Origin of the sequence: Bacillus sp. TH13 (assembly GCF_016651175.1) — a bacterium.
Taxonomy (GTDB): Bacteria; Bacillota; Bacilli; order Bacillales; family Bacillaceae_G; genus Bacillus_A; species Bacillus_A thuringiensis_S.
In genome coordinates this window covers 1-115,343 of the sequence record NZ_JAEKEJ010000020.1, presented here as the reverse complement: position 1 = coordinate 115,343, position 115,343 = coordinate 1, and the positions used below count along the sequence as shown (strand labels likewise).

The window sequence follows — 115,343 nt, the reverse complement described above, 5'->3', positions numbered from 1 at the left end:
CGAGCAATTGTGTTGTATGGCAAAAAAATTTCTATTATAAAAGTAGGAATTTTAGAAATTGCTAATTCTGTATATTTTTTAATCATAACGGCAATAATTATGAAGTATGCCATTTGAAAAAACTTCCCATCAATTGATGGGAAGTTTTTAATCTTTTTCTAAAATGTGAACGGTGTACTCGCAACGTTGAATAGCTTGTTCAACAGCATAAAGTGATTGTTCAATACGAGCACGATTAAAATCTTTTTCAACTGTTTCGAGCGCTTCTTCTAAACAATTTTTAGCTTCTTGTAATGATTGAAAAGAATCTTGTACATATCCGCGAGCATTTTGATGCATTTCATAATCCTCCTTGCATGTTCGTATATGGGTAGTATGAACAGTAAGGAAGAAAATATAATTTGTTATATTTATTATATTTGTTTGACAATTAAAGTGGAATTACGTATAGTAAGAATTAAGTGAATATTTTCTTATCCAGAGAGGTGGAGGGACTGGCCCGATGAAACCCAGCAACCGCGATGCAGGTGCTAATTCCAGCAGAACATATTTGTTCTGGGAGATAAGACGAAGATATATACGTAACTTCTTCTTATCGGAGAGGTTTTTTTATTGCAAAAAAACCGATTACGAAAATTTATATTAAGAAGAAAGGGGTTGCGCATTACTGTGACACTCGAAAAATACGTAAAACTGCGTAGTACAGTTTATGAATATATGATAGAGCAAGATAAGCCAATATCATTGTTAGATATTCAAGAACATATCGTTTCGCATCATGAAGGAAAATTCACGAAAAAGATGTTGCATCAATTTTATTTATCAAGATTATTAGACGAACTAAAACTGGATGGGAAAATTACATTAGCTGATGAATATCTCTATGCTGAAAAAGGGGTATTGTATAAGGCGAGAAAAGGGAGCTAAGCTCTCTTTTTTTCTTAAAATAACGGAGTATGTAGAGTAAAAGACTGCTAAAGCAGCCTGATACAGGGAATGGTGTTGAGTGTGTAGTGTCAAAAATTGAATGTGCCTGAAAGAGGCAATTCATATCGGCTGCAAATGAAAAGAGACACCTTCGCCGAATAGGTGTCAGTCGTTTTGTCATATAGACTTGCTATTTGACAGTTATTAGAATAACATGCAGGGGTTGTGGAAGTCAAAAGGGAATTAAAGGAAGAGGTGTTGTTATGTATGCTTATTTAATAAAAGAACTATATAAGCATATTCCGAAATATATTATTGATAGAGGATATGAATATTATGAAGATGGGCATGTAGAAGATGTTGAAGTACATGATAATAAAGTATTTGCTTTTGTGACGGGTAATGCAGGGAATTATGAAGTAGTTATCGATCTCGAAGATTTTTCAGAAAGTAACTGTGAGTGTCCCTATGAAAATTATTGTAAACATATGGCGGCAGTTGTTTATGATATTCAAGGTGCTGGTGAGAGTGCAGTTAAAGAGAAACTGAAAGATTTAGAAAAAGAAGAGTTACTTATATTATTGAATCGATTGTTGCAAAGTTCGAAAAACGTACAAATTGTAGAGAAATTGTTAAAGAAGGGGTAACTTTAACTTATAGAGGGAGTTGTTTTGTAGTGAACGTACTAATTGTATACGCTCATCCTAATCCTTCAAGTTTTAACGCGGCGATTTTAAATCATGTGCAAAAAGGACTACAGGAAACAAATCATTCAGTTACCGTACTTGATTTATACAAAGAACAATTTAATCCAGTCCTCGTATTTAATGAAGAGAAGAAAAGACGTGATTTAGTAAATGAAGAAGAAACAGCTCGGTACAGAACGTTAGTAGAAGAAGCAGATACACTTCTATTCATCTATCCAATATGGTGGTGGGGGATGCCAGCAATTTTAAAAGGATTTATCGATCGTATTTTCGTAGCTGGATTTGCTTATAAATATGAAGGGGCTCTGCCGAAAGGATTATTGCAAGGGAAAAAAGCGTGGGTTATTAATACGTTAGACTCGCCTCTATGGTACGTCGCATTGTTATATCGATCAGCAGATTGGATTATGATGAAGAGAGGTGTTTTACGTTTTTGTGGCATTCGCGATATAAAACGTTCAGTGTTTCAATCTGTGAAAACGAGTAAAGTATCAAAGCGTGAAAAATGGTTATTACAAATAGAAGAAAAGGCTCGTACATTATGAATGAAGTCGACCGTATTATAAACTGTATTCAGTATGACGGCGAACTTTTTCGGAAGTATGTTACGTGTTTACTTCAATTGAAAAAATGTAGTAAAACATTTCAGCAAATTCAAATAGAGTTAAGAAATGACTACTTGATAAGAGGAATTTGTGAAAGAGAAGTTGATGAGGTAGTACGGGGAAGTAAAGAATATGAAACATATTTTCTTCCTAAAGCGTTACAGTGGAATTTTTTGAGTGAACATCCACACTTGATCGGAAAAATTTGCGAAGATTTTTTTGCATTTGAGGCATTATATCTTAAGGACATAGAGTGGAATACAGTTATAAATTGCATGGGAAATAAATGATTTATTATGTAAAAAAGCTAGTATAAAACTAGCTTTTCGTTTAAATAAATAAGAAGCATAGACTAATGATAAAACCCGCATATAGTAAGTTCACAACACAAAATCCCATAATGTCACGAGCACCTAAACCAGCTATCGCTAATGCTGGTAATGCCCAGAAAGGTTGAATTAAATTCGTCCAAGCATCGCCCCATGCAATTGCCATTGCTGTTTTTGCAGCAGGTACACCAAGTTCAGCGCCAGCTGGAATCATAATTGGTGCTTGCACAGCCCATTGACCGCCGCCAGATGGAACGAAAATGTTAACAATGCCAGCACTTAAAAATGTAAAGAGCGGAAAAGTCGTTTCATTTGAAATGCTAATAAAGAAATTAGAAATAGCTCCTCCAAGTGAAAGTCCTTCACTATTTGCTCCAATCATCATGCCCATAATTCCTGCGTAAAACGGAAATTGAAGTAAAATGCCAGAAGCACTTTTCGTAGAGTCTGAAAAAGCGCGAATATACTGAATCGGAGTACTGTGGAAAATAAGACCTGCAATTAATAACATAAAAATCACGATATCGAGAGTAAGGTTAAAACCTTTCGTATAAAAGTAATTGAAAATATAAATGAGACCTAACAATCCAACGCAAAGTGTAATAATAATGCTATTTTCCATCTTTTCAGCGAATGTATTTTTTTCTACTTCTTGAGCAGCGGCTTCTTCATGGAACACGCTAGGGTCTACAGTGATCGTATGTTTTTCATCTGGATGCATCGCCTTATTAATGAGAGGCATCGTAATGAGAAAAATAATAACTGGAACGAGAGCGTATGGTGAGAATAACGTTTCTGTTATTGGAATCGCCTCTTTAATACTTCCAGCAGTCGTTTTAATTAACGTTTCACCGCCTGTTGCTAACGTAAGAGGGATAGAGGCAGAAAGACCCGCATGCCAAATGAGAAATCCAGAGTAAGAAGAGGCAATTGCTAGTCTATAATCTAATCCGTCCAGCTGCCTTGCCACTTCTTTTGCGTATAAAACAGATACAACAATTCCAAAGCCCCAGTTTATGTATGCACCAAGTAAACTTACAATTGAAATGGCAATAATGCCTTGTCCATTCGTTTTTGGTAGTCTGGCAGCTTTCGTTAATCCCTTTTTAATAAGAGGAGCATTTGCTAAAGCAGATCCAGTCACGAGTACAAGTGCCATTTGCATAGAAAAGGCGAGGAGTCCCCAAATTCCATTACCCCAGTGATTAATCATTTCTACAGGGGTTTGGTGAGTCGCAAACATACCAAAGAAGATAACGAAAACAGTTAGTAAACATGATAAAATAAACGGTTCTGGCAAGAAGCGTTGCACCAAGGCGACGCAACCATTTGTAAAGGAACGAAACAAAATAGATCACCCTCCTTATGTATATGTATTACAATTATTCGAGGTTGTTTAGGAGATAACCTCCAATATAAAGAAAATTCAGATATTTATAGGGTGGTAATTTATTGATAGGTTGATATAGAGCCTTGTATCAGATTCTGCTTTTAATATACTAGAAGAAAACGGTTGGAAATGGGGTAGCACTTATAGGGATAGTATAGAGAAAGGTTACTAGCTGGCTTTAAAGCAACTGTTGCAAAGGGAGAGGAGATTCAATACAATAGTGTTGCATTACATGAGAAATATGTTTTAGCACAAATCTAGCTAAAAATGTTTATACAAATACATTTAAAATTGATGGGGGAATTATGATCAAAAGTTTTTATCTTTTAAAGCCTAAAATGTTTACGGCAGATATGTATTATAAAGTTTTTATTACAGGTGACTGTATATATTTTATAAAGATTGGCGGACAGTTTCATAGTCGACATGCTTATAAAAAACAATTACCTGGTATTTCAGAGCTATTGTTTTTGCTCTGGTTCAAAAAAATTGAGAAAAAACAATTAAACTTAGAAACTGAAATAGATACAAAAATACATACTGGCGATGTACATGAACTCTTGCAATTAAAGAATAACTTTTCAATTGAAATAAATACAATTGAAGAGGTAGTATTAAATAAACGAGGAACGTTTCATACAGGTTTTAATGATAATGGAACAATTTCCTTTATGTTAAAAAATGGTCAAAAAATAAAGTTCATCATCCCGGAAGAAACTTTATTTTCATCTATAGAAGAAATTTTCGACCAATATGAACAGACAATCTTTGTAAGGGAAGTGTTTTAACGAATTCTCCAAAAGGTGTGGATGTATTAGTTAAACACTTAATTAAACATGTAAACTGCTTATATAAATTTTGATAGGCGTGTTTTAAGCAGTTATTCTTTCAGTATCTTCTAATATGTAGGAGTATAAATAAAATATCCCAACAAGAAAAAGCTTCCACTACTGTGGAAGCTTTTCTAAATAATGTGCAATATCAACATACATATTTGAGTAAACCGAATGTATTTCATTACTTGGCGTTGCGTTAGAAGAGAAGTGGGCGATTACCATATTTGCTTTCGGATCGATGTAAAGTGTTTGTCCGTAACTACCTAACACTTCACAAGCACCTTGTTCATTGTGCGGAATCCACCATTGATTATGATAAGAAATGGAAGCTCCAGGGCCAATTGCAAGTTCACCTTCTTGGACATTTTTTATATCTTCAGTAATAGAAGAAGGGAGAATTTGTTTTCCATTATATTCCCCGTTGTTTAATAGTAATTGCCCAAATCTCGCCATATCTCTAGCAGTTGCATTTAATCCAGCACTAGCTTGTTCTACTTTTGTTTCATCTGTAACGTAATACGCGTTTTCTTCCATACCAATTTGAGACCAAATTCGTTCACTTACATTTTCAGCTAGTGATTTACCAGTAATAGTTTTAATAATCCAAGCGAGCGTTTCTGTTGATCCGTTATTGTAAGAAAAGGAAGAACCAGGCGGTGCAGTTTCTTCGGCTTCTCGTAACATATCATAAATTTTCATCGGACCGTCGTAGTTTTTGCCGCGGGGTAAAATATTGCTAGCTAAATATAATTGTGCATCTTGATTTTCTAGCCCAGGCTGCTCATATCCGTGGGTCGGGTATTCTGCTGACACTTGCATGTCCATTAATTGCTGAAGTGTGGCATTACCGAACGGTGTGTTTTTTAATTCTTTTATGTAAGTGTCAGCTGTTTTTTCTAAGTCAATACGTTTTTCTTCAGCGAGAGATTGTATAATTGCCCCGGTAAAGACTTTTGCTAATGATGCCATACCATGAGGTTCATTCTGTTTATACCCATTGAAATATCGTTCGTAAACAAGTTGTCCATTATGTACAACGACAAAAGCATCTGTTTTGTTATCGTCTAAAAGTTTTTTTAGAGGAGTTGTATTTCCGAATCTACGCTCCACAGCAAAATCGTCTAAGTTTTGCAATGCGGAAGGGAAGTGAGCAATTTGGTCAGGATTGTTTTTTACGTTATTAACTAAAGTGAATTCTTTCATATGGGTATATGACCAACGTAAGTAAGGGTCATTTAACCAGTTTTCTTTTGTCACATTATGTTTTGATGGGGTCGTTTTATTTTGTTTGAAGTAAGTAAACCCAAGCCCTGTAATTACAAATATGAATGTTAGTATAAGTAAGAGTAGGGGAGATTTTTTTAGTTTCATATATGGCCCTCCTTTTTATTTCTACTATAAGTATACGCTCGTCTTGAAAGAAATACAAAATAAGGAAAGTAAACGGGGAAGTTTACTTTCCTTATTAACGTTAAGCGGAAATTTTTCCGTCTGTAGGTTGTTTCTTGAATTTTTGTTTTCGTCCGTGTAATCCATAATATAAAAGTAAAGTGAACGCAACGATAATAGCTGCGATAAAATACATATTATGATAACTGGATTTCGCTGCGACAATACCTAAAATGAAAGAACCAAAGCCAATACCACTATCAAAGAATGAGAAATACGTAGCTGTCGCAGAACCACGTCTATGGTTTGGAGCGGCAGAAATCGCAATCGTTTGGAAACTCGGAATTAATGTTCCGTAACCTAAACCGATTAGCATACCTGCGCCAAGGAACCAAAATGAAGTTTGTGCTTGGCTTAATATGAACATTCCGATTGTGAAAATAATGATAGCAGGGTAAACGAGTACATTTTCACCGAAGCGATCAAAAATCTTTCCTGTAAATGGACGAGAAATGACAACAACAAGTGCGTATAAAATAAAGAAGTAACTTGCAATTTCACTTAAACCGAGTTCTTTCGCATAAATAGGAATAAAGGATAAAATACCACTATAAGAAAAGGCTAAAACAAATCCTGTAAGTGCAATTGGAATAGAAGATGGTTCGATTAAGTCTTTCCATTTCATTTTTTCACGTTTTTGTTTGCTAACAGGTGCTTCGTGTGGAATATCTACAAGTAGTCCTAATAAAAATGCAAGTAATGAAAATACGGAACAAACGATAAATAACACAGTAAACGAAAAATGAGAAATAATTGTTAAACCTAAAAAAGGACCAATTACCATCGGCAGACTCATAAATACGCCGAAATATGCAAGTGCTTCGCCTCGTCGATGAGCTGGCGCAACATCAGTTACGATCGTACCAGTAGCTGTCGTTGCCATCCCGAACCCAATACCGTGTAAGAAGCGAAGGGCAAGTAATAAGAATAAACTTTGCGCACCGAAATACATAACAGTAGCGGCTAAAAATAATGAAAGTGAAATAAATAATATTTTCTTTCTTCCTAAATCATCGAGCCATTTTCCTGTGAATGGTCTACATAAAACAGAAGAAATAAGAAACACAGTTGCAACTAAACCAATTTCCTCAGGTTTTCCTTTTAGGCCGTCTATTACATAGACAGGTAGAGTAGTCATAAGCATGTAAAATGTTAAGAAGAGAAATAGACTACTAAAACAAGTTCCGAGGAAATCCTTCGTCCAAAGTTTCTCACTTTGCATCGTCATCCCTCCAATTTAATCTAAATTTTTAATAATTTGTTGTAACACTTGAAATGCTTGATGTAAATCATCTTCGTTAATACCTTCTAGCGTTTTTTCTTCGAAAGTATCAACTTCTTCTTGCCATATTGGAATCATCTTTATCGCTGTTTCGGATAAAGAAATGAGCTTCTCACGGCGATCTTTACCTTCTGTACGAATAATCCATCCCATCGTTTCCATACGTGTTAACGTACGAGTCATCGTTGGTGATTCAACATTTAAATACTGGCACAATTCTGTTTGCGTACAAGAACCAGTTTGATTAATGCGGAAAATAACAGCCCATTGCGCACTAAATAACCCTGTTGGAGATACACGTTCATTAAATTTCTTCGTAAACTTTCGAGAAGTCTGGCTGACGATGTGAAAAAAATGTTGTTTTTCGTCCATGTATTTTGATCCTTTCAAATTAGTTACCTAGCTAACTATATACTTTTTTATAATAATTGTCTAGTAATAGACATGTTGATTTATGTAAAAAATTCTTATAGGTTTTATGTTGCGAACGTACATTCTACGTGCTATTCTTTAATTAAGTAAAGAATTTTCTTTCTATTAAATAGAATGGGGGAACTTGTGATGATTAAGCCTGCAACAATGGAGTTTGTTTCACTATCGAACGGAGAAACGATTGCATATCAGGAAGTTGGAAGGCGAAATACAGATATTCTTGTACTCATTCACGGGAACATGACATCGTCACAACATTGGGATTTAGTTATTGAAAAGTTGCAAGATCAATACCATATTTACGCTCTTGATTTAAGAGGGTTTGGACAATCAACGTATAATCAATCGATAGATTCATTACAAGACTTTGCAGACGATGTAAAATTATTTATCGACGAGTTAAAACTAGAGAAATTCTCATTAATGGGCTGGTCAATGGGCGGTGGCGTTGCGATGCAATTTACAGCGAATCACCCAACTTTTGTAGAAAAGTTAATTTTAGTAGAATCAGTAGGAATGAAAGGTTACCCAATCTTTAAAAAAGATACGAATGGGCAGCCAATTGTATCAAGTTTAGTAAAGACGAAAGAAGAAATTGCGCAAGATCCAGTACAAATTGCTCCAGTATTAGACGCGATAAAAAATATGAACAAACTATATTACCGTACAGTATGGAATCTATTAATATATACACATAATCAACCTGAACCGGACCGTTATGAAAAGTATTTAGATGATATGTTAACGCAACGTAATTTCGTAGATGTGAATTATGCGCTCATTACATTTAATATTTCAGATGAACATAATGGGGTTGTAGAGGGAAGTAAACAAATTCATCGTATTAAAGCGCCAACACTCGTCATACAAGGCGATAGAGATTATGTCGTTCCGCAAGTAGTCGGTGAGGAATTAGCGAAACATTTGCCAAATGCAGAGTTGAAGGTATTAGAAGATTGCGGACACTCGCCGTTTATTGATTGTTTAGATGTATTTATAAAACATGTAGAGAATTGGTTAGAACAGAAATAATCCCCGAAATGAACAGTATTGCATATACTATAACATTTGTATGTTAAAGGGGAGATTATCAATGCATCAACCATTTTTCATCGCTTATTCGCCATATAATCATTACGCATATACAAAAATGATGATAAAACCGCTGTATATGCAAGTTTCGCCAGCTGTAGTTCCTTTACAAATGCAATATCCGCAGCCACCAATCGCTAACGCACAGCAATACTTATATGAAACTGCTTTTTATAAACATCCATACTTTAAGCAATTTCATAACAATGTGAAAGCACAAGTTTGGGAAGGATAAGGTAACAAGCTAAAAGATTCATTCTTTTAGCTTGTTTTTTATTGCGAATATTCGTACACGCATTTGCAGAAACAGTTTATAATGAAAAGTGGAAGCGTGAGAAGGAGAGGGAAAGGGATGTCAATGCGTTTTACTTTTTGGATTATGGTTGGGATTGTAGCAATCTCGGGTTTATCACAAGGAATGCTCTTACCTGCCATTGCAATGATTTTTGAACAAGAAGGGGTTAGTTCAAGTATTAATGGTATTCATGCGACGGCATTGTACATTGGGATATTAGTCATTTCGCCGTTTCTTGAAAAACCGATGCAAAGGTTTGGAATGAAGCCGATTATTGTTATAGGTGGGTTTCTCGTTATTATTTCATTATTCTTTTTTACACAAACATTTTCGTTTTGGGTATGGTTTATCCTTAGATTTCTAGTTGGAGTCGGAGATCATATGCTTCATGTCGGAACACAAACGTGGATCACGACAACATCAGACCCAAGTAAAATAGGGAGACAAGTATCGATATACGGTGTATTCTTCGGAATTGGTTTTGCCGTTGGCCCGTATTTAGCAAGCACTGTGCAGTACGGTCTTGCAACGCCATTTATTATATCTACTATACTTTGTTTAATAGGTTGGCTTTTACTACTTCCAACAAAAAATGCATTCCCAGCGCAAGATGAAAGAGAAGCGAAGAGTGAATCATCATTTTCTCGTTATAAACAAGTTGTTGGATTAGGATGGATTGCACTGCTAGGACCACTTGCATATGGCGTACTTGAAGCAATGCTAAACAGTAACTTACCAGTATACGCACTTCGTAAAGGGTGGTCTGTTTCAGATGTATCCTTCTTATTACCAGCATTTGCAGTTGGGGGTATTATTACACAAATTCCGCTCGGTATATTGAGTGATAAATACGGAAGGGACCGTATATTAACGTGGACGTTTAGCATAAGTACGGGCATTTTTCTACTTGCCGCCGTATTTGATCAATATTACTGGATCGTCTTTGCCTGCATGCTTTTAGCGGGTATGGTTATTGGATCGTGCTTCTCTTTAGGGCTTGGATTTATGACTGATTTATTACCGAGACATTTACTACCGGCAGGTAATATATTATCCGGAATCGCTTTTAGTTTAGGAAGTATTATGGGACCTGTATTAGGCGGCGTATTTATAGAAAAAATACAGTATACAAGCTTTTTTATTGCGGTTATGATTATAATGGGAATTCTCGCAATGTTATATATGGTCTACATGAAAAATCAATTTGCATCAAGAAAAATAGAAAGTAGGTTAGGGCATGACAAAACAACCTAATAAAAAGAAATTTGAAGTACTTGAAAATGAAACAATTACAGACTGCTTAGCACGTATGGAACAAGAAGGCTACGCTCCGTCTCGTCGTATGGAAGAGCCAATCTTTCATGAAGTAAAGAAAGACGGCAAAACAGTAGTTGAGCCGTGCGGTAGGAAGATTGTTTTTGAAGGGAAATTGAAGTAATCCAATAACAAATTCTCTTTATAGTATAGAGCCATCCAATAGTTGGGTGGCTTGTTTTTTTATTAATAAATGAAGGAATTGAATAGAATGAATCTCTCGTTCATTTGTCCTAATTGGCTTCTTTATATGGGACAAAAGATTGCTACTTTTTTCGTATATTGGTAAAATAAGTTCTTGGGTCTTACTTATTGTTATCGGTATAATGTTTGTCGCTTGAATGAAAGAAATTAGTTACAAAAATTTCGCACTATGTAAAGGGGTACAGCAACGATCCCTTTTTTGGAGGCACTTTAAACATAAAGCGAGAGAAGAGGCTATATGAACGATTCTCCTATCTTGTTTAAATATTAAACGAGTTACTGCAATTGGAATAGGTATATCAAACTAGTCGACATCCTGATGGATCATCTTTTTCTAGTAACCTATCATTTCTGATGGAATCGATAGATTGCTAGAAAGCGGAAAACAATTATTAGTATATTCCGAAGCAGGTGTAACAGAGTGTCCTTCCATAATGAAGGGTAAAACCAAAATACGTTGTTTTAAAGAATGATTTGTTAGAACTGGTTATAAGGAATAAAACAGAAAAGAGGATCACATGTTAGATACTTTACAGAGAAGTAAAAAGTTTTTTTTAGTATGTCTTATTTTTTTAGTGCTTTTAACCGCTTGTGGTAATACAGATGTTAAGACATCTAAAGCTTCATTACCACCGGCTGAATCCAATATAGATACATCATTAAAAGCACCAAATTGGGTAGAGAAAAGTCCTATCCAACAGTCTCCTAATTTTACGGAAGATAAAAAAGTACAATCGGTTGTGAATTTAATAGCAACGGGTGATAATTTATATCATGACGCAGTAATTAAAGATGGCAAACAAAAAGACGGTTTATATGAGTATAATTATATTTATGAAAATATCAAAAAAGCTGTTAAATCAAGTGATCTTGCTATAGTGAACCAGGAGACTCCGATTGCCGGAAATAATTTAAAAGTACAAGGATATCCGACTTTCAATACACCTGAAGAAGTAGGCCAATCTTTAGTGGACACTGGATTCAATATAGTGACTCAAGCGACAAATCACGCTATGGATATGGGTATTAAAGGTGTTGCGAATACAAGAGAATACTGGAAGAAATATCCGGATGTTATCCCGGTAGGTATTAATGAGAGTCAAAACGAGCGTAATGAAATAAAAACGATTACAAAAAATGGTATTCGTTTTGCATTACTAAATTATACATATGGTACGAATGGAATTAAAATTCCAGCTGATAAGTCTTGGGCTTTAAATTTAATTGATAAAAAAGCGATACAAAATGATGTGGAAAAGGCAAAGAGTAGCTCTGATATGGTGATTGTTATGGTGCATTGGGGAGTAGAATATACCTCAACACCTTCAAAGCAACAAAAAGAAGTTGCTCAATATTTAACAGATTTAGGTGTAGATGTAGTAATTGGAAATCATCCACATGTAATTCAACCAATTGAGTGGAAAAAAAATAAAGATGGACATGAAACGCTAATCTATTATTCTCTTGGAAATCTTATTTCTGCGCAAGAAAAATTAGAAACATTGGTTGGAGGATTATCTTATGTACAATTTGTTAAGTATGAAGATAAAACTTTTGGTATACGACAAGCGGCAATCGTACCGACAGTAACCGACTATGCTGATGGTAAGAAACAATTTAAAATTCAATTTTTAAAAGATTATTCGGATGAAAATTCTAAAAAACATGGAATTAAAAAATTTGTCGGCCCGGTTTCTTTGAAGGATTTCAAGGAGATTCCTAGAGACGTGTTGGGAAATTGGTATAAAGACTAATAAACAAAAAGGGAATGAGATACAATTAAAAAATTTATAATTTTAGCATTGGTATTAGCAATGGGATGGAGTCTTGCTGCTTGTAGTGGAAAGCAAACATCTCAGGCAACTACTAATAATAACGATAAAAATAAAAATGAAATACATGCGAAGAAAAAAGATGTTTTACCTATCTCTGATGTTAATGATTGGAGAATTATCCTTGTAAATAGAGAGCATATGTTATCAAAGGAACTAGGAATTGAATTAACAAGTATCACCCAAAATGCGAAGCCAAATATGAAAATAGATAGTAGAATTGCAACTTCCTATCAGGATATGGTAGCAGCTGCAAAAAAAGAGGGAATCAATCTTTATTTAAGATCAGGTTATCGAGCTATAAAATTACAACAAACTTATTATGATGCTTCAGTTAAAAGCTATAAATCTCAAGGTTTGTCGGATAAAGAGGCTAGTGCTAAGGCATTGGAATATCTTCAGTATCCTGGTGCAAGTGAACATCATACTGGATTAGCGTTAGACATTATTTCAGTTGAATGGCAGAATACTGTAGAAGATTTAAATGCAAAATTTGAAACTACCGATGCATTCAAATGGTTAGATAAGAATGCTGCAGAATATGGATTTATTCTCCGCTATCCAAAAGATAAAGAGAATATTACTGGCATTAAGTATGAGCCATGGCACTATCGTTATGTAGGAAAAGAAGTTGCCGTTTATCTAAAAGAAAAAGGGTTAACTTTAGAAGAATATAACGAAAAAATTAAGTCTGGTAAGTAAAAATATGCTTTAATTTTATTAAACATTATGCACTGCTACAAGAAAAGGTGAATCTGAGGATGTGTTAACCTTCCGCCTAGTATTGTAAAAACTGAGTATGATAATTTGAGCACGTATGAACCAGTTATCGTGTAAAAAGATGTATGTATTAAGAAATTAAAGTTAAGGATCTGATATTCATATCAGATCCTTTTTCTATCGTTCTTTTAAGAGCGACTGAGCCAAAATATTGGAATGAATATAGAAATAAAAAAGCCCAAGGAATAGTAAAACGAATCAGGGAGTATACTCGTACGCTTCATTGGGATTATCCAGAAATAGTTGTTGATGAAATAAGAAAGAATTGGTCTTACTCTCAAGCAAGGATTTAATATGAATGAATTGGATAAAAGGTAGTAATAAAAAACACTGCGCCTGGCAGTGTTTTTTATTATTTCTGCACATAAATACATAGTCATATTGATTAAAGTTTCACTTTATTGAAGAAAAATGCGAAAGCCATTCATAAAATATGGAAATGTTAAAATCCCTTTGATAAAATAGCAATATGTAAAAATAATTATTTGTTAATTCTTAATGTAATGAATATTCATGTTTAAATATACGAATTTAACTACATAGTTATTGTGCTAAAGGGGGAGAAAGATGTTAGATGAATTGTACAATGCTTTTTTAAATGCGTCTGGTTTTACAGAAAGTGCGAGGAAACGAGATCGGTATGATGATTTACATGATTATTTAAAAGATAAAGAAAGAGAGTTAAAGCAATTCATTCAAGAGGCTGAATCAGCAAAGAGAGAGTATGAGAGTAAAAGTAATGGTTTAGAAGCTAATAAAATTCCAGCAGTTGAATTTGAACAAAAACGTCATGAAAAGGATGAAGAATTACATACATTAGTATCCTATTTTAAAAGTGCATTAAGCGATATTGGATCTGCAAAAAGTACAGCTTATGCAAAGTATTTGGAATATAAAGCGAAAGCAGAATCGGAGAAAGCGTCAGCATACGCTGCAGCGACCAAGGCTTTTGAAGAAAAGAAAAAGGAAATTGAAAAACTTATCCATTAAGTATACAAAGAATGGAGGAAACGAACATGAGTGGTAAAGAGGTTGAAATTATAGGAAGTAACACTGCAAGTGCCATTTCTTACGCACAAAACATTGAAAATGGTATGAAGGATTCTTTAAACCAAGCGAAAGACTTAAAAGCATATGTCACAGGTGCGAAATGGAATGGAAAAACGAGAGATGCATTTTTAAGTTATCTTGATTTAATCATTCAATATAATTCAGAAATGGTAGAGGCATTTGAGGGGCATACGAAAGCTTTGAAAGAGTTAGATAAAAGCATTCAAACGTACGGAGATAGATCGGAAGTAAGAGCGATAAAACAACTGTGATGGAGAAACGAGGGATAAAAGAATGGGGAAAGAAATGAGTTTTGCACCTGCTGAATTATATGTTCTCGCAGGTGCAGCTGGGGTTACCGATATATTTGGATTGCCAAACCGTGACGCAATTATTTTACTTGATGCAGAATGTGTCACGAAAGCAACTACGAGTTTAAAAGAAAAAGGCCTACTTACAAGTGAAAATGGAATTACCCCTGCAGCTTTTCAAATAATTGAACTATTAAAGGAATATGAAAATTGTCATGAATACACGAGAATGAATAATGTATTAATTGGCTTTTTAAAAGAGGATAAAGACCGAGTGGCTGTATTAACAGAAATAGAACCAAATAAAAAATACGAGATCGACTACATATCAAAACCGGACGTATATTTTTCATTATTAACACGCATACCCTTCTTATTGAGAGAACCGAGAGAAATAGAAGATACATTTTTCTCAAAGAGAATGACAGAGGCAGAACAACAAACATTTGAGGAAAAAGATTTATCAAATAAAGACGTTATAGCGATAGAAACGTATACGAGGCCTCGAAGTAATAGAGGAGGAAAATGGGAATGTTTCTTATATTTCACTGAAGGAGAAGATTTCGTTCAAATAGATGTAGATCGTAATCGATATGACTGGGTGAGCCTCTATGCGGTTAATAAGAAATTGTATGACGTGTTAAAAATGCCATATAAAAAGTTAATTGACCCGAGACAATTCTCGTTAGGAGGTATTCAATAATGCAAGTATCAATGGGAGATAGTGGTTCTGGTGGTGGAGAAGAAGTATTAGTTAATTTTCAAGAACTACTTGATATAGTAATGAAGTTAGAAAATATATATAAAATCCATGTAGACGTCATTGGAACGAATATTGAGAGTTTATTAAGCTGTGATTTTTATCAAAAAGGTGAAGCGATGAGAGTAATTGAAAAATATCCTGATATATTACACAAAACACTAGAATTGGCTGAACACTATTCTAGGTCAGCGACAGTTGTAGGAAATGTATGTGTAGAAATGCTTGAAAAGGACGAACAATTACGTGAAATATTAAGTAAGTTGTAGAAATCACCATACGGCTGGGGGGATGAAAACGAGATGGATGTGAAATATAGACCTGAACCATGGCAAAACATGGGGGATGGTATGAATCGAATTACAAAAGATGCACTCATGAAATTACGGGAAGCAAATGAATCATTAAAAAGAATTGATGGAAGAATACGAGATTTAGACTCGGATGGTAGTATCCATTTTAATCCTAAAGATCAATCGCAAAAAATCGGGGAATTACTTGATAGCTATTCGACATTACAAAAATATTGCGGAGAAGCAGGGCGATTAGTCTCTGAACATATAGATAAACCTTTTTTAGTAGAAATGGATAAATTCGCTCAAAAAATGAGAGATACATCTATTCTCAGTTTTGAAACAAATAACCGAATTGGCTCTACAACAACGACAGTATTACCAGGTGCGCATGCAGGCTACGGAAGTGTACCACAAACAATACAGAAGAAGAAAGATAAAATAACAGTAGAAGATATTTTTAGAGATTCACCTGCATTTGATAACGTACTGAGAGGGGAATACAAAGAACTAAAAAAACAAAATCCAGATGCAAAACTAAATTATGAAGAATATAAGAAAGTAGTCCCATCCACACGAGGATTTGAATACAAATCGATAGAAGATGAACAGAAAAAACTAGAAATGGTGCGAGACATAGGAATAGGCGTAGGAATCATCATCACAACAATCCTTTGTCCACCACTCGGGGCCGCTGCCGCAGTAGTATACGGAGGTGTACAAATAAAAAGCGGTATCGACGGAGAAGACTGGGGAACACATAGGAAATTGAGCCAAGAAGAGCGGGTAGGAAACATCATTTTTGGCGGATTAGATGCAATCCCAGTTGTTGGAGCAGTAGGAAAAGGAGTAAAAGCATTCAAAGGCACGAGTGAATTAGCTGATTTAGCGAATTTATTAAAATTCAAAGAAGGAATGCCTGGTTTTAATCCAAATTTGGGTAAAAATGTGGTACAATCGCTTAAGGAAAATAAGACTTTAAAGAATGCACTAGATGCTGTGAAAAATACTCCTATTCCAGTAGCAGTTAGGATGGTGGATACTGGAATAGGAGTGAAGATTCCTTATGTAGAATCTTCAACTGTTGGAGAAGTAGCTGGAAAGTTTTCAAAGGCAAGTACGGCAGCTAAGGATGACGCTTATCAACTTGCTAAGGGTAGTGGTGGTTCAGGAGTTAGTAAGGAAGGTAGTGTGGCTAAGGGTACGGGTAAAACTGGGGGACCTGTTGAAGTCAAAGCACCACCAGGAGCGACAGATGAACAGATAGCACAAGTTAAGGCTTATGTTGAGGGATCTAATAAAGCTTTAGAAGCGGGTGCTTTATCACCAACAGGAAGAGTATCAACTAAAGGTAAATTAAGACAAGAAGCTTCACGTGCGGCAAGACTAGAAGGCAAGCGTGCTGCCGATAATGGAGAAGCATACAAGGGACATGTTGGTCATGTTCCCGATACAACTTGGATAGGGAAACCGGATCCTCATAGTTGGTTAGACCTTGACCCAAAAGTTAATATGAGCATAGGTGGACAGGCTAATAAATATCCAATTGGTTATAAACCTACAAAATTTAAGTTTGTAGAGGAGGAGTAGACGGTGAATAATTGGAAAGATAAGATAGCTACAATGATTTTAGTGAAGCAGGAGCTAATGAAACAAGATGTAGAAAAAATATGGCCACACCATTTTCCAGAGGTGGGAGCAAATGAAAAATCTATTTGCACTATTGAACAAGAATTGGGATATAAACTTGATTCAATGTATCGAGAATTTCTTCAATATGCCAATGGTTGGGCAGGTTTTTATCAAACGGTGGATTTATTTGGTACGGAGCAATTAAAGGAATCTTCTATAATGGATTATGCTCAGATGCTATTAAAAGCTATAGATGATGTTGTTTTAGAGGGTAGTGGTGTTTTAAGACATGAGCTACTACCAATTGCAGTTTCGAAATTTGATAGGGATTTATTTGTTTTATGTCTACCTTCTTCTTCTAGACCAGGAGAGATTATTTGGTTTGCGGGCGAAGAAATAGATAGATTTGAGAACTTTGACGAGTACTTTTTAGCAATGATTGACTATAATAGAGAAGAAATATTAGCTTTAAAGGGGTAGTTTATACAATTATGCTTGTTTTAAGTGTATTTTACTGTACAGCTATAAAAACATAAATACTGATAAATCTATAGCAAAATAGATATATTGTTACTACAAAACTTACAAATTTATGCTACTTAAAAACATATGAACTTAAAGCACTTGATTGTCTACGAAAGGCAACGAGTGCTTTTTTAATAGATAGACATGCTATAAATCTTTAGAAATTATTTTTTATGAATTCAGGCTAATGAATATTACTATTATTATATAATTGAAAATACATTAGCAAAAGGTGCGGACTTCGTATCCCCATTCGTTAAAGGTGTAGAAATACTGCCAGATGGAAGTGTCGTTAGAACTGGAACGAACTATGGCGGGAAATTCCAAGAAGCCCATGATGCCTCAAAGGCGAGTATTCAGAGTAGGATCTCGAATTTGGAGAGTGGTGGGGTTAAGGGTACGGGTGATATTGGAACACCGCCTCGATACGGGGAAAGAAGAATCTCAAAGGAATTATATGATGAATTAAGAGATGGAACGCCTACTGCAAAGCTACGGGAAAAAGTTAATGAGGGGCATTGAGGATAAAATAGGAACGCCTGACCCTGCTTTACCTGGTAAGTATATTACAGACAGACTTCAAGCTGATCATATCGTATCAATGAAAAATATAGCAAAGATGGAAAATTTTGATGAATTAACGAAAGAACAACAACTTAAGGTTTTAAATAATGAAGAGAATTTTCTAGGATTAAGTGAAGCAGCCAATAAATCTAAGGGGTCTAAATCTTATTCTGATTGGACAATTTATAAGAAAGAAAAAATTGAAGTTGATCCTAAGTTTAGAGAAGAAATGATAAAGAAGGAAAAAGAATTAGAAATGAAATTACAAAAACAAATTGATGATTTTGTTGAAGGAAATAAAAAGGATATAGATAAATAAAGGAGATAGAATTATGGAACAAAAACTTGGTTTTTTAAGAAAATATAAAAGAAATGCACAACTTATATCATGCCATGAGATTAATAAACTTGATAGTGGGAAAATACCAAATTCATGGTATGAATTGTTTCAAGAAGAAAATGTAGACAAGAGAGTTGAGAGTATTTTATCGATATGGAAAGAGCAAGTAGGAGTGGAATTAAGAAACACTATTTCTTATTTGTCTAGGCACCTTGAAGAAGTGGAGCTTATGAACACAAATGGTAGATATTCAATTTTATACACTATTAAAACAGATAATGGGGAAATTCTATATTATGAAGGGGAAGTCCCAAAGATGAGTTTAATAATGAAGAATTAGAAAAATCTTGGGATAAGATTCCTTCAACAATACGAAATTTTTATCGAACTGTTCATAATGGTTTCTATTTTTATGCGAGTCAATCTATGGGTTTAGTTCCTTTAGAAAATGTAACTTTTTTTGATGATGATGAATGGGGTATTATTGAGGAGTTAGAAGAACCTTTACAAATTGATTTACAAACTACTTTTGGTTTCTTTAAAAGTGGTATGGGTGGTTATGTTGCAGTAGATTATAAGAATTCTAATAATGATAATGCGACTTTATGGTGGACGAATAAAGAGCCTAGATATAATATGAATTTTTGGGACATTGTTGATGAATGGATAGTAATTGGATTTGAAGTTTAGTTTAAAGGTTCTGTTGCAAAGTTTTTATATAAACAAAAAAATCCTAATTTAGTAGGTAGAGTTTATACAACTTTGAATAGATTCTCTAATTCATTGTACGTCGAAAAAACGAAGTACGAGCTTAGGTGAGATGACATTTTACTGGGTGATGAATATAATCACATGGAAAGTATATTAAACTAAGAACCCGTACAAACTCGTCAATTTTAACTTAGTAGTTGTCATGGCATGTAAAAGGTGTCTTAATGTTAATACAAAACTTACAGATCTTATAAATCTTACAAATTTATGCTACTTAAAAACATATGAACTTAAAGCACTTGATTGTCTACTTGAGGCAACAAGTGCTTCTTTTTTGCATAGAAATTTAACAGATCACTATAATTTTATTATGTAAACTTTTACATAGTTTTCTATATAACTAACGAGAAGAGAAATGTTTACTATTACTTTCATTTCTGTTATGAAAATTCTACAATAGAAAACAGAACGTATATTTGGTATAATCAAGACATACTATATGAAACGATGTACATGAGTTTGAGATTTATGAAAAAAGGTAAGTAATACATAATAATAAATACGCTATAGGATTCAGTTCATATTATACAAATCAATCGTTAGAAAGGAACAGATGTAATGAATCAAATTTCATTTGAAGATTTATTTGAAGAAGAAAAAGAAAAGGTGGAGGTAGCTGAGGTATGTAAGGTACCAGCCCCTTTATCACCATTACAAAAAGATATTTTAGAATTAATTGATTCTGAAGAAATAAGTGCGCTTGAGCTATGTGAACGATTAATACGATCTGGTAAAATACCCGATGAAAGATTTACTACGAATAAGCCTAAAGCATATGGACAAGTATGTTTACTATTAGAAGGTTTTGTTACAGAAGGAAAACTTATTTTTATCAAAGATGATGAGAAAAGAGATAGGGTATATAAATTGAAAGAAGAAGTTTGAGATGTATAGTGGGAGATGAATGATTGGTTCCCTTTAACTTGCAGCTCCGTTAGTCTAGTAATGTCCACAAAAAAGGTGTCAATCTCTCCTACATTGACACCTTCATACTTTTAACACCTTACATATTTACGCTTAAAACCAAGTCTTCCTCTATCAAGTTCTTTCTGAATACTCTCTGAAGCATGTAGCAAACTGCTTTTTTTATTATCACGTTTCACTTCAACTATACCAACTTCTTTTGCAGTTTCGACTGCTTTTTCATGTAGTGGTACATATGAAATTGCCACGGTGTTTAGGAAATTATTTATAGCAGATTTTGTTCGTTCTGGAGAATGATGAATTGTATCTTTCACCATTTCAAGCATATCGGAAATTTTACTTTCGGAAAATTCATTGTCTTTGCGATTTCCTAAAAGCCAACAGTAGCAACTCCACCCGGCAGACATTTTAAGCTCGTCCCCACTTGCAATCCATTTATCAGCAACGTCTTGTGCAATATTTGATTCTGATAAAGTGACTGCCACCACATAATCAGACAACATATAGAAATACGCTCCGTCTATCCAGCGATCAAAATCAGACTCACTCATAGCTTTCGGATCGGCAATAATGCCTGCAAAGTACATAGCATCGTAATTGCCTGTCGCATAAAGTTCTTCAGCTAACTCTTGGTTTAATTTTATTTTTTTGGCGATTGGTTTCATAGCACCTGTAGCTACGCCAAAAACTGGCTCATGGGCACCGTTAGATATGTATATTTTTTTCGTACGTTCCTTACCTAGATCTTCAAGTTCTTGCATAACTGTTTTAAAATCCATAGTTGTGCACTTCCTTCCTTCATGTAAGAGCCTTTTTAAGTCTTTCATATTTCTTATGTTAATACTAATTGTATTCAAGAGGTATGTCTACTTTCTAAAAGTATCGAAACTTGGTTTGAATTTTAGATGAAATAAATTAGCTCTTTATTGTAAATAAAGAGCTAATTAAATGGAAGTACACGGAATGGTTTCAATATGGTTCGGTAATATGCAAACGCAAGATCAGTTGGATACATATATAGATGTTACGTATGATGAAGAAGGAGACGCTATACCAGCGAGTTTTTTTGTTGATTTTAATATTGATATGATTGATGTAGATGAGGATTTTATTGAAAAGGAAGTGTTAGAAGAAGCGAGTGATGACATTTCTATGTTATTAACGGGATGTTCATATGATGACAAAATACTTTCTCGAATTAAGGAAGTAGTTAAATTAAATAAATGCTATAATTCTATCGTTTTAATTTATAATTTTCAGTATGACAATTCGGTTAGTAATTTTGAAGTTTTTGATTTTGTGACTGCTACAAGTTATCTATAGTTAGAAGCAAAGTATAGTAGAATAAAAATGCATTTGTATAGTTTTTCCAATGAATATTTGGTATGATGGTGAATGGGAAAAATATACAAGCAGTTAGTGGTTCATAAAAGGGGGATTGAATTGAAAAGAACGCCTGAATTTGTATTAGGTTTAATTGGTGGCATTTTGGGAATTATTATTTCCATAATATTAATAGTTGTAGCGTTTAATATTATGGAAGGTGTTGATTACGAACTTTTAGCTTATTACTCTATTATTTTAACGGTTCAAATAGGGTTGTTCATTTTATCGTGTTTAGTAAACAAGGTTAATAATAAAGTTTATGGAGTTTGTATGATTGTGATTCCTATAGTTATGTTATTTATGTCATTATTCTTTTTACTTATTCCGACAATTTTACAAATTATATCTGGTTCATTTGCATTTAGGACATTAAAGTTAGAATCGAATGTAAGCTAAATATAATTATTAACGTCTGAATATTCGGTTTTTTAAACGTTTTCGTTTGCAGTTCAAATTAACATAAAGTACAAAGTTGTACGCTTTAGGAGGAGAAATAGATGATTATTTGGTCTGGTTGGGGTTTTTTAGTCGCAATTATTGTAATTATTAATACTCTTTTGGGTAAGGCTATCTTTGGATCTATAACGGGGGACGCTACATATTTTCAAGACCATAGTTGGCCAATGGCGGTAATGTTTATTATATCAGGGGTTATGTCTTGGTATTTAGGTAAATATATTAATAAGCCAGATGGGAAAGTTTATATAGATGCCGAAACTGGTGAAAAAGTTATGTTTAACAAAAAGCACTCATTATTTTTTATAAAAATGGAATATTGGGGACCGATTCTAGGAGTTATTGCGATTGTAACTTTAATTACAAGATAAAAAAAGAGGATGGGTATAGTAAGAGTAATCTATTCAAGTAGAAGGAGAAATCAGTCATGAATGCAAAGAAACTACTAGGGGTAGCAGTTCCGGTCATGTTGTTATTTGGTTGTGGAGTTTCTGAGAAAACGAACACTTCTAAACAGGAGAAAACGGAAGAGTCTAAAGTAAAAGAATCGAAGTCTAATAGTAAGAAAGAAAAAGTTTCAAAGGAAGACTATCCTAATAAAGTGTATAAATTAGGAGTAGAGTTTGATAAGTTGTTTGCGGAGCATAACAATATTACAAGAGAGGTTTTTGACGGTAAGAAAAAGAAATCAGATATAGTAGATAGTGTGAAAGAATTAAATAAAACGTTAGATAAATTCGAGTCGATAGATCCCCCTGCAGAGTATGTAAATCAACAAAAGGATTTTGAAAAAGCAATTAGTTATTTTAGAGAGTCTTTTTCTTTAATCAATGAAGTATTCACCCGAAAAGAAAAAAGAGAAAAAGGCGATAAGACTGATAAAGAGTTAATGGAGAAATCCGAAAAGTTAGTGAAAGAAGGAGATATTTACTGGCTTAAGGCATTCAAAGACCTTGAAGGGGATATTAAAATCGGTGACGGTACAGTATCTGTGAAAGATTTGAAAGAGTTAGATAAGAAAGCTGGAATTAATACGGATAACGTTATGAAGAATGTGAAGGATGGTACGGAATTAATCGGTAATTGGGGATTCCAAGGAACAGACGGTTTCAATATGTCACTCATTTTAAAAGGTGATAAGACATTTGAAACGTATGGTAAAGGTGAGTATCCAAATAAAAAGAATTATATTGAAGGAACTTGGGAATATGATAAGGAAGCTTTTACAATCTATTTACATCTCAATAAACGTTTAGTAGACGGTGTAGAAGATACAATTCAAAAAAAGAAAATAGCATATAAAGTTCAAGATTATGAAGGGGAAAACTTGCGATTATTTAATGAGACGTCATTTAATACAATTAAGTATGTGAAGCAAAGTTAAAGTTATGTGGGACTAGGTTTAAATGGCTTGGTCCTTCATTAAAGTGCGAGTATGTAAATAATATGTTATCTTTCGTTCTGTTTACTTAATATCATGTTATTCTTTAATAGAGTAATAAATGGAGTTTTGCATTAAATATATGAGGTTGGTTACAAATGATAAAGAAATTTACTAGATTAGTATTAATAGTGGTTATCCCAATCAGTCTTATTACAGGTTGTGGGGCTGCTGAAAAAACTGAAGCACAAAAGCCGAAAGCGGTACAAACGGAGAAAAAGGACTATATGGATTACTCATATGGTAGCAAAGGTATATTAGTAAGTGGTAAAGCGAAAGAACGGCAACAATACGAGATTGGATATATGGATGATAATAAGTTAATTGGGATTGACGAAAATATTGAAGACTGCATTATTTTAGATAATAAAGATGAAGCAGGTCTCATTTGGAAACAAATAGAGCGTGGATCTATTATTGAAGTGCAATATGGTAAAAATCGCAACGATATCGTCGGCGTACAATTAGTAGAAGATCGTGAGCCATACGAAATTAGTGATAAGTTTGATCGAAATACGATAAACGAAATTGTTGAAAACGTTAAAGGGAATTTGTAATAGATGTATTTCGATAGTATAGGATCTCTTATTATGAAATTGTGAATCAACGGCATTTTTTATATGAAAATGCCGTTGATTTGTGTTAAAAAATAAATGCTATTCTATAGTCTTGTAGAAAAACACGTATTAATCATAAATGAATTATTCTTCGTTCAGCTGTGATGATCGCCGCAAGGTTATTATCCAAAATAAAAGAGCACAAGCACTAATAGATACACCTAATATGCATACGCCATCCCAACCATATTTTGCATACGTATTTGTTGAAAGAATTGCACCTGTTGCACTACCGATAGAATAAAAAATCATGTAACTGGCAGTAAGTCGACTTCTTGCTTCGGGACGCACTGTGAACAGCATACTTTGATTGGTGACATGTACAGCTTGCACCGCTAAATCTAAGAGGATAATGCCGAAAATTAGTAATAATAGAGAGTGATTAATAGATTTAATTAGGAGCCATGAAAGTACTAATAAAGATAAAGCTATGCCAGTTGTTCTTTGTCCTAATCCTTTATCAGCTAATTGTCCAGCTTTAGTAGCAGCTAATGCACCTGCAACTCCAGCAAGGCCGAACGCACCAATAGCTGTATGTGAAAGATTATGTGGTGTAGCACTTAGAGGTAATACTAAAGAAGTCCATAAAATACTGAATGAAGTGAAAATGAGCAATGCTAATATTCCGCGAATGCGTAAGAGTCGTTCTTCTATAAATAATAAGAGTACAGAACGTATTAACTTCCGGTAAGGCATAGTTGTCATTCTGCTCTGTCCAAGAGTAGGTAAATTACGATATAACAAAACAGTTACGAATAGTATAAGGGTAGCGGAAGTGAGATAAACGGACCGCCATCCAGCTAAGTCTGTTAATGCGCCTGCAAATGTACGCGCAAGGAGAATGCCTATTACAACGCCGCTTGTAACGAAACCTACTATGCGTCCACGTTCTGCTGGATTTGCTAAAATGGATGCGTATGCGACGAGTGTTTGCGTAACTGTTGCAAGAATTCCTACTAAGGCCATACCTATAAAAAGTACGATGGCCGAGGGAGCGGTCCCAATTACAATTAAAGCGATAACGGATAAAACCATTTGAACAATAATGAGTCTTTTTTGGTTTAATAAGTCACCAAGTGGAACTAATAAAAGTAATCCGATTGCATAACAAACTTGAGTAATAGTAATCACAATACCGATAGTTGAATGACTAATCTTAAATTCATTTGATAAAGAATCAAGTAGCGGATGAGCGAAATATATATTTGCCACCGCCATCCCACAAGCTATTGCGAATAATAGAGTCATGTAGCGGGACATGTTTGTGCTAATAGGTGAATGTAACTGGGGATCATTATGTTTTAGAGTGGTCATTATCTTTTCTTTGCTATTCATAAAATCAGCTCCATTTTGTATTGTTGTAAATAACGTACCGAACGGTATGTTATTTTGTAAGTAAAATATAATCTTGAGTAAATGTATATGTCAAGTTTATTCTGATTTAATTCCGTTTTCTTTGACAAATCGTTTATAATTTAATACGATATATAATATACTGATTGGTACATAAAGTGTTGGTTTATAATCTGAAAATGTAGAGGAAGGAGATATTTTTAAATGGCTCGACTACGCGAATTTGATGAAGAAAAAGCTTTGGATGCTGCTATGCAACTTTTTTGGGAGAAAGGATACGCTGCTACTTCATTAAGTGATCTAACTGCTAAAATGGAAATACAAAAACCGAGTTTATATTCAGCCTTTGGTGATAAAGAGGGTTTATTTGAAGTGGCATTAAGGAGATACACAAATTTACATGCGGCTAATATACGAACAAAACTTCAAAACGAACAATCTGTAAAAGAAGCAATTCGGATGTTTTTTGAAAATCTGGTGGAAGAGGAATATAAAAAAGAGTTCAGTAAAGGCTGTTTTTGTATTAACACAATGGTTGAGCTTGCTCCTCATAATGAAAAGTTTGAAGTACTGACTAGAGAACATCAAATGTATCTTGCAGTTATCTTTCAAGAATTAATCATGAAAGGAATTCGATCAGGAGAACTACAAAGTGATTTGAACGCTAAAGCATTAGCGCAAACATTAGTCACGTCCCTAATTGGATTAACAGTGTTAATGAAATCACGCCCAGAACGTTCCGTTATAGATAATTCGGTATCTATAATAGTGTCGTTAGTAAAATAATTTTTGATTGAGATGTTAATCAAAAATTAAATGTTAAGAAAGTCGATTCCTTATTAAAATAAGAAATCGACTTGTTATAATTATATATTTTGTAAGTTGTCTTTCCAAAAATTATAGCTATTATCAATAACTTCTTTTAATTTGAAATAATTTTCTCAAGTAACTTGCACGCGGTAGAGAGTTTCTCCATCGTCTGTAAAAACACCCGAGTAATCATCTATATACTTCCACTCATCCTCATTGTTAAAGTAGTACATTGCGAATTGGTTGCCCTCATCATTTAACATGTCGTCTACTAACACGCCATCCCAATTTATATAAATTTGTGTGCCAGTCATTTGTTTAAGTTTAAATTGATTATTTTGACGGCATTTGTAATTAGTTGTAAAATAATGTTTGTTGACGAATTTTATAAAAAGTATGTTAGATGAAATTCATCTGTAGGGATGACATATAAATATTTTCTTAATGGGTATAAAATATAGTAATTTAAATATATAAATAAAAAGAAAATGCATTAGAAGTACATAGTAGATTCATATTTTAAAAAGTTAATGTGACAATAAAGGGAGGTTGAGATACATACACGGCGGGAATGTGTATGTATCTATTATAATAATGAATAAGACAATCAAACAACAAGTAATCGCACTATCAACAAGTCTAGTGATTTTAGGGAGCGTACCTTTATCAGTATCAGCAGAAGAGATAAACAACTCTCAAACTGATCAACTTAATATTGCCCAAGGAGAACACGGATCGGGCGGATTAAATTATTCTAATTTCAAGTTGGAAGTTCCTAATCATGTACAAATTAACGAAGCAGAAGTATCTGAAAATGAAAAAATGCTTTTAGAAGAATATAAGCATAAACATGATGAAACAGAAGAATTAAACAAAATGCAAGATGCTAAGAAGGGACAAGTAGCAGAAAAGGAAGCTATTTCAAACATTGAAAAGGCATTTGAATCTGTAGATGGTCGAAATGATGGGTCTGATCGTCAAATGAAACCTGTTGCAAAGCCAAGAGGTATTCAATATAGCGCACAGAGTACGAAGAAATATGGAACACTTGCAGGAGTTCCATTTGTGGAGTGGATTGTTCCAGCAGGAAATCCTGATATTCGTCCTGCAAATCCGATGAAAGCACGTTACATTACAATTCATGAGACCGCAAATACAGCCGCTGGTGCTAATGCTGAAAATCATGCGAAATATTTATACAAGCAAGCAACTGAAGGCACTTTCCGAACAGCTTCATGGCATTTTACTGTAGACGATAAACAAATTTATCAACACTTACCAACAAACGAAAATGGTTGGCATGCAGGAGATGGAGATGGATCAGGAAACAGGGAATCTATCGGTATCGAGATCGCGGTTAACCAAGATGGTGATTACAATAAAGCATTAGAAAATGCAAAACGACTTGCAGGTTATTTAATGAACAAAGAAGGAATTGGTGCAGATCATATTTACAAGCATCAACAATGGAGCGGGAAAAAATGTCCTGACATTTTAATTTCACGTGGTAATTGGGCTGGTTTCGTACAAGGAATTCAGTGGTATGCAAATATAAATGCGCAGATTGATACGCCTTTACAAGATAAAAATGACTCATTTAATCCAAATGAAAATAATCCAGCTGAACCTAGCATGGAACTAGTGGTAAATGGTAGTGGCATCAATGTACGTAGTGATGCGGGTATTGAACATCGTGTTGTACGTAAAGCTTCAAACGGAGATCGTTACAAAGTATTAGCAGTTAAAAATGGTTGGTATAAAGTAGGTAATGGAGAATGGATTTTCTATGACCCAAGTTGGATTAAAATTAACTACAATGTACCAAAGGAAGAAGTACAAAAGCCAAAAGATGATATTACAGGTGGCTGGTTTGAAGGGCATATTCGTAAATTAAACAGTCTAGGTATTATGCAAGGCGAAGGTAATGGTGTATTTGCGCCATATCGAAATGTAACGAGAGCGGAGTTTGCGAAATTAATCTCCAATGCTCTTAAACTACCAGAGGGAAATAAGTCATTTGTAGATATTAATGAGGCACATCCATCACTTCATGACGGTATTAAACGTTGTGCAAGTGCAGGAATTATTAATGGTCGTGGTGAAGGGATTTTTGATCCTAACTCACCAATTACTCGTGAAGAAGTATCTATTATGATTGACAAAGCATTACGATATAAAGGAATTACAGGTGAGTTAGTAGCATTACCATTTACAGATAAGCATTTAATAACATACAAAGAATCGGTTCAACGATTATACAGTCTAAAGGTAGTTAATGGTATTGGAAATAATGAGTTTGATCCCCGAGGTACAGCAACTCGTGGTCAGGCAGCTGCCTTTATTGTGAAGATGTTAGATTCAATGCAAAAATAAAAGGAAACTTTAATCAGTGAGGGCCACTCGCATTGCAATCGAGCAGTTTATTCACCGAATTTTGAAATGAGAGTGTTACTGCCCGCAAATAGCAGAATAAATTGTATGTAGAAGCTGACATTGGTAGAAGTAAAAAATAAGAAGAATTTGAAAGGAGCTATCCAAAATAATAATTTGGAATAGTTCCTATTTAGTAGGAAGAACAAATTGTATTTCATAGATTGTAATGCAGAATGCCCTTCCAAGCCCCTCATAAGCCCCTACCAAGTAATAAATCACTAAAACAAAAACAAAAACAAAAACAAAAACAAAAACAAAAACAAAAACAAAAACAAAAACAAAAACAACTACAAGAACAAAACAAGCACGAAAAAATGAAACCGGCGTTGTAGTAGTAAAAAAAATTGTAATTCGAATGCCAAAACCATTCCCGCATTCCTATTTTTATAATGAAGGATTAAAATCTTCCTATTTACTAGCAAAGAGTGGAGGGAAACATATGGCGGTATACCGTAATGTGCAGGTGAACTTTTGGCAAGATGAATTCATATTAGATTTAACGCCAGAGGAGCGTTATTTTTACATATATTTGTTAACTGGTACGAAAACGAAGCAATGTGGTATTTACATATTACCGAAGCGTGTGGCAGAGCTTGAAACAGGTTATAGTATGGAGACTGTTGAGAAGTTGCTAAACAGGTTTGTTGAGTATGGAAAGATTCTATATGATACGGAAACGAAAGAGGTATTCATAATAAACTGGTTACACTATAACCCTATTTCAAATACGAATGTAGAAAAGTGCGTATTACGTGAGTTAAAGACTGTAAAAAGTAATGAGTTCATACATATCTTTTTACGTAAATGCCTTGAAGAAGAATACACGATTCCATTATTACTGCAGCATTTTGGTATGCCAAAAGAAGAGGATAATAGTAGTTCACAAGTAGTTATTGAAGAGAAAGAAGAAGCGGAAGAGGTAGAAAGTATAGAAGAGGACGTTCCAAATAGTGAAGTTTATAAGTTTTATGAACAAAATATTAGTAGTTTATCCCCATATATTGTGAAAGAATTGAAGAATTGGATACAAAGACTTTCTGGAGAGAAAGTGTTAGAGGCACTTAAAATTGCGTTTGAAAATAATCAGAAAACGTTAGCTTATGTGAAGGGGATTTTGAGGAATTGGTGTAGCAAAAAGTTAAAGGATTTTAGTGGGGAGAAGTGTGTAATGGGAAGTTTAGAGAGAAGGAAATGTATGTTGAGTAGTGTATTTTAATTTACATTAATTTAATGTAGAATATACGTTCGTTTTTGTGGGTTTTATGCTATACTACCATTAAATAAGGGTATTTTTATAATAGATAAAAAGATGCGGGGGGTACAAAGTTTGACTACTAGTACATCTGAGTTGTTTCAATATATTAATATGACAGAAGAACAGGAACAATTATCACTACGATATTTACAGACAAAAGAAGAAGAGATTTTAAAAGATATTGAACTAACGACGATTCTTGATCAAAAAAGAAGCGATTTTGCGGAGCGATTTATAAACGATTTTAGGAAAGTACATAAACAAGATCCGGGTTTCTTTCGGTTATTTTATCATATACTCGAGGAGCAATTATTAAATGTTCTTGTAGTCCGTTTTGCGCATGTCAGTTTTTCTAAAATGAAGGTTTATTTAGAAAAAAGTGCACTACCTTTGGACAAACTTGTAGCAATTGCATGTAGGTATTTATCTAGTATTTCAAGTTACGTCAATGAAGCAGATGTTTTTCTTAGAGAGTTAACAAAAGAGAAACCGAACTATATAGAGGAACAATTACATACTTTACCAACTAAGCAGCAATTAACATTACTTCTCGTAATGTTTGATGTAGAGTATGAAAAGTTTCGTACATATAGTTCTTTATTGAATGAGAGGTTAGAAGAACATACAGAATTTATATTAAAACTGCTAGGGGAAAAGGAAAAGGTTGAAGCAGTTAAACGGTATTTAAAAGGTGAAGATGATAGTGAAGTATTTATAGGTGGGAATTTACCGGAACATATTTGGCGGCTATTATTTTGTGTTCATAAACATTCGAATGTTGCGAGGCGATATATTGAGATATTGGCGAAGAAAAATGTTTGGGGTTTTATAAACTATGCAACACGTTATATGTGTCACACTCTCGGTCAGTCTCAAAACCACAAAAAAACTGGTAGTGTAAATAGAGAAACATATGAAGAAATTCAAAGTTTTTGTACACAGTTTTGGATTTCTAAGGAAAGATTTTTTGCGCATCGTCTAAGGCAACATGATTTGAATAGTGAGGATTTTTGTAAGACGTATGAATATGGATTGCTATGCTTTATGTTGGAGGAAAACCCTGAATTTATTCAACAAACTTTGCAATATGTAAGTAAAATGAATTATCTCATCATCGCACGAACGCTAGCCGAAAAAGGATATGAGCTAAATAGAGGGAAAATGCGAGAAGAATTTTTTGTTGCTGCTTTGCAAATTAAATTGTCTACAGTGCGGGATACATATTGTGATTATTTACTAGGGAAGTTGTCACTTGAGGATATAAAGCAAATACTTAAAAATCCGAAATATAGAAGTATGTATTGGGGTATGCCGGTGTTAGAGGTTGCGCTTCTTTGGGATATAGATGATGTAGCGAAAAGGGAAGCTGTACTTACACTACAGTTTGGAGATGATGATAGTGTTAATTTATACGAACTTCTTTACGAATGTTCTGTCAGAGGAGTAGAGCCGAAACAAGTATTAGAAGATTTGCTTTCGTATGGGTTAAGTAAGGAAAAACTTATCGCTTATGCAGTTGAAGAAGCTGCATGCTACAGTGAAGAGAGAAATAAGGCGAAGGAAGCGCTTGTTTGTGTAATTGTAAAAGAACAAGCATATATAATTGAACGGTTTGATGAGTATTCTGCTATGGCAAAAGCATATATTTTAGAAGAGTTAGCAAAGGATAACATGGTTAAAATGCGTCCGATTTTAATTAAAAGCTTAGGAGATTCATCTAAAAAAATGCGTGAGTCTGTAGTTAAACTGCTTTCAAAAGATATAGAAGCTGCAGCAGATGTAGCAGTTGAACTTCATAATAAAAAGAAGATTGTTCGTGAAAATGTGATGAAAATACTAATAGAGTATAAGCTTGAAAAATATACGAAACTTGTACAGGAAGCTTTGCAAGAAAGTAAAAATGCATCTTTCGCAGGAAAATTGTCGTTTTTATTTCAAACGGAGGAAGAAAAGATCGAAGAACTATGTGCACGTATTTTAACGGAACAAACAAGAAATTCACTTCTGCAATTGATTGGGGATGAGCCACAAATCCGTTTACGTGACTCTAATGAAATTGCTGATGCTGCAATTCCGTTAGCCTATTTACAACAGTATATTTCAGATGCTGTTATTGAGAAGAAAGAAACGGCAGAAGTAATTGGTAGAGCTTTAAATGAAGAGGACTTAAAAGAATATGTGCAAACAATATATCAAATATGGATTTCTCAAGACGCAGATGTGAAGAAGCGTGGAATTCTTTCGTTATACGGAATGTATAGTGACGACAAAATGGTCGACATACTTATAAAGCAAATTGATGAATGGGTGCTTCAAATGAGAGGAAAGATAGCAGCGGATGCCGTTCGTGCTTTAGGTTTGTCTTCATCTAAGCTTGCACTTATGTCTATTCATGCAATAGCATTTAAATATAAACATAAGCAAGTACGTAATGCAGCAAAAGAAGCCCTAAGTCTTGCTGCGAAAACACGTGGTATAACAGAGGAAGAGCTGGAAGATCAATTGGTGCCGGACCTTGGCTTTACTATACATGGTGAAAAGATAATTGATTTCGGGAATCGAAGTTTTACTGCCATTTTAACTACAGAGTCAAAAATTGAATTAGAGACAGAGGAAGGAAAACGTATGAAGTCACTTCTAAAGCCGAATGCAAAAGATGATGTAGAAAAGGCTGAAGAGGCTAAAAAAGAATTAGCCTCTTTAAAGAAGGAGCTCCGAACTACTCTTTCAATGCAAAAACAACGATTAGAAGCGGCACTTTCGTTAAAGCGTTATTGGTCACATAATGCATGGAAGTCTGTATTTATGGATAATTCAATTATGAAGCAATTTTCTATTTCACTCATTTGGGGTGAGTATAAGGAAGGGAAGTTGCTGAACGCATTCCGTTATGCAGAAGGTGGCGTGTTCTGTACAATTGACGGGAAGAGTTATGAACTTTCATTTGGCACTGTTATTGGTTTCGTTCATCCGTTAGAATTGTCTGGGGCGGAGAAGGAATTATGGAAAGAGCAATTAGAAAGTGCGGGAATTGTTCAGCCGTTCCTACAAATTGAGCGTCCAGTGTTTGTAGTAGAAGAGAATGATGAGAGTGCTATTGAGAGATTTGGTGGTATTTTACTAAATGGTCGTTCGTTATTCGGTAAGATGACGAAGCTTGGATGGATCCGTGGATCTGTTCAAGATGGCGGTGTGTATTATACGTTTTATAAAGAAGATACTCGTACTGGATTAGGGGCAGAGCTTTCATTTAGCGGAGCGCCGATTGGTTATGAAGATGAAGAAGATGTATGTGTATTTGACATTCAATTTTATAAAGCAGGTACAGTGAATCATAGTTCATATGAATACGATGAAATTGATGATGAAAGACGCATTGTACCAAAAGAAGTAGATAAACGCTTCTTTAGTGAAATGTTATATGATGTGCAAGTAGCGACAGATGCAAATCTTGGGCATAATGAAAGTTGGCGTAGCAAACGATAAGAAAGACCCCCTTCATTGGTAGGAAAATGAAGGGGGTTTTTCAATGTTTTTAAAAGGTTCTTTCTCAAAAAGACGCGAATAGTGTGAGAAAGGGGTGGTTATATGGAAGTCGTTATAAAGAAGAAACGAAAAAGGGGAAAAAGAATTTTTATTTGGGCTAGTAGTATCGTTCTTTTTTTAGTTATTTCCGCTGTGATTTTTTTGAACATATATACGCTGAAATCTATGCCAAAGATAGATGGAACGATAAAGCTAGAGGATTTACAACATGCTGTTACAGTGAAGCGTGATAGTAAAGGTGTACCGCATATTAGATCGGAAAATGCACATGATTTATATTTTTCACAAGGATATGTACAAGCGCAAGATCGGTTGTTTCAAATGGATTTAAGTAGAAGACAAGCTTCTGGTATGTTAAGTGAAGTTGTTGGGGAAGCAGCTGTTGACCGAGATAAATTGTTTCGAACACTCGGTTTACGGCGAGCAGCAGAAGCCTCAGTTAGTCAATATGATGGGGAAGTAAAATATGTCCTGCAGTCATTTGCTGATGGGGTGAACGCTTTTATACGTGAGGCGAAAGCGGAAAAGAAATTACCAGTTGAGTTTACTATATTAGGTTATGAACCTGCTGAGTGGTCAATTGTTGATACTTTAACAATTGGAAAGTATATGGCGTTTGACTTAGGAGGACATTGGCATGGACAGGCGTTTCGATATTGGGCGCTGAAAAACCTTCCGAAAGAGCAAGCAAATGAGCTATTTCCTAAATATCCGAAAGATGCTCCTAGATTGCTAGCTGAACTGAAAAATACAAATGTGGACGTAGCGCAAAGTTTTTCAAAAACGATAATTCCCCCGGAGTTTAACGGTAGTAATAACTGGGTTGTGAGCGGTGAGAAGAGTGCGTCAGGTAAGCCGATTTTAGCAGATGATCCTCATTTATCTCTTGCGACGCCTTCTATTTGGTATCAAACGCGACTTGAAATGAAAGGTTTAAATGTGAGTGGCGTTATTTTCGCTGGAGTACCAGGTGTTATATTAGGCCATAATGAAAAAATAGCGTGGGGCGTTACGAATACGGGGCCTGATGTGCAAGATTTATATATTGAGAAGAGAAATCCTAATAATGAAAATGAATTTCTGTATAACGATAAATGGGAGAAAGCTACCGTTGTTAACGAGTCGATTAAAGTAAAAGGCAGGAAGACAATTCCTTATAACGTTACGATTACGAGACATGGGCCAGTAATTTCAGAGTTTGCGGATAAGGGAAAGGAAAAAAAGCAAACCGTATTCTCTTTAAAGTGGACAGCTTTAGAACCGTCAGCTGAGTTAAAAGCTGTATTAAATATGAACAAAGCAAAAGACTGGAATGAGTTTGAAACCGCTCTTCAAGATTTTCATACACCAACCCAAAACTTTGTGTTTGCATCAAACGACGGTACAATTGCTTATAAAGCGAATGGAAATATACCAGTGCGTAAAAAAGGTGATGGTAGCTTGCCTGTTCCAGGATGGACAGATGAATATGAATGGGAAGGGTATATTCCATTTGATCAATTACCGAAAGTTGTAAATCCGAAAGAAGGGTTTATTTCAACTGCGAATAATAAAATTGTTGATGATGATTATCCGTACCATATTAGCGATACGTGGGCGCAGCCATATAGGCAAATGCGTATTCAAGAATTTTTGCAAGAGAAGGAAAAGTATACGGTGAAAGATTTAGAAGAGTTACAGATGGATCAAAAGAATTTATATGGGAAAGAGTTTACTCCTATATTTTTAAAAGAGTTAAATAAAGCATCTTTAAATGAGGTAGAGAAAGAAGGCGTAAACCAATTAACAAAGTGGAATTTTTACGATAGTAAAGATGAAGCGGCACCATTAATATTCCATTTGTTAATGAAAGAGATTTCAAATACGTTATTTTCAAAAGAAATACCGAAAGATGTAATGGAGTTATTTAAAGGGAAGTCACAAGTTGTTGATGAATTGATTCGAAAAGAAGTAGCGGGAGAAAATAGCGCTTGGTTTACGAAGTACGGAGGGTTAACAAAAGTTGTGCATACATCGTACGAGAATGTAATGAAGAAATTGCAGAAGGAATATGGACCCGATGTTGGGGGCTGGAAGTGGGGCGATTATCATCAACTCGCTTTTACACATCCAATTTCGAAATCATCGAGTATGTTAGCATTACTAGCTTTTAATCGTGAGAAACCAGTTCCGATTGGGGGAAGTCAAGTTACCGTTCAAGCAGCGAGTTACGGCGATAACGGCATTGTAAATCACGGGGCTTCTTGGCGATTCGTTATTGATACGAAAGATATGTCAAACGGTTATCATATCGTAGGACCAGGACAGTCGGGACATTTTAGAAGCGATTGGTATCATGATCAAATAGATGATTGGGTAAATGGCACGTATCATACGACTACTTTAAATACAGATGGAATTGAAGGGAAAGTATTAACTTTGCAGCCGAAGTGATAGTAAGTTCTTATTTGTAGATGGCCCAGCTTTATGAAGTAATAATCCTTCGGCTAATGAAAGTTTTGCATAATAAAAGAGACTCTTACGATTGTAAGAGTCTCTTTTATTATGATAATGGATAAAATATCCTTTTTGTAAATGAGCGACAAATTTTGACAAAATATTGTACAGAGACTTGTTATAATAGCTTTTGGAATATTATGTTTATTAAACAGAGGATGAAGTAGTGTACAACAAGGAAAATTTCTTAATAGTCGCAGTGAAATCTAATAGGGGGATTTAATATGAGCATTAAAGTAATGAGAGCAACAGGGATAATGGGCGGAGCAGCAAGAGTTGCTGTAAAGGTAGATAACGAAGTAGTAATAAAACTTGAGAATAACGAAGAATATACGCTTCCTTTTGAATTAGGTGAAGCGAATATTAAAGTAAAACAATTCTTTTTTGGAAGTAAAGAAAAGAAAGTAAAGGATGGCGATGTAGTAGAAATTAAGATAAATAGTATTGCCATGCTATTACTGATAGTGTCAATGATAGCTGTTTTATTCGGTTCGTCAATTGGTATAAATATTGTTGTTTTTGGTGTAATAGGAGCTTTAGTTACGTTAGTATACGGATTGAATAACTAGTTTTGTTTAGAGGTTAAATAATTATTGTATATATATTTATTTCAGTTGATTTACTATACATGGGATGAAAATATTTTTAAGTGGAAAATGGAGAGAATCAGTATGAAGAAAATGGTTGTAATATCTAGTTTGGCGCTAATATTAGGTTTAACAACTGGTTGTAGCAGCGAAAAAACAAGTGGACCTAAAACAGTATCTGTAAAAAAAGAAAAAGAGTTAGTAGCGAAAGATATTTTTAAAAAAGCAGCTGACGGATTAAAACAAGAGGAATATCTTACATTGACATCTCTTATGTCAATGAAGGGGAGCGGCCAATCAGAAGAAATTAAAATGAAAATACAGATGGAGCCGAAACTGAAGAATTCTAGAGCTGAAATGAAAATAAGTGGTACAGATATTGTAACGTATGAAGTAGATGGAAAGGTCGCTGCTCAAGTGAAAAACCCTGATACAGGAGAGTTAGTTACGATACCTAATGATCAATTTAATGTAAATGATGTAATGGTCAGTAAAAATTTACTTAATGAGTTAGATTTACCGGAAGCTTTGGCTAAGAAAATGAAAGCAAAGAAAGATGGAGACACATATAAACTTACACTTGAATTAAAGGGAAAAGAAGCGGTAGATACGTTACAAAAAATTAATGGAGATATGAAAAAATTAACGGAAGGATTTAATATGGATGCGTTTAACATTGAATATATAATAACAAAAGATTATAAATTTGAAGAGATGCGAACAACTATAACAGTGAGTGAAAGTAACTCAGATAAAAAAGCTAGTACAGATAAGCAAAAATTGGATGCAGTTGTGAGTATAAAGATTGATTCATATGAAAAGTTTGATTCAATTAAGTTACCAGAAGGGATTCAATAATTTCAATCGTAAAAGGATAAAAAGGAGCGGAAATCTGCTCCTTTTTTATTTTTCCTACTATTTTTAGAAGATTTATATGAATATAGTTGAACGGCACTTCATTTTTTTCTGGAATAAATGTGAAACGTTGTATAAAATAATCAAGAAAGCCAAAAATTATAGGGGGAAAGTTGTGAAGGAAAATAAGAGTTTAATAAGTTTTTTAGGAGTGTTTATTATGTTGTTTTCTTTTTGTTTTCAAGGAAATGTACAGGCAGATGTAAATACTGTTCAATCTGGAAAAATCAAATCAGGAAACGTAACAGTATGGGAAGTTGGAAATGTAGCGAAAGTATTAGCGGATGTGGAGCGCTTAAATTTAAATACAGTAAATGTACCGATTCAAGTGGATATCCCAAATGTGACTTCTACTAACATGGTAATTAATCAAGCGCAAAAGCAACAAGCTATTATTTTAATTCAAGAATTATTAAAGCGTAATATTCAAGTTATAGTGGAACCGTTCCCGTATATTCAGCAGGGGAATGTTGGAGAGACAGAATGGAACCCAAGTAACATTAATGATTTCTTCTGGAATTGGAAGACGGTTATTCTGCAAGATATTTTTAATTCCATTACAAGTAAATACAATGTGTATGGACTAAAGATTGCTTCTAATTTCGTGAATATGGAGTATGCAGAAGGATACTGGAGCAATACAATTGATTTTGTTCGTAATCAGTATAAAGGAAATGTTTTGTATCAAATGAACTGGTGGTTAACAGCAAGCTGGGATCCTTCTTATGAAGCGAAGTTTAAAGAGAAAATCAATCGCCCGTATTTAAAAAAGGTGGATATTGTTAGCATAGACAGTTGGTTTGAAGTTTCAGGAAAAAGAAATCCAACATATGAAGAAGTGAAGCAAAGTTTATTTGCGACAACAGTATATAATCGTGGGCAAAATGTTGTTCAGCAATTGGAACAATTACATAATGCAACAGGAAAGCCAGTTTACTTCGGTGGATTTAACGTTCCAGCACGTGAACTTGGATTACAAAATCCATGGAATCCAGATGTTTCAAATGTGTTTTCAAAAGATGTACAATTAAATGGATGGCGTGCTTACCGGGATGTATTAGAACCGAAACCATATTTTAAAGGTTTTTCCATTTGGTTTATTGGCTCTAATGATAGTACACATGCGTATCAAATACATAGTAAAGAAGCAGAGGCAGTTATTAACGGGTGGTACCGAAAATAATTTTTATAAAATAGGTAAGTTTTGAAGTTTACTACATATATTTCTAGTGAAAGGCCTTTCACCATCTTATCACCTAGGGGGCAATCATAATGAAATTTTTGTCTTACCTTACAGTAATTTTGGTGATTCTCGGCGGTTTGAATTGGTTATTTGTAGCGTTAGATTACAATGTAGTTGAGAAATGGTTTGGTTCTATGCCGGCGCTTGTGGACACTATTTATTGGCTCTTTGGTCTTTCTGCTATTTATCAAATTTTTGATCGGTTCTTTACGAACGACTAGCTATTATTATTCTATTATTAGAGTGTTAAGTGCGATTATGTACTTAACACTTTTTTATGTATATATAAAAAGTCTGCACTTGCAAGCGATTCCATCGCGTCTTGCGCCGTAATAATAGAAAACAAATTGACCATATATTATATTTCAGGTTATAATTCAGAAAGTTTAAAAAATAATCGAATGAGAAATAGGGAGGTTATGAGGGTGATGGAGAGAGTCTATAATTTTTCAGCAGGACCATCAATACTCCCTTTGCCAGTTTTAGAGAAAGTGCAAAAGGAGCTATTAAATTATAACGGGACAGGCATGTCTATTATGGAAATGAGTCATCGATCTTCTTATTTTCAAAGTATTATAGAGGAAGCGAGTAACTTACTTCGTGAATTAATGAGCATCCCTGATGAGTATGAAGTTTTATTTTTACAAGGCGGTGCATCATTACAATTCTCTATGATACCACTGAACTTAATGAATACGTATAAAAAAGCTGGATACGTACTAACTGGCTCATGGTCTAAAAAGGCACTACAAGAAGCCGAAAAAGTTGGGGAAGTACAAGTAATTGCTTCTTCCGAGCAAGAGAAGTTTACTACGATTCCTAAACTGGACGGTTTACTAAGCGATGAAAAACTAGATTATGTACATATTACAACGAATAATACAATTGAGGGGACAAAATATGTGGATATTCCACATGTAGAAAGAGTGCCGCTCGTTGCGGATATGTCTTCAAATATTTTGTCAGAACAATATGATGTTTCGAAGTTTGGTCTTATATACGCGGGAGCACAAAAAAATTTAGGACCAGCGGGCTTAACGATTGCTATTATAAAAAGAGATTTAATTGGGGGAGCAGATCGCTCTTGTCCGACAATGTTAAATTATGAAACTTACAGTAAAAATAACTCCTTATATAATACACCGCCATCCTTTAGTATTTACGTAACAAAACTTGTACTAGAGTGGTTGAAAGAGCAAGGCGGAGTATCTGCGATTGAAGAACAAAATAGAATGAAATCTTCACTTATTTATCATTTTTTAGATGAATCTAAATTGTTTACTTCACCAGTTGGTCCTGCGTATCGATCACTTATGAACATTCCATTTACAACACCGTCAGAAGAACTTAACAATGAGTTTTTACAAAAAGCGAAGGAACGCGGCCTTGTTACGTTAAAAGGACATCGCTCAGTTGGCGGTATGCGTGCCAGTATTTACAATGCGATGCCAGCACACGGCGTAAAACGATTAGTAGATTATATGAAGGAATTTGAGCTTGAGAATAGATAGGGAGATGGGGATATGTTTCGTGTTCAAACGTTAAATCAAATTGCAGAAAAAGGTTTGCAAGTTTTTACTGAAGAACGTTATGAAGTAGGAGATAGAATCAATCATCCAGATGGAATTTTGCTTCGTAGCTACTCTTTACATCAAGAAGAGTTTTCAAAAGACTTAAAGGCGATTGCAAGAGCTGGCGCTGGTGTAAATAATATTCCTGTCGAGCGATGTACAGAAAAAGGAATTGTAGTATTTAACACGCCGGGGGCAAATGCTAATGCAGTAAAGGAACTCATTATTGCCAGTCTTATTATGTCTTCACGCAACATTATTAATGGTGTAAGTTGGACGAAAAACTTAGAGGGTGAAGAAGTACCACAGCTTGTTGAATCAGGAAAAAAACAATTTGTTGGATCAGAAATTGCAGGGAAACGTCTAGGTGTTATCGGACTTGGCGCAATCGGTGCTTTAGTTGCGAACGATGCGTTAGCGTTAGGCATGGATGTTATCGGATATGATCCTTATATTTCAGTTGAAACAGCTTGGCGTCTTTCTACACATGTGCAAAGAGCATTTAGCCTTGATGAAATTTTTGCAACGTGTGATTATATTACACTGCATATTCCTCTTACGAATCAAACGAAGGGGATCATTGGGGAACACGCTGTAGAGAAGATGAAAAGAGGGATGCGTCTATTTAATTTCTCTAGAGGAGAACTTGTAGATGAAAAGGTTCTTCAAAAAGCATTAGAAGAAGATATTATTACACATTACGTAACGGATTTCCCGAATGAGAATGTAATAAAGATGAAAAATGTAACAGCGACGCCTCACCTTGGTGCATCAACGTCTGAATCGGAAGAAAATTGTGCAGTAATGGCGGCGCGTCAATTACGTGAATATTTAGAGACAGGAAATATTCGTAACTCAGTAAATTATCCAAACGTAGAATTGCCGTATATCGGAAAGAAACGAATTACAATTATGCATCAAAACGTCCCGAATATGGTAGGGCAAATTACAGGATGCTTAGCGGAACATCATATTAATATTGCCGATATGATTAATCGTAGTAAACATTCTTGGGCATACACAATGATTGATATCGATAACGGAATTGATGATATAATAAAAGAGAATATTGTAGAAAATATAAGCAAAATTACAGGTGTTGTAGCCGTTCGAATGATTGTGTAAAGGAGAGAGGAATGTGGCAAAAATACGACCGTTTCGGGCCATTCGTCCAGTAGAGGAAAAAGCGGCACAAGTGGCAGCTTTACCGTATGACGTATTAAATAGTGAAGAGGCAAGGGAAGTTGTAAAAGGGAATCCATATTCTTTCTTGCATGTTGATAAAGCAGAAATTGATTTAGATCCTGAATTGTCACCGTATGATGATCGCGTGTATGAAAAAGCGGGCGACAATTTAAAGCAATTTATACGAGAAGAAGTGTTCATACAAGATGAAGAGCCAGCGCTATATATTTATGAACTGACGATGCAAGGAAGAACGCAGTCAGGCCTTGTCGTTTGTACATCTATTGATGAGTATGAAGATGATACAATTAAAAAACATGAAAGAACACGTCATGAAAAAGAACTAGATCGTATTCGCCACGTAGATGTGTGTGACGCAAATACAGGTCCGATATTTTTAACTTACCGTACAAAAGATGAAGTAAAGCATTTAATTAGAAGCTGGAAAGAAGAGCATGCGCCAATTTATACATTTACAGCAGAAGACGGTGTAAAGCATGTTGCGTGGAAGATTGCAGATGAAGATGTAATTACGACTTTAGTAAACGCATTTGAAGATATTCCTAATCTTTATATTGCAGATGGGCATCACCGTTCTGCATCAGCTGCAAAAGTAGGACTTATGAGAAGAGAACAATATCCAAATTACACAGGAGAAGAGGAATTTAATTTCTTCTTATCGGTTCTATTCCCTCATGATGAATTATCGATTTGGGACTATAACCGAGTTGTGAAAGATTTAAACGGTTTATCAGAAGAACAGTTTTTAAAACAAATCAAGCAATACTTCTATGTAGAAGAAGCACCTGTTTCTCCGTATAAACCAAATGAACCAAAAACATTTGGAATGTATGTAAATGAGAAGTGGTATAAGCTTACTGTGAAAGAAGAAACATTCGATGCGAATGATCTTGTTAGAGGTTTAGATGTATCTATCCTGCAAGATCATTTATTAAGCCAAGTACTTGAAATACATGATCCGCGTTCTGATTCACGCATTGATTTTGTTGGCGGAATACGGGGGTTAGAAGAACTAGAACGCCTTGTGAACAGCGGCGAATACAAAGCAGCATTCGCATTATATCCGACATCTATGGAAGATTTATTAGCAATCGCAGATGCCGGAGAAGTCATGCCGCCGAAATCAACGTGGTTTGAACCGAAACTGCGTAGTGGGTTGTTTGTTCATTCGTTAAAGTAAATATTGACTTCTATAGTTTTGAAAAACCGAAATGATTATAGTTTCGGTTTTTCTTATTTATAAAGTGTTTTTGAGGAGGGGTATAGATGAAATTGCAAGTAGGCGAAAAAATCACCTTTGAGCGAACTTTTACGAAAGAGGATGTTGTTTTATTTACGGAAGTATCGAAAGATGAAGGTGTTCATCATGTTACACCAGATGAGCAGGGGAGATTTGTTGTACAAGGACTGTTAACATCAACGTTGCCTACAAAAATTGGCGGTGATTATAACGTACTAGCTCGCAAGATGGATTTTGAATTTGTACGTCCTGTTTTTAGCGGTGATACGATTCGTTGTGACGTAACTATTGAACAATTTGAGCCCGATGAAAAAAATCGTACAAAAATTATTGCGATGTTTATATGTAGGAATCAACTTGAAAAAGAAGTTATGCAGGGGAGTTTTTCTGGGATTATTCTTTAGTTAGTAGGAAAAGTAATGAATAGGTGGGGGGCACATGCCTCTCGGGCTTAGATTTTTAATTCCCCCCATAACGAAAATTTTATGCATTGCTGGATACTGATAATAAGACGTTATGTAATATACTCTGTTCTTTTCTTAGCTAATAGAAGAATAGTTGAATAAGCTTGTCAACAAAAAAAGGACATTCCTAGTATTATAAGAAATGTCCTTTCCACTAAATTATAGGATATTTTGCTGGAATTCAAACTCTAAAATTAGTTTACTAGTTTGACCTGTAAACTGATAATTATAGGACCCTCTCAGATTTTCTAAGTTACCAGTAGCTTTAATAATTGTTCCTGGGGAATTTAGATTTCCTTTATCGAATATTCCTTGCTCTATAGCTGTAAATGTTCCTTGTTGCCCCTTATAAATTCCTTCAAAGTGTAAAAATCCAGAAATTTTAGCAGTAGCCAAGTGACCATCATTTATATTTAAATCTAAATAATATAATAAATATTCAACAAAAGCTTTTCCTTTTAATTCACCATCAATTTCATATTCAACATGGGCAATATTAATAGGGAAATCTTTTCTAGTATCATCGATTAGTTTTTCATCCCATTTACTTACTGTAAATGTTACTTCCATACACGTAATCTCCCTCCAATTATATACTTTTAAAAAGTATCAATTCACAGTCATATCTCATAGGAGTGTTTTTATTTATTCCACGCCACTCTCTAAAATAGAGAAAGACCCATTTTCACAATCAATTTCTGCCATCGCACCGTAAGGTAAAATAAACTTCGGCTCGGTATGACCAAAATTTAAATTATAAAGAATCGGCAAATCTTCTAAGTTATGTTCTTTCATAACTTGCAGTATTTCGTGTTTATATTCTTCATAATACATTTCGTCTTTTGGCTTACCAAAAATGATACCTTTTGCTTTTTGGAGAATGCCTTGCGCTGCATAATTTCGTAACCAATACTTTATATAACTTGGTTCTGGATGATCTTCAGAAGTTTCAAAGAAGATAATACTATCCTCCCAATGTTTTTTCTCAGGCCAAAGTTCTGTTCCTTTTGCAAATTCCAATACTTCTATACAACCACCAATTAAGCGTCCTTGTAAGGTAGTAGAGCCTTGAAGTAGTTCATAGCCATTGTTTTGTTGCATCGTACGCCTTGTATCTTTATTTACCTCTATCCATTCTAAACGCTCACTCGTCCATTCATGAGCTGGTTGAATTTCGCCAATTGTCTCATTTGAAAAGAGAGTCCGATTTACCATTTCAACCGTATATGGATCCATCTCTATATTTTCGGCAAAATCAGTTAAAATTGCTGGACCGTAAAAAGAGGAAATTCCTGCTTTATGACAAAACAAGTGTGAAATGGTAACGTCAGAGTACCCCATAAAAATTTTCGGGTTTTCACGTATTACATTAAAATCTATATAAGGAAGTAAGCGGATGCTATCTTCACCGCCAATATTCGCAATAATTGCTTTCACGCGTGTATCTTTAAATGCTGTCATTATATCTTCCGCACGGGCCTCTGGGTTGTTATAAAGGTATTCGCTACCTTTTAAACTATTTGGCATTGGGATAATCGTAAGACCAAAAACTTCTTCTAATCTTTTTACTCCTTGCTCATATCGCCATCTTATTTCAGAATCACCTGCTCCTCCCCATGAAGGACTTACTGTCGCCACAATATCTCCTGTTTGTAACCTCTTTGGTTTTATTAACATGTTAACTCCGCTCCTACATAATGTAATGGACTACGGCTATACAAACCGTAGCGCTGAAAAATATGATACATAACATTAGCTTCTTCATCATCAACAATTTAACCTGCTGTAACTCGAGAATCTAGTCTCATTGTTGTATATTTAAAAGTTACAGTATGCAACATTGCATAAGAAAGAGGGTTGATATTTTCTACAACCTGTAACTATAATAGTTACAGATTGGTCGTATCCAATCAAAAATAAAATCATCATGAATGGAGATGTTTCATAATGTGTATGAAAAAAATAATTTTAGCAGGTGCTTTAGGTATCGCAGCATTATCAGGAACGAATGTACCAGGATTAGAACTAACAAAAGCGAGTGCAGCTTCTATTGAATCGAATTTTTCGACGTTAGAAGGACGAGTAGTAGAAGTAGATAACGGTGTGATTGTTGTAAAATCTAAGCAATATGAGGAACCTGTTAGTGTGTATATTGATTCAATTTCAAACGTGAAAGTAGGAGATGAAGTAAAAGCTACTGGATCTATGATGCGTAATTTTACAGAATATATGGTTGCAACTGCAGTTGAAAATACAACAAACAAGTTGGGTATGCACATGAAAGAAGACGGTTCTCCTGATTATGTAATTGGGAAAGTATCAAAAGTAGGAACGATGGAAGATGAGGGAGAAGGTTCTACTAAATATGTCGTAGTTGAATATCCATCGCTAAATGGGAAGAAAGATATTATTGATGTTTTCTTAACGAAGGGACAAGTATTTAATATGGGTGAGAAAGTGAAAATTGATATGAAGTATGTGGGCTGGGGTGGAAGTTCTATTAACTGGAACACAGTTGATCATATCGAAAAAGTTTATGAGGTAAAGAGCAACGTTGAAAATAATGATGATGTTTGGATTTGGTCTTAATTAGAATTCTGTAAATAACAAATGTATCATGCAGTACCCATTGAATCATCATATGTATGATAATTCGATGGGTACTTTTTTGTTTTATGTTTTTTTGAGAATAACGGATTTCCGATTAGAATATGATGTTAACACTGGAGCGAAGGTGAAAAAACAATATGGAAAGAGGTGTTTAAGGGTGGAGCGAGATGAGGTTTATTTACGAGCTAAAAAAAGAATGGAGAATTTAAAAGCATTTTACATTCATTTAACGGTTTATATACTAGTGAACTTAATGCTTTTTTTATAAATATAAGCTCTGATTCAAGTAAATTATGGTTTGTATATCCACTTGCAGGTTGGGGGATTGGTATCGTTATACACGGATTGACAACTTTTCCATTTGGGATATTCGGAAAAGAGTGGGAAGAACGAAAGATTAAAGAATATATGGAGAAAGATAAGTAAATTTATTTCAATGCGTGAATATAAAATTTCATATGAATCTTTATGATCACACGCTTGAGGCGAAGCCTATTCTATAGCTTCGCCTATTTGCTTTGTATTCGAAGTTTGTGCGAGTGAGTATTCATATTCATTTTTAAGCGTCAATTGCATGTGAAATCAAAAATTTAGTTGTAGTACATAATAAATACAGTTATTTTACTTTCTTAATTACAAGTGGATATAGGATAAAGTTGATTTATCATCCTATATTAAAATAAAAACAAACCACTGTTCGATTTGAATATTCCGCGATATAATGGTGAGAGTTTATGACAGAATAAATATTTACATAAGAAGTGAGGTACTGTATGAAAAAAAGAACGACAGACATTATTTTTATTATTATTGGTGCATTTCTTTTTGCGTTAGGTGTCAATTTGTTTGTTATCCCGAACGAGTTTGGTGAGGGTGGAGTAACAGGTATCACGATTATTACGTACTATTTATTTGAGTGGTCACCAGGTTTAGTTAACTTAATTTTAAATGCGATTTTGTTAATAGCTGGTTATAAATTTTTAAATAAGATTACAACAATTTATACGATTATCGCTGTAGTTACGAACTCGCTATTTCTTCATTTGACAGAAGGCTGGACGATTGCTTCGGATGAAATGCTTGTAAATGCCATTTTCGGAGGAATATTTATTGGGTGCGGGATTGGTCTTATTATTCGCGTTGGTGGAACAACTGCAGGTACTACGATTTTAGCAAGGATGACGCATAAATATTTAGGCTGGAGCATTAGCTACGGTCTACTGTTCTTCGATTTAATTGTTGCGTTTTCATCTTATTTCATCATTGGTGCAGAAAAACTGATGATAACAATTATTATGCTATATGTAGCAACGAAAGTGATGGAGTTTGTAATTGAAGGTTTAAATCCGAAGAAAGCCATTACGATTATTTCTGATAACCCGAATGAAATAGCTGGGAAGGTAACTACCTTAATGGGCAGAGGGGTTACTGTGTACTCAGGTCATGGCTATTACACGAAAACTCCGAAGGAAATTCTTTATGTTGTTATTAATAAGCAAGAAGTAGTGAAGCTAAAGAGGATTGTTCAAACTACGGATCCAGCTGCGTTTATCGCTATACACGATGTTCGTGACGTATTTGGAGAAGGATTCGTTGATATTTCTAAAGCTTAGAACTTATTTTTCATTAAAATAATCTTAATACTAAAACGTAAGAATCTATTTTGAATAATCTTTTTTCAAAATAGATTCTTTTTTATTAAACACCATTCACTTTAAGTTCAAACTTTTACATTTTAAAGAAAACTGCCGATAGAACGCTCCAGTCGGTTCTTTAATTTTGAAATGTGAGAGTTGAATAACGATGGATTATATGTGATTTTTTAATCTACTCCCCATGAGTTCCGCCATTTGTTTTGCATCTGGATTTTCTTCATCGTACAATTTCTCAATAATGTTAATATAATCCGTCTTATTTCGATTTTGACTTAATTTATATGCAGCCTGGATGTCTCCCACCTTAATCTTAAATCCAACTATACCTTTCAGTTCATTTTCTAAGAGAGTAGGGGAAAGTTTATCCCATAATACTGGATTTTCACGATGTTCTTCATATTTTTTCAGCATTGTTGTTAATTCATCTATTAATTCCTCTTTACTTAAAATACTTGCTTTACCATATATATGGACCGCTTGATAATTCCATGTTGGAACTTCTTCATGTTCATACCAAGAAGAAGAGATGTAAGAGTGTGGTCCTTGAAATATTACAAGAACATCTTCACAAGTTTCAAATGTTCTCCACTGAGGATTCCCATAAGCCATATGTCCAGTAATAAAATAGTCATCACCTTGTTTAGTTAATCCAAAGGGCAAATGAGTTGCGATTGGTTTTTCTTTTTTTGTTGTGACGATTGTTCCAAAAGAGTTTTTTTGAACAAAATCCCAAATTTCATCAACATTTGTGACTTTAAAATACTTTGGAATATACATAATAGCCCACCTTTCAAAAAAAGTTATATGAGTGTTTTGATCATTATAAGGTCAACTTGTTCGTCATCGCCCATATAAAAGGAATGAGAGCCAGCTTGTACAAAACCTAATTTCTTATAAAAAGCAATAGCATTTTCATTTTTCTCCCATACGCCTAGCCAAATATTCTTTTTATTATGTTCTATTGCAATTTCAATAGCATTATTTAGTAGATATTTACCAAGACCATGTTTTTGAAAGGAGCTCTTTATATAAATTCTCTCTACTTCAAGTGATTCATTTCCCATTTCTTCAGACTGAGCATCATCAATATTGATCTTTAAATATCCAGCAATTTCATCGTTAAAGTAGACAAAAAAGAATTGAGAAGAGATATTGGATAATTCTTTTTCTAATTGTTTTAAGTTAAATGCCTTTTCCAAATAGTGATTCATACTTTCGGGTGAATTCTGATGTTTAAAAGTCTCATTAAATGTTTCATAACTAATATCTTGAATTCTGTGTATATCTTCAAGGGTGCACTTTTCTATATGTGTAGTCATTTGAATAGTTCGCTCCTTTATATAATCAATAATTTCTCTTATTTCCCTTTTTTACAAATTCCCAATCTTTTTCTATATTTTTTCTTACTCTTTGAAGAAGATTAGAAATAGTTTCCGCTTCTGTTTCCGAAAATCCCTCTAATGCAACAGTATTTGAATAATCGTTTTCTCTTTTAATAAAAGGATAGACATTTTTCCCTTTTTCTGTTGGGAAAAGTTTTTTGATTTTCTTGTTAGATTCATCTTCTTTCTTTTCGATAAATCCATTGATTTCAAGCTTTTTGATAGCACGGGCTGCGGTTGTACGATCTACTTTTATCATCTCAGATAGCTTTTCTTGAATGATTCCTGGGTTTTCACATATTCGCACAAGGTACAAATACTGACCTTTTGTAAGCTCATATTCTTTAAATTCTATATTACTAATAGAATCTAATGCCCTTGCAATCATGCCAATTTCACGAAGAATTTCTTTCATAATGAACTCCTGATCTTTTGTTTTTATTGCAAATGCAACAATTTGAAGTTACATTTAATATAAAATATTTTTATTGTAAATGCAACAAAAATGACGATGAAGAGGTTGATTAAAATGAAGTATGTTTTTTATGTATTAGGAATTTTAATATTAACCCTTGGTATTTCTTTCACAATACAATCAGATTTTGGCACTTCACCTTTTGATGCACTTTTAGTGGGACTTTCTTTAAATGTGGGGCTTACTGTGGGAAGCTGGGAAATAATAATAGCTTTATTATTAATATGTTGTAATTCGATATTAAAAAGACAAAGACCAGAGGTACTAGGGTTGTTAACAGCATTCATAACGGGTATTGGTATTGATGTGTGGCTATTTTTATTACGCAATTTAATTACACCTGAAATATGGTACAGTAAAATGATTTATTTTGGAATCGGATTAGTTATTACAGGATTAGGAACTGCAATATATTTACAAACAAATTTTGCTCCCATTCCAATTGACCGATTAACTTTAATCATACAAGAATTAACTAGAACGAATATCTTTATAGCACGAACATTTATTTACCTTATATTCTTAATAATGGCAACGATTTTACATGGACCAATTGGTGTTGGAACTATATTAACTGTTTGTTTAGGTGGGTTATTACTGAATTTCTTTATGCCACTTACTAAAAAAGTAATAGATCACTTATTTGTACACCAGAGTACATCACCAAGTTATAAGAAAAATAAAGCAGCTGACCACAATGATAACAAAAGCATTTTCTAAGGAATCCTTTTCTTTTTCTTGCAAAAAATCCAATTGTTTCTTAATGTAAGGATGTAGAAGGATGAACAAGAGAGGGTTTAATGAACATGATACATATTTTATTAGCTGATGATGATAAGCATATTAGAGAGTTATTGCATTACCATTTACAAAAAGAGGGGTTTAAAGTTTTTGAGGCTGAAGATGGAAAGGTAGCGCAAGGCGTATTAGAGAAAGAGAATATTCACCTTGCGATAGTAGACATTATGATGCCGTTTGTTGATGGCTATACGTTATGTGAAGAAATCCGGAAGTATCATGATATACCGGTTATTTTATTAACTGCAAAGGATCAGTTAGTCGATAAAGAAAAAGGATTCATTTCGGGTACAGACGATTATATTGTAAAACCATTTGAACCAGCGGAAGTGATTTTTCGTATGAAAGCTTTATTACGTCGCTATCAAATGCTGAGTGCTGACATTATTACACTCCACGGAACGACAATTGATCGTAAAGGTGTTGAAGTGAAGTGTAACGGGCAGACGATTTTGCTTCCTTTAAAGGAATTTGAATTGTTATCGCAACTTGCTAGTTATCCTGGCAGAACATTTTCAAGAGAAGAGCTAATTGAATTAGTATGGGGAATGGATTTTGAAGGAGATGAACGAACGGTTGACGTTCATGTAAAGCGGCTGAGAGATCGTTTTTCAAAACGAACGGATGATTTTCAAATTACGACAGTGCGCGGACTCGGGTACAAGTTGGAGTTGAAATAAAATGAAATCACTATATTCTAGATTTGTTTTTATGACAGTCGGTATTATGCTTCTTAGTAGTATTATCGGTTTTTTATTAACGAATGTATATTATCAAGTGAAGTTAAAACCGTATAACAGTGAAAAGATTTTAAAGTATGCTGAGGAAGTTAAATCGTTATATGAAAAGCAAAGTGAAGAAAATCAAGAGGCGTACTTACATTCTATTGCGAAGCTAGGATATGAAATTTATATTGTCGATGATCAAAAGAATGGAAAGCGTATCGGTAATGCGTTTCGTAAGACTTCTATTAGCGACGATACAGTTCATAAAGTATTGCAAGGAGAAACGTTTAATGGTGTTTCCACCTATCCAACGCGCCTATTTATTACAGGTTTTTTCGATAATGAATTAATTAATAGCGTTGGTGTACCAGTGCAACACGGTGATAAACAGTACGCATTATTTATTCGTCCTGACATTCAGAACCAATTTGGCGAGATGAGGATTTTCTTAGCAGTATTACTTGGGTTTATCGTACTATTAAGTATTATTTTTATAGCGATTGCAGCAGGTTATATTGTTCGCCCAATCCGTAAATTTACGAAGGCTACGCAAAAAATTGCGAGTGGAGAATATAAAATTGAATTAGACGTAAAACGAAAAGATGAAATAGGAACGTTATCTACAAGCTTCCAAAAGATGACGAAAAGTATAAAAGAACTAGATGAAATGAGACAAGAATTCGTTTCGAACGTTTCGCATGAATTTCAATCACCGCTTTCTTCCATACAAGGATTTTCGAAGACGTTGCAAACAGAAAAGATGGGCATGGAAGAAAGAAATCATTACTTACAAATTATTGAGGGCGAAAGTAAGCGAATGTCTAGTTTATGTAAACAGTTACTTACGCTTGCTTCACTAGATAAAGAAGAAAAAGTTCTACAAATAAAAGAATTCAATTTGCAGAAGCAAATTAAAGACGTCATTTTTATGCTCGAGTGGAAATGGCGTGAAAAAGATATCGCTGTTGAATTTGATGTGCCGGACATTACAATTCAAGGTGATGAAAATTTACTTCATCAAGTGTGGAGTAATATTTTTACGAATAGCATTAAATTTTCAAACGATGCTGGGACGATTGAATTTTTTGTTGAAGAGCTAGAATCTAATGTCATTATCTCTATATCTGATAACGGAATCGGTATGGAAAAAGAAGAAATGGATCGTATTTTTGATCGTTTTTACAAAGTAGATACAGCAAGGGCAAGAAACATAGAAGGTAGTGGCTTAGGATTATCGATTGTGCAGAAAATTGTTGAACTGCATCATGGAAATGTTTCGGTGTATAGTACGAAAGGTGAAGGGACTACTGTTCGGGTGGAGCTTCCCAAATAGATGGAAGAGGCTGTTTGGAAACGGCCTCTTCTTTTTTTGGCGCTAGTATACGTGTAAAGTGAAAAAATGTGCCCCATTTTAATTATATAATCGGATGAGTTTATGGAGTGAGATCAGGAGGAAGTTTATTTAAAAATGTAGAATCCCTACAGAGTTATAAGGGTTTTATTAAAACTTGAACCGTGTAGGGAGGAAATTAATTTGAAACGAACTGACTTGTTATTAAACGCACTAGATTCAACATTCGATAAAGAGAGTTGGTATGCACCGTTTAAACATGCTATAGAAGGACTTACAGCCGAACAGGCTATGTGGAAACCATCTGGTGAGGAAACGAATACCATTTGGGAGAACGTTAATCATCTCATTTATTACAAAGAGAGGCTTGCTGCAAACTTGGAAGGTCATGAATGGGCACATAACCTTGACGGTAATGACACTTTTTATCTTACTAAGCAATCTAATGATGACACGGAATGGAAGGAAGTCGTTGAACGTTCTGAAAATGCTCAGCGTAATTTAAGACAGGTATTGAGCGTGATTTCTGAAAAAGAGCTTGAACAAAATTCACTTGAAGAGAAATTACTGGACATCATGCTTCATGATGCTTATCATACAGGCCAAATTATTCAATTAAGGAAAATGCAGGGGGCATGGCCAGCAAAGCGTTAACGGAACGTATTAGTTATTCCATTAAAGGGTGCTATTTTGCATCAAAAAGTAAACAAGCATAACCCCGTTCGAAATTTCGAATAGGGTTATGCTTGTTTGAGCTTTGTAATAGAAAGAAAATATTTTCTTTCTGTTACAAAGCAGTACCTTTCACCTGTTCTTCCTTAAACCGAAGCTCAAAAGTATCCGCTGTAATTTCATCAGCTTTCGGCAAAGCCCGTAATTTCGGATGAAGCAGCCATACGAGGGAGATGAATAAAATCCCGATGCTAGCGAGCGCAAAAATGATTTGGCTACTATATACATTCGCAGTGTATCCGCCAATTAAAGAGCCAAGCGGCATAGCAATTGTGCCCATACTCCGTGTGACTGAATTGATACGCCCAAGATATTGGTTTGGAATTACAATTTGACCAATAGTCGCAAATAATATGTTGGTCGCACCAATTGGTATCCAAGCTAAGCCGAATAAAAAAATAGATAACCATTGAAACGGTACAACCGTAGAGAGAAACCAAAAGAAAGCACCAGTCGCAAAGCTAATAATGGAGACACGGCCAACATTATATTTACCAACCCATGAACTGAATAGTGCTCCAATTAAACAACCGGCGGATATGGCGGCTAAAAAGAAACCATATAATTTCACACCGCCTAAAGAATCAGCGAAAGAAGGGAGTATTGCCATCGTCATACCGATTGAAAAATTAGCGACAACGGAACCGATTAAGAAGACGCCCATCAATGAACGAAAGACGATTGAAAAGCCTTCTTTTAAATCAGAGAAATATTGCTTAGTTGAAAGTGGTGTGTCTGTTTCAGTTTGTTTTGGTATTTTTAATGAAAAGAACAACAGGGCGGTAATCGCAAATGTAAAAGAGTCGATCACATATAAAGTGATTGCGCCAAATAGTGCTACTAATATTCCAGAAAGAGTCGTACAAATTAAATCAATGCCTTGGTATGCAAATGAGAAAAGTGAATTTCCTTTTAATAATTGTGTCTTATTCAGTAGAAGTGGTAAAGCTTTTGACTGTGCAGGATAGGCGAATTGTTCGATAAAAGCTACGATGGGCATGATGATGAGTAGTAGGTGGACTGTTAGTAGGTCGAAGTAGTGTGTAATAGGAATGATCAAAATAAGGATGCATTGCAAAACTTGTGTGATGACGAGGGTGTTTTTTATTGACCATCTATCAACGAATGGACCGGTAAGAAATTGAAGTGCAGAAGGTAATAGTGTAAGGAAACCAGCCAATCCAGAATAAAAAGGATTACCACTCAGTTTATATACGAGCCACATCGCCGCTACATAATACAAGCTATCTCCTATGTTTGTAAAAATTCTCCCTAAAAATAATAAGAGGAAATTCCGGTTTTTTAATACGTCCATTTAATCTACTCCTTTATAATAAAGTGAAACTTTAATCAGTGGGGTTTTGTTCATCCCACTGATTATTAGTTGAACCAATCGGGCGTTTATGGGCAGTTGACCTCCCACCTAACTTTTCTGTGCTCCAGCTGAATTTTGAGGTGAGAGTCTTACTGCCCGTTAATGCGGGATAAATTTATTCGGTAAAATAAAATTGACCGTTTATGTAAAAAAAATCGTATTACGATTTTTCTTCTTCTTTAACAAATTGCTGCATTGTTCTCTCAGCGATTTGAAGTGCAGTAGTAGAAATATAATAAGGTTTACTATTCGGATCTTTATCTGCACCTTTTGTGATTTCGTTTAATTCAGCCATTAATTCATAAAACTTTTTTACCCACACTTGAAATTGTTCTGGCGTAGCATCAAATTCCCAGCAGGATGAAACGTAATTCCACTTAGCTGGATTTTCACTTGCATTTTGTAATGTAAAAGCTTCTTCTGGTGCAGCGAGAATTTGGCTTTTCGTTCTTTCTATCATTTGTAAAAAGATTTGGCGACCTGATTCGCTTAATATTTCTAAATGAGGTAATAGATCTGCGGCAGGGGTGAAGCCTTTAGCGACAGATTGATAAAATTTTTGAACAATCCCATTCTTTTCTTCTGTATAAACGATCTCTATAAGACCATTCTTTTCTAATTCTTTTAAATGATAATGAATTTTCGCCCTTGAAATGCCGAATTTCTCAGATAGTAATTGTCCAGTATAAGGACGTTCGCATAGACGTATCATCATTTCGGCACGTAATGGATCGCTTAATGCTTTTAGTTGGCTATAAGTAGTTAGTGTTAATACGGGCTTCAACATGATCAACTCCTTGAATTAAATTACTCGGTCAATATTATTTGACTGAATTGTATCAAGGATCCTATTTATTTTCAATACTTTCAGAAAATTTATTTTTTTGCTCTGTAATCTTCTGTTCATATTCCGTTCATATTTCTTTTTTATGATTAGTGCATAGAAAGAAAGAGGAAGGAGCGAGCATAATGTTTTTAGCTCTGCGTGAATTGAAACAATCAAAATTAAGATACGGATTAATCGGACTCATTATGGTGTTATTATCATTTTTAGTCCTTGTTATTTCAGGATTAGCAAATGGATTATCATATGATAATGCTTCATCGATTCAAAATATGGAGGCAAATAAGTTCGTTTTAGCAGATGATGCGGAAAATAAATTACTTCGTTCACAAATTAAGAAAGACGATGTAGATAACGTAGTAAATCAAGTAGGCGAGAAAGAGGCAGTTCCGTTTCGTGTGAAAGTTTCAACATATGAAAAGAAAGAGAGTTCGAAAAAGGTTGATATTGCTATTTTCTCAAGCGAACGTGATTCATTTTTAGAACCGAACATTGTAAAAGGTGAAAAATTAGGTACAGCAAACAACGAAATGGTTGCTGATGAATCCATTAAAGAAAAAGGAATCGATATCGGGGATACAATTATCGATCCTGTTTCAAAGAAAGAGTTTACAATCGTTGGATTTACGAAAGATCAAATGTTTAGCCATACGCCAGTTGTTTATGTAAATGAAGACGTATGGAGTGCTATTTCACAACCAAACCAAAAAGATTATAGTGCAATTGCGCTGAATACAGATAAAGAGATTAAAAATGCTCACGTTATCGATAAAAAAGAAGTACTGCAAAGTATTCCAGGATTTAAAGAAGAGCAAGGAACATTAACGATGATCATTGCGTTCTTACTTGTTATCGCTGCGTTACTAATCGGTGTATTCTTCTACGTCATTACATTACAAAAAACACAGCAATTAGGCGTATTAAAAGCAATTGGTACGAAGAACTCGTATTTAGCAAATAGCCTAGTCGTACAGGCGTTATTCTTATCAGTCGTTGCGATGGTAATTAGTATCGTTCTTGTACAAGGATTAGAACAAATTTTACCAGCAGGTATGCCGTTCTTATTAACAACACCGATGATTGCACAATATGCCGCAATCTTTATCGTCATTAGTATTTTAGGAACACTTATTTCGTTATATCAAGTATTAAAAGTTGATGCGCTAGAAGCAATTGGAGGTGGGATGTAATGACTTCATTATTAAAATTAGACAAAGTAAGTAAAGTGTACGGAGAAGGGAATACGGAAGTAACAGCCCTTCATCCGATATCGCTTGATGTGAAAGCTGGAGAATTTATCGGAATCGTCGGTCCTTCTGGATCAGGAAAAAGTACGTTACTATCAATCGCGGGTGCATTATTATCACCGTCAAAAGGGGACATTTACATTCGTGAGCAAAATATTACACAGTTATCAGAAAAGGAAATGACAGATATTCGTTTGAAAAAAATCGGCTTCATTTTCCAGTTTGCAAACCTAGTTCCATATTTAAATGTGAAAGAACAATTACTTTACATTGCTAAGCTAAAAAAGGAAAGTAAACAAGAATCCGAAAAGCGTGCAGATCATTTATTAGCGGCATTTGGATTAGGAGAAAGAAAGAATCATTATCCAAATCAACTATCTGGCGGGGAAAAACAAAGGGTAGCAATCGCTCGTGCGTTCATGAACAATCCGGATTTAATATTAGCGGATGAGCCAACGGCAAGCTTAGACTCAAAACGTGCACGTGAAGTTGTAGAAATGATGAAACGCGAGGTGAAAGAGAGCCAAAAAGCAGCGATTATGATTACACATGATGAAAGAATGCTTGATGTATGTGATCGTATATTGACGCTGAGAGATGGACAGTTAATATAAAAAAGGAAAACCGTACATGTATGTGCGGTTTTCCTTTTTTTAATGGATTTATTTAGAAAATAACGTTTTAATTTTATTACGAGTAAGTAATAAAACACCGCCTAATACAGATAGCATTCCTAGAGCCATATTGTTTGATTGCTCGCTACCAGCGTTAGGAAGTTCTTTAGCGTTATTGTTTTTAGTACCATTATCTGCTTGCGTTTGTTTAGACTGTGATACTTCATTAATCTTGTTATCAACATTTTGCTTCGTTGTATGTAACTCAGCTAATTTGTCGTCAATTTTTTTCTCAGTATGCTTAAAGTCATTGATTTTAATATCTAGGTCTTGTTTTTTCTTTGTTAAATCGTCTGAAACAGTTTGTTTCGATTGTTTAATTTCGTTAATTTTATTGATTAAATCTTGTCTAGCTTCTTGTAAAACAGCTAGTTTGTTTTTTACATCTTGTTTAGCTAATTCTAAGTTAGCGGAAAGACTGTCTAAATTGCCTTTAATTTTCTTAAGTTCCTCTAACGTGTTACCAGTATTCGGCTTGTTTTCTTTTAGTTCAGCGAGTTTGTCCTCAGCAGTTTGTTTCGCTTTCTTTAACTCAGCTAATTTTTCATCTACTTGTTTTTTAACTTCCTTAAGTTCATTAACCTTTTGATCAATGTTCTCTTTATGTTGCTTCATTTCATTCACTTTTTCATCGACAGTTTGTTTATGTTCTTTAATCTCATTCACTTTGTTATCGATATTTTGCTTATGCTCTTTTACTTCAGCAACTTTATCTTCTACTTGTTTTTTATGCTCTTTAATTTCAGCGATTTTATCTTCGGCGATTTGTTTGTCTTGCTGAAGTTTTGCATCTAGTTCTTGTTTATGCTGTTTAACTTCGTTAATTTTTTCATCAGCAACTTGTTTACGTTCATGTAGTTCATTCACCTTTGTATCAACATTTTCCTTAACTTTGTTAAGTTCATTTAATGTTTGATCCACGTTTTCTTTGTGTTGCTGTAATTTCGCATCTAACTCTTGTTTATGTTGCTTAATTTCAGCTAATCGATCTCCCGTACTTTGCTGAGGAGTAGCATCATTTACTTCCGCATGAGCAGAGTTCGCGCCAGCAATCATTGCTAAAGCTAGTGTAGACGCAGCAATTGTTTGTTTTGTTTTCATATTTTTGTACCTCTTTTCTTTCATATGCATGAGCTGTTTTGTGTGAAATTGAGCATATAGAAGTAGATTCTTCCATCATTATATACCATCTGCGCCGTCTAGAGGAAGTATTTGTATAATAATCTATGATTATGTAATTTTTATAATCTCTTATTTCGGATAGGGGAGTACTCTTTAGCGATATGAATAATTTTTAATGTAGTAGAGTTTACATCCTTACTATTACGAATAACAAGCAAATAATCAGCTTCATTTTCTACAGGATCTACTACGTCTTCATGTAGTGATTCAGCTTGTTGGCGATGGAGGACTTCTTTGAAACTGGAATAGTTCCCCCTAAAAATATTTGTACTTCGTTTACTAAGGCCCACTCTTTCATAAAGTACATCATCTGGGATGTCAAAGTGAACTAATATGCGTACATATTCATTCTGTGGAAATAATTCGTTTAGTAAATAGAACCTTCCGTTTTTACTGCGATTGGAATTACAAATAATAAGGTGTAAATTTGAATGTTCTTTCGCATAATCAACAATGAATTTTGAAAGACCGTGCTTTAGTGTATTTGAACCTTCTGTCGGCTGTAATTTTTCATAATGTGTGTTAATAAATTCAGCTTGGTTGTCTTGGTCCATAATAAAAGAATTAGGTAACTCTTTTTCTAGCTCTTTTGCAAATGTAGTTTTTCCACTGTGTGTTTTTCCAACTGTAATGATGACTAATCTTTTCATGATGCCCTCCATTTGTATTGTTATGAACTGGAATATTCGGTGTAGATCGAAATCTTCCTGCTAGAGATTACACAAATTGTTGGAGCGTTAGTAGGCTGAAAACTTGACGAAAAAACTTATTTATGCTATAATTTACCAATATAAAAATAAGGTGTATAATAGGGTTCTCCTGGCCAGGGGAACCCTATTTTTGTTGTGAAAATGAAGGAGAGTGTATGTGCGTGAAACAAGGTGAAGCAAGTGTAACGTCGTTAGTATCAGCATTCGGAAGGGCGTATCATAGTGAATTTGATAATCCTAAAATCTTTGATGATTATGTAGCTAAAGATTTCATTTCACAAAAAGAACGTAACAATATTGAAACGAACATGGTTCAAGGGATTCACTTTTTCAATACAGACATTGCAGAGCAGTTTCAAGACAATCCAAAAGAAATATTAAAATGGATTACACAAGTTCAATTATCGCCAACACCTTTAGCACGTGCCGCATATTGTGAAAGAGTATTACTACATGAAATTACATTAGGAGCGAAACAATACGTCATACTCGGTGCAGGCTTAGATACGTTCAGTTTTAGACACCGAGAATTAAAAAATAAAATAGAAATATTTGAAGTGGATCATCCTTCTACGCAGGCGTTTAAGAAGGAAAGAATAAAAGAAGTAGAACTTGAAGTTCCAAATAACCTTCATTTTGTTTCAATGGATTTCACGAAAGGATTTTCCAGTGAACAGTTACGGAATGAAGGATTTGAAAATAAAAAGACTTTCTTTAGCCTATTAGGTGTTACGTACTATTTAACGAAAGAGGAGCTTTCTAGTTTAATAGTACGTTTATTTGCGATGGTTCCAGAGGGGAGTTCTATCGTTTTTGATTATCCAGATGAAAACTTATTTACAGAAAAGGGACTGTCCAATCGAGTGGAAAATATGGTAAAAATGGCTGCAGTAGGCGGAGAACCGATGAAATCGTGTTTTTCTTACGCTGAAATGGAAGCACTGTTAGAGAAGGCGGGCTTACTTATTTATGAGCATTTATCACCAGAGGATATAAATATATTATATTTTGAAGGAAGAAATGATTATTTAGAAGCTTTTGAAACGGTGCATTATGTGCATGCGGTGAAGAGGTAGGAAATTAGTAGGCATGGAGAGGAATCTCTGTGTCTTTTTTTATAAAAAAGGAAATGAGCTGTAGTGGTGGAAAATATAATTATAAATATATTGATATACATATTACATATTATATAAATATATAATATGTATGAATTGATTTTTTGTAGAAACTAAAGGAAAGGGGAAATAGAAGATGTTGAAATTACAAGGGAAATATAATGAAGCAAAAGTGTTTACTACGAATGTTGAAGAAACTGCAGCAGGTCAAATTATTGATCTTTGTAACCAAGAATTCGTAAAGGATAGCAAGATTTGTATTATGCCAGATACACATGCGGGCGCAGGTTGTACGATTGGGACAACAATGACGATTCAAGATAAAATTGTTCCTAATTTAGTCGGGGTTAACTAATCGGCTCAGACTTTAAACTACTCACTCAATTGACTGGGAACCCTAACGATAAAAGGCGAGGGTAATCAGCAGCCAGTGGTTATGGTGACATAATCGAATGGTTCAGAGACTTGTACCATGTTAGCAGACTAAGGTACAGAATTATTCCTCATCCATTTTGAATTGAAGAGGAATAATTAATACGGTGAGCCTACAGTAGAGGCTGCATATCTCGATGACTGTAGAGAAGGTATAGTCCACTCTTTCAGGAAACTGAGAGGTAAGTACGATATTGGTTGTGGCATGGAAGTTGTGATGATTAATAAGAAAAAAGAGGAAATCAACTTCGATCACTTAGACGAAACGATACGTAAATTTGTCCCAAGTGGTTTTCGTATTCGAGATAAGGAACATAGATTTTCAAAAATGATTGATTTTGATAGTGTAAGAGCCCCGTTTACATTGCAACGTGCTCAAAAAAGTATTGGTACACTTGGCGGGGGCAATCATTTTGTCGAACTGAATGAGGATGATAAAGGAAATGTATACATTGTCGTTCATAGTGGTTCGCGTAATTTAGGGAAACAAGTAGCAGAGTATTATCAAAATTTTGCTTACGAGCAACTTATAAACGTTAAATCTATTAAAGAAGAAATGATTGAGCGTTTAACGAAAGAAGGTAGACAACGAGAAATACATGAAGCTTTACGTGAAATTAAGAAACCGGTGATTCGCAAAGAATTAGCTTATTTAGAAGGACAAGGATTTAAAGATTACATGAATGATATGAAAATTGCACAAAAATATGCGGAGTTAAATCGTAAAGCAATGATTGATGAAATCGTCACTAAAATGGATTGGAAAGTATCAGATCAATTCACTACAATTCATAACTACATCGATATGGAAAATATGATTCTACGAAAAGGTGCTATTTCAGCTCAGAAAGATGAACGAGTAATCATTCCAATTAATATGAGAGACGGTTCTATCATTGCATTTGGTAAAGGGAATCCAGATTGGAACTTTTCTGGCCCGCATGGAGCAGGGCGTATTATGAGTCGTAAGAAGGCGAAAGAAGTACTTAACTTAGAGGATTTTCAAAATACAATGACAGAGGTTTGGACTACATCTGTTGCAGAAAGTACTTTAGATGAAGCACCAATGGTATATAAGCCAATGGATGAAATTATTGAGAATACAAAAGAAACAATTGATATTAAACATATTATTAAGCCACTTTACAATTTTAAGGCTAATTAAAAGAGGAGTAACGTTTATTAAAGAAAGAGAACTTGAAAAGATAGCATATTTTGTGGCGGTTATATAACAGAGATAAAAAGAAAACATATTAAACTAAGAGATTCATCATATTCATTTACATTTATGTAATGTTAAAGACTAGAAAGCTAGATTGGCGCGAATTGCTAATGTGGAGTGTGAAAAAAAGACAAAATATCTTAAAAAACACTTAATTTTTTATTCCATTAATCTTTACAATCTCCCCTATAATGTGAATTGGACAAGCACCTAAGAGAAAGCAGAACATGTCAGTTTGTACATTCTATTATTAGGGGGAGAATTTGTATGAAAAAGACAGTTGCTTCGTTAGCAGTTATGGCGGCATTATTACCGACGTTTTCAGTGCATGCGGAAGGGAAAGAGCAAGTCCGAAAATCAGCTACAACTTTTAACGTTATTAGTGATATTCAAGGGGATTTAGGGGATTTTGATCATGTGCTAAAAGATATGAACAAAGTGACGCCACTTTCTAGAGCGCTTATTATGAATGGGGATATAACGCCGACTGGACAACAGTCACAATATGATGATGTAAAGCGTGTGTTAAATAAAAATAAGCATCCGGAAAATGTATGGTCTACTGTTGGGAATCATGAGTTTTATGCTGGGAAATGGACAGCGGATGGGAAACTCTCTCAAATTACATGGCCAAATGGTGTAACTGAGGAAACTTTATTTAATCGCTATCTGAAATTTAGTGGACAAGAAAAGGTATATCATAAAAAAGAATTAGATGGATATCCACTTTTATTTTTAGGAACTGAAAAATATATGAAATACCACGATTCAAAAATGTGGGACGAAGTATATATGAGTGATGAGCAATTAGGTTGGTTAAAACAAAATTTAGAAGAGTATAGTCAAAAAGATAAAAATAAGCCAATCTTTATTTTCTCTCATCACGTTTTACCTGATACAGTATCTGGATCAAGACAATCACCATATTTACAAGATTATTTAAACGTGGATAAATTGTACGATATATTAAAAGACTATCCGCAGGTTGTTTTCTTCACGAGTCATACACATTGGGATTTAAACTTACCTGACTGGGCTGGTAAAAAGAAAATTACAGGCGGAGATAAAAAAGGTTTCACTGTTGTAAATACGGGCGGGATTGAAACAGGCTGGATGTCAGCAGGACCAAATGGGGGAGAGAAAACTGCTCCAGATGGCTATTCATTTAAACAAGGGTTACAAGTGAAAGCATATGGTAACGATGTAATTGTGACAGCTTACGATTACAAACGTGATAAGGATATAAAGAAGTTATTAATTAGTGATTCAAAAATTGCGCAGATGGCACCAAATGTAACGGCAGATGATCGTAAAAATATAATTGTCGGTGCAAATGAATATATGGAGTATTCTATAGAAGGAACGAATGAGTGGCATACGTATAGTCAAGCAAATCCTCCGAAATTTGATGGAGATAAAACTGTATACGTACGTCATAAAGGTGAAATGAATTTAGAGCCGGGATTAACGCAGTTACTTCGTTTTTCGGTAAATAAGTGATTGGAGAGAGTCCACATTTGAATGTGTGGGCTCATTTTTTGTTGATGAGAAAGTGTCGTTTTTTGTCGATAGATCGATATATTAAGAAAATCGTTGATATACTGCAAGTTACGATCGATATATTTGAAAAATCGTTGATATATTGTAAGTAATGAACGATATATTTAAAAAATCGTTGATATAAATTTCATGTACCGTAATTAAGTTAAAATCATTAATACGGTTTTACTTATCAAAATGAAATTCTAATACATTTTTAACCGAGAAAGATGACTTCACCATTTTTACGTGTAATAATAGTAACGTTACATATATTGCGAAAGAAGTACAAAAGGAGCGTTACAATGAATTTAGCTAAATTCCCGAGAAAAAAATATACAGAATCATATACACCAATTGAAAAGTTAAACAATTTTTCTGAAGCACTTGGTGGCCCGACTATTTATTTTAAACGAGATGATTTACTTGGTTTAACAGCCGGTGGTAATAAGACGAGAAAGTTAGAATTTTTAGTTGCGGATGCACAGGAAAAGGGTGCAGATACGTTAATTACAGCTGGTGGTATTCAGTCAAATCATTGCCGCCTGACACTTGCTGCTGCGGTAAAAGAAAAAATGAAATGTATTCTTGTATTAGAGGAAGGGCTTGAGCCAGAAGAGAAGAGAGACTTTAACGGAAACTATTTCTTATATCACTTATTAGGTGCTGAAAACGTCATTGTTGTACCGAACGGAGCAGACCTGATGGAAGAGATGCATAAAGTAGCACAAGAAGTAAGTGGAAAAGGTAGTACACCATATGTAATTCCAGTTGGTGGATCAAACCCTACGGGCGCAATGGGATACGTTGCTTGTGCCCAAGAAATTATGGCGCAATCATTTGAGCAAGGAATTGATTTCAGTTCAGTTGTTTGCGTAAGCGGTAGCGCTGGTATGCATGCGGGTTTAATTACTGGTTTTTCTGGAACGCAAAGCCATATTCCTGTAATCGGGATTAACGTAAGTAGAGGAAAAGCTGAGCAAGAAGAGAAAGTAGCAAAACTTGTAGATGAAACTTCAGCACACGTTGGTATTCCAAACTTTATCCCGCGCGACGCTGTTACGTGCTTTGATGAATATGTAGGGCCAGGCTATGCGTTACCAACGCCGGAAATGGTAGAGGCAGTTCAGTTACTTGCGAAAACAGAAGGTATTTTACTTGATCCAGTGTATACAGGTAAGGCGGTAGCGGGATTAATCGACTTAATTAGAAAAGGTAAATTTAATAAGGAAGACAATATTTTATTCGTACATTCAGGTGGTTCACCAGCTTTATATGCGAATACGTCTCTATTTGCGTAAGTGTAAAAAGCATTGGGTATCCAATGCTTTTTTGTTATATACTGGGATTATCGGGAAGTAGGAGAATTAAAATTTAAAATGGATCATATATACGGTACTCGGCATTTTTATTCTATTGATCTTATTTATAGGTTACGGAGTGTATTTGTATTTCACATCTTAAAAGAAAGATCATAATAGAAGGAACCATTTAGTAAGAAATATCGAATGAGAAGTAATCGTGAAATAGTAAAGAATATGTTCACGGCTAAAAGAGGAGTTGTTTAAAAAACTCTCCGCATCGTTATGTAGTGTTAATAAGAAGAAGTAGAAGGTAGAAGTAAATCTAAATCTAAATAAAACCAAAAAGGGATAAATAGGAAAATGTAGAATCTTTATATATAAGATGTTCTGAATTTTTAGATATAAGGTAGAGTGGAGGAAGAAAGATGATTCAATTTCCTATGGAAGATGCTGAACAATTTTTTAGATCCTATAGTATTGGTAGGTTTACAGTTAGTGAAGATGAAGGGAAATTAATTTTTAGTACAAACTTAAATGGTCATTCTAATTTATGGGCGATGGATTTACCCAATTTATCCCCTTATCCATTAACATATTGTAATCAATCAAGCAATTTTATTAAAATGGATTCTTTAAATCAATTTATTTTAGCTGGATTTGATAAAGATGGGGATGAAAATTATCATATTTATGCATTAAAACCAGAGGGTGGTGGATTGCTTGAATTGATTCCAGCAGGAGAGACAGAAAAGGATTACTTTGTGCATTTAACAGAGGATGGGGAACGATTATACTATGTCACAAGTAAAGATAACCCAATGTTCTTAAACTCTCGTTGTTATAATATACGCACAAAAGAAGATACGCTGTTGTTAACTGGTGTGGAGACACCTACATATGTAGAGGCAGTAAGTCCGAATGAATCAAGTTACATTGTTTTAAAGTCATATAGTAATACATATAATGTAGGACATGTAAAAAAGGGAGAAGAACTTATTTGTATAGTACCTTCCAGTGAGAAAGAACATACTATAGGGTCCATTTGTTATATTGATGAAAATACAGTGATTTTTGTTACAAATTATGAAGAAGAGTTTTCCTATGTAGCTTCTTTTGATTTAAATAAACAGGAATTCAAACCAATCTGTAAAATAGAGAAGGAAGATATATCTGATATAAAATGGCATGCTGAAACAAAAAATGGCTACATTGTTTCGTCGAAAGGTGTTACAGATAGGTTATATAAATTTGTATGGGATAAAAAAGAGTTAATTCTATTGAATTCTCCGGTAGATACGATAAGTCAAATTGAAATTACAAAATCGGAAAATTTATATTTACTAGGTGAAAGTGCGACGAAAACAGCAAACATCTATTACAAGAAAAATAGAGATACAGAATGGGCAGCATTAACAAAAAACTATGTTATTGGTCTATCTGAATCTTCTTTTGTTGAACCGAATGTTATAACATATGCCTCTTTTGATGGGTTAAACATAGAAGCATTATTATTCCGGGCGAAAGGAGAAGTACAAAACGGATATACAATATTTTGGCCTCATGGTGGTCCACAAAGTGCTGAGACGAAAGATTTCAGAGCATTATTTCAATATTTATTAAGGCAGGGATATAATATTTTTGCGCCAAACTTTAGAGGTAGTACAAGATATGGTTCAACGTTTACAAAAATGATTGAAGGTGATTGGGGGGAAGCACCGCGTTTAGATTGTGTAGCAGGGATCGAATGGTTATTTGAACAGGGGATATCAACTCCTGATAAATTATTTGTTATGGGCGGTAGTTATGGAGGATATATGACCTTATTGCTTCACGGGCGTCATTCAGAGTATTTCCGTGCAGCCATTGACATTTTTGGACCTAGCAATTTATTTAGTTTTATCGAATCTATGCCTGAAAATTGGAAACCGCTCGCAGTTAATTTAATAGGTGATATTAATAATGATAAAGATAAGCTTATACAAGATTCACCAATTACTTACTTAAATCAAATGAATAAACCACTCCTTATCATCCAAGGGGCAAATGATCCACGAGTTGTAAAGGAAGAATCGGATCAAATTTTTCACGCGTTGCAAGAACAAGGAGTAGATGTAGAATACCTAGTATTAGACGATGAAGGGCATGGATTTTCAAAAAAAGAAAATGAAATATATGTATATCGTCGCATAACAGAATTTTTAGCAAAGCATAAGTAAAAGAAATGGCATTTTATGGGGTATGATCATATCGCTATCAGGCTGAAAATGCAGAGAAATGAAAATGAAATTATTGAATAAATAAGAATGAAACAACTTAATCGTTACGTAACAAAAACGCTATTCTTTCCCTAAAATCATAGGAAAGGATAGCGTTTTTGTTGTGAACTTATTGATTTTGTATGAACTGAAATTGTTGTCTAAAGAGTTGCAACAGATTTTTTTATAAATTGAAAGACAAGGAGACGAACTTGGATGGAGTATTGGAAGCACACAATAAATATATTGAGGAGTACATGTTTGAAAACATTAAATCAATGGAAAATGAAATATTTTGTTGGAATGTCTGAGCTGCGGACCAATTCTATCACTTTAATTAACTAAAAGAAGAACTTCCCCATCCCGATTAGACTACTGATCATTCCTATTCCACTCATGGTGCCTTTTCCTGCTGTAAGTAAGTTTCCAAGCATTCCTAGCTGACCGTTACCTCCGTTATTTCCCCATCCCATTGGGGCCCACGGACCACCCCATCCTGGAGGGTTTCCAAAAACACCCGAGTTATTGGTATTGAAATTAAAGGGCTTGGCTGGCGGCGATAGTAAAGCGGCAAGATGACCTTGTGCGAACATCCCTGTATGATTGAATGGTTGAGCCCAGGGGAAGGGAGGTTTTTGAAAATTAAAACCTGCATGACCTGGTAATGGAGGCCAATTAGTAGGGTGACCTTGTGGCATTATCCCTGCATAATTGATTGGTTCCCCCCAAGAGAAGGGAGGGGGTTGGGGAGTGAATCCCGTATAATTGGCTGATGAATCCCAACTAACTGGATAGACTCGGTAACTCCAATTCTCAGGAATCTTCAAATCATTCATTACCTCAGATTTAGTTATTTCGGGCTGTGAATACAATGAAATTTGGTTAGTATATTGTTCCCTGTTTCCCTTTGAATTCAAATACCAATATTGGTGCATACGCTTATTCTCCTCACTTTAAAAATGTAATGTTAGACTTAGCCTATGTAATATTCCTTTTTATGGATGGTTACATAACTAGATCTACAAGCCTGTATTTAAAGGAATGGGTGTGTGGCCTTGTTGATTTAAAGTTTCACTTTATTTTAGAAGGGTATTTTCAGTTGCTTCTTTTATATATTTCAGCCTAATTTAATTTCCGTTAACAAACGTTTTTATAAAGGTTTAATCAACAAAAAGATTTTAAAATGTTATGTTGAGCAAGTGGAATTGCTAAAAAGAGAATATCCATTCGAAGAGTGTGGCAAAATACTGTAAGAGTAATGTTTTCTTGTGCAAATATGTAAACGATTTAAACGAATCAATGAAATTTATAATGAAGGGGCAATTAAATATATGAGTGAAACATTACATAAAAGAAAACCACCATATTTAATGCTTGTAATCCTTTTTATTGGGGCATTTGTTTCATTTCTAAATAACTCGCTTTTAAATGTAGCATTGCCATCAATAATGAAAGATTTAGACATTCAAGATTATTCAACGATCCAGTGGCTTTCTACAGGGTATATGCTTGTAAGTGGTATATTAATTCCGGCATCAGCATTTTTAATAACGCGTTTCTCGAATAGAAGCCTATTTATTACATCTATGGTGATTTTTATTCTTGGTACTGCCTTAGCGGCTGTAGCGCCAAATTTTGGTTTATTACTTACTGGTCGGATGGTTCAAGCGGCAGGCTCTTCAGTTATGGGGCCTTTGTTAATGAATATTATGCTAGTAAGCTTTCCAAGAGAAAAAAGGGGAACAGCAATGGGGATTTTTGGACTAGTTATGATTACAGCTCCAGCAATTGGACCGACACTATCAGGTTATATTGTAGAGTATTATGACTGGCGTTTGCTTTTTGAAATGATTTTACCGTTAGCAATCATTAGCTTACTGTTAGGGATTTGGAAATCTGAGAATGTCATGAAACAAAACAAAAATGCAAAACTTGATTATCTCTCATTACTATTATCTTCTGTCGGTTTTGGCGGTTTGTTATATGGATTCAGTTCTGCAAGCTCCGATGGTTGGACAAATAAAGTTGTCTTAACAACCTTAACCATAGGCGCTATTGCCCTAATTGCTTTTATTATCCGCCAATTAAAAATGGATGAGCCGTTATTGGATTTACGTGTTTACAAGTACCCAATGTTTGCACTTGCGTCTGTAATTGCAATTGTCAACGCGGTGGCCATGTTTTCGGGTATGATTTTAACACCAGCCTATGTACAAAACGTCCGTGGTATTTCACCGCTGAGCTCTGGGCTGATGATGCTTCCAGGTGCGGTAATAATGGGGGTTATGTCACCAATTACAGGTAAACTATTTGATACATATGGCCCTCGTATTCTTGGCGTAGTAGGGCTTTCCATTACAGCTGTTTCAACTTATATGCTGGCAAACCTGCAAATCGACTCTAGTCACACACATATTATTCTTATTTATACGTTGCGGATGTTTGGGATGGCGATGGTGATGATGCCACTTATGACAAATGGCCTTAATCAATTGCCAACTCGCTTAAACCCGCACGGTACGGCTGTTAATAATACAGCTCAACAAGTGTCCGGTTCGATTGGTACTGCTATTCTTGTTACGATTATGAATTCTGTAACAAAAACAAAAGCTGAAAGTCTAATGTCTGATATAGATCCAACAACCTTTACAGAAACTACGAAGGCAATAGTAACTCAGAAAGCTTTATTATCTGGAATTCAATATTCATTCTATGTAGCGCTTGGCATGAATGTTGTTGCCCTACTATTAGTTTTTTTCGTTAAACGTGTAGATACAAGTGCGGAAGCTGTCGAGAAGTTAAATCGGTAGAGAAGAATAAAACGCTAGATAATGATTCCTACAATTTTTTTTGCTGCTAAGGCGCCGATATTTAAAGCTGGAAAAGAACTGAAAGAAGCAGTGAAATAATTATATTTAGTGAAAGAGGACCTGATGTTCATATCAGGTCCTCTTTCATTAGTAACACGGTATACTTGCTTATCGTATTGGTTTAACTAAACTACTGATTTTTCGAATACTACAATCTTAAGCTCGTCAACTTCTCTATTTTGGGGTGTTTTAGAAGAAAATAAATCAAAATGATCGTTTTATAAACAAATGCAAGAGATGAGATCCGTTTGCAAATTCTCATAAACATTATAATTTTATCTTATCTTTTAACACCAATATTAAAAGGATCCAATTATATTTATTCGCTTCATTTTAATTTAGTATTTTTCTACAAGTTATAAATCTAATTGCCAAGCTTATACTCAATATCATAATCATGAATAGTTAGGGAAAAGATAAAATAAGGTAATCAATTACATATCTATATCCCAGGCGATTAATTACTATTTCCTTTTTATTAAATGGGATATTTTATTTCATGCTTTTTTGAAAGGGTGTTTTAAATGGAAAAAAAGTATCTGTCATTCCTCAGCCGAAAACATATGGACCGCTGGGTAATCTCCCATTAATCGATAAAGATAAACCGACTCTATCGTTTATTAAGCTGGCGGAAGAGTATGGTCCTATTTTTCGAATTCAAACTTTAAGTGATACCATCATTGTCGTTTCTGGACATGAACTGGTAGCAGAAATCTGTGATGAAACACGGTTCGATAAAAGTATAGAGGGTGCTTTAGCAAAGGTTCGTGCTTTTGCTGGAGACGGATTATTTACAAGCGAGACCCACGAGCCTAACTGGAAAAAAGCTCATAATATTTTGATGCCTACATTCAGCCAACGGGCAATGAAAGATTATCATGCTATGATGGTCGATATTGCCGTACAACTCGTTCAAAAATGGGCACGACTTAATCCGAATGAAAACGTAGATGTTACAGGGGATATGACTCGCCTTACACTAGATACAATTGGTCTATGTGGTTTTAATTATCGATTTAATAGCTTTTATCGTGAGACCCCTCATCCTTTTATCACTAGCATGAGCCGTGCTCTAGATGAGGCGATGCACCAATTACAGCGACTGGATATAGAAGACAAACTCATGTGGAGAACGAAACGTCAATTTCAGCATGATATCCAATCTATGTTTTCTTTAGTAGATAATATTATTGCTGAACGTAAAAATAGTGGAGATCAGGAAGAAAATGATTTACTTTCCCGTATGTTAAATGTACAGGATCCGGAAACTGGTGAAAAATTAGATGATGAAAATATTCGTTTCCAAATTATTACCTTTTTAATAGCTGGGCATGAGACAACAAGTGGATTGTTATCTTTTGCAATTTACTTTTTATTAAAGAATCCAGATAAATTGAAAAAAGCTTATGAAGAAGTAGACCGAGTTTTGAAAGATCTGACTCCAACATACCAACAAGTTATGAAACTAAAGTATATCCGGATGATTTTAAATGAATCGCTACGTCTATGGCCTACTGCTCCAGCATTCAGTCTGTATGCAAAAGAAGATACGGTGATTGGTGGGAAATATCCAATTAAGAAAGGAGAAGATCGTATTTCTGTTCTTATTCCTCAGCTACATAGGGATAAAGACGCATGGGGAGACAATGTGGAAGAATTCCAACCTGAACGATTTGAAGATCCAGATAAAGTCCCTCATCATGCCTATAAGCCATTTGGAAATGGTCAGCGTGCATGTATCGGTATGCAGTTTGCACTTCATGAAGCCACACTCGTAATGGGAATGCTTCTTCAACATTTTGAATTCATTGATTATCAAGACTATCAGTTGGATGTAAAACAAACATTAACGCTAAAGCCTGGTGATTTTAAAATTAGGATTGTACCCCGAAATCAAACTATTAGCCATACTACTGTTCTTGCGCCTACAGAGGAGAAACTGAAAAAACATGAAATCGAACAGCACGTTCAGAAGACTCCTTCTATTATTGGAGCCGATAATCTTTCCCTTCTTGTTCTGTATGGCTCGGATACAGGGGTAGCAGAAGGTATTGCAAGAGAACTAGCAGATACAGCTGGTTTAGAAGGTGTTCAAACGGAAGTAGCAGCTCTTAACGATCGAATTGGAAGTCTACCGAAAGAAGGGGCGGTTCTTATTGTAACTTCTTCTTATAATGGAAAGCCGCCAAGTAATGCCGGACAGTTTGTGCAGTGGTTGGAGGAATTAAAACCGGATGAGCTAAAAGGTGTTCAATACGCAGTTTTTGGTTGTGGAGATCATAATTGGGCTAGTACTTATCAGCGAATTCCAAGATACATTGATGAGCAAATGGCTCAAAAAGGAGCAAAGAGATTCTCTAAACGCGGAGAAGGGGATGCAAGTGGTGATTTTGAGGAACAGCTCGAGCAATGGAAACAAAGTATGTGGTCTGATGCGATGAAGACATTTGGATTGGAACTTAACAAAAACATGGAGAAAGAACGCAGTACATTAAGTTTACAATTTGTTAGTCGTCTTGGAGGATCTCCTCTTGCGCGAACATATGAAGCAGTATATGCATCTGTATTAGAAAATCGTGAACTCCAATCATCTAGCAGTGAACGAAGCACTCGACATATTGAGGTATCCTTGCCAGAAGGTGCTACGTATCAAGAAGGAGACCACCTTGGAGTGCTGCCAATTAATAGTGAGAAAAATGTCAACCGAATTTTAAAACGCTTTGGATTAAATGGGAAGGATCAGGTCATACTGAGTGCAAGTGGACGAAGTATAAATCACATACCTTTAGACAGTCCTGTTAGTTTATTTGACCTTCTTAGTTATAGTGTCGAAGTTCAAGAAGCAGCCACTCGAGCACAAATACGAGAAATGGTGGCATTCACAGTATGCCCTCCTCATAAAAAGGAATTGGAATCATTATTGGAAGAAGGAGTTTATCATGAACAAATATTAAAGAAACGTATTTCAATGTTGGATCTTCTTGAAAAGTATGAGGCTTGTGAAATCCAATTTGAACGTTTTTTAGAACTTCTTCCGGCGCTCAAACCGCGTTACTATTCTATTTCAAGCTCTCCACTCGTTGCACAGGATCGTCTGAGCATTACGGTTGGTGTTGTGAATGCGCCTGCATGGAGTGGGGAAGGGACATATGAAGGAGTCGCTTCTAATTATTTAGCTCAGCGTCATAATAAAGATGAGATTATCTGTTTCATTCGAACGCCACAATCAAACTTTCAATTACCTGAAAATCCAGAAACACCAATTATTATGGTTGGGCCAGGTACTGGCATTGCACCATTCCGTGGATTCTTGCAAGCACGTCGTGTTCAAAAGCAAAAAGGTATGAACTTAGGACAAGCGCATCTATATTTTGGTTGTCGTCATCCTGAAAAAGATTATCTCTATCGTACAGAACTAGAAAATGATGAAAGAGATGGATTAATCTCTTTACACACAGCTTTTTCTCGTCTAGAGGGACATCCAAAAACATATGTACAGCATTTAATAAAACAAGATAGAATCAATTTAATTTCGTTATTAGATAATGGAGCTCATCTTTATATATGTGGTGATGGAAGTAAAATGGCTCCGGATGTAGAAGATACCCTTTGTCAAGCATATCAAGAAATTCATGAAGTCAGTGAACAAGAAGCAAGAAATTGGTTGGATCGTGTGCAAGATGAAGGGCGATATGGAAAAGATGTTTGGGCTGGTATATGAATGTTTCTTAATTAGATACATATTAACTAATGAACTTCTTTCGAATAAATTTCACTTTATTAGTATAGTGTATTTAGATGAATAGTGATTAACCGGACTATTTAGTATCTACTAAATAAAAAACAGGACCTGATATTCATCTATCAGGTCCTGTTTCACATAGACATTATACATGGATATTTTCCACACATTATCAATGTTTGTAATGTAGTTAGCCTTGTGGATCAGCGATAAAATCAGATATTATTTTTTCGATATCGAAAGGAGTAATCCCTTTATCCAAAGAAAAAATGCTTTCTGCTTCTTCGATGTCTTGAACGAGTTCACCTCTAGCTTCAATATGTAATCGGAACAAGTCATATAAATTCGGTTTAACTAAATTAGTTAAAGCCTTTCCAACTAGTATCATACCTTTTTGATTAGCCTCGATGGTATTATCATAAGTTAGATCTCTTGTAAGAGACAAATCTGTCCAAATCAATTTTCGTTCCTTTAAGTCTAAAATAACTGGAATAGAGATTTGGGTGTCGGCAGTAATATCCACTTTATCTTGAACAGTAGAAGGTTCAAATATTTCACCTGAACCAGGATATTGACGAACCATCCAACCAGTAAAGCATTCTGGTAAATCTTTATATGGTTGGTCTGTGTAAGAAAGCAAAGTCATGACTACATAGCGTCCACCATATTTCAGCACAGACGGAATATCGAAATCAATGAATTCAGATGCCCCCTTTGGTGCAGAAGTAATATCTCCACTATGGTAGGCTTTGAAATTTTTTGAACGTAAGTTCGTGAAGGATACATGTTCTTTGTATTGCCAATCTTCGTCGTACATTGCAGCAGACAAATCAATGTCAACGCGTCCTGTATGTTGTCCATTCACATAGCCTTCTTTCCACCATAGGAAAAAACGAATTGTATCTCCTTCTGGCAAATCTACTTTACTTCCTCGAGATAATGTGCGAAGCGCTTTGCTGGCTGAACGTTGAGAGAAGGGAACTAAGTGATTTTTTAACTGTTCATCCAAAAATACTTTTCCGAGACTTGGAAGTTCTGCGAAGCGATTTTTTAAAGTATCTTCACACATTTTTACAATCATTAAACAAATATCCTCTGAGATAAATGGAAGTGTATTTTCAATACCTATAGCTTTTGCTACATTTCCCTTTGGAAAAAAAGTACGAAATTCATTTTTATCATTTCGATGCTTAAAATGAGCCGTGAGTTGAAGTAATACAGGAGTAGAAACGTTTCCTATTATACTTAGAAAATCTTCGAGAATATTGAAAACATCTGTTGACTTATCACTACATAAACGGATTAAATGATCCAAACGTCTGGCAAATTCCCCCGGGCGAGTTTTTAAAAGATTTTTCGCTGTCATGATATCACGATTCAACAAAGCTGCTTCTATTTTTCCATTAAATGTTTCAACTTTAATGTTGTTGCGAAGAATCTCAAATGCTCGGTGGGTTTTTGGGAAACGAGTATGATATTCTGCTGGATGAAGAATTTCACCTAAACGAATCCAACGTTTTTTATATCGAAGCATATCTTCGGTAATGTTTCCGCATTGCTCTAACAATCCTAAAAGGAAGCGTCTTTCTGTTCGGTTAAACTTCTTGAATCGAACGGAGGATGCTAAACTCACATCGCCTTCAGATAAAGCAACTGCAAGGCGAAGAACATCAGTTGCCGTTTTAAAATACTTTGCAACAGCATCGGCTGATATTTTTCTGTTTATTAATAAAACCCCAATTATAAAAGACATATTTTCCTTATGAGGAATTACATTAGGTAGAAAACAGGAAACATCTTCAGTGTGTGTAATAGCCCATTCTACATCTGTCTTATCAGTTGAGGAAATAGAGCTGTTTGCACTAATCAATTGAGAAATCATTTGATTGAAATCTTCTTCACTTCCTAAGTCAATAACTTTCAAATCAACTCTATCTAAAAGAGGAAGTCGTTCTTCTACTTTTGATACAGGTAGGCGCAACGTCACATAATGAATAACGGCATTGATGTATAAATCAGCGTCACTTAAATCCATCATTTGTTGCGGAAAGTTTGGATACATAGGAGTAAACTGAATATGTGCACCAACCATTTCTTTTAAATGTTTTACCAACTCTTTGTAAAACGATGTGAATGCATCAATCGAAAGTGTTTGCAACTCTTCTATTAAAGGCTCGGAAAAAGTAAATCCTAAACTTTCCAAGTTTTTTAAAACAGTGGCTAAATAAATGTTCGGTAGTTTATTTTCTTCTCTTTTTATAATTACTTTCAAACTTCTTCTTATGTAAATAGAATTTTTCATGAGAACGCCGATTATTCACTCCTTATAAAAGAGGGGAATAGTCTGACTGTCCTCCTTTCAGTGGTAGATTTTTATTTTTACATGCATAAACACACTAATTGTAGAAAAATGCACAGAGGTTATATAGCTATTTTTTATTGAAAAATTAGGGGTATAACATTTAGTTGTTAAGTGGTAATTTGTTAATTAAGAAAAGAAAACCTCTACATCAATGGTTGATAAACTAAAGTTTATTCAATCCCAAAGAAGAAAGAGGTTTTATAGTCTAATTATTTTCATAGGAAATTGACAACTCTAAAACAATTTGAAATTTCTAAAAAAGAAGGAAGAATTGTCATAGCCTATGTGTTTAGCAGGAAAGTAACATCCCTATTTCGCCAAAGAAGTTAGAAGGAAGGAACGTCATAGCCTGCTTTATTAGTATATTCTCTTGCGAAGAGCAATTCAAGTATACTGTCTGATTTTTTATATTTTTCTTAAAGGGGAATTTTCATGTTTATCCCGCATCAACGGGTAGCCCGATTGGTGAGGGGGTTAAAGTTTCACTTTATAAATAGGGAGACCATCACATGCCCTTTTTATAATACTATTACGGGAGGATTTTTATTTTTGATATATTATACCATTTATTTAATGGTATAATATGGTATGCGTTCTATGGAATGGAGTTGAATGAGTATTATAAATACAAAAGGTGAAATTAAAAAAACAAAAAGAAAAGTATTACTAACTATACTTACTATGTTAGTAATTATAATTGGATTTGGGTATTGGAAACTTTTTAGTTTGCAAGGTGTTCCAAAAGGGGAATTAATTCGAACAGTGAAATCTCCAGATGGAAAATATCTCATCAAGACTTATTTTCATAATGCAGGATCATTAAGTGCGGATGCTGTTAGGGGCGAATTAGTTAACCTTGATACAGATTCAGAGAAAAATATATATTGGAATTATCCAGATACCGATCCATATATTGAATGGGTAAATAAGAATATTGTTAGAATTGGAGATCAAACTTTAGATATTTCACAGAAAGAAACCTATGATTGGCGTGATGATGATAAGCACGTTAAAGAAATGCCTAAACAGTTTAGTAGATAAAGCAAGAAAATTTAAATTTATTTAATCTTATTCGTTTAACTATAGATAGGATTATATGAGTAAAAAAGTCCATTTAGATTTTTTAAATGGACTTTTTAGGTTTCTAGATACGACTCCTGATAAAAATGGAACAAACTTGTTACTTAGGTTGTCTATTAAGTATACGTATAAAACAGGTGTTCATGATAGTTCGCTCATTTTATGAAAAGGAGATGCAAGAAGAGTGATATCCGATACACTTTTTAATTGTATCAATATGTATAACACCTAGAAAAACCATATATTCTTGAAAGAGGTTGAAAATGTATGATAGTCTTAAACAAGTTTTTTAACATTTTACATTACAAAAAGATGGTACCTGTAGTATTTCTTTCATGTGCAACGCTTATAGGCTGTTCCGATGGTAATACTCAATCTGAATTACCTAAACAAACAAATCAAACCAAACAAGAAACTACCGGTAATGATTCTTTTGCTAAACTTGAAAAAGAATTTGATGCTAAACTTGGTATTTATGCATTGGACACTGATACGAATCAAACCGTTACGTATCAATCAGATAAACGGTTTGCATACGCATCTACCCACAAAGCTTTAGCTGTGGGAGTACTTTTACAAAAGAAATCAATAGAAGATCTAAATCAAAGAGTTTTGTATACTCGTGAAGATCTTGTTAATTACAATCCAATTACAGAAAAGTATGTTGATAGTGGTATGACTCTGAAAGAGCTTGCAGATGCTTCTCTTCGATATAGTGATAATACTGCACAAAATCTTATTCTTAAACAATTAGGTGGACCTAGTGAATTCAAAAAATCACTGAGAGAAATAGGAGATACAGTTACGAATCCTGAACGTTTTGAACCAGAGTTAAACGAAGTGCATCCAGGAGACGTACATGATACTAGTACCCCAAAGGCATTAGCTACTAGTCTTCAGGCTTTTACGCTAGGAGATGTACTTTCAACTGAGAAACGGGATTTATTAATAGATTGGATGAAAAGGAATACTACGGGAGACAACTTAATTCGTGCTGGAGTTCCAGGAGGATGGGAAGTAGCTGATAAGACGGGCTCGGGATCTTATGGGACCAGAAATGATATCGCAATTATTTGGCCACCAAATAAAAAGCCAATTGTTCTTGCGATACTTTCTAATCATGATAAAGAGGATGCTAAATACGATGATAAGCTTATTGCAGAAGCAACCAAAATAGCGCTGGGTGTCTTAAAAGCTAAAAATAAATAATAATAGTATTAGTTATTGAAATTTTCCTGTTTTTCCGTCACAATATTGTGACGGTCTTTTTGTGTATTTTACAAAGAATCGTCTTAAGTAAAGAAAAAAGATAGAAACTATCTCTATTAAGTTTATTAATTAAGTAACAACAAATATATGCTTTATTGTATACTTATTGCATTTAATGTGGAGGAATAATATGGAGTCAAAAATTCTTATTGTTGATGATGATAAAGAGATTAGAAATCTTATCTCTGTATATCTGGAAAATGAAGGCCTAAAAACTCAAAAGGCAGAAGATGCTATACAAGCTTTACAACTGTTAGAAGAAAAGGAATTTGATTTGATTATTTTAGATATTATGATGCCGAATATGGATGGCATTGAAGCGTGTATGAAAATTAGGGAAGATCGTAATATGCCTATCATTATGCTATCTGCAAAATCTGAGGATATAGACAAAATTCAGGGCTTAGCCTCTGGTGCAGATGATTATTTATCAAAACCGTTTAACCCACTAGAATTAATCGCTAGGGTAAAATCCCAATTAAGAAGGTTTAAAAAATACAATACGTCCATAGAACATAATAAAAGTATTCTAGAAATTGGTGACTTAACCGTAAATACAGATACATGTCAAGTATGGGTAAGAGGAAAAGAAACAAGGTTGACTCCAAAAGAGTTTGCTATTCTCGAATTACTTGCCCGCAACAAAGGGGTTGTCCTGAGCGTTGCAAAAATATATGAAGCAGTTTGGAAAGAGGTTTTTTATAAATCAGATAATACCGTCATGGTACATATTACAAAAATAAGAGACAAAATTGAAGAGGACTCTAAACATCCTATTTATATTAAAACTGTTTGGGGAATTGGATATAAAATATGAAGAATGTTAGTTTTAGAAATAAGATTATTATAAAACTTCTTGGTGCTGTTGCAGTTAGTTTTTTTATTTCATTTGGTTTAACAATCCTCATTTTGGCATACGTCATAGATCCATTATTTATAAAACACGAAGAATTTGATATGTTTGAATTCAATTTGGTATTGTTGTTCTTATTCGCGTTCGCAATCTTTAACTTTATAATAATTTTTTTGATATTGGTTCGAAAGAAAATAGTATATCTGAAGCTCATTTCGGATAATGTAAATGATATTGCAAATGGAAAACTAGGTCTGACAATTGGGATTAAGGGGAAGGACGAACTGACCCAACTTGCCCAAAATATCAACTATATGTCTAAGGAATTGGAAAATACATTTGAACAGGAAAGACGATTAGAACGTACGAAAAATGAACTCATAACGAACGTATCTCATGACTTACGCACACCGTTGACATCTATTATTGGTTATTTAGATTTATTAAAAAGAGGGCAATACGACAGTAAAACACAATTACAGGAATACCTTGAAACCACTTATTCAAAGTCACAGAGACTGAAATATTTAATTGATGAGCTGTTTGAATATACTCGTTTATCAGGCATAGATGCTAAGTTAAATCTTAATGAAGTTGATTTATCAGGTTTGTTGGAGCAAATAGTTGGAGAATACATTCCTATATTTGAAAAGGAAAGTTTAATCGTTCAAAAATCTATCACGGAAGAAACAATACCTATCTTCATAGATGTAGAAAAAATGGTACGCGTATATGAAAATCTCTTTATGAATGCGATAAAGTACAGCATGAAACCATCCGAATTATCCGTATGTCTTGAATTAATGGATAACAAAGCAATGTTGAAAGTGTCAAATAAAGTCGAGAAACCGCCTGTTAGCGATCCGAATAAATTGTTTGAAAGGTTTTTCAGGGGGGACAAGGCAAGAAAAGATGACCAGGGAAATGGTCTGGGGCTTGCTATTTCAAAAAGAATTGTTGAACTTCATGATGGTAATATACATGCAGAATATAAAGACGGCTGGATGTCCTTTATTGTTGAACATCCAATCAAATAGACTGGCTTATGGAATTACAGATTCCATAAGCTTTTTTTTATAAAACTTAAGAATTCTTAAGAATTTTACAGGGTGTTTCCTAATTTTCATAGATTATCATGGATGTATTCAAAGTGATGAGGTGAGTGAAGAAGATAAAAGGAAAGATTTCATTGTGGCTTAAGGGTGGATGCAACATGACTATTTTGTTAGTAGTAAACAAACATAGTAGCTTATTGTAATGAAATAAAAAAACGTAGGAGGATATATATGATAAAACCAGTTGTAGATGTAAAAAATATTCAAAAATTGTACGGTAAAAAAGGTGAGAATCAATCACACGCATTAAAAGGTGTATCATTCTCAATTCAAGAGGGGGAGTTTGTCGGTATTATGGGGCCATCTGGTTCTGGTAAAACAACATTATTAAATGTAATTTCAACGTTAGACACAGCAACGGGCGGCGTTGTTCAAATTGCAGGAACGGATATTACGAGAATGAAGCAAGGTGAACTTTCTGATTTTCGTTCGCAAAAGTTAGGGTTCATTTTCCAAGACTTTAATTTATTAGAGAACTTATCTATTTATGAGAACATTGCACTTCCACTTTCACTTCAAGGTGTTTCATCTCGTAATATTGGAAAGAAAGTAGAAAAAGTAGCTGATATGTTAGGCATTACAGCTATACTTCAAAAGTATCCTTCTGAAGTATCTGGTGGACAAAAGCAACGTTCCGCAGCAGCACGTGCGTTAGTTCATGAACCAGCAATTATTTTGGGAGACGAGCCGACTGGAGCTCTAGATTCTAAAAATGCAACGAGTTTACTTGATGCCATGACAAGCTTAAATAAAGAGCAAGGTGTATCCATTATGATGGTTACGCATGATCCTTACAGCGCAAGTTACTGTCAGCGTATTTTATTCATTCAAGATGGTGAGTTATATAAAGAAATTCATCGCGGTGGTACCCGTGAAGAATTCTATAAAGAAATTTTAGACGTGCTTGCAAACTTAGGCACACAAAAAGCGTAAGAAAGGAAGTTCAATTATGTTATTTAAGCTTTCTATGTCAGGCCTAAAAAGTAAGTTGCAAGATTACATTGTTTTACTTGTTGGTCTTATTGTCTCTATTTCAACTTTTTATATGTTTCAAACGCTAGCATCCAATAAAACGTTCCTTGAATCTAACTCTTCTATTAGGGATATTGTGGCTGTGTTTAAAATTGGTTCCTTTTTGTTAGCGGTTATCACATTTTTCTATATTTTATATGCAAACTCTTTCTTATCAGCTCTTCGTCAAAAAGAGTTTGGTATGTATATGATGTTAGGTGCAAAAAAGCATAAAGTTACATTACTTATGTTTATCGAAACAATCGTATTAGGCGCTGCATCTCTTTTGATTGGAATTACAATTGGTGTAGGATTTGCAGAAGGTATCGGTCAGTTATTAATGAAACAACTCGAGTTTGCTGGTGAAGGTTATAAAGCGTTTTATCTGCCATCTATAGCTATTACTTGCGTCTTTTTCTTTGTACTATTTGTATTATCGGCAATTATGAATAGTATTAAATTATCTCGTATTTCTGTACTGCAACTTGTACATGCAGATGAACAAACAGAACGTGTTGCCATAAAAGGAAAAATGACAGTTGTAGTTGCATTCCTTGGTATTCTTTTATTAGGTATTGGTTATGCATCACTGATTTATATGTCATATGCAAATTCGCTAATTATTTTGGGATTAATGGCCGTTGGATTAATCTCAGCAACCGTTGGTACTTACCTTATATTTGGATCCCTTCTCCCAGTTATGATTAACAAGCTAAAGAGTAATAAAAAACGTAGTGAAAAAGGCCTCAATGCTTTTACTTTTGCACAATTAAATTTCCGCATTAATGGTCTAACAAATGTGCTTGCAACAGTAACAATCTTAGTGGCTCTTGGTGCTGGTGGAATTGCTTGTGGTATGGCATTTAAAAACAACATCCTAAAAATTACAGATCAAATACAAATTTACGATTCAGTCATTCATAATCCAACAGCGGAAGAAAAGACAATTTTGGGTGATATCTTATTTCAAGAAAAACTAGAATATCATTACAAAGTGGATAATAAGTATGTTTATTATTTAAAAGAAGATGTAGAGAAAAATCACCCTTTCTCGCAAGGTATGAAAAATGAGAAAATTTCAGAGGAATTACCAATTGGTGCATTTTCAATAAAACGGGCGGAAGGAGAGACAGACACAAAACAATGGATTCAGGCTTTCAGAACGATCCAACCAGATTATTTATATCCTGATTATGAAATAAAAATTGTAGAACAAAACATATACGATGGGTTGAAGGGTAAAGAAAGTACTGTGTTTATAGGGAAAACAGATGATTTTGGATCATACATAAAAGAATGGAAAAAACTTGATGAATTACAGATAGCAAAATATAAAAATGTGAAAGCGGAAGAATTGGGTAGTAAGTATCAAACATATATTATGAGTCATGATTTTGCCAGCGGACTAATGTTTATGGGCTTTTTCGTTGGAGTTGCATTTTTAGCAATGATGGCAAGTTGCTTAATGTTTAATGTTCTGTCGGGAGCATCAAAAGATGTAGCACGTTATCAAATGCTTCGTAAAATTGGTGTTCGCCGAGAATTATTAACAAAATCAATCTATAAAGAGTTATTCTTCATATTCTTATTCCCAGCAATTGTGGGGATTACTCACATATCAGTTGGTATGAACATGTTTGGAGCGCTTTTAATCGATCCGTACTCTCGCATTTGGTTACCACTTGTTATTTTTGTAGTAATTTATTCGATGTATTACTGGATTACTGTTCAATTATTTAAAGGAATTGTACTCCCTAAAAAAGATTAATGTAATGATGTTATTTATACGAAGTATCAACATAATCGGCCCCGTGTTATTGATTATACTGATTAGGAGGAATTTTGTTTAGTTAGCTTGATAGCGATAGGGTACCATCAAACACCCATCAAGTTAACAAATATAAATACCCTCAGAACAAAAATCCTGAAAGACACTTTCTTAATTTTCATTCTAGAGAATATCCGTTTCTTAAGTTAATAGTTTTGAGGCATTTCTTTTTCTTAAACTGTTGAATATAAGTACCCTCTAGTATAAATTTTACCATTGGAACAAGTGATTTTAACAACGTTAGGAGTGTTTCCTACAGCACAACGTAATTTGTGTTACATAGCAAGAAAAATAATCAAAATTTAAAGCGTGAAAAAGAAGCACCAAAGCAAGTAACATTGGTGTTTCTTTTTTTTGCTTTCGGGCACAGAGGTTCCTACAGCACTATTATAAAAGCGTAAGGGATTTGTAAGGAATAGGTAAGAAAAAAGAGATTTTCATTGTATATGATAAAAATATAAAGTGGCGCGAAGGGGGAAAGAGGTACGACTTATATATGAAAAACAAACCAGTAACAAGAGTGTTTTAAAGAAAAGAAGTAATTTCTAGAGTTAACATACATGTGGAAAAAGAGAAAGAAGGCATTGTATATTGAAGTTTGTTTATAATAGTTTTTAACCTGCTAGAAGGGATCGTAAAGTAGATTGTTAATCGCCTTGAAAATTTCTATTTCCGTATAATACTATGCATGCCGTATTAAAAATTTGAATTATGAAGGGAGAATTAATAAATATGAGCACGAGAAAAAGAATAGTAAGTAAGTTACTACTTGTCAGTGCAATTTGTACCATAACCATTCCTTCGGTTTCATATGCGGAGGAAGTAATTTTATCTAAAAATCTCGAGGATTATCCAAACTTATTTGAGGGACGGAATAAGGATGTATTGAAAAGAAGTTTATATCAAAATACATTTAATAATCCATTTAGTCACCAAAATAAATCGACATTAAAGGAAACAAACACAAATATAAAAAAAATAGACAATATTGAAGAGGGAAATCCTGTTATATCTACTGCTTTTTCATTTGTCCGTTCTATGCATACTGAAGATTATAAATCTGCATTTGATTTAACTTCTCGATCATTACAGAAAATAATATCTAAAAAGTGGCTGAAGAACTATTGGGAAGAACTGCCTACGCAAGTACAAAAAGGTTCTTTTATAGAAATTGGAGAGGTCACACAAAAAGAGAAAAATTCTATTCATACAAATGTAGAGATTCAATTAGTTTTTGAACAAATGACTGTACCTTTACTAATAAGACTAGATCCATCTGGAAAAATAGATGATTTTCAACTCAGTATGCCGTTTAGTCCTGTTGCAGATCGGCCATCATATAGTAAGCCTGAATCATTTATTGATAAAGGAGTAGTAGTTGGAAGTGGTGCATTTCCATTACCAGGAACATTATCTGTTCCAAAGGGGAAGGGCCCTTTTCCAGCGGTTATTCTTGTTCATGGAGCTGGAGCAGCCGATCAGGATTCAGCAACATATGCTTTAAAACCATTTCGTGATTTAGCTGAAGGTCTTGCCTCGAAAGGAATTGCTGTCCTTCGCTATAATAAACGAACCTATGAACATGGATTGAAAACAGAACTTAGTCCGTTTTATACAGTTGATAAAGAGACAACAGATGATGCACTTCTTGTGACTCATTTTCTTCAAAATGAACCTATGATAGATAAGAATCAAATTTATATTCTTGGTCATAGTCAAGGTGGAATGATGATTCCGAGGATAATTGAAAAAAATCAAAATCAAAATATTGCTGGGGCAATTGTGATGGGAGGAGCGGGCAAGGCATTCACAGACAATGTTTTAGATCAACTGGAGTATCGTCTTTCTATTGGAGAAATGAAACCAGAAGAATATAAATTTTTCAAATCGCAATTTGAATTATTAAAGGATCCTAATTTTTCTAGTCAGAATCCTCCAAAGGATTTTTCTTTAGGACCACCAGTATATTGGGATTCTATCCGTAAAATTAAAGCAGCAGAAATGTCAAAAAAACAAAAAACACCGCTTCTTATTCTTCAAGGAGAAAGAGACTATCAAGTTCTATCAAAAATTGAAATTCCTTATTGGAAAGAACAATTAAAAGAGAGAGATAATATTGATTATCGACTATATCCAAAGTTAAATCACTTCTTTACAGAAGGGAATGGAGAATTAAGTAAACCGGATGAATATTATAGTCCCGCTAATATCCCTGAGTATGTTATAAATGATATTGCTACTTGGGTGCAAGGAAGAGCGAAATGAAATTAGCAACCATATTTTTAAATAGCTATTTTCAGAGATAACTAGTGAATTAGGGGGCATTTGGCTTAGAGGAATCCTCACATGAAAATAGTTCTGTAGGTGGAGAAATTACGAGATAATTATTTCGAATTAGAAAGGAATAATTATCAGATGAAAAGACCTGAAACTGGCTTCCGTATAGCAATAATAAAGATGTTTAATTTCTAATATAGAAAACAATAGCGTTGCTACATTCAATAGGTAGTAACGCTATTTAAAGTTTTTTAAAACAGGGTGAACTTTTTTAAAAAATTACCTATCAAAAATGATATTCAATTAAATTCGTAAGTTTATCCTTTACTGTACCTTGTAACTACATTTTACCTTGCTGTAAAGAAACAAAAAAACATTTTTTTATTCAATAATTCCAATTTCTAGAGCCTTTTGAACAGCTTCTTCTTTGTTACAGACTCCTAGCTTTGTATAAGCTGTAGAAGCATAATTTCTGACCGTACCATTTGACAAATATAACCTTGATGCTATGGTAGTGTATCGAAGTCCCTTTGCTACTAGCTGCAATATTTCTATCTCTCTAGCCGTTAGCTCATAAGCGGTTGCTTTTGATTGTGGTGTCTCTTTTTGCTCATCAAACTTCTCAAATATTTTGTGAGACATTCCCTGATCAATCAGTGTCCCACCTTTGTGAATAAGTCGGATTGTATTAGCTAGCTCCAACGTTTCAATAGATTTGAGTAAAAAACCATCCGCACCGTTGCGAAGCGATTCCAACGCCTGTTCGGTATCTTGAAACGTTGTAAAAATCAATATGCGGATATGTGGCCATTGTTGTTTAATCTTTTTGGTTGCTTCGATTCCATCCATGTGCTGCATATCTAAATCCATAAGTATAACATGGGGTTGAAGGCGCCCACACAAATCGATGGCTTGATTGCCATCCTCAGCCAAGCCGACTACATTTAAATCTTCATATCTATCGAGTAGTGTCCTCAAACTTTCCCGAACAAATGGCTGATCGTCTACAATTAACAAACGAATAAGTCCATCTTTTATTTCAGTTTGTCGCGGTATGGTGCATGTAACAAGCATTCCTTCCTCTGGCTTTGTATATACAGACAAATGACCTTGCAAGTTCATTGCTCGTTCTTTCATCGCATTCATACCGAAGCCTTCCTGCCATTCTACATTTCCTTTTCCATTATCTTGAACTTCTAACCTCGTATATTGTTGTTCAAACTGCAATGAAACTATAATTTCAGTCCCTTGACCATGACGTACTGCATTCGTAAGGGACTCCTGTAAGCAACGAACGAATGTGATCTTCGCTTGCCGAGATAGTTGATATTCCTCTCCGAATGTCCTAAAACTTACATTTACCTGAGCGTGCTCCTGAAATTCGGCTCCAAGATTTTGTAGAGATTGAATCAAGGAAGACGATTGACACGGAGAATCCATTTGATGTAGGTAACCTCTCACGTCCTCAATGCTTTTACGTCCCATTTCAAGCAGAGAATCTAGCCTCTGTATACCCATTTCAGTAGCAAGTTCGGTACGCAGCGTTTCCATCCCCATAATAATAGAAGTATAAGCGTGACCAACTGTATCATGAAGCTCACTCGACAGTCTGTTCCGTTCTTCTGCCAGTGTAATACGTTCAATCTGAGACATATATTGCTCAAGTACCGCGTTTTGTTTACGAATCGCTTCATTTTGCTTATGATTGACGATTAATAAATGGAAATTACATAAGCAAGTCCATAGTAGGTAACCATAATCCAATAGTTATTACTTGGCGCAACCGCATAGAAAATTCCAGTTGTTATAAAAACTGTTGTTGGAGCTGTCCAATAATAGGACAAATGCTGACTATTCGCAGCAATCAGAAAAGCCGATATAAGAAATGTAACGTTAGCTCCCGGAAATAAAGAAGTTAAATATATACACAGTCCACCATATAGCAGTATTTCTGTGAACAAATAATATTTATAATTGAACAGTAAGGCTACCCATGGAATCGAGAAGGCAACAATTTCCCAAAGAATAATAATCCAAAGTGGCAATGTTAAACTATCCTGAAAATCTAATGTGGTTATGGCGATAGAGACACTAACAAGTATACGGACTCCTAACATAATCCAATCGTACCAAAACCAATACTTAACCATATCTAACAAGTCATTTACCCCCTAAATAGCCTACCTTTTTACTTCCTATATTATAAATTAATCCTTCATACATTGTTGTACTTTTTAATTTTACACTACAATTCTCTCATAGAAGGTAAACTTCTATTGATTTAGTTGCCGGATCATGCTATGTGTATAGCCTCCAATTTTCTTTGTCAAACCATCTACTATTTTAATACTTATGGCAGTAAATACTATACCCATAAACATTACAAAGAGTGACTTGGAAAACGTATCTATCTGTATGAAAATAATATTCATTTCGATGTAGCGATACAGTATTGGTGCCAACAGGAACATAAGTGGCATTACATAAAAAATAATTGCACTAATGAGACTGAAAATGCCAATCACAAATTTCTGCATTAACCAAAAGACAGCAGACCAAGTACGACGATCTGTAAGCACTAATTTCACCTGAGACCAGTTTGATGTATCTATTGTTATACTTCTATCATAAGAGTCTGTTGAAATATCTGTATAAATTTTCGTTTGTATGCGCTCGAATTGGATAAAAGGTGTAGTAGTCTGTAGTACGCGTATAACTAGTGGAATTCCAATTACCGTAAATGAAAGGGTGAAGCTGAATAGCAGAGCTATTAGATAAAAACAAAAATAAAACAATCCTGTAACGAAAGTTAGCAATAAAAAATAACCATTCTGTATGAATCTTGATTTCATAAAGTTCATCGCTCCTGTCTATGTAATAACCGAATCATACTGCTCTTTTTGTCATTCTCACTAGTGTAAAAGTGTCATATGACAGTTTTAAATGATGCTAAAAAGGGGAGAGCAACCTACTTCTGGTTAAAAAAAGCTGCTTTTATTAATCCTCTACAAAACAATCCCATGCTTGCATCTGCAAGCATGGGATTGTTTTGTATTTTTATTTAATATGAGATGGACTTGTTTTGCGAATATGAAAAATAATATCAAATTGCTCAAGCAATGACGTATCAAAGTATGCCGATTCGTTGGGTAAAAGTCGTGCCCCTATACTTAGTAATGGTCTTTTTGTTTTAACCCATTTCTCTGCTGGTCCTTTAAGGTGACGGTTATCCAATAAAAACATTTTATATGGTACTTTTCCAAGGGTATAATTGAAACTATTTACATCTTGTGGAATCGGATCCGTTTTAATCTTATCTTGGGTGTCGCTGTATAAGGTGAAATTCCCCTCCGTAGTTGTACTGCCAATTGTGACATAATTATTGTCTAAACGTTCCTTCAAATACTGCCCCGCAACATAAGGGTATAATTTCTCATCGATAATTCCTTTAGCTATATGAATATTGTGTCCCCATACCATCGTTTTACCACCCAATGTCTCTTGTGCCCACATTGCATGATCGGTCAAGTATTGCTCATGTAGCTTTAACACACTTGGATAGTCGTTAGGAATTAGCATTGTGGTATATTTCTCTATTACACTTGCCGTTGCTTTCGCCCAGATGTACTCAGGTGAAACTATTTCTGTGTTGGCTTGCCCATTCTCATCTTTTAGTAATTGGGCTACTCTCTCAGCGTTTGCTTTGAAATTTTCTTTTGTTTCAGGAGCAAGGTCCATATATTCCTTTATACTTCCATTAAAAGCCGACAATTCTTTATAATTTTCTTCTACTTCTGCCAGCAAATCTGGTCGATGTAGCCTTACATAATCAATTACTTTATTAAAGCAATCTTGGTCCAACTCCTTTAAGTCGAGCCCAATAAATTGGATCTTTTTTTTATTGGATGGATTAGCATTATAATCTTTCATCCAGTCAATCATGGCTATAATTTCATCAGTAGGATATAACAAGTTTAAAAATTCTCTAGGGTTTCCTTTTCCTGTTTGGATATATTCATTTAGTTTTAAGCCGTTTCCCCAATCTTCTTCCATTGTGAAATTTGTAAAACCCATCTCAGTAACCAAATATTTCACAAGGCGAAACTTCATAGTGAAAATTTCAGAGCTTCCATGAGTATTCTCTCCTAATCCTACATATTGTGCGCTCCCAATCATTTTCTTAAGTGGTTTTAAATCCTCAAATGATTTTGACGGCTCTATCGTTTTTAATGGGTAAGCCTGTGATTGTATGGATTTAACTATATTTTTTTGTATTGATTGACCTGAATTTTCGACTGCTACTGTTTGAGCCTCTCCTACTTCTACACATCCTGTGACTAATAAAGCTGTACTAACCATTGCAATTATGCTTTTCTTATTCATTTTTTCCACCTCAATTGAATTATTTGTAAAGCAAGATTGATTCATTGTACTTGCACGAATCAATTGCCTTAATTCAATTGTTATCTATTCCATATCATATTTTCTAGTTACATATTGTCATAAGGTTAATTGACACAGGTCATAGACTAATCATTACACTTTTGTACTATCGGTTATGACAACTTATAAATAATAATTACATTGATGAGTCGTAAGTAAGACTAGACTATAAATTGGGGAGGGATTTTAAAGATGAATGAATCTGTATACAAAAATATTTTTATTCTAAGTTGTGTCTGTGGAAATGACAAGAAGTAAATTCGATAAACAAGTGAATTATAGGGGAAGGGCGGATTAAAATGATATTACACGCAAAATCGTTCCACAATAAAGATAAAATCCAACGTGCTAAAATAGGACTTCAACTCTTTCTGAGTATCTTAATCATTACTTCTATTATCCTAAATGTAGTAGTAATAATTACGAAAAGTATGCCGCTTATTGTGGTATATATGTTTACCCCAGCATTTTCTTCTATTTTGACTCGCATAATACTGAAAGAAGGGTTTAAAGATGTATCTTTTAGTCTCGGTAATTTAAAGATATGGAAGGGGATCGGTTTTGCTCTGCTAATCCCTATGATTATTTGTGGAATTACTTATTCTATCGCCTGGTTGAGCGGAATTGCGGGGTTTCAGTATCCCGAAGTTGGTATGTTTATTTTAGAACCGATCTACAATATGCTTGGGCTTCAGTATGTAACGGCACCATTCAGCTTCATTTATCTAGTAGTATTGAGCGGCATTTTCGGAAGTTTGCTTGGCTTAATCCCAGCTTTGGGAGAAGAAATGGGTTGGCGAGGTTATATGCTCACAAGGCTAGTCGATGCAGAGTTTTCACGGCCCATCCTTATTAGTGGATTGATTTGGGCAACGTGGCATGTTCCAATAGTTATTGCTGGTCTATATGTAGCGGGCCCATCTGTCGTTCTTTCAGTACTTGGTATCTATCTTTGTATTGTACCATTCGGTTATATTATAGCTTATTTACGACTTATCACAGGTAGCATTTGGCCTTCGGTTATCATCCATGCTACTTGGAATGCCATTATTCAAGGACCTTTTACACGTGCAAGTACAGGGTATCAAACTGAGATTTGGATTGGAGAATCTGGCTTGATAACCGCTATTATTATCTTGATTACTGCAATAATTACGTCTCGAATCGTAAATTTTACTAAATAGCATACGGATGTGTTTTAAATTCAATTAGTGAAATATGACGAGGCGAAATAAGATGCTCCTAAAAATATTAGAAAAAATCTAGTTGAACAGACTCTTACTTAATCTTAGGCTGCTAGATATGTGGGTACATCAAGCTAAGAAAATAAACTTGGTTGCCATAAAAAACATAATGTTTTCATTTAAAGGCTATGAGATGAAATTTCATCATCTTCATCAAGTTTGACCTTCAGGAAATAAAAAGTTAAACGATTATACAAATACTCTAACTGAAAAAACGATAGTCCTTCTACATTTTAGATAGAAGGACTATCGTTTATTTTTTTGACAAAATTAGGAGGTGATGTTTATAAAATGGATAATATAATTCGTATTTTACGTAAAGAGAAAAAGTTTTCCAAAGAAGATGTAGTTAATTCCTTTGGTATAACGGTTGATTGAAATTTCATTTTATAACTTGTAAAGGGCTGTGCAATGCATCGTACTATTGAAAAATCTAAATTTAATCATTAAATTGCGATAAAATGTGGTCGGAAATAATGAAATTTTAGGAAAAATAAGGTACACTAGTCTATGATTTTAATTGAAAATCGTTTGACGTTAATACATACGGGGGAAAGATTGATGAACAACAATACAACAAATGAATCAGTTGAAGAAATTGATCAAAAACGAGTAAGATCAAACAAAAGTTATACAAATTGGAAGTTTATCGCAGCGGGTATTGGTGTAATTGCACTTCTTATTGGGGGAATGAGTTATTATCAGGCAACTCACTTCAATTCGAATGTTACAATTAATGACACAAAAGTTGGTGGTCTGAGCGCTGATCAGGCAATACAGAAATTAAAGACATCTGGACTAGCAAACAAAGTCTATGTTGATCAACAACAAATTTTAGATGAAAAAGATACAAAAACGGAACTTACGGAAAAAGATTTGCCTCAAGTTAAGAAACTATTAAAAAACCAGTGGACATTTTTCCCTTCCTCAAAGGGAGAAAATTATTCATTGCTACCAGAGAAGGCAGATCAGTATCGTAGTGAAACGATGAAAAAACTTGTAGAAGAAAAGCTCATCTCTATGAATGAAAAGTTAAAAGCGCCTCAAGATGCTATGGCGAAGCTAGAACAAGGAAAAATTGTTATTTCGAAAAGTGTTGAAGGAAAACAGTATGACGTTACTAGTCTACTGAAAGATTACGATAAGCAAAAATATAAAAGCGAAATTCATCTGAAGTCTGCATACATAAAACCTATTAAAGAAGACGATCCGATTGTCAAAAAAGAGGAGAAAGCGCTACAGAATCTTCTTGGGCAGTCTGTTGAGTATAAAGTGCAGAATGAAGTTTATCCTTTAAAAGCGAAAGATTTAATTCAAAATGCTTCTATCTCAAAGGATATGAAAGTTACAATTGACGCGAGCGACATTAAGAATAAAATTACTGAAATTAATAATGCCAAATCAACATTAAATAAAGATTTCTCATTTAAAACGCATTCCGGTTCAGTCATATCAGTAAAAGGGCAAGGCTACGGCTGGGCACTAGATGTTGAAAAAGAAACTAAACAAGTTCAACAAGCCTTTGAGAAAGGCGAAAAGTCGCTTTCTGCTTCTAATATTCACGGAAATGGTTGGGAGAAGGAAGGTATCGGTTATAAAACAACATCGAATAATGGCATCGGAGACACGTATGCAGAAGTTTCAATTGCAGAGCAACAAATTTGGATTTACAAAGATGGAAAATTAGTTGTCACAACAAATGTAGTAACGGGTAAACATAGCACGAGTGAAGATACATCACCAGGTGTGTGGTACGTTCTATATAAACGAACACCATACACGCTGAAAGGAAGCGCAGTAGGTAAAGCTGATTATGCAGTTAAAGTAGATTACTGGGTTCCATTCACAAATAGTGGTCAAGGATTCCATGATGCAGGCTGGCGAAAAGACTGGGGAAATAATGCTTATTTAACAGGGGGATCAGGTGGGTGTGTAAACCTGCTGCCTAACGTTGCAAAAACTGTATATGATAGTTTGAACACGTATGATCCAGTTATTGTGTACTAGAAAATAGGTACGTATCAAGAAATAAGGCAGGAAATTTTACTTGATGGTATATGAAAAAACACCTCTTGAATTCGCATGCGAAGTATGTAAATTCAATGGAGGTGTTTTTTGTTTGAAAACAAGAGTTCATTGCTTATAAGAAACAAAGTAGGAAGAGGTTGAAGTGAAGAAACAGGTATTCAAACAGTCAATAAAATTGACATTGAATATCATTTTCACTTATTATGGAATCATTGCATTTAATTAGACATGACTTTTTTATTAATATAATAGATTTCTAATAAGGTGTCCCATTTAATAATTTAAACGTAGGAAAGGGTAATATAAAAATGAACTGGAAAAAAGGCGGATTATGGATTATTATTTTTTTCATTGTAAAAGGTACGATTTCAACATTGTTAATCGTTACAGGTGCTAAATATTTTGATTTATCATTTATGCAACTTTTTGTACTAATACTGGTCTTATTACTGATTTCTCTCATAAGCCGAAAATTACTGTATAAACATAAACAAAACAAAAAGCAAAAAGAACTAAATATATAATGAAGCCCCAGAGACCTTTGGATTTCTGGGGTTTTATTTCGATAGTTTTTTCGCATGTATATCAATTTAACAGAATAGGTTGTCCAAAATGATAAAATCGATGATGTTTAAAATGCGTCAGTTATTTTTACATAAGGATTGTAGAGAGTCTTTAAATATCAATTTTTATTTTGAAGCGACAGACGCGCATAAATTATGCTGGTTTTTCAATTGGTAGTTTAAATGTAAAAGTACTGCCTTCTCCTAATTCACTTTCAACTGTAATTTTTCCTCCGTGTAGTTCGACAATCCATTTTACCATCGACAATCCTAAACCTGTGTTTCCGGTGCTTGAAGATGTTCTTGCTGCGTCAACTCGATAGAAGCGGTCCCATATTTTCGTAATATGTTGCTCGCTGATGCCTATGCCATTATCGGAGACTTTACCTATTATGTTGGTTTCATCACGGAACAGTTGCATATGCACAGTGCCGTTCGCTTTGCTATAAGCAATCGCATTCGTTAGTAAATTCATTAATAAACGCATCATCAATGTTTGATCTGCTTTCATAAACAGGTCTTCCTCTATATGAGTTGTGATATCAATCGAAGCTTCTTGAACCATTAATGAAAGCTCTTCTACAACGATTTCCGTTAATTCACTCATATTGATACATTCAAATTGGAAAGTATTATGATTTTCTTGGTCAGCTCTTGCTAATAATAAGAGTTGTGAGATTAGCGCGGACATTTTACGTGATTGCTTTAAAATTACTTCTAAAGATTCTTCCATTTCTTTCGGATTATTCCTCAGTGATAAAGCGTATTCGCATTGCGAAATAATAACAGATGTTGGTGTTCTTAATTCATGAGATGCATCAGATGTAAATTGTTTTTCACTTTCGAATGATGTCTCCAATCGCTCAAACATTTTGTCAAAGGTTTGTGCTAAATGATACATTTCGTCTTTCGATGAACCTTGTAAATTAATTCTCTTCGAAAGGTCTTTACCATCACCAATTTCACTGGCTGAATCACTCATTTGTTTCACAGGTCGAAACGCTCTTTTCGTAATAAAATATCCTCCCACTGCCGCAATGAGAATAAGTAATGGAAATGTGATGAGTGTTACCACGATAAGCGTATTCATTGTTGATGATAATTGGTTCATCGTCATTATTCCACGAACCCAGACTTGCTCATCGCCACCTGCATTATGGAGAAAATCATATACTATCCATTCTTTATTACCATTTTTAATGGCTTGTATTTCATCGGATTTAAGCGATACCTTTTTATTAAAGCTTGTTGGACTACTTCCTGCCAATAGCTCACCTTGCTTACTATAAATGAGGAGATTTACTCCATCTTCTAAAGTTTCAAAATCATCGTCAATCTTTAACTGTCCATGCTTATATTTGATATCTTCAATACTTTCTTTTACTGTGCTCTTTAATTGATTTTTCATATTAAAAAGCACAACTTTATCTGAAGAAGCTAAAATAAAAGCTAACACGAGTGCCATAATAATTACAACTAACCCCGTATACCAAAGGGTTACTCTCATTTTTATTGATAGTTTTTTCATGATTCTACTCGCAATACGTAACCAGTTCCTCGTACTGTATGAATTAACTTCGTTTCAAACTGGCTATCAATTTTTTTACGAAGATATCGGACGTAAACATCAATAATATTCGAGCCACCTTCATAGTCGTAATTCCACACATGTTGCTCAATTTTATCTCGTGTCAACACAACTTCTTTATTACGAATCATATATTCTAAAATAGCAAATTCTTTACTGGAAAGAGTGATAACCTGGTCTCCTCTTGTTACTTTATGCATATTACAATCTACCACTAGGTCAGCGAGTTCAAATACATTAGATGTATTTCCTGTTTTTCTTCGCATTAACACTCGAATTCTTGCTAATAGTTCATCAAAAGCAAACGGCTTTACTAAATAATCATCCGCACCTAAGTCGAGTCCTGTTACGCGATCATCAATTGTATCTTTAGCTGTAAGAAGCAAGACAGGAGTTGTATTATTATCCGCGCGTAACCTTTGTAATACTTGTAAACCATCTATTCCAGGAATCATAATGTCAAGCACAATCAAGTCATAGGTAGCCATGTTTATATAATCCAAGGCATCTTCGCCATTCCCACATGCATCGACACTATAATATTCTGCATTTAATCGTTTCACCAATATATTTTGTAAGTCTTGTTCATCTTCGACAATAAGAACTCGCATTAACATTCTCCTTTTCCTCTTATTAATATGTATCACTATAATTCCAAAACATTAAAGAAAGATTAGAAACTATTTAATTATATCATTTTATTTTTTTGTACATTAATCTTCCTTTAATGTTTGTTCAGTAATATAAAGGCAAGGATAAGGTGCACATGTAAAGGGAGGAAAACAGAATGAGAAAGTGGATGTTGATTGGAGCAATGTCTTGTTTATTCTTAACAGCTTGTTCTACTCAAGCTGATAACAATACAGAAGTGCAACAACTGAAAGTGAAAAATGATAAATTACAAAAAGAAGTTGCTCAACTACAACAAGAACCAAATAAAATAGGGCCTGCTACGAATGATACGAAGCAAACACAAGATTTCAAAAACGAATTCACATCTATTGTAGAAAAGGCAAATAACACGAAACCAGTTGGAGCAAAAGAAGAAAACTTAAATACGTACTTAGCAGCAAAAAAAGAAATTGACCAATTGGATGAAAAGATAGATCTATCTGATAATCAGCTAGAAGCAGATTATCACGCTGGAACGATAACTGTTGAACAATATCAAACGCAAGAAAGAGAACACGATATACTGGAAGATCAATTAGAGCAAGCAGAAAATGCACTTGAAGCAAGATTTGGAATAGATGATTAATCATGAAGGAGTGGATGAAAATGTTAAAACATAAAAAGAAAATAATTATAAGTGTAATTGCTATTTTAGTAAGTGGTATTGCTATTGTTAGTGGATATTATGGTATGGGTTACAATTATGCAAAAAAGAATGAAAACTACACAGAGAAACAAGTTCGTGAAATTTCTTTAGCTCATACAAATGGAGAAATTATTAATGTGAAAAAAGAATTCGAATTAGAAGATGACAACTTAGCACAATCAAAATTTGAATATGAAGTGGAAATTAAGACACCTGATAATCTGTTAAATATTTTAAAAGTTAGTGCTAGAACAGGTACAATAGAAATCAATAATGAAGATTAAATAAATATCGACAAATAAAATATTACGTACTTGATTTTTGTTATCGATAGCGAAGAAAAAGACGGTTCCCTAATTTTACAAGGGAATCGTCTTTTTTTTGTTCTATGGATCTATGCATTTTTTATACTTTCCTATCCTGGTGCGGTTTTAGGGTTCTTGTCTGTTATTGGATTAACTGAAAAACTGTATAAAACCTTGTATACCCTTAGTGTGGTTTTTTCTGAAATACTGGCGGTACCCCGTCGCTATCAATCTAAGCTCATACAACGTCAATTATATTAGGGGGTGTTTCAGTTCTCGTTTCTTTTTCATAAGCAGTAATTGCCGCATTTGCAATATATTAGAAGAACAAAGTAGAATGGCAATCAATTGCCCATACAAATGGCATTCCAATCGTTCTCGTTTTATCTTTTTACAAGGATGGATATGAAAGAATGACTTCCACTTATAAGAACGTGAAGAAGTGTTGATGCCGGTTGGAACTGTGGTAAAGGTTGAGGGTGGAATCTAAGGGAATATCAGAGATGTGCATGAAAGGTTATTAATCCATCTTCTATAAAATCGTGGGATTATATATGCACTTATTATCCTGGAGATTTTAAAATAAAACCTATCTAATTATAGAAGTGATTTGAACGTAAGGAAATTGTAAGAAATGGATAAGAAAAAAGAAATTTTTATTGTGTAGGATACAAATATAGAGAAGCGTAAAAGAGGGAGGGTAAATAGGATACATTTATACGAAAAACAAACTAGTAATAAGAGCATTCTATTGGTGGCAATTACTGAAAGAACAGAATACTCACTACAGTTCCTACAGGAAAGGGAAGAATCAATGGATATGGTCTAGGAATCTATGAAATTATATTTCCTAACGGTGTCCCGATATGGGAACATACAGATGTTATTCTAGGATTTGATACTTTTGCTGGAGGGGCATATGTTGACGGCAATTTCAACAGTATGGGTAGAGCCGAGAATACTGGTCTTTTTAAAAGTATTTTACTTGTTGAATATAGACAGTAGGGATAAAGCCAGAATAGTAGTTTATGTGATGTTTGTAATTGAACAAATAAAAGATGAAATCGATCATTTATCTAAGGAGGAATTTTTCTTATGGAAAATAAATTATCTGGAGTGTTAGCCGCTACCTTAGCTCTAACGATGAGTCTACCAACAGGAGCGATAGCGTCTTCTAGCAGTAAGGCTCCGGTTGTATCTAGCCAAGAAGTTGCTAGCAAAGATTTGGAGAAGATTGCTGCAGAGAACGCTGAACTACTCACGAAGTCCTATGAGACGACTAGCGTGCAGTATGCGCTGATTGATAATGGTAAACTTATTTTGTCGGGGCAGACAGGTAAGAACGACATAGAAGGGAAAGAACCATTAACTAAAGATACTCTATACGGAATTGGTTCAACCAGTAAAGTATATACGGCTGCGGCTGTTATGAAACTAGTAGACGAAGGAAAAGTTGATTTGGATGCTCCTGTTGCCCGCTATATTCCTGATTTCAAAATGAAAGATAAACGATATAAGCGCATTACACCGCGTATGCTGTTGAATCACTCCTCGGGTTTGCAAGGTTCGACGTTCAATAATGCATTTTTATTTAAAGATAATGATGCTTATGCCCATGATATCTTGTTGCAACAATTGTCCAACCAAAACTTGAAGGCAGACCCTGGCGCGTTCTCAGTATACTGTAATGACGGTTTTACACTGGCTGAGATCTTGGTAGAAAGAGTCAGCGGTATGAGTTTTACTGAATTTCTACATCAAAAGTTTACAGAGCCATTAAAACTGAATCATACGATAACATCGCAAGACAAATGGGAAGATGAAAAGCGGGCTGGACAGTATTCTCCGACATACCAGGGACAGCTTCCAAGTGAAATGGTAAATGTGATTGGTACGGGAGGAATCTCTTCTACTGCAGAAGATGTGGTGCGATTCTCACAAATATTTATGGGACAGGGAAAAGAAATTCTCTCTAATAAAGCAGTCAAGGCGATGGAACAAGAAGAATATAAAAGAGGCATGTGGCCGGAAGATAGCGAAAACGTGTTCAACTATGGTCTTGGCTGGGATAGTGTGAAACTATACCCATTCAGTGAATATGGGATAAAAGCGTTGACTAAGGGTGGGGATACGGTACTGCAACATGCCACATTGGTCGTGCTTCCAGAACAGAAGATGGCAGCAGCTGTATTGTCCTCCGGCGGCAGCAGCACGACAAATCAACTGTTAGCAAACAAATTACTGTTAGCTAGGCTTAAAGAGAAAGGGACAATTAAGGATATAAAACCAGATAAATCCTTCGGCAAGCCAGTCAAGGCTAAAGTACCTCAAGACGTGGTAAAAAAAGCAGGTTTTTATGGAAATATCCAAAGCCATTTCAAAATAGAAATTACGAAGAAGGGAGAACTGTTTTTACCAACTAAACCGGAAGAAAAATATGTATATACGGCGGATGGAAGCTTTATAAATGAGAAGGGTACCTCCAAGCTTAACTTCGTCACAGAGAAGAATGGAAAAGTTTATTTGAGAGAGAGCACATATGAATTATCGCCGGGATTGGGGCAAAATGTGCTGACTCACTATTTAGCCCAGAAATTAGAAAACAATGTGTTACCGAAGAAAACAGTTGCTGCATGGGCGAAGCGTGAGGGTGGCAAGTTCTACCTCGTTAACGAAAAATTTAATTCTATGAACTATCTAGGACAACTAATGCCTCTTAACACACAAATTACGATCAAGGATGGGTATTGGGACGGCAAAAAAATTACAGGTCCAAATTCGGCAATGCATCAAATTCAGATTCCCGTGATGAATGGGCGGGATACGAAGGAAGCACATTTCTATACAGAGGATGGTACTGAATATATGGAGATGGCCAGCTTTTTATACGTCAGTGAATCTAACGTGAAATCCCTTGATGCAGGTCAATCAACGAAAGTTACACTGCAAAAAAATGGGCATGCGAAATGGTTTACGATTCCGCAAGAGGCAGCAGGGAAAACGATGAATGTGGAGTTGCCATCAGGAAGTTCATTCGCGGTGTATGATGGGAATGGAGTATGCGTCAATTTTAGCGTTGTTAGTGATAATAACAAAGTGAAACTACCAGAGAACGGAACGGTTGTATTTGCTGGCGCACCGAACTCCGAATTTACAGTCGCATTGAACTAGCTACAACTCGGGATAGACTTCAATAAAACAGTGCGACATGGAAAAGATATTTTATTTGTATCTTAAGTATTACCTTAAATGATATTACACTTAAATTCTTAGCTTAATAGCAATGGGATAGCACCACATGTCTACCAACCTAAGAAAATAAATCAAACCCATGTCCATCAAGCTAGTAAAAATAAATACCCCAAAAATAGTAAAATTGACATTCTCAGAGTAAAAATGTAAAAAATTATTGTTTAGGGGCAGCATAAAACATTAGTTTGATAGCGATATGGCGCTACTCATAAAATGTAATGAATAGATCCAAAGTAATGATAATAATTAGAAGTAACAAGTGTATAAGTGCATCAGTTTTTCCGTTTAGTAAAGACTTTACAAAGAAATCCCATTCTGTTTCATAGGGAGGTTCTACCCAATTTCGTTGCAGTCGTAACATCATTCCATTTATGAAATAGACAATGCCTTAATAGAACCCTTCCAACAAATAAGGCAGCTGTTTTTATATTCCAATCCTTTATCTTGATTACATAAAGGATTGGAAATAGTATCAGTATCCAAAAAACAATAATAAAGACTGTATTTCCCATTCTCTCCTCCTAACAAAATGATTGTGTTTTTAATCTTGGTAAATTCTTAGGTTGGAGGTATGTTTCATTGTTACTGGTTAAAACAAGGGCCAGAATTCAGGCTCCTTTTCTATCCCGCAAAATAAAGCTTTACTTTATCTCTCCGTCTCAAAAAACTCAATCCACTCTCCATCAGGACCAGCGAAGAAAATGTAACGTGTTCCATCTGGTAATGTTTCGATTTCTTCTCCTAGTAAGAAGGTTACTGCGTGTTTCTTTAGTCTTTCGATTTCATCCTCTAATGAATCTACCTTAAAGCAAATGTGATGTACTTTTCCTTCTGCTGGCAAGGAAGAATTGTAGCCTTCAATTAATTCGAGTATCGTTTCCTTCGATTCTTCCACACCTAAAAAAGCGAGTTTTAAGTCTGGATTCGGGTGCCCCATACGTTTAAGGAGCTGTAAGCCGACTACTTCTTCATAAAAAGTAATAGATGTTTCTAAGTTTGCAACCATAAGTCCTACGTGTTCAATTCTTCTAACTGGCATGTAGATTCCTTCTTTCTGAAAATTATATACAATATATTATTGAAAATTAAGAAAATAAGCAAGATAAAAACCTTACAAATTTTAGCGTGTTATATGGTATAGTGAGAAAGTATGTTTGGGGAGAAGGAAGGAGATTATACGATGAATATACCTACTCAAACTCCTTCATTATCGGAAACGATGAAAGAGTGGCATTATGCATTAGCATATGAAATTAAACATTGGAAAACGATAGGTGGTAGTAAAATTTCTATCATGAACGGTCGTTTTTTATATACAGATTATGAGAATACAGTGTATGTATTTCAGCTTATTTCGGAAGTAAGCTTACCTGAAGGTTCACCAATTCGAATTGAGTTCGATGGTGAGGAAGCGACAGGAGAAGTATTATCTGTACATGGATTAGAAATAGAATTGAAATTAAATGATTATATACAAGGTGAGATAAGAGAAGCAGTTTTATACAGTGAACCGTGGCAACTTTTAGAGCAACTACAAGAGCGATTAAAAGAAGCACGTAAAGATAAATTGAAACGTAATCGTATAAAGCGTCTCGTTGATGGGACGAGCAGTCCGAAGCATATTGAGAAGATGAAAAATCCGAAAAATGAACTAGCATATCGTTCGTTTTACAATCCGACAACGTACGTATGGGGACCGCCTGGAACAGGGAAGTCGTACAATTTATCACGTATTATTTCGGCTCATTACCAAAAAGGAAAATCGGTACTTGTGTTAGCTCATAGTAATGCGGCAGTGGACGTATTAATGAGCGAAGTAACGAAGCAAATTGAGAAGAAAAAGAAATGGACACCTGGCGAAATTGTTCGTTACGGTTATAGTCAACATGAACATATACGAAATCATGAAACATTACTTACGTCGAAGCTAGTTGAAACGACGAACGGATCTTGGGGAGAAGAAAGACTCTATTTAGAAGAAACACGACAAGATCTTCGTGAAAAGATTTTATCATATAAAGCGACTTCTGCTGATAAGAAGCGTATACAAGAGATTGAAAGTGATCTTCGAAAGCAAAAAGCGAAAATTAAAGAAGTAGAAAAAGAATACATTGAAAATGCGAAAGTAATTGGTGCAACTCTATCAAAATGTGCAATTGATGCGCTAATTTATGAGCGTACATTCGATTTAGTTGTCGTAGATGAAGTGAGTATGGCGTTCGTTCCGCAAATCGCATTAGCTGCTTCACTTGGAAAACGTATCGTTGTTTGCGGAGACTTTTTACAATTACCTCCAATTGCGATGGCGAACCATGAACTTGTTCGCAAATGGCTTGGGGAAGATATGTTTTACCATGCTGGGATTGTTGAGTCTGTTAATAAATCAGAAGCACATCCGAACCTATTTATGTTGCAGGAACAAAGACGTATGCATGCGGATATATCGAAGTTTACGAATTCGTTTATTTATAAAAATAGAGTATACGATCATCCGTCTGTTTCAGAGCGTAAAGAACTTGCGCAATTGCAGCCGTTCGCAAATGAAGCGAGTGTTTTATTTGATACGAGCCAAATGGGAGCTTTTTCGTTAAAAGATGCTGCTTCTGGTTCACGTTTTAACATTATGTCTGGTTTAGTAGCGATGCAAATGATGTTAATCGGATTGTTAGACGGTGTTCAATCAATTGGTGTTGTGACACCTTACAGGGCGCAGTCACGCTTTTTATCGACGTGTATTAGAGAAATGTTGCAGAGAACGAAATATCAAAACATACCAGTTTTAGCGGCGACAGTTCATAAGTTCCAAGGTTCTGAAAGAGATATGATGATCTTTGATACGGTTGACAGTTATCCGCAAGAACGACCTGGCGTATTATTCTTTGATCACAAAAACCATCGCCTCGTCAATGTAGCAGTGACAAGAGCGAGAGGGAAGTTCATTCAATTATCAGATTGCCATTATATGCGTAAAAACCTTTCGAGAAAACAAGCGTTATCACAATTAACAGCTCATATAGAACGTCACGGAGATGTGTATGATCGCACGACATCAAGACAATTGTGGGAACGGAAAATTTCGAAACGTTTACGCTGGTTTATGGAAATGAATCTTGAAGAGCCGAAAGGGCTATTAAAAGATATTTTAGCCGCAAAACGAAAAATTATTATTTCAATTCCAAGTACAAAACAAGTGGATAAGCGAGTATGGCAAGCGCTAATGCGTACAAATGCACAGATAACAGTTTATAGTGATGGACCAGTTCCACTGAAAAATGTAAAGTTACAAAGACAAAATAAAGCATTCCCGTTTATCGTAATTGATGATGAAATCTTCTGGGCAGGCGCACCGCTTACATCTCAAATGATGTTTGAAGGTAGTACAGAATTTCCGTACGTATGTGCAAGACTGCAAGCGCCAGAAACAATTGGTGTATTAAAAGGATTTTTAGATATTCGGTAAATTCGGATAGGAATTCCTTGACTTTTATTTAGAATGAACTTAGAATGAATGTAATTTAATATAATTTTATGAAAATTCTTATCACGAGAGGTGGAGGGACTGGCCCTATGATACCTCGGCAGCGGATTCGTTATGAATACTGTGCCAATTCCAGCAAGGTAACTTGAAAGATAAGAAAGAAGCTCATTTTGACTGTATATACAGAAGCCTCTTTCTATCTTTTAGAAAGAGGCTTTTTTACGTGAAAATAAAAGGAGGAAGAACAATGGGAGCGACAGGAGTAACGTCACAAAGAAAAACAATTGAAGAGAGTATCGAAAGAAATAAGGAAAAGTACATAGAAACAAGTCATGATATTCATGCGAATCCGGAGATTGGAAACCAAGAATTTTACGCATCCAGAACGTTAAGTTTATTGCTAGGTAGTGCAGGATTTCAGTTGCAGCACAATATAGCTGGACATGAAACGGGATTTATCGCGCGAAAAAGCTCTGGAAAACAAGGACCGGCAATCGCATTTTTAGCGGAGTACGACGCTTTACCAGGACTAGGCCATGCGTGTGGTCACAATTTAATCGGCACAATTAGTGTTGCAGCAGCAATTGCATTATCAGAAACGCTTGAAGAAATTGGCGGGGAAGTTGTCGTTTTTGGTACACCAGCAGAAGAAGGCGGGCCAAATGGTAGCGCGAAATCAAGTTATGTAAAGGCAGGTTTATTTAAAGACATTGATGCGGCGCTTATGATTCATCCGAGTGGAAAAACAGCGACAACAAGTCCTTCACTAGCAGTCGATCCACTTGATTTTCATTTTTACGGAAAAACAGCTCACGCTGCAGCTTCACCAGAAGAAGGAATTAACGCATTAGATGCGGTGATTCAGCTGTACAACAGTATTAACGCACTTCGTCAACAACTTCCGTCAGACGTGAAAATTCATGGCGTTATTACAGAAGGCGGAAAAGCACCTAACATTATTCCTGACTACGCCGCGGCAAGGTTCTTCATCCGTGCAGCAACGCGAAAAAGATGTGCAGAAGTAACAGAAAAAGTAAGAAACATTGCTGAGGGAGCAGCGTTAGCAACAGGTGCAAAAGTAAAAATTCATCCATTCCAAAATGAAATCGATGAATTACTCGTAACAAAAACATATAACGATATAGTAGCGGAAGAATTAGAACTATTAGGTGAAGAGGTAAATCGTAAAGAAAGAGTAGGGATCGGTTCAACCGACGCAGGAAACGTAAGTCAAGTCGTACCGACAATTCATCCGTACATTAAAATCGGACCAGATGACTTAATTGCACATACGAATGAATTTAGAGAAGCAGCACGTTCAGAACTTGGAGATAAAGCATTAATTACATCGGCAAAAGCATTAGCAAATACGGCGTATCGATTAATTACGGAAGAAGGGTTGTTAGAGAAGGTGAAGGAGGAGTTTAGAGAGGCGCAGAGGAATCAAGGGTAAGGGGATTAAGGTACTTTTTTCGAATAGAGATCTAATTCATATGTAGAGATATAAAAAGAACATTGAAATATCAATGTTCTTTTTCAGAGTGTTGGGAAACCCTTTAGGGTTCCCCGCACTCTGGAATCATTTTGATTTTAGCGAATAAAAACAACATAAAATAATAGAGTTTCAAAAAAATAGCCCTCCACCAGACCTTTTTTGGTCAGATGGAGGGCTATTTTTTTCATGTTTTGACAAGTTGCGGTAAGATAAGCCTGCATTTGGACAGACTTCAGCCCCCGAAATCGAGCATATCGATAGCCATGTAGTTCTTTGGCGTCCGCAAAGCTTCGCTCTATAGTTGAACAGCGTACTTTGTACAACTTTTTCCCTGTAACTGTTAGTTTGTTTTTTCTAGCGATATCCTTATATTTCTCCCATATATGATGAGTGATAACTTTTTGTTTTTGTTTCTTTGAAAAACATACCTCACGTAGCGGACAAACAGCGCAGTCTTCTGGGTTGGATTTATAGTGACGATATCCTTCACGATCCGTTGTCGCATACTCTAAAATACACCCCATCGGACAAGCAAATGCATTCATTTCTTCTACATATTTAAATTGGCTTTTTGGTACTTCTTTATTTCGTTTTCCAAATCGGCGATACCCCATCACCATAAATATATTTCTCTCCGATAATTTCTTACAGATATACCCTGTAAAATAGCCTGCATCAAGAGCTACAGCTTCCACTTTAAATCCGAATTTATCAATTTGAGCTTGTAGACGTGCTAAATATGGCTCGGAATCTGCCATATTTCCAGCCGTTACATAAGTATCTGTAATAATATTGTACTTCGCATCAGTCGTACGATGGTCTAAGAAATGAAAACCGTTCGGTTTTCCATCTCTCATTAAAAATCCACTATCTGGATCCGTAGTACTTATACGAGTTTTTTTAGTGGGAGTATCACTTTCCTTTCTAGGTTTTAATTCTTTTTTTCGTGTACCTCACGATCTTCAATTACCGCAGCTTCTAGTTCATCTATATAAAACTTTGCCTTTTCTTTTTTATATTTATGTACAAACTTATTTTTATTAGCATTGGCCTTAATGTGCGTAGAATCTGTCATCAGCGCACGTCCTCCCACCATCCGGTGCTCTGTCGCTTGCCTCACGATCTCATCAAAAATTTCTTCGAAAATATTTGTATGAATAAAGCGAGTACGACGATTCCAACTGATTGTAGAATGATCTGGAATAGTATCTGATAGAGAAAACCCTAAAAACCAACGGTAGGCGATATTCGTTTTAATCTCTTTTTCCAATTGACGCTCCGAACGAATACCGTAAAAATATCCAATAAACATCATTTTAAATAAAACGATAGGATGGATTGACGGACGTCCATTGTTTTCACAGTAATAAGGGCGTAACTTCTCTTCAATAAAATCAAAACTAATTGTCGCTTCGATCGCACGAAGGAAATGATCTTGTGGAACCAACTCTTCTACAGAAACAGATACACGTTCATCACGATGATTTTTTAAAGCACCCATCATAAAAAATCTCTCCTTTACCTCTTTTTATCAGTGTTGACACATAAAAAGAGGTTCAGACACAAAAACAGGCTGTGGAGAAGACTTTCTCCACAGCCTGAAAAAGAACATTGAAATATCAATGTTCTTTTTTGTTTACTAATCATTGATTTTATTGGCTTTTCCCATAAAGGAAAAGCTTTTACTGTTAGTGGAGGATAATACGTATCCTTTATTAGAACGACAATTTCTCCTCAAACTCACTCTTTAAAACAATTAAAGGAGATGACAAGCCAAATTGCATTAAAGAGTCTAAAAATGTAGCGAGAGAATCCATCGAATCGCTCATGACTTTCATCATATAATTAAACTCTCCACTAATTCGATATAAATCTGTTACTTCAGGAGCGGCATTACAAAATTGAATAAAATCAGAGCATTGGCTCGTTTTAAACATGATGAATGCTTGAATGTTTTTATTAATTTTGGAAGGCTCAAATTTCGTTCGGTAAGCCGCTATAACTCCTTGATCTTCAAGTTTGTTAATTCGTTCTTTTACAGCAGGCTGCGTCATGGATATAATACGTCCTATTTCTGAAACAGAAATTCTCGCATTTTCATACAACAAGTTCATAATTTTATGATCGATTTCATCCAGTTTTACTGCGTTTTGCATTGTGTAGTCTCCTTGTTTTGTTTTCTAAAGTAAATCATAAATTATAAATATAATATCATAAGTGAACGAACTAAATTACCTATAAATCTGTATTTAAAATGATTGGTTTTTGCATGAAAATATAAGTATAGGATTTATCAAAAAGGAATTTAGGAAGGATGGAAAAAATGAAGAACCTTGATGGGAAAGTAGCATTAGTAACAGGAGCGAGTCGCGGAATTGGCCGTGCGATTGCGATGAGATTGGCAAACGATGGTGCATTAGTTGCGATTCACTACGGCCGAAATACGGCAGCTGCAGATGAAACGATTAGTGAGATTGAATCTAATGGAGGAAAGGCATTCTTAATTGAAGCTAATCTCAATTCAATTGATGGTGTCAAAAAGCTTGTAGAACAATTGAAGACTGAATTACAAATAAAAGTTGGTACACCAGAGATTGATATTTTAGTAAACAATGCAGGGATAGGTACACAAGGGACGATTGAAAATACGACAGAAGAAGTTTTTGATGAAATTATGGCCGTAAATATTAAGGCGCCATTCTTTTTAATTCAGCAAACATTACCGTTACTACGAGTAGAAGGGAGCGTTATTAACATTTCATCAGCGGAAGTAAGACTTGGTTTTACAGGGTCCATTGCATACGGTTTAAGTAAAGGTGCACTAAATACGATGACACTTCCTCTAGCTAAACATCTTGGAGAACGGGGTATAACAGTGAATACAATTATGCCTGGATATACGAAGACAGATATCAATGCGAAATTGCTAGATGATCCAGAAATACGAAATTTTGCTACGAATTCATCTGTGTTCGGACGAATAGGGCAAGTTGAAGATATTGCAGATACAGTAGCATTCCTTGCTTCTTCTGATAGCCGCTGGGTAACAGGGCAGATTATAGATGTCTCTGGAGGGTTTTGTTTATAGGGGCACTACTCCATATCCATCAAGCTAATATTTTCATATCCCCCTAAATTTAAATTTTCTTTCTCTACAGATAGCTATTTTGAGAAGCCGCTCATTTTTTCGTTTTGGGGGCATTTCTTTTTCTTAAGTTGATGGGCATGGGGTACCGCCAACAAGACGCGAATTTTGCACGCTAAGCAAAAAAAACAATAAGCTGTCCACATGGACAGCTTATTTACATAATTCTTGAAAGCGGAAGTTAAAAGTATTAATTTGAAACAAAGATGTACCGTTTTAAATTCTATTTATTTCCAAGTTAATGTGATATATTTATATCATAAAGAGCGAAATATATCACACAGGAGGTTTATATGAAAAATAAATTAGCTTATTTAGGATTTCTCGGTTTTTTGGGTTTTTTAGGTCCGTTCTCATTTTTAGGTAATATTTCATGGGCATCTTATTTTTTCGGTTTCTTTTTCTTCTTCGCATATGCAAAAGTCGTACCAGATGAGCTTTTTATGCTACATGTTCGCCTTGCAGCTACAAGAGCCTTTTTCATAGCACTAGTATTAGGTAGTATACTACTCTTAAGTGTTTTTATTCTTGAAAATCTACATGTAATTCGGTTCTTTGTTATATTTTCGTTTTTCATACCTTTAGGTACATTCATAATTAATTTAGAAATATTTGAGCGTAGAGAAAAGAAAGGGATGCAAGATGCCACTTAAAACTCGAATGAAAGAATATAGGGTAAAGCTAAGTATGTCTCAAGAAGATTTAGCCAATGAAGTTGGTGTCAGAAGAGAAACAATTGGCAATCTCGAAAATGGAAAATATAATCCTTCATTCAAACTTACTTATGATATTGCGAAGGTTTTGAAAGCACCTATTGAAGTGTTATTTTGGTTTGAAGACTAGTTTAATTCTAGTACAAGTGAATATAAGAGGGGAAATGATGAATATTCTATTCATGCTCGGTTAACATAACGTCTCATTATCGGTAGCAAGTTTTTCATAGAATCCTTGTTTTTACTAAATTTTTTGTCTCTATGTCTATCTATCACTTATACAAGATTTTATACATCATTGATATAGCGGAGATTCTAGGGATCTTCGCTATTCTTTTTCGCATAAAATCTTGTATAAAAAAGTAGTTAGACTAGTGTGTTTTACTCCAATTCATTTCAAAATATAATTGGAAATTCATCTTTAAATTAAAAAAAGAAGGGGTTACCTATATATATTAATAACTTCGAAATATTGTATAACAGATAATTTTTATTGTGCTAACGAATCAGGATAGTGTGGCGACTGACCAACTAAATAGTTGCTTATCCTCAATTATTAGAAGGAAAGTTCTATCATTTCGCGAATTGATTAGACATAGACGAGTGCTATAATTTTCTATATATACATAAAGAGGTGACTACGCATGAATCAAAGACCGTCAGAAGAAGAATACGCCGGGAACTCCGGTGAATATATCCGTTTGGTGCCGGACGGTAACATCATCGACATTCTGCTCGCCCAGGAAAAGCAAATGACCGAGCTCCTGGCATCGTTGACCGAAAGCCAGGCCGCATATCGGTATGCGGAAGGAAAATGGACGCTGAAAGAAGTCGTGGGCCACATTGCAGACGCGGAACGCGTCATGACCTACCGCCTGCTCCGGTTCGCAAGAGGGGACCAGACGCCTCTGACCGGTTTCGATCAGGAATTGTTCATACCTCCTTTCGGAAGCTGGACAACCGCGCAATTGGCCGAAGACTACCGGGCCGTACGGCAATCCACGGTTACATTGCTGCGCGGGCTACCGGCAGAGGCGTGGACCCGCAAGGGCACAGCCAACAACCTAAGCATTACGGCGCGCGCCCTCGCGTATGGCATCGCAGGACACGAACTTCATCACATGGGGGTCATCCGAAATCGGTACTTGAGTTAATTGTCGGCTGAGGCCTTTGGAATGGAAAAAACACCTCTCATACAGCCTTAGATACCGTTCTTATTGGGGGCCCGCCCCACAACCATCAACTTAAGTATTTAGACTATTTTTGAAATTAAAAGCACGTTACTATTCTCTTATGTTAATGAGAAAGGGTGACGTGCTTTTTATGAATATGCACTAAAAACAAGAGTTATATCGATTTTTCTCATTTTGGGGTATTTGTTTTTCTTAGCTTGATGATGATGGGGCACTACTCTATAATGATCAAATTAAAATTTAAAATAGTTATAGAGACTCCATTTCTCGGAAATATTGTAACTATTAAGTTGTAAAAAGAACCGTAGTTTTTCTAAATCAAAAAAACTTGATTAATAAGTTGCATAATGAACTCACTAGCGTATATACTATAAATATCAAAAAAAGTTGATGAAGGGAAGTGAACTACAGTGGCACAAGATTTTCAGCTCTATGAGAAAAAGTTTAAAGCGTTGGCGGATCAAAAGCGATTAGAGATTATGTATGAACTTTGTCAGCGAGGCCAGACATGTGTATGTGATTTAACTGAAGTTTTTGAAATGACGCAATCTAAGTTGTCATATCATTTAAAGATTTTATTAGATGCAGGTTTAATTGTAAAAGAAACAAAAGGTACGTGGAGTTATTATGATTTAAATGATGCGGAAGTGAATAATTTATTATCAGAAGAATTGTGCTGTATCTTTAGAAAAACAGGCAAAGGTAGCTGCTGTTAAAATTTTGCGTTATTAATCAAAAAAAATTGATTAATGATATATAAAGAGGAGGAATAAGGTATGAGATATGTTCACGTTGGTATAAACGTTACGAGTTTAGAGAAGTCTATTGAATTTTATGAAAAGGTATTTGGTGTATCACCAGTTAAAGTGAAATTAGATTATGCAAAATTTTTATTAGAGATGCCAGGGCTTAATTTTACGCTGAACGTACGAGATGAAGTGAATGGAAATCAGGTAAATCATTTTGGTTTTCAAGTGGATACAGCTGAAGAAATCATATTACATAAAGAAAGATTAGAAAAAGAAGGTTTCTTTGCGCGTGATGAGATGGATATAACTTGTTGCTATGCAGTACAAGATAAGTTTTGGGTAACGGATCCCGATGGTAATGAGTGGGAGTTCTTTTATACCAAAGCAGATAGTGATGTTCACAAAATAGAAGAGTCATTTTGTTGCACGACTTCAAATGAGGTAGCTAAAAATTCTTGTTGTTAATAGGAGATGGAAAATAAAATGAAACGTTTATCTTTTCTAGACCGATATTTAACACTATGGATCTTTCTAGCGATGGCTGTTGGGATTGGTTTAGGGTTTGTGTTCCCTAGTGTAGTAGACGGATTGAATACATTACAGGTTGGAACGACGTCTATTCCGCTTGCTGTTGGTTTAATTGTAATGATGTATCCACCATTAGCGAAAGTTCGCTATGAGGAAATGGGCCGAGTATTTAAAGATGTAAAAGTGTTAGTTCTATCTTTAGTACAAAACTGGATTATTGGTCCGGTACTTATGTTTGTGTTAGCAATTATTTTTCTTCCTGATAAACCAGAATACATGGTTGGACTCATTATGATTGGATTAGCACGTTGCATTGCGATGGTCATTGTTTGGAACGATCTTGCCGATGGAGATAAAGAGTATGCGGCAGGTTTAGTTGCTTTTAATTCGGTATTCCAAATGCTTTTTTTCTCAGTTTATGCATACGTATTTGTAACTGTAATTCCAGAATGGTTAGGGATTGAAGGTGCTATTGTCGATATTATAATGATAGAAGTAGCAAAATCAGTATTTATCTATTTGGGAATTCCTTTTATAGCAGGTATGTTGACACGTTTTGTACTCGTTAAGTTAAAAGGAAGACAATGGTATGAAAAGGTGTTTATACCGAAAATTAGTCCACTTACATTACTTGCATTACTATTTACAATCATCATTATGTTCTCTTTAAAAGGGGAAATGATTGTAAGTGTACCATTAGATGTAGTAAGAATAGCGATTCCGTTATTAATCTATTTTATCGTAATGTTTTTTGTATCTTTCTTTATGGGAAGAAAAATTGGTGCAAACTATCCAGTGACTACAACGTTAGCATTTACAGCAGGTAGTAATAACTTTGAGTTAGCAATTGCTGTAGCAGTTGGGGTGTTTGGTATTCATTCAGGCGCAGCATTTGCAGCAGTTATCGGACCGTTAGTGGAAGTACCTGTAATGATTGCACTTGTAAACGTCGCTTTTTGGTTTAAGCGTAAATATTTTAATAATCAACCAGTCTGAATTTAAAAATAAAGGTGGAAAATACCATGGAAAACAAAAAGACAATCTATTTCTTATGTACGGGAAATTCATGCCGAAGCCAAATGGCAGAAGCGTGGGGCAAACAATTTTTAGGAGATAAGTGGAATGTGTATTCTGCAGGAATCGAAGCACATGGAGTAAATCCAAATGCAATTAAAGCAATGAACGAAGTAAATATCGACATAACAAATCAAACATCAGATATAATTGATGCAAACATTTTAAATAGTGCTGATTTAGTCGTTACGCTTTGTAGTCATGCGGATGCTGTATGCCCATCTACTCCGCAGCATGTGAATCGTGTTCACTGGGGATTTGATGATCCAGCAGGAAAAGAATGGTCTGAATTTCAACGTGTTCGCGATGAAATTGGAGAACGTATAAAGCGATTTTCTGAAACAGGGGAGTAAATAAAGGAAAGAGTCAATCTTCTATTGTGTTGGAGATTGGCTCTTTTTTATTATGTATTTCATTTACTTATCGCATCGCTTTAAAACCACTCTTAAAAATAATACAGAATATTATGTGGAAATGGTAAAGTTAGAATAGAACAGTTAAAAAAAGGGTGTGTAACGTATGATCTGTGAACTAAGCAAGAATGATTTTTATAGGTGTAATAGTTTAGTGAATGAACAAGGTCAATTAGAGGTACGTGCTGTAATTGCAGGAGTGAACCCTGGTCGTATATTTGTAGATAATAGTACTGCTCCTAATTCGGGACTTATTTGGTTAGGTAATAATGATGGATTCTTCTTTATTGGAAATCCTGCAAATGAAGCGTTTAATAAAGAAATGAATCATTTTATTAATAATGTAATAGTACCTGAGGCGAGGAAGGTAGGACTAGATTGCTTTGAAGGAATCGGTAATCATTCAAAATGGAACAAGACAATTGAAAGAATATTTCAGCACCGTAATTTAAAGAGTTGGAATCAAAGAGTGTATACGCTAAGAAAAGAGGATTATGACAATCATCATGAGCCTAAATTTGAACAGGGATATACTGTGCTGAAAATGAGTAAAGCTCTCTATGAAAATAATAACAATACATTTAAGAACATTGATTTTTTACAATCAAAAATTTTAGAGTTTTGGTCTTCACCGGATTGTTTTTTCAATGAGGGAATCGGTTATTGCATTGTTTATGATGATCTAATTGTAAGTGTATGTTTTTCAGGTTTTGTATTTGAAAATATACATTGTATAGATATTGAAACGATAAAAGGTCACCAAGGGAGAAAATTAGCTCAAAAGATAGCACATAGTTTTGTGAAAGATTGTTTGGAGAATGATATTATTCCATATTGGGACTGTATGGAATTGAACAAGCCTTCTGTTGCAGTTGTAGAAAATGTAGGGTTTACAAATGTATTTAACTATGTGGGATATTATTTTTTATTTGAATAATCTAGGTATACTTTACAATTTACACTTTGAGATTGCCCAATTATTATATATATCTACAATTTAAAAAAGAAAGCATATGAGGTGTCCGAAAATGAAAATACAAATAGTATTGTTTGATGGTTTCGGAGAACTTGTCTCATTCGCACCGTTTGAGGTACTGAAAAGAGCGATAGAAGAAGGGGCTCCATTTACAATTGAATTCGTTTCGAGTGAACAAAAACAAGAAGTTACGACTTCATTTGGAGTTACGGTTAAACTACATGATTTTTTACGAATGGATAATCGGCCAGATTTGTTAATTGTACCTGGTGGTGGTTGGAATCATAAAGCTGAACATGGGGCACGAAAACAGGCAGAACTTGGATACTTGACCAAAATGATTAGCGAGATGCACAATGCAGGAACGATTGTTGCTGGAGTTTGTACAGGAGGTATGCTACTCGCTGCATGCGGTATATTGAATGATAAAAAGGCAACAATGCATCATTTGGCGCAGAGTGAAATGAGTAAGTATGGAGCAAAACTTCTTCCTTACAGAATTGTGGATCAAGGGGATGTTATCACTGCAAGAGGAGTCACTTCAGGAATTGATTTGGGACTTTGGATCACGGAAAGATTCGCAAGCTCCCAAATTGCAGCTGCTGTTGAATATAGGATGGAATACGAGCGGCGAGGGGTTGTTTGGAAGTGATTTGACCTTAATCATAGTTTTTGCTGTAGGGCGTATTAAATGTTTTCAAAGAAATATAGTCAACTCATACGAGTAGGCTATTTTATTTATCTTGCTTTTTGCGGGGAAAAAGACTGTCCCTTAAAATTAGGTGAATGAGAGGAAGGTAAGCAGGAATTGGGATGCATGTTAGTCTATTAATCAGTGAGGAATGGCTCCTCACTGATTAAAGTTTCATTTAATAACTTTTTACGTTATTAAAAGTAGATTTGTTAGAAAGGATAATCATTTATTGATATAATGAATGGATGGATGCGTGGCAGGAAATAGATAGAAAGATACTGCTAGTAATTTATACTTAAAATGTAGGGAGATTGAACAGAGTTATGGGGACAAGCTGTTATCGGTGTAGCTTTGATTCAGTTCAGGTGGTGTTGCTAGTCTTGTATTCCCAGTTACAAAGGTTTTCGCATTTATCGTGAAGCGCTTAAAAGCGTTTTCGTCCTTTCA

The 115,343-nt window shown here is 34.9% G+C and carries 105 protein-coding genes, 7 pseudogenes and 2 riboswitches (1 of these 114 running past the window's edge); of the genes and pseudogenes, 83 read left to right on the top strand and 29 right to left on the bottom strand.

Annotated features, from left to right (window positions below):
* A protein-coding gene (locus tag JFU02_RS05310) for a YwiC-like family protein (protein WP_061666586.1) crosses the window boundary here: on the top strand, positions 1–117 show its 3' end. It extends 606 nt beyond the left edge of the window; 117 of the gene's 723 nt are visible here — the last part of the coding sequence; its start codon lies off the left edge, out of view; the stop codon is at positions 115–117.
* Between the two features lie 30 nt (positions 118–147).
* Here JFU02_RS05310 and JFU02_RS05305 read toward each other — a convergent pair whose 3' ends face one another.
* Positions 148–339 carry a hypothetical protein gene (locus tag JFU02_RS05305; protein WP_000554032.1) on the bottom strand — a complete coding sequence of 64 codons (192 nt, stop codon included), beginning with the start codon at positions 337–339 and terminating at the stop codon, positions 148–150.
* A gap of 131 nt (positions 340–470) precedes the next feature.
* A riboswitch (SAM riboswitch) is annotated at positions 471–569 on the top strand.
* A 100-nt stretch (positions 570–669) separates the two neighbouring features.
* On the opposite strand from JFU02_RS05305, the gene JFU02_RS05300 reads away from it, so the two are divergent.
* The 4 genes from JFU02_RS05300 to JFU02_RS05285 all read left to right on the top strand — a co-directional run bounded on the left by JFU02_RS05300 (position 670) and on the right by JFU02_RS05285 (position 2,529).
* Entirely contained in the window at positions 670–927 is a 258-nt protein-coding gene (locus JFU02_RS05300) for a hypothetical protein (protein ID WP_000171476.1), read from the top strand.
* Positions 928–1,190: 263 nt separating this feature from the next.
* Positions 1,191–1,574, top strand: coding sequence for an SWIM zinc finger family protein (locus JFU02_RS05295; protein ID WP_061666585.1), 384 nt, complete (start codon positions 1,191–1,193; stop codon positions 1,572–1,574).
* 29 nt (positions 1,575–1,603) lie between these two features.
* Complete coding sequence (locus JFU02_RS05290; protein ID WP_086406963.1) at positions 1,604–2,179, top strand: NAD(P)H-dependent oxidoreductase; 576 nt, start codon at positions 1,604–1,606, stop codon at positions 2,177–2,179.
* Entirely contained in the window at positions 2,176–2,529 is a 354-nt protein-coding gene (locus tag JFU02_RS05285) for a group-specific protein (RefSeq protein WP_061666583.1), read from the top strand. The genes JFU02_RS05290 and JFU02_RS05285 overlap by 4 nt, the downstream gene beginning before the upstream one ends.
* A gap of 40 nt (positions 2,530–2,569) precedes the next feature.
* On the opposite strand, the gene JFU02_RS05280 is transcribed toward JFU02_RS05285, so the two are convergent.
* Entirely contained in the window at positions 2,570–3,916 is a 1,347-nt protein-coding gene (locus JFU02_RS05280; RefSeq protein WP_000490012.1) for a short-chain fatty acid transporter, read from the bottom strand.
* A gap of 347 nt (positions 3,917–4,263) precedes the next feature.
* Here JFU02_RS05280 and JFU02_RS05275 point away from each other — a divergent pair, with 347 nt between their 5' ends.
* Positions 4,264–4,746, top strand: a complete 483-nt coding sequence (locus JFU02_RS05275) for a hypothetical protein (protein ID WP_000597312.1) — start codon at positions 4,264–4,266, stop codon at positions 4,744–4,746.
* Between the two features lie 159 nt (positions 4,747–4,905).
* Here the strand turns inward: JFU02_RS05275 and JFU02_RS05270 are convergent, their stop codons facing one another.
* From JFU02_RS05270 to JFU02_RS05260, 3 genes are all read right to left on the bottom strand, one after another.
* A complete protein-coding gene (locus JFU02_RS05270) occupies positions 4,906–6,165 on the bottom strand; it encodes a serine hydrolase domain-containing protein (RefSeq protein ID WP_000768749.1) in 1,260 nt (419 codons plus the stop codon).
* Positions 6,166–6,265: 100 nt separating this feature from the next.
* Positions 6,266–7,465 (bottom strand): MFS transporter, encoded by a 1,200-nt coding sequence (locus tag JFU02_RS05265; protein WP_001190318.1) that lies wholly within the window; start codon positions 7,463–7,465, stop codon positions 6,266–6,268.
* 15 nt (positions 7,466–7,480) lie between these two features.
* A complete protein-coding gene (locus tag JFU02_RS05260; protein WP_000343675.1) occupies positions 7,481–7,897 on the bottom strand; it encodes a MarR family winged helix-turn-helix transcriptional regulator in 417 nt (138 codons plus the stop codon).
* 189 nt (positions 7,898–8,086) lie between these two features.
* On the opposite strand from JFU02_RS05260, the gene phaZ reads away from it, so the two are divergent.
* From phaZ to JFU02_RS05185, 16 genes and pseudogenes are all read left to right on the top strand, one after another.
* Positions 8,087–8,989: an intracellular short-chain-length polyhydroxyalkanoate depolymerase gene (gene phaZ, locus JFU02_RS05255; protein ID WP_000594878.1), complete on the top strand. Its 903-nt coding sequence runs from the start codon at positions 8,087–8,089 to the stop codon at positions 8,987–8,989.
* A gap of 61 nt (positions 8,990–9,050) precedes the next feature.
* Positions 9,051–9,284 (top strand): hypothetical protein, encoded by a 234-nt coding sequence (locus JFU02_RS05250; RefSeq protein WP_000554159.1) that lies wholly within the window; start codon positions 9,051–9,053, stop codon positions 9,282–9,284.
* A 117-nt stretch (positions 9,285–9,401) separates the two neighbouring features.
* Entirely contained in the window at positions 9,402–10,598 is a 1,197-nt protein-coding gene (locus tag JFU02_RS05245) for an MFS transporter (RefSeq protein WP_000062796.1), read from the top strand.
* Positions 10,582–10,782: an NETI motif-containing protein gene (locus tag JFU02_RS05240; RefSeq protein WP_000166303.1), complete on the top strand. Its 201-nt coding sequence runs from the start codon at positions 10,582–10,584 to the stop codon at positions 10,780–10,782. Before JFU02_RS05245 ends, JFU02_RS05240 begins: the two co-directional genes overlap by 17 nt.
* A gap of 598 nt (positions 10,783–11,380) precedes the next feature.
* On the top strand, positions 11,381–12,616 hold the full coding sequence (locus JFU02_RS05235) for a CapA family protein (RefSeq protein WP_086406966.1): 1,236 nt from the start codon (positions 11,381–11,383) through the stop codon (positions 12,614–12,616).
* Between the two features lie 48 nt (positions 12,617–12,664).
* The gene (locus JFU02_RS05230; RefSeq protein ID WP_080345723.1) at positions 12,665–13,396 is read left to right on the top strand and encodes a M15 family metallopeptidase; all 732 of its coding nucleotides are present in this window, start codon (positions 12,665–12,667) and stop codon (positions 13,394–13,396) included.
* A 645-nt stretch (positions 13,397–14,041) separates the two neighbouring features.
* Entirely contained in the window at positions 14,042–14,464 is a 423-nt protein-coding gene (locus JFU02_RS05225; protein WP_000883468.1) for a hypothetical protein, read from the top strand.
* A gap of 26 nt (positions 14,465–14,490) precedes the next feature.
* Positions 14,491–14,796, top strand: a complete 306-nt coding sequence (locus JFU02_RS05220) for a WXG100 family type VII secretion target (RefSeq protein WP_000014538.1) — start codon at positions 14,491–14,493, stop codon at positions 14,794–14,796.
* Positions 14,797–14,818: 22 nt separating this feature from the next.
* Positions 14,819–15,538, top strand: coding sequence for a DUF5081 family protein (locus tag JFU02_RS05215; RefSeq protein WP_098323801.1), 720 nt, complete (start codon positions 14,819–14,821; stop codon positions 15,536–15,538).
* A complete protein-coding gene (locus JFU02_RS05210) occupies positions 15,538–15,864 on the top strand; it encodes a hypothetical protein (protein ID WP_001198201.1) in 327 nt (108 codons plus the stop codon). The genes JFU02_RS05215 and JFU02_RS05210 overlap by 1 nt, the downstream gene beginning before the upstream one ends.
* Positions 15,865–15,897: 33 nt before the next feature.
* Positions 15,898–17,478, top strand: a complete 1,581-nt coding sequence (locus JFU02_RS05205; protein ID WP_242488062.1) for a hypothetical protein — start codon at positions 15,898–15,900, stop codon at positions 17,476–17,478.
* Between the two features lie 3 nt (positions 17,479–17,481).
* On the top strand, positions 17,482–18,000 hold the full coding sequence (locus tag JFU02_RS05200) for an SMI1/KNR4 family protein (RefSeq protein WP_001067164.1): 519 nt from the start codon (positions 17,482–17,484) through the stop codon (positions 17,998–18,000).
* A gap of 222 nt (positions 18,001–18,222) precedes the next feature.
* Positions 18,223–18,454: pseudogene (locus JFU02_RS32575) on the top strand (hypothetical protein); the annotation flags it as partial.
* Between the two features lie 192 nt (positions 18,455–18,646).
* Positions 18,647–18,928, top strand: a complete 282-nt coding sequence (locus tag JFU02_RS32030) for a hypothetical protein (RefSeq protein ID WP_086406997.1) — start codon at positions 18,647–18,649, stop codon at positions 18,926–18,928.
* A 13-nt stretch (positions 18,929–18,941) separates the two neighbouring features.
* Positions 18,942–19,639, top strand: a pseudogene (locus tag JFU02_RS05190) (SMI1/KNR4 family protein).
* Between the two features lie 639 nt (positions 19,640–20,278).
* Positions 20,279–20,605 carry a DUF3895 domain-containing protein gene (locus JFU02_RS05185; protein WP_001071909.1) on the top strand — a complete coding sequence of 109 codons (327 nt, stop codon included), beginning with the start codon at positions 20,279–20,281 and terminating at the stop codon, positions 20,603–20,605.
* A gap of 110 nt (positions 20,606–20,715) precedes the next feature.
* Here the strand turns inward: JFU02_RS05185 and JFU02_RS05180 are convergent, their stop codons facing one another.
* Positions 20,716–21,423, bottom strand: coding sequence for a DNA alkylation repair protein (locus tag JFU02_RS05180; protein ID WP_086406970.1), 708 nt, complete (start codon positions 21,421–21,423; stop codon positions 20,716–20,718).
* Between the two features lie 169 nt (positions 21,424–21,592).
* Between JFU02_RS05180 and JFU02_RS05175 the strand changes: the two genes are divergently transcribed.
* The 5 genes from JFU02_RS05175 (at position 21,593) to JFU02_RS05155 (ending at position 24,484) form a co-directional block, all read left to right on the top strand.
* Positions 21,593–21,967 (top strand): immunity 22 family protein, encoded by a 375-nt coding sequence (locus JFU02_RS05175; RefSeq protein ID WP_086406971.1) that lies wholly within the window; start codon positions 21,593–21,595, stop codon positions 21,965–21,967.
* A 120-nt stretch (positions 21,968–22,087) separates the two neighbouring features.
* The gene (locus JFU02_RS05170; protein ID WP_000831724.1) at positions 22,088–22,426 is read left to right on the top strand and encodes a DUF4064 domain-containing protein; all 339 of its coding nucleotides are present in this window, start codon (positions 22,088–22,090) and stop codon (positions 22,424–22,426) included.
* Between the two features lie 101 nt (positions 22,427–22,527).
* Entirely contained in the window at positions 22,528–22,857 is a 330-nt protein-coding gene (locus JFU02_RS05165; protein ID WP_000587853.1) for a hypothetical protein, read from the top strand.
* Between the two features lie 56 nt (positions 22,858–22,913).
* Entirely contained in the window at positions 22,914–23,870 is a 957-nt protein-coding gene (locus tag JFU02_RS05160) for a DUF3994 domain-containing protein (RefSeq protein ID WP_086406972.1), read from the top strand.
* A gap of 155 nt (positions 23,871–24,025) precedes the next feature.
* Positions 24,026–24,484 carry a hypothetical protein gene (locus tag JFU02_RS05155; RefSeq protein ID WP_086406973.1) on the top strand — a complete coding sequence of 153 codons (459 nt, stop codon included), beginning with the start codon at positions 24,026–24,028 and terminating at the stop codon, positions 24,482–24,484.
* Between the two features lie 144 nt (positions 24,485–24,628).
* On the opposite strand, the gene JFU02_RS05150 is transcribed toward JFU02_RS05155, so the two are convergent.
* Complete coding sequence (locus JFU02_RS05150) at positions 24,629–25,879, bottom strand: MFS transporter (protein WP_086406974.1); 1,251 nt, start codon at positions 25,877–25,879, stop codon at positions 24,629–24,631.
* A 222-nt stretch (positions 25,880–26,101) separates the two neighbouring features.
* Between JFU02_RS05150 and JFU02_RS05145 the strand changes: the two genes are divergently transcribed.
* The gene (locus JFU02_RS05145; RefSeq protein WP_000113327.1) at positions 26,102–26,683 is read left to right on the top strand and encodes a TetR/AcrR family transcriptional regulator; all 582 of its coding nucleotides are present in this window, start codon (positions 26,102–26,104) and stop codon (positions 26,681–26,683) included.
* Positions 26,684–26,763: 80 nt separating this feature from the next.
* Here the strand turns inward: JFU02_RS05145 and JFU02_RS32025 are convergent.
* A pseudogene (locus tag JFU02_RS32025) lies at positions 26,764–27,042 on the bottom strand (DUF7832 domain-containing protein); the annotation flags it as partial.
* A gap of 259 nt (positions 27,043–27,301) precedes the next feature.
* On the opposite strand from JFU02_RS32025, the gene JFU02_RS05140 reads away from it, so the two are divergent.
* The 12 genes from JFU02_RS05140 to JFU02_RS05085 all read left to right on the top strand — a co-directional run bounded on the left by JFU02_RS05140 (position 27,302) and on the right by JFU02_RS05085 (position 43,603).
* Positions 27,302–29,080, top strand: a complete 1,779-nt coding sequence (locus tag JFU02_RS05140; protein WP_201070271.1) for an S-layer homology domain-containing protein — start codon at positions 27,302–27,304, stop codon at positions 29,078–29,080.
* A gap of 499 nt (positions 29,081–29,579) precedes the next feature.
* Entirely contained in the window at positions 29,580–30,356 is a 777-nt protein-coding gene (locus tag JFU02_RS05135) for a DnaD domain-containing protein (protein WP_089172135.1), read from the top strand.
* A gap of 111 nt (positions 30,357–30,467) precedes the next feature.
* A complete protein-coding gene (locus JFU02_RS05130; protein ID WP_086406977.1) occupies positions 30,468–33,881 on the top strand; it encodes a DUF4132 domain-containing protein in 3,414 nt (1,137 codons plus the stop codon).
* 102 nt (positions 33,882–33,983) lie between these two features.
* Positions 33,984–36,374 carry a penicillin acylase family protein gene (locus tag JFU02_RS05125; RefSeq protein WP_000454316.1) on the top strand — a complete coding sequence of 797 codons (2,391 nt, stop codon included), beginning with the start codon at positions 33,984–33,986 and terminating at the stop codon, positions 36,372–36,374.
* Between the two features lie 287 nt (positions 36,375–36,661).
* Positions 36,662–37,006: a hypothetical protein gene (locus JFU02_RS05120; protein WP_201070206.1), complete on the top strand. Its 345-nt coding sequence runs from the start codon at positions 36,662–36,664 to the stop codon at positions 37,004–37,006.
* 102 nt (positions 37,007–37,108) lie between these two features.
* Positions 37,109–37,882 (top strand): DUF6612 family protein, encoded by a 774-nt coding sequence (locus JFU02_RS05115; RefSeq protein WP_086406978.1) that lies wholly within the window; start codon positions 37,109–37,111, stop codon positions 37,880–37,882.
* 172 nt (positions 37,883–38,054) lie between these two features.
* Positions 38,055–39,122, top strand: coding sequence for a glycoside hydrolase family 113 (locus JFU02_RS05110; protein WP_000662242.1), 1,068 nt, complete (start codon positions 38,055–38,057; stop codon positions 39,120–39,122).
* A gap of 89 nt (positions 39,123–39,211) precedes the next feature.
* Positions 39,212–39,403, top strand: coding sequence for a DUF378 domain-containing protein (locus tag JFU02_RS05105; protein WP_000670801.1), 192 nt, complete (start codon positions 39,212–39,214; stop codon positions 39,401–39,403).
* A gap of 207 nt (positions 39,404–39,610) precedes the next feature.
* A complete protein-coding gene (gene serC / locus JFU02_RS05100; RefSeq protein ID WP_201070269.1) occupies positions 39,611–40,693 on the top strand; it encodes a 3-phosphoserine/phosphohydroxythreonine transaminase in 1,083 nt (360 codons plus the stop codon).
* Between the two features lie 12 nt (positions 40,694–40,705).
* The gene (locus JFU02_RS05095; RefSeq protein ID WP_000490228.1) at positions 40,706–41,878 is read left to right on the top strand and encodes a 3-phosphoglycerate dehydrogenase family protein; all 1,173 of its coding nucleotides are present in this window, start codon (positions 40,706–40,708) and stop codon (positions 41,876–41,878) included.
* Between the two features lie 13 nt (positions 41,879–41,891).
* Positions 41,892–43,139, top strand: coding sequence for a DUF1015 domain-containing protein (locus JFU02_RS05090; protein ID WP_016111584.1), 1,248 nt, complete (start codon positions 41,892–41,894; stop codon positions 43,137–43,139).
* Positions 43,140–43,225: 86 nt separating this feature from the next.
* Entirely contained in the window at positions 43,226–43,603 is a 378-nt protein-coding gene (locus tag JFU02_RS05085) for a hotdog family protein (protein WP_048544764.1), read from the top strand.
* Positions 43,604–43,822: 219 nt separating this feature from the next.
* On the opposite strand, the gene JFU02_RS05080 is transcribed toward JFU02_RS05085, so the two are convergent.
* Both JFU02_RS05080 and JFU02_RS05075 read right to left on the bottom strand, forming a co-directional pair.
* The gene (locus JFU02_RS05080; protein WP_097820447.1) at positions 43,823–44,233 is read right to left on the bottom strand and encodes a DUF3224 domain-containing protein; all 411 of its coding nucleotides are present in this window, start codon (positions 44,231–44,233) and stop codon (positions 43,823–43,825) included.
* Between the two features lie 75 nt (positions 44,234–44,308).
* Positions 44,309–45,340: a S66 family peptidase gene (locus JFU02_RS05075; protein WP_061666915.1), complete on the bottom strand. Its 1,032-nt coding sequence runs from the start codon at positions 45,338–45,340 to the stop codon at positions 44,309–44,311.
* A gap of 270 nt (positions 45,341–45,610) precedes the next feature.
* On the opposite strand from JFU02_RS05075, the gene JFU02_RS05070 reads away from it, so the two are divergent.
* From JFU02_RS05070 to JFU02_RS05060, 3 genes and pseudogenes are all read left to right on the top strand, one after another.
* Complete coding sequence (locus JFU02_RS05070; protein WP_000335913.1) at positions 45,611–46,252, top strand: F0F1 ATP synthase subunit alpha; 642 nt, start codon at positions 45,611–45,613, stop codon at positions 46,250–46,252.
* A 178-nt stretch (positions 46,253–46,430) separates the two neighbouring features.
* A pseudogene (locus tag JFU02_RS05065) lies at positions 46,431–46,699 on the top strand (2TM domain-containing protein).
* Positions 46,700–47,046: 347 nt separating this feature from the next.
* Positions 47,047–47,886: a YitT family protein gene (locus JFU02_RS05060; RefSeq protein ID WP_000747488.1), complete on the top strand. Its 840-nt coding sequence runs from the start codon at positions 47,047–47,049 to the stop codon at positions 47,884–47,886.
* A gap of 195 nt (positions 47,887–48,081) precedes the next feature.
* On the opposite strand, the gene paiB is transcribed toward JFU02_RS05060, so the two are convergent.
* Genes paiB through JFU02_RS05045 form a run of 3 tightly spaced genes read right to left on the bottom strand, consistent with a single transcriptional unit; the run spans position 48,082 to position 49,725 of the window.
* Positions 48,082–48,705: a protease synthase/sporulation negative transcriptional regulator PaiB gene (gene paiB, locus JFU02_RS05055; protein ID WP_000275825.1), complete on the bottom strand. Its 624-nt coding sequence runs from the start codon at positions 48,703–48,705 to the stop codon at positions 48,082–48,084.
* Between the two features lie 23 nt (positions 48,706–48,728).
* Positions 48,729–49,247: a spermidine/spermine N(1)-acetyltransferase gene (gene paiA, locus JFU02_RS05050; protein WP_061666917.1), complete on the bottom strand. Its 519-nt coding sequence runs from the start codon at positions 49,245–49,247 to the stop codon at positions 48,729–48,731.
* A 25-nt stretch (positions 49,248–49,272) separates the two neighbouring features.
* Positions 49,273–49,725 carry a MarR family winged helix-turn-helix transcriptional regulator gene (locus JFU02_RS05045; protein ID WP_000658986.1) on the bottom strand — a complete coding sequence of 151 codons (453 nt, stop codon included), beginning with the start codon at positions 49,723–49,725 and terminating at the stop codon, positions 49,273–49,275.
* Positions 49,726–49,839: 114 nt separating this feature from the next.
* Here JFU02_RS05045 and JFU02_RS05040 point away from each other — a divergent pair, with 114 nt between their 5' ends.
* From JFU02_RS05040 to JFU02_RS05025, 4 genes are all read left to right on the top strand, one after another.
* Positions 49,840–50,505, top strand: coding sequence for a YczE/YyaS/YitT family protein (locus JFU02_RS05040; RefSeq protein ID WP_097889028.1), 666 nt, complete (start codon positions 49,840–49,842; stop codon positions 50,503–50,505).
* An 80-nt stretch (positions 50,506–50,585) separates the two neighbouring features.
* Positions 50,586–51,263: a response regulator transcription factor gene (locus JFU02_RS05035; protein ID WP_001055963.1), complete on the top strand. Its 678-nt coding sequence runs from the start codon at positions 50,586–50,588 to the stop codon at positions 51,261–51,263.
* Position 51,264: 1 nt separating this feature from the next.
* On the top strand, positions 51,265–52,641 hold the full coding sequence (locus JFU02_RS05030) for a sensor histidine kinase (protein ID WP_061666919.1): 1,377 nt from the start codon (positions 51,265–51,267) through the stop codon (positions 52,639–52,641).
* A gap of 201 nt (positions 52,642–52,842) precedes the next feature.
* A complete protein-coding gene (locus JFU02_RS05025) occupies positions 52,843–53,313 on the top strand; it encodes a DinB family protein (protein WP_086406986.1) in 471 nt (156 codons plus the stop codon).
* A 133-nt stretch (positions 53,314–53,446) separates the two neighbouring features.
* Here JFU02_RS05025 and JFU02_RS05020 read toward each other — a convergent pair whose 3' ends face one another.
* Both JFU02_RS05020 and JFU02_RS05015 read right to left on the bottom strand, forming a co-directional pair.
* Entirely contained in the window at positions 53,447–54,706 is a 1,260-nt protein-coding gene (locus tag JFU02_RS05020; protein ID WP_086406987.1) for an MFS transporter, read from the bottom strand.
* Positions 54,707–54,926: 220 nt separating this feature from the next.
* Positions 54,927–55,550, bottom strand: coding sequence for an ArsR/SmtB family transcription factor (locus JFU02_RS05015; protein WP_201070267.1), 624 nt, complete (start codon positions 55,548–55,550; stop codon positions 54,927–54,929).
* A 185-nt stretch (positions 55,551–55,735) separates the two neighbouring features.
* Between JFU02_RS05015 and JFU02_RS05010 the strand changes: the two genes are divergently transcribed.
* Together JFU02_RS05010 and JFU02_RS05005 are read left to right on the top strand one after the other, a co-directional pair.
* Positions 55,736–56,800, top strand: a complete 1,065-nt coding sequence (locus JFU02_RS05010) for an ABC transporter permease (protein WP_061666922.1) — start codon at positions 55,736–55,738, stop codon at positions 56,798–56,800.
* On the top strand, positions 56,800–57,471 hold the full coding sequence (locus JFU02_RS05005; RefSeq protein WP_000202597.1) for an ABC transporter ATP-binding protein: 672 nt from the start codon (positions 56,800–56,802) through the stop codon (positions 57,469–57,471). Before JFU02_RS05010 ends, JFU02_RS05005 begins: the two co-directional genes overlap by 1 nt.
* Positions 57,472–57,519: 48 nt before the next feature.
* Here JFU02_RS05005 and JFU02_RS05000 read toward each other — a convergent pair whose 3' ends face one another.
* The gene (locus JFU02_RS05000) at positions 57,520–58,632 is read right to left on the bottom strand and encodes an LPXTG cell wall anchor domain-containing protein (RefSeq protein ID WP_097889034.1); all 1,113 of its coding nucleotides are present in this window, start codon (positions 58,630–58,632) and stop codon (positions 57,520–57,522) included.
* A gap of 140 nt (positions 58,633–58,772) precedes the next feature.
* Positions 58,773–59,363, bottom strand: coding sequence for an AAA family ATPase (locus JFU02_RS04995; RefSeq protein WP_086406988.1), 591 nt, complete (start codon positions 59,361–59,363; stop codon positions 58,773–58,775).
* A gap of 215 nt (positions 59,364–59,578) precedes the next feature.
* Between JFU02_RS04995 and JFU02_RS04990 the strand changes: the two genes are divergently transcribed.
* The 6 genes from JFU02_RS04990 to JFU02_RS04965 all read left to right on the top strand — a co-directional run bounded on the left by JFU02_RS04990 (position 59,579) and on the right by JFU02_RS04965 (position 67,251).
* Positions 59,579–60,499 carry a class I SAM-dependent methyltransferase gene (locus tag JFU02_RS04990; RefSeq protein WP_116365612.1) on the top strand — a complete coding sequence of 307 codons (921 nt, stop codon included), beginning with the start codon at positions 59,579–59,581 and terminating at the stop codon, positions 60,497–60,499.
* A 175-nt stretch (positions 60,500–60,674) separates the two neighbouring features.
* Entirely contained in the window at positions 60,675–60,893 is a 219-nt protein-coding gene (locus tag JFU02_RS04985) for an RtcB family protein (RefSeq protein ID WP_000916238.1), read from the top strand.
* A 282-nt stretch (positions 60,894–61,175) separates the two neighbouring features.
* Positions 61,176–62,135, top strand: a complete 960-nt coding sequence (locus tag JFU02_RS04980) for an RtcB family protein (protein WP_201070203.1) — start codon at positions 61,176–61,178, stop codon at positions 62,133–62,135.
* 324 nt (positions 62,136–62,459) lie between these two features.
* A complete protein-coding gene (locus JFU02_RS04975) occupies positions 62,460–63,692 on the top strand; it encodes a DUF4073 domain-containing protein (protein ID WP_086406990.1) in 1,233 nt (410 codons plus the stop codon).
* A gap of 344 nt (positions 63,693–64,036) precedes the next feature.
* Positions 64,037–65,032 (top strand): D-cysteate sulfo-lyase, encoded by a 996-nt coding sequence (cuyA, locus tag JFU02_RS04970; RefSeq protein WP_001046607.1) that lies wholly within the window; start codon positions 64,037–64,039, stop codon positions 65,030–65,032.
* 428 nt (positions 65,033–65,460) lie between these two features.
* Positions 65,461–67,251 carry a S9 family peptidase gene (locus tag JFU02_RS04965; protein WP_000614105.1) on the top strand — a complete coding sequence of 597 codons (1,791 nt, stop codon included), beginning with the start codon at positions 65,461–65,463 and terminating at the stop codon, positions 67,249–67,251.
* A 380-nt stretch (positions 67,252–67,631) separates the two neighbouring features.
* Here the strand turns inward: JFU02_RS04965 and JFU02_RS04960 are convergent, their stop codons facing one another.
* Entirely contained in the window at positions 67,632–68,225 is a 594-nt protein-coding gene (locus tag JFU02_RS04960; RefSeq protein WP_061666926.1) for a hypothetical protein, read from the bottom strand.
* Between the two features lie 396 nt (positions 68,226–68,621).
* On the opposite strand from JFU02_RS04960, the gene JFU02_RS04955 reads away from it, so the two are divergent.
* Positions 68,622–70,100: a DHA2 family efflux MFS transporter permease subunit gene (locus JFU02_RS04955; RefSeq protein WP_000005104.1), complete on the top strand. Its 1,479-nt coding sequence runs from the start codon at positions 68,622–68,624 to the stop codon at positions 70,098–70,100.
* A 604-nt stretch (positions 70,101–70,704) separates the two neighbouring features.
* A complete protein-coding gene (gene cypD / locus JFU02_RS04950; RefSeq protein WP_201070264.1) occupies positions 70,705–73,881 on the top strand; it encodes a bifunctional P-450/NADPH--P450 reductase in 3,177 nt (1,058 codons plus the stop codon).
* A gap of 211 nt (positions 73,882–74,092) precedes the next feature.
* Here cypD and JFU02_RS04945 read toward each other — a convergent pair whose 3' ends face one another.
* On the bottom strand, positions 74,093–76,204 hold the full coding sequence (locus JFU02_RS04945) for a TerD family protein (RefSeq protein WP_141527029.1): 2,112 nt from the start codon (positions 76,202–76,204) through the stop codon (positions 74,093–74,095).
* A 672-nt stretch (positions 76,205–76,876) separates the two neighbouring features.
* Between JFU02_RS04945 and JFU02_RS04940 the strand changes: the two genes are divergently transcribed.
* The 7 genes from JFU02_RS04940 (at position 76,877) to JFU02_RS04910 (ending at position 85,685) form a co-directional block, all read left to right on the top strand.
* Positions 76,877–77,305 carry a DUF5412 domain-containing protein gene (locus JFU02_RS04940; protein WP_000022540.1) on the top strand — a complete coding sequence of 143 codons (429 nt, stop codon included), beginning with the start codon at positions 76,877–76,879 and terminating at the stop codon, positions 77,303–77,305.
* Positions 77,306–77,611: 306 nt separating this feature from the next.
* Positions 77,612–78,553: a class A beta-lactamase gene (gene bla, locus JFU02_RS04935; protein ID WP_061666929.1), complete on the top strand. Its 942-nt coding sequence runs from the start codon at positions 77,612–77,614 to the stop codon at positions 78,551–78,553.
* A 190-nt stretch (positions 78,554–78,743) separates the two neighbouring features.
* Positions 78,744–79,430 carry a response regulator transcription factor gene (locus tag JFU02_RS04930; RefSeq protein ID WP_000444080.1) on the top strand — a complete coding sequence of 229 codons (687 nt, stop codon included), beginning with the start codon at positions 78,744–78,746 and terminating at the stop codon, positions 79,428–79,430.
* On the top strand, positions 79,427–80,503 hold the full coding sequence (locus tag JFU02_RS04925; protein ID WP_201070190.1) for a sensor histidine kinase: 1,077 nt from the start codon (positions 79,427–79,429) through the stop codon (positions 80,501–80,503). Before JFU02_RS04930 ends, JFU02_RS04925 begins: the two co-directional genes overlap by 4 nt.
* Positions 80,504–80,752: 249 nt before the next feature.
* Positions 80,753–81,514 carry an ABC transporter ATP-binding protein gene (locus JFU02_RS04920; RefSeq protein ID WP_000595172.1) on the top strand — a complete coding sequence of 254 codons (762 nt, stop codon included), beginning with the start codon at positions 80,753–80,755 and terminating at the stop codon, positions 81,512–81,514.
* A gap of 16 nt (positions 81,515–81,530) precedes the next feature.
* Positions 81,531–83,360, top strand: coding sequence for an FtsX-like permease family protein (locus JFU02_RS04915; protein WP_201070187.1), 1,830 nt, complete (start codon positions 81,531–81,533; stop codon positions 83,358–83,360).
* A gap of 792 nt (positions 83,361–84,152) precedes the next feature.
* On the top strand, positions 84,153–85,685 hold the full coding sequence (locus JFU02_RS04910; protein WP_201070184.1) for an alpha/beta hydrolase: 1,533 nt from the start codon (positions 84,153–84,155) through the stop codon (positions 85,683–85,685).
* A gap of 393 nt (positions 85,686–86,078) precedes the next feature.
* Here the strand turns inward: JFU02_RS04910 and JFU02_RS04905 are convergent.
* The 3 genes and pseudogenes from JFU02_RS04905 to JFU02_RS04895 form a co-directional block, all read right to left on the bottom strand.
* Positions 86,079–87,856 (bottom strand): annotated as a pseudogene (locus tag JFU02_RS04905) (hybrid sensor histidine kinase/response regulator transcription factor).
* Positions 87,857–87,970: 114 nt separating this feature from the next.
* Entirely contained in the window at positions 87,971–88,549 is a 579-nt protein-coding gene (locus tag JFU02_RS04900; protein WP_201070181.1) for a sensor domain-containing protein, read from the bottom strand.
* 205 nt (positions 88,550–88,754) lie between these two features.
* Positions 88,755–90,080, bottom strand: a complete 1,326-nt coding sequence (locus JFU02_RS04895; protein ID WP_201070178.1) for an erythromycin esterase family protein — start codon at positions 90,078–90,080, stop codon at positions 88,755–88,757.
* A 359-nt stretch (positions 90,081–90,439) separates the two neighbouring features.
* Here JFU02_RS04895 and JFU02_RS04890 point away from each other — a divergent pair, with 359 nt between their 5' ends.
* From JFU02_RS04890 to JFU02_RS04880, 3 genes are all read left to right on the top strand, one after another.
* The gene (locus JFU02_RS04890; RefSeq protein ID WP_000600463.1) at positions 90,440–91,324 is read left to right on the top strand and encodes a CPBP family intramembrane glutamic endopeptidase; all 885 of its coding nucleotides are present in this window, start codon (positions 90,440–90,442) and stop codon (positions 91,322–91,324) included.
* Between the two features lie 621 nt (positions 91,325–91,945).
* Entirely contained in the window at positions 91,946–93,391 is a 1,446-nt protein-coding gene (locus JFU02_RS04885) for a L,D-transpeptidase family protein (protein WP_001064081.1), read from the top strand.
* A gap of 329 nt (positions 93,392–93,720) precedes the next feature.
* Positions 93,721–93,936: a hypothetical protein gene (locus tag JFU02_RS04880; protein ID WP_001104092.1), complete on the top strand. Its 216-nt coding sequence runs from the start codon at positions 93,721–93,723 to the stop codon at positions 93,934–93,936.
* A 193-nt stretch (positions 93,937–94,129) separates the two neighbouring features.
* On the opposite strand, the gene JFU02_RS04875 is transcribed toward JFU02_RS04880, so the two are convergent.
* Together JFU02_RS04875 and JFU02_RS04870 are read right to left on the bottom strand one after the other, a co-directional pair.
* Positions 94,130–95,503 (bottom strand): sensor histidine kinase, encoded by a 1,374-nt coding sequence (locus JFU02_RS04875; RefSeq protein ID WP_061665906.1) that lies wholly within the window; start codon positions 95,501–95,503, stop codon positions 94,130–94,132.
* Entirely contained in the window at positions 95,500–96,174 is a 675-nt protein-coding gene (locus tag JFU02_RS04870) for a response regulator transcription factor (RefSeq protein ID WP_098838669.1), read from the bottom strand. Before JFU02_RS04870 ends, JFU02_RS04875 begins: the two co-directional genes overlap by 4 nt.
* Positions 96,175–96,350: 176 nt before the next feature.
* Between JFU02_RS04870 and JFU02_RS04865 the strand changes: the two genes are divergently transcribed.
* Entirely contained in the window at positions 96,351–96,821 is a 471-nt protein-coding gene (locus tag JFU02_RS04865) for a hypothetical protein (RefSeq protein ID WP_201070175.1), read from the top strand.
* 20 nt (positions 96,822–96,841) lie between these two features.
* Positions 96,842–97,165 (top strand): PepSY domain-containing protein, encoded by a 324-nt coding sequence (locus JFU02_RS04860; RefSeq protein WP_000912134.1) that lies wholly within the window; start codon positions 96,842–96,844, stop codon positions 97,163–97,165.
* Positions 97,166–97,456: 291 nt separating this feature from the next.
* Here JFU02_RS04860 and JFU02_RS04855 read toward each other — a convergent pair.
* Positions 97,457–97,609 (bottom strand): annotated as a pseudogene (locus JFU02_RS04855) (IS4 family transposase); the annotation flags it as partial.
* Between the two features lie 496 nt (positions 97,610–98,105).
* Between JFU02_RS04855 and JFU02_RS04850 the strand changes: the two are divergent.
* Together JFU02_RS04850 and JFU02_RS04845 are read left to right on the top strand one after the other, a co-directional pair.
* Complete coding sequence (locus JFU02_RS04850; RefSeq protein ID WP_000954377.1) at positions 98,106–98,309, top strand: hypothetical protein; 204 nt, start codon at positions 98,106–98,108, stop codon at positions 98,307–98,309.
* The gene (locus JFU02_RS04845; RefSeq protein WP_000428431.1) at positions 98,282–100,357 is read left to right on the top strand and encodes a serine hydrolase domain-containing protein; all 2,076 of its coding nucleotides are present in this window, start codon (positions 98,282–98,284) and stop codon (positions 100,355–100,357) included. The genes JFU02_RS04850 and JFU02_RS04845 overlap by 28 nt, the downstream gene beginning before the upstream one ends.
* Before the next feature lie 283 nt (positions 100,358–100,640).
* Here the strand turns inward: JFU02_RS04845 and JFU02_RS32020 are convergent.
* Both JFU02_RS32020 and JFU02_RS04835 read right to left on the bottom strand, forming a co-directional pair.
* Positions 100,641–100,950 (bottom strand): annotated as a pseudogene (locus JFU02_RS32020) (hypothetical protein).
* A 134-nt stretch (positions 100,951–101,084) separates the two neighbouring features.
* Complete coding sequence (locus JFU02_RS04835) at positions 101,085–101,477, bottom strand: VOC family protein (protein WP_061665908.1); 393 nt, start codon at positions 101,475–101,477, stop codon at positions 101,085–101,087.
* A 111-nt stretch (positions 101,478–101,588) separates the two neighbouring features.
* On the opposite strand from JFU02_RS04835, the gene JFU02_RS04830 reads away from it, so the two are divergent.
* Both JFU02_RS04830 and JFU02_RS04825 read left to right on the top strand, forming a co-directional pair.
* Positions 101,589–103,898: an AAA domain-containing protein gene (locus JFU02_RS04830; RefSeq protein WP_003307377.1), complete on the top strand. Its 2,310-nt coding sequence runs from the start codon at positions 101,589–101,591 to the stop codon at positions 103,896–103,898.
* A gap of 75 nt (positions 103,899–103,973) precedes the next feature.
* Positions 103,974–104,075, top strand: a riboswitch (SAM riboswitch).
* Positions 104,076–104,163: 88 nt separating this feature from the next.
* Complete coding sequence (locus JFU02_RS04825) at positions 104,164–105,369, top strand: M20 family metallopeptidase (RefSeq protein ID WP_000501369.1); 1,206 nt, start codon at positions 104,164–104,166, stop codon at positions 105,367–105,369.
* A 137-nt stretch (positions 105,370–105,506) separates the two neighbouring features.
* On the opposite strand, the gene JFU02_RS04820 is transcribed toward JFU02_RS04825, so the two are convergent.
* Together JFU02_RS04820 and JFU02_RS04815 are read right to left on the bottom strand one after the other, a co-directional pair.
* A protein-coding gene (locus JFU02_RS04820; protein ID WP_097821175.1) for an IS1182-like element ISBth7 family transposase occupies positions 105,507–106,915 on the bottom strand; the annotation gives its coding sequence in 2 pieces (ribosomal slippage) (positions 105,507–106,357 and positions 106,357–106,915; 1,410 coding nt in all).
* A gap of 211 nt (positions 106,916–107,126) precedes the next feature.
* Positions 107,127–107,567: an Lrp/AsnC family transcriptional regulator gene (locus JFU02_RS04815; protein WP_001178566.1), complete on the bottom strand. Its 441-nt coding sequence runs from the start codon at positions 107,565–107,567 to the stop codon at positions 107,127–107,129.
* Positions 107,568–107,734: 167 nt separating this feature from the next.
* On the opposite strand from JFU02_RS04815, the gene JFU02_RS04810 reads away from it, so the two are divergent.
* The 10 genes from JFU02_RS04810 to JFU02_RS04765 all read left to right on the top strand — a co-directional run bounded on the left by JFU02_RS04810 (position 107,735) and on the right by JFU02_RS04765 (position 114,854).
* Positions 107,735–108,499 carry an SDR family oxidoreductase gene (locus JFU02_RS04810; protein WP_042973363.1) on the top strand — a complete coding sequence of 255 codons (765 nt, stop codon included), beginning with the start codon at positions 107,735–107,737 and terminating at the stop codon, positions 108,497–108,499.
* 350 nt (positions 108,500–108,849) lie between these two features.
* The gene (locus JFU02_RS04805) at positions 108,850–109,209 is read left to right on the top strand and encodes a DUF3796 domain-containing protein (protein ID WP_000791546.1); all 360 of its coding nucleotides are present in this window, start codon (positions 108,850–108,852) and stop codon (positions 109,207–109,209) included.
* Positions 109,199–109,399 carry a helix-turn-helix transcriptional regulator gene (locus tag JFU02_RS04800; RefSeq protein ID WP_001128817.1) on the top strand — a complete coding sequence of 67 codons (201 nt, stop codon included), beginning with the start codon at positions 109,199–109,201 and terminating at the stop codon, positions 109,397–109,399. The genes JFU02_RS04805 and JFU02_RS04800 overlap by 11 nt, the downstream gene beginning before the upstream one ends.
* Positions 109,400–109,913: 514 nt before the next feature.
* Positions 109,914–110,423, top strand: coding sequence for a DinB family protein (locus JFU02_RS04795; RefSeq protein ID WP_001076296.1), 510 nt, complete (start codon positions 109,914–109,916; stop codon positions 110,421–110,423).
* Positions 110,424–110,872: 449 nt separating this feature from the next.
* Positions 110,873–111,178 (top strand): arsenical resistance operon transcriptional regulator ArsR, encoded by a 306-nt coding sequence (gene arsR / locus JFU02_RS04790; protein ID WP_000046018.1) that lies wholly within the window; start codon positions 110,873–110,875, stop codon positions 111,176–111,178.
* Positions 111,179–111,238: 60 nt separating this feature from the next.
* The gene (locus JFU02_RS04785; protein WP_001271034.1) at positions 111,239–111,676 is read left to right on the top strand and encodes an ArsI/CadI family heavy metal resistance metalloenzyme; all 438 of its coding nucleotides are present in this window, start codon (positions 111,239–111,241) and stop codon (positions 111,674–111,676) included.
* Positions 111,677–111,694: 18 nt separating this feature from the next.
* Entirely contained in the window at positions 111,695–112,735 is a 1,041-nt protein-coding gene (gene arsB, locus JFU02_RS04780; RefSeq protein WP_098324037.1) for an ACR3 family arsenite efflux transporter, read from the top strand.
* Between the two features lie 26 nt (positions 112,736–112,761).
* Positions 112,762–113,166, top strand: coding sequence for an arsenate reductase (thioredoxin) (gene arsC / locus JFU02_RS04775; RefSeq protein ID WP_098324038.1), 405 nt, complete (start codon positions 112,762–112,764; stop codon positions 113,164–113,166).
* Positions 113,167–113,332: 166 nt separating this feature from the next.
* Positions 113,333–114,163, top strand: a complete 831-nt coding sequence (locus tag JFU02_RS04770) for a GNAT family N-acetyltransferase (RefSeq protein WP_097959997.1) — start codon at positions 113,333–113,335, stop codon at positions 114,161–114,163.
* 91 nt (positions 114,164–114,254) lie between these two features.
* On the top strand, positions 114,255–114,854 hold the full coding sequence (locus JFU02_RS04765) for a DJ-1/PfpI family protein (RefSeq protein WP_098567154.1): 600 nt from the start codon (positions 114,255–114,257) through the stop codon (positions 114,852–114,854).
* Positions 114,855–115,343 lie beyond the last annotated feature (489 nt).

Bases quoted from the DNA above. Each gene is read 5' to 3' on its own strand.
- JFU02_RS04900 (WP_201070181.1), bottom strand. From the start codon at position 88,549: ATGAAATCAAGATTCATACAGAATGGTTATTTTTTATTGCTAACTTTC.
- JFU02_RS05020 (WP_086406987.1), bottom strand. From the start codon at position 54,706: ATGGACGTATTAAAAAACCGGAATTTCCTCTTATTATTTTTAGGGAGA.
- JFU02_RS05250 (WP_000554159.1), top strand. From the start codon at position 9,051: ATGCATCAACCATTTTTCATCGCTTATTCGCCATATAATCATTACGCA.
- JFU02_RS04985 (WP_000916238.1), top strand. From the start codon at position 60,675: ATGTTGAAATTACAAGGGAAATATAATGAAGCAAAAGTGTTTACTACG.
- JFU02_RS04920 (WP_000595172.1), top strand. From the start codon at position 80,753: ATGATAAAACCAGTTGTAGATGTAAAAAATATTCAAAAATTGTACGGT.
- JFU02_RS05115 (WP_086406978.1), top strand. From the start codon at position 37,109: ATGAAGAAAATGGTTGTAATATCTAGTTTGGCGCTAATATTAGGTTTA.
- JFU02_RS05000 (WP_097889034.1), bottom strand. From the start codon at position 58,632: ATGAAAACAAAACAAACAATTGCTGCGTCTACACTAGCTTTAGCAATG.
- JFU02_RS32030 (WP_086406997.1), top strand. From the start codon at position 18,647: ATGAAAAATATAGCAAAGATGGAAAATTTTGATGAATTAACGAAAGAA.
- JFU02_RS04995 (WP_086406988.1), bottom strand. From the start codon at position 59,363: ATGAAAAGATTAGTCATCATTACAGTTGGAAAAACACACAGTGGAAAA.
- JFU02_RS04845 (WP_000428431.1), top strand. From the start codon at position 98,282: ATGGAAAATAAATTATCTGGAGTGTTAGCCGCTACCTTAGCTCTAACG.
- JFU02_RS04795 (WP_001076296.1), top strand. From the start codon at position 109,914: ATGAATCAAAGACCGTCAGAAGAAGAATACGCCGGGAACTCCGGTGAA.
- JFU02_RS04770 (WP_097959997.1), top strand. From the start codon at position 113,333: ATGATCTGTGAACTAAGCAAGAATGATTTTTATAGGTGTAATAGTTTA.
- JFU02_RS05175 (WP_086406971.1), top strand. From the start codon at position 21,593: ATGGAAGTACACGGAATGGTTTCAATATGGTTCGGTAATATGCAAACG.
- JFU02_RS05145 (WP_000113327.1), top strand. From the start codon at position 26,102: ATGGCTCGACTACGCGAATTTGATGAAGAAAAAGCTTTGGATGCTGCT.
- JFU02_RS04910 (WP_201070184.1), top strand. From the start codon at position 84,153: ATGAGCACGAGAAAAAGAATAGTAAGTAAGTTACTACTTGTCAGTGCA.
- JFU02_RS04865 (WP_201070175.1), top strand. From the start codon at position 96,351: ATGAGAAAGTGGATGTTGATTGGAGCAATGTCTTGTTTATTCTTAACA.
- JFU02_RS05105 (WP_000670801.1), top strand. From the start codon at position 39,212: ATGAAATTTTTGTCTTACCTTACAGTAATTTTGGTGATTCTCGGCGGT.
- JFU02_RS05040 (WP_097889028.1), top strand. From the start codon at position 49,840: ATGAAGTATGTTTTTTATGTATTAGGAATTTTAATATTAACCCTTGGT.
- JFU02_RS05070 (WP_000335913.1), top strand. From the start codon at position 45,611: ATGTGTATGAAAAAAATAATTTTAGCAGGTGCTTTAGGTATCGCAGCA.
- JFU02_RS05120 (WP_201070206.1), top strand. From the start codon at position 36,662: ATGAGCATTAAAGTAATGAGAGCAACAGGGATAATGGGCGGAGCAGCA.
- JFU02_RS04885 (WP_001064081.1), top strand. From the start codon at position 91,946: ATGAACAACAATACAACAAATGAATCAGTTGAAGAAATTGATCAAAAA.
- JFU02_RS05095 (WP_000490228.1), top strand. From the start codon at position 40,706: ATGTTTCGTGTTCAAACGTTAAATCAAATTGCAGAAAAAGGTTTGCAA.
- JFU02_RS05225 (WP_000883468.1), top strand. From the start codon at position 14,042: ATGTTAGATGAATTGTACAATGCTTTTTTAAATGCGTCTGGTTTTACA.
- bla (WP_061666929.1), top strand. From the start codon at position 77,612: ATGATAGTCTTAAACAAGTTTTTTAACATTTTACATTACAAAAAGATG.
- JFU02_RS05030 (WP_061666919.1), top strand. From the start codon at position 51,265: ATGAAATCACTATATTCTAGATTTGTTTTTATGACAGTCGGTATTATG.
- JFU02_RS05140 (WP_201070271.1), top strand. From the start codon at position 27,302: ATGAATAAGACAATCAAACAACAAGTAATCGCACTATCAACAAGTCTA.
- JFU02_RS05135 (WP_089172135.1), top strand. From the start codon at position 29,580: ATGGCGGTATACCGTAATGTGCAGGTGAACTTTTGGCAAGATGAATTC.
- JFU02_RS05270 (WP_000768749.1), bottom strand. From the start codon at position 6,165: ATGAAACTAAAAAAATCTCCCCTACTCTTACTTATACTAACATTCATA.
- JFU02_RS05205 (WP_242488062.1), top strand. From the start codon at position 15,898: ATGGATGTGAAATATAGACCTGAACCATGGCAAAACATGGGGGATGGT.
- JFU02_RS05150 (WP_086406974.1), bottom strand. From the start codon at position 25,879: ATGAATAGCAAAGAAAAGATAATGACCACTCTAAAACATAATGATCCC.
- JFU02_RS04940 (WP_000022540.1), top strand. From the start codon at position 76,877: ATGAGTATTATAAATACAAAAGGTGAAATTAAAAAAACAAAAAGAAAA.
- JFU02_RS04960 (WP_061666926.1), bottom strand. From the start codon at position 68,225: ATGCACCAATATTGGTATTTGAATTCAAAGGGAAACAGGGAACAATAT.
- JFU02_RS05285 (WP_061666583.1), top strand. From the start codon at position 2,176: ATGAATGAAGTCGACCGTATTATAAACTGTATTCAGTATGACGGCGAA.
- JFU02_RS04990 (WP_116365612.1), top strand. From the start codon at position 59,579: ATGTGCGTGAAACAAGGTGAAGCAAGTGTAACGTCGTTAGTATCAGCA.
- JFU02_RS05215 (WP_098323801.1), top strand. From the start codon at position 14,819: ATGGGGAAAGAAATGAGTTTTGCACCTGCTGAATTATATGTTCTCGCA.
- JFU02_RS04765 (WP_098567154.1), top strand. From the start codon at position 114,255: ATGAAAATACAAATAGTATTGTTTGATGGTTTCGGAGAACTTGTCTCA.
- JFU02_RS04800 (WP_001128817.1), top strand. From the start codon at position 109,199: ATGCCACTTAAAACTCGAATGAAAGAATATAGGGTAAAGCTAAGTATG.
- JFU02_RS05005 (WP_000202597.1), top strand. From the start codon at position 56,800: ATGACTTCATTATTAAAATTAGACAAAGTAAGTAAAGTGTACGGAGAA.
- JFU02_RS05260 (WP_000343675.1), bottom strand. From the start codon at position 7,897: ATGGACGAAAAACAACATTTTTTTCACATCGTCAGCCAGACTTCTCGA.
- arsB (WP_098324037.1), top strand. From the start codon at position 111,695: ATGAAACGTTTATCTTTTCTAGACCGATATTTAACACTATGGATCTTT.
- JFU02_RS04825 (WP_000501369.1), top strand. From the start codon at position 104,164: ATGGGAGCGACAGGAGTAACGTCACAAAGAAAAACAATTGAAGAGAGT.
- JFU02_RS04895 (WP_201070178.1), bottom strand. From the start codon at position 90,080: ATGAATAAGAAAAGCATAATTGCAATGGTTAGTACAGCTTTATTAGTC.
- JFU02_RS04870 (WP_098838669.1), bottom strand. From the start codon at position 96,174: ATGCGAGTTCTTATTGTCGAAGATGAACAAGACTTACAAAATATATTG.
- paiB (WP_000275825.1), bottom strand. From the start codon at position 48,705: ATGTATATTCCAAAGTATTTTAAAGTCACAAATGTTGATGAAATTTGG.
- arsC (WP_098324038.1), top strand. From the start codon at position 112,762: ATGGAAAACAAAAAGACAATCTATTTCTTATGTACGGGAAATTCATGC.
- JFU02_RS04965 (WP_000614105.1), top strand. From the start codon at position 65,461: ATGATTCAATTTCCTATGGAAGATGCTGAACAATTTTTTAGATCCTAT.
- JFU02_RS04925 (WP_201070190.1), top strand. From the start codon at position 79,427: ATGAAGAATGTTAGTTTTAGAAATAAGATTATTATAAAACTTCTTGGT.
- paiA (WP_061666917.1), bottom strand. From the start codon at position 49,247: ATGACTACACATATAGAAAAGTGCACCCTTGAAGATATACACAGAATT.
- JFU02_RS05080 (WP_097820447.1), bottom strand. From the start codon at position 44,233: ATGGAAGTAACATTTACAGTAAGTAAATGGGATGAAAAACTAATCGAT.
- JFU02_RS04890 (WP_000600463.1), top strand. From the start codon at position 90,440: ATGATATTACACGCAAAATCGTTCCACAATAAAGATAAAATCCAACGT.
- JFU02_RS04810 (WP_042973363.1), top strand. From the start codon at position 107,735: ATGAAGAACCTTGATGGGAAAGTAGCATTAGTAACAGGAGCGAGTCGC.
- JFU02_RS05305 (WP_000554032.1), bottom strand. From the start codon at position 339: ATGCATCAAAATGCTCGCGGATATGTACAAGATTCTTTTCAATCATTA.
- JFU02_RS04875 (WP_061665906.1), bottom strand. From the start codon at position 95,503: ATGAAAAAACTATCAATAAAAATGAGAGTAACCCTTTGGTATACGGGG.
- JFU02_RS04980 (WP_201070203.1), top strand. From the start codon at position 61,176: ATGGAAGTTGTGATGATTAATAAGAAAAAAGAGGAAATCAACTTCGAT.
- JFU02_RS05075 (WP_061666915.1), bottom strand. From the start codon at position 45,340: ATGTTAATAAAACCAAAGAGGTTACAAACAGGAGATATTGTGGCGACA.
- JFU02_RS04815 (WP_001178566.1), bottom strand. From the start codon at position 107,567: ATGCAAAACGCAGTAAAACTGGATGAAATCGATCATAAAATTATGAAC.
- JFU02_RS04930 (WP_000444080.1), top strand. From the start codon at position 78,744: ATGGAGTCAAAAATTCTTATTGTTGATGATGATAAAGAGATTAGAAAT.
- JFU02_RS05085 (WP_048544764.1), top strand. From the start codon at position 43,226: ATGAAATTGCAAGTAGGCGAAAAAATCACCTTTGAGCGAACTTTTACG.
- serC (WP_201070269.1), top strand. From the start codon at position 39,611: ATGGAGAGAGTCTATAATTTTTCAGCAGGACCATCAATACTCCCTTTG.
- JFU02_RS04785 (WP_001271034.1), top strand. From the start codon at position 111,239: ATGAGATATGTTCACGTTGGTATAAACGTTACGAGTTTAGAGAAGTCT.
- JFU02_RS05245 (WP_000062796.1), top strand. From the start codon at position 9,402: ATGTCAATGCGTTTTACTTTTTGGATTATGGTTGGGATTGTAGCAATC.
- JFU02_RS05220 (WP_000014538.1), top strand. From the start codon at position 14,491: ATGAGTGGTAAAGAGGTTGAAATTATAGGAAGTAACACTGCAAGTGCC.
- JFU02_RS04975 (WP_086406990.1), top strand. From the start codon at position 62,460: ATGAAAAAGACAGTTGCTTCGTTAGCAGTTATGGCGGCATTATTACCG.
- cuyA (WP_001046607.1), top strand. From the start codon at position 64,037: ATGAATTTAGCTAAATTCCCGAGAAAAAAATATACAGAATCATATACA.
- JFU02_RS05035 (WP_001055963.1), top strand. From the start codon at position 50,586: ATGAACATGATACATATTTTATTAGCTGATGATGATAAGCATATTAGA.
- JFU02_RS04850 (WP_000954377.1), top strand. From the start codon at position 98,106: ATGTTGACGGCAATTTCAACAGTATGGGTAGAGCCGAGAATACTGGTC.
- JFU02_RS05010 (WP_061666922.1), top strand. From the start codon at position 55,736: ATGTTTTTAGCTCTGCGTGAATTGAAACAATCAAAATTAAGATACGGA.
- JFU02_RS05045 (WP_000658986.1), bottom strand. From the start codon at position 49,725: ATGAAAGAAATTCTTCGTGAAATTGGCATGATTGCAAGGGCATTAGAT.
- JFU02_RS05125 (WP_000454316.1), top strand. From the start codon at position 33,984: ATGGAAGTCGTTATAAAGAAGAAACGAAAAAGGGGAAAAAGAATTTTT.
- JFU02_RS05155 (WP_086406973.1), top strand. From the start codon at position 24,026: ATGATAAAGAAATTTACTAGATTAGTATTAATAGTGGTTATCCCAATC.
- JFU02_RS04805 (WP_000791546.1), top strand. From the start codon at position 108,850: ATGAAAAATAAATTAGCTTATTTAGGATTTCTCGGTTTTTTGGGTTTT.
- JFU02_RS04880 (WP_001104092.1), top strand. From the start codon at position 93,721: ATGAACTGGAAAAAAGGCGGATTATGGATTATTATTTTTTTCATTGTA.
- JFU02_RS05165 (WP_000587853.1), top strand. From the start codon at position 22,528: ATGATTATTTGGTCTGGTTGGGGTTTTTTAGTCGCAATTATTGTAATT.
- JFU02_RS04860 (WP_000912134.1), top strand. From the start codon at position 96,842: ATGTTAAAACATAAAAAGAAAATAATTATAAGTGTAATTGCTATTTTA.
- JFU02_RS04955 (WP_000005104.1), top strand. From the start codon at position 68,622: ATGAGTGAAACATTACATAAAAGAAAACCACCATATTTAATGCTTGTA.
- JFU02_RS05180 (WP_086406970.1), bottom strand. From the start codon at position 21,423: ATGGATTTTAAAACAGTTATGCAAGAACTTGAAGATCTAGGTAAGGAA.
- JFU02_RS05160 (WP_086406972.1), top strand. From the start codon at position 22,914: ATGAATGCAAAGAAACTACTAGGGGTAGCAGTTCCGGTCATGTTGTTA.
- JFU02_RS05295 (WP_061666585.1), top strand. From the start codon at position 1,191: ATGTATGCTTATTTAATAAAAGAACTATATAAGCATATTCCGAAATAT.
- JFU02_RS05240 (WP_000166303.1), top strand. From the start codon at position 10,582: ATGACAAAACAACCTAATAAAAAGAAATTTGAAGTACTTGAAAATGAA.
- JFU02_RS05185 (WP_001071909.1), top strand. From the start codon at position 20,279: ATGAATCAAATTTCATTTGAAGATTTATTTGAAGAAGAAAAAGAAAAG.
- JFU02_RS04830 (WP_003307377.1), top strand. From the start codon at position 101,589: ATGTTTGGGGAGAAGGAAGGAGATTATACGATGAATATACCTACTCAA.
- JFU02_RS05210 (WP_001198201.1), top strand. From the start codon at position 15,538: ATGCAAGTATCAATGGGAGATAGTGGTTCTGGTGGTGGAGAAGAAGTA.
- JFU02_RS04915 (WP_201070187.1), top strand. From the start codon at position 81,531: ATGTTATTTAAGCTTTCTATGTCAGGCCTAAAAAGTAAGTTGCAAGAT.
- JFU02_RS05235 (WP_086406966.1), top strand. From the start codon at position 11,381: ATGTTAGATACTTTACAGAGAAGTAAAAAGTTTTTTTTAGTATGTCTT.
- JFU02_RS04835 (WP_061665908.1), bottom strand. From the start codon at position 101,477: ATGCCAGTTAGAAGAATTGAACACGTAGGACTTATGGTTGCAAACTTA.
- phaZ (WP_000594878.1), top strand. From the start codon at position 8,087: ATGATTAAGCCTGCAACAATGGAGTTTGTTTCACTATCGAACGGAGAA.
- JFU02_RS05275 (WP_000597312.1), top strand. From the start codon at position 4,264: ATGATCAAAAGTTTTTATCTTTTAAAGCCTAAAATGTTTACGGCAGAT.
- JFU02_RS04945 (WP_141527029.1), bottom strand. From the start codon at position 76,204: ATGAAAAATTCTATTTACATAAGAAGAAGTTTGAAAGTAATTATAAAA.
- JFU02_RS05060 (WP_000747488.1), top strand. From the start codon at position 47,047: ATGAAAAAAAGAACGACAGACATTATTTTTATTATTATTGGTGCATTT.
- JFU02_RS05265 (WP_001190318.1), bottom strand. From the start codon at position 7,465: ATGCAAAGTGAGAAACTTTGGACGAAGGATTTCCTCGGAACTTGTTTT.